Annotated in this window: 99 protein-coding genes and 2 pseudogenes (1 of these 101 only partly in view); 40 read left to right on the forward strand and 61 right to left on the reverse strand. The window is 60.2% G+C overall.

Translation table 11 applies throughout. The features are described from left to right. The 5 genes in view from G9Q84_RS17510 to G9Q84_RS17530 are tightly spaced (at most 26 nt apart) and all read left to right on the forward strand, a layout consistent with a single transcriptional unit that may run on beyond the window. A protein-coding gene (locus tag G9Q84_RS17510; protein ID WP_122682117.1) for a beta-ketoacyl-[acyl-carrier-protein] synthase family protein crosses the window boundary here: on the forward strand, positions 1 to 578 show its 3' portion. Its footprint begins 589 nt before the window's first position; 578 of the gene's 1,167 nt are visible here — the last part of the coding sequence; its start codon lies beyond the left edge, outside the window; its stop codon occupies positions 576 to 578. After that, positions 575 to 1,036: a hotdog family protein gene (locus tag G9Q84_RS17515; RefSeq protein WP_032890304.1), complete on the forward strand. Its 462-nt coding sequence runs from the start codon at positions 575 to 577 to the stop codon at positions 1,034 to 1,036. The genes G9Q84_RS17510 and G9Q84_RS17515 overlap by 4 nt, the downstream gene beginning before the upstream one ends. After that, the gene (fabG, locus tag G9Q84_RS17520) at positions 1,033 to 1,761 is read left to right on the forward strand and encodes a 3-oxoacyl-ACP reductase FabG (protein WP_032890302.1); all 729 of its coding nucleotides are present in this window, start codon (positions 1,033 to 1,035) and stop codon (positions 1,759 to 1,761) included. The genes G9Q84_RS17515 and fabG overlap by 4 nt, the downstream gene beginning before the upstream one ends. Then, a complete protein-coding gene (locus tag G9Q84_RS17525; RefSeq protein ID WP_095186120.1) occupies positions 1,761 to 2,987 on the forward strand; it encodes a beta-ketoacyl-ACP synthase in 1,227 nt (408 codons plus the stop codon). Before fabG ends, G9Q84_RS17525 begins: the two co-directional genes overlap by 1 nt. Positions 2,988 to 3,013: 26 nt before the next feature. After that, positions 3,014 to 3,460, forward strand: a complete 447-nt coding sequence (locus G9Q84_RS17530) for a hypothetical protein (protein WP_181643775.1) — start codon at positions 3,014 to 3,016, stop codon at positions 3,458 to 3,460. Positions 3,461 to 3,739: 279 nt separating this feature from the next. Here the strand turns inward: G9Q84_RS17530 and G9Q84_RS17535 are convergent, their stop codons facing one another. Continuing rightward, complete coding sequence (locus G9Q84_RS17535; protein ID WP_122764232.1) at positions 3,740 to 4,633, reverse strand: LysR family transcriptional regulator; 894 nt, start codon at positions 4,631 to 4,633, stop codon at positions 3,740 to 3,742. Between the two features lie 184 nt (positions 4,634 to 4,817). Between G9Q84_RS17535 and G9Q84_RS17540 the strand changes: the two genes are divergently transcribed. Continuing rightward, positions 4,818 to 6,026: an MFS transporter gene (locus G9Q84_RS17540; RefSeq protein ID WP_032890295.1), complete on the forward strand. Its 1,209-nt coding sequence runs from the start codon at positions 4,818 to 4,820 to the stop codon at positions 6,024 to 6,026. A 23-nt stretch (positions 6,027 to 6,049) separates the two neighbouring features. On the opposite strand, the gene gspM is transcribed toward G9Q84_RS17540, so the two are convergent. The 23 genes and pseudogenes from gspM to G9Q84_RS17655 all read right to left on the reverse strand — a co-directional run bounded on the left by gspM (position 6,050) and on the right by G9Q84_RS17655 (position 31,934). Further along, entirely contained in the window at positions 6,050 to 6,481 is a 432-nt protein-coding gene (gene gspM / locus G9Q84_RS17545) for a type II secretion system protein GspM (RefSeq protein ID WP_032890293.1), read from the reverse strand. Then, positions 6,478 to 7,578 (reverse strand): type II secretion system protein GspL, encoded by a 1,101-nt coding sequence (gene gspL, locus G9Q84_RS17550; RefSeq protein WP_181643776.1) that lies wholly within the window; start codon positions 7,576 to 7,578, stop codon positions 6,478 to 6,480. The genes gspM and gspL overlap by 4 nt, the downstream gene beginning before the upstream one ends. Next, positions 7,575 to 8,435: a type II secretion system protein GspK gene (locus G9Q84_RS17555; protein ID WP_181643777.1), complete on the reverse strand. Its 861-nt coding sequence runs from the start codon at positions 8,433 to 8,435 to the stop codon at positions 7,575 to 7,577. The genes gspL and G9Q84_RS17555 overlap by 4 nt, the downstream gene beginning before the upstream one ends. Beyond that, positions 8,432 to 8,980 carry a type II secretion system protein GspJ gene (locus G9Q84_RS17560; RefSeq protein ID WP_181643778.1) on the reverse strand — a complete coding sequence of 183 codons (549 nt, stop codon included), beginning with the start codon at positions 8,978 to 8,980 and terminating at the stop codon, positions 8,432 to 8,434. Before G9Q84_RS17560 ends, G9Q84_RS17555 begins: the two co-directional genes overlap by 4 nt. Next, the gene (gspI, locus tag G9Q84_RS17565; protein WP_260367440.1) at positions 8,973 to 9,368 is read right to left on the reverse strand and encodes a type II secretion system minor pseudopilin GspI; all 396 of its coding nucleotides are present in this window, start codon (positions 9,366 to 9,368) and stop codon (positions 8,973 to 8,975) included. The genes G9Q84_RS17560 and gspI overlap by 8 nt, the downstream gene beginning before the upstream one ends. Further along, on the reverse strand, positions 9,358 to 9,819 hold the full coding sequence (gene gspH / locus G9Q84_RS17570; protein WP_181643780.1) for a type II secretion system minor pseudopilin GspH: 462 nt from the start codon (positions 9,817 to 9,819) through the stop codon (positions 9,358 to 9,360). The genes gspI and gspH overlap by 11 nt, the downstream gene beginning before the upstream one ends. Positions 9,820 to 9,823: 4 nt before the next feature. Beyond that, a complete protein-coding gene (gene gspG / locus G9Q84_RS17575; protein WP_181643781.1) occupies positions 9,824 to 10,267 on the reverse strand; it encodes a type II secretion system major pseudopilin GspG in 444 nt (147 codons plus the stop codon). Continuing rightward, the gene (gene gspF, locus G9Q84_RS17580; RefSeq protein WP_181643782.1) at positions 10,268 to 11,473 is read right to left on the reverse strand and encodes a type II secretion system inner membrane protein GspF; all 1,206 of its coding nucleotides are present in this window, start codon (positions 11,471 to 11,473) and stop codon (positions 10,268 to 10,270) included. Between the two features lie 2 nt (positions 11,474 to 11,475). Then, positions 11,476 to 12,924: a type II secretion system ATPase GspE gene (gspE, locus tag G9Q84_RS17585; protein ID WP_181643783.1), complete on the reverse strand. Its 1,449-nt coding sequence runs from the start codon at positions 12,922 to 12,924 to the stop codon at positions 11,476 to 11,478. Beyond that, a complete protein-coding gene (gene gspD / locus G9Q84_RS17590) occupies positions 12,921 to 14,822 on the reverse strand; it encodes a type II secretion system secretin GspD (protein ID WP_181643784.1) in 1,902 nt (633 codons plus the stop codon). The genes gspE and gspD overlap by 4 nt, the downstream gene beginning before the upstream one ends. Next, on the reverse strand, positions 14,819 to 15,334 hold the full coding sequence (locus G9Q84_RS17595; protein ID WP_181643785.1) for a type II secretion system protein N: 516 nt from the start codon (positions 15,332 to 15,334) through the stop codon (positions 14,819 to 14,821). Before G9Q84_RS17595 ends, gspD begins: the two co-directional genes overlap by 4 nt. Positions 15,335 to 15,530: 196 nt before the next feature. Then, entirely contained in the window at positions 15,531 to 16,991 is a 1,461-nt protein-coding gene (gene gbpA / locus G9Q84_RS17600; RefSeq protein ID WP_050442869.1) for an N-acetylglucosamine-binding protein GbpA, read from the reverse strand. A 325-nt stretch (positions 16,992 to 17,316) separates the two neighbouring features. Beyond that, complete coding sequence (gene hemE, locus G9Q84_RS17605) at positions 17,317 to 18,384, reverse strand: uroporphyrinogen decarboxylase (protein ID WP_032890274.1); 1,068 nt, start codon at positions 18,382 to 18,384, stop codon at positions 17,317 to 17,319. Positions 18,385 to 18,624: 240 nt separating this feature from the next. Next, positions 18,625 to 20,043, reverse strand: a complete 1,419-nt coding sequence (locus tag G9Q84_RS17610) for an FAD-dependent oxidoreductase (RefSeq protein ID WP_099602017.1) — start codon at positions 20,041 to 20,043, stop codon at positions 18,625 to 18,627. A 32-nt stretch (positions 20,044 to 20,075) separates the two neighbouring features. Next, the gene (gene gltB / locus G9Q84_RS17615; protein ID WP_122753833.1) at positions 20,076 to 24,521 is read right to left on the reverse strand and encodes a glutamate synthase large subunit; all 4,446 of its coding nucleotides are present in this window, start codon (positions 24,519 to 24,521) and stop codon (positions 20,076 to 20,078) included. A 353-nt stretch (positions 24,522 to 24,874) separates the two neighbouring features. Beyond that, complete coding sequence (locus tag G9Q84_RS17620; protein WP_095186123.1) at positions 24,875 to 26,437, reverse strand: SPOR domain-containing protein; 1,563 nt, start codon at positions 26,435 to 26,437, stop codon at positions 24,875 to 24,877. Positions 26,438 to 26,447: 10 nt separating this feature from the next. Further along, the gene (gene aroB, locus G9Q84_RS17625) at positions 26,448 to 27,548 is read right to left on the reverse strand and encodes a 3-dehydroquinate synthase (RefSeq protein ID WP_122682122.1); all 1,101 of its coding nucleotides are present in this window, start codon (positions 27,546 to 27,548) and stop codon (positions 26,448 to 26,450) included. A 125-nt stretch (positions 27,549 to 27,673) separates the two neighbouring features. Then, positions 27,674 to 28,192 carry a shikimate kinase AroK gene (gene aroK / locus G9Q84_RS17630; protein ID WP_010213757.1) on the reverse strand — a complete coding sequence of 173 codons (519 nt, stop codon included), beginning with the start codon at positions 28,190 to 28,192 and terminating at the stop codon, positions 27,674 to 27,676. A gap of 4 nt (positions 28,193 to 28,196) precedes the next feature. Next, positions 28,197 to 29,453: pseudogene (locus tag G9Q84_RS17635) on the reverse strand (type IV pilus secretin PilQ); the annotation flags it as partial. A gap of 138 nt (positions 29,454 to 29,591) precedes the next feature. Continuing rightward, complete coding sequence (locus G9Q84_RS17640; RefSeq protein WP_181643786.1) at positions 29,592 to 30,563, reverse strand: pilus assembly protein PilP; 972 nt, start codon at positions 30,561 to 30,563, stop codon at positions 29,592 to 29,594. Beyond that, complete coding sequence (locus G9Q84_RS17645; RefSeq protein WP_095186126.1) at positions 30,560 to 31,111, reverse strand: PilN domain-containing protein; 552 nt, start codon at positions 31,109 to 31,111, stop codon at positions 30,560 to 30,562. The genes G9Q84_RS17640 and G9Q84_RS17645 overlap by 4 nt, the downstream gene beginning before the upstream one ends. Next, a complete protein-coding gene (gene pilM / locus G9Q84_RS17650; RefSeq protein ID WP_181643787.1) occupies positions 31,108 to 31,764 on the reverse strand; it encodes a type IV pilus biogenesis protein PilM in 657 nt (218 codons plus the stop codon). The genes G9Q84_RS17645 and pilM overlap by 4 nt, the downstream gene beginning before the upstream one ends. Before the next feature lie 23 nt (positions 31,765 to 31,787). Further along, a complete protein-coding gene (locus G9Q84_RS17655; RefSeq protein WP_158234805.1) occupies positions 31,788 to 31,934 on the reverse strand; it encodes a hypothetical protein in 147 nt (48 codons plus the stop codon). A 51-nt stretch (positions 31,935 to 31,985) separates the two neighbouring features. Between G9Q84_RS17655 and G9Q84_RS17660 the strand changes: the two genes are divergently transcribed. Continuing rightward, the gene (locus G9Q84_RS17660; protein WP_371854028.1) at positions 31,986 to 34,445 is read left to right on the forward strand and encodes a penicillin-binding protein 1A; all 2,460 of its coding nucleotides are present in this window, start codon (positions 31,986 to 31,988) and stop codon (positions 34,443 to 34,445) included. A gap of 212 nt (positions 34,446 to 34,657) precedes the next feature. On the opposite strand, the gene G9Q84_RS17665 is transcribed toward G9Q84_RS17660, so the two are convergent. From G9Q84_RS17665 to rpmE, 3 genes are all read right to left on the reverse strand, one after another. Further along, positions 34,658 to 35,926, reverse strand: coding sequence for a malic enzyme-like NAD(P)-binding protein (locus tag G9Q84_RS17665; protein ID WP_032890259.1), 1,269 nt, complete (start codon positions 35,924 to 35,926; stop codon positions 34,658 to 34,660). Positions 35,927 to 36,107: 181 nt separating this feature from the next. After that, positions 36,108 to 36,914, reverse strand: coding sequence for a thermonuclease family protein (locus tag G9Q84_RS17670; protein ID WP_181643788.1), 807 nt, complete (start codon positions 36,912 to 36,914; stop codon positions 36,108 to 36,110). 14 nt (positions 36,915 to 36,928) lie between these two features. Continuing rightward, positions 36,929 to 37,159, reverse strand: coding sequence for a 50S ribosomal protein L31 (rpmE, locus tag G9Q84_RS17675; protein ID WP_049710411.1), 231 nt, complete (start codon positions 37,157 to 37,159; stop codon positions 36,929 to 36,931). 222 nt (positions 37,160 to 37,381) lie between these two features. Between rpmE and G9Q84_RS17680 the strand changes: the two genes are divergently transcribed. The 10 genes from G9Q84_RS17680 (at position 37,382) to G9Q84_RS17725 (ending at position 50,180) form a co-directional block, all read left to right on the forward strand. After that, on the forward strand, positions 37,382 to 39,601 hold the full coding sequence (locus tag G9Q84_RS17680) for a primosomal protein N' (RefSeq protein WP_181643789.1): 2,220 nt from the start codon (positions 37,382 to 37,384) through the stop codon (positions 39,599 to 39,601). 110 nt (positions 39,602 to 39,711) lie between these two features. Then, on the forward strand, positions 39,712 to 41,448 hold the full coding sequence (gene argS, locus G9Q84_RS17685; protein ID WP_181643790.1) for an arginine--tRNA ligase: 1,737 nt from the start codon (positions 39,712 to 39,714) through the stop codon (positions 41,446 to 41,448). A gap of 1 nt (position 41,449) precedes the next feature. Beyond that, the gene (locus G9Q84_RS17690; protein WP_027605014.1) at positions 41,450 to 42,151 is read left to right on the forward strand and encodes an SPOR domain-containing protein; all 702 of its coding nucleotides are present in this window, start codon (positions 41,450 to 41,452) and stop codon (positions 42,149 to 42,151) included. A 258-nt stretch (positions 42,152 to 42,409) separates the two neighbouring features. Further along, positions 42,410 to 42,940 carry an ATP-dependent protease subunit HslV gene (gene hslV, locus G9Q84_RS17695; RefSeq protein ID WP_010563201.1) on the forward strand — a complete coding sequence of 177 codons (531 nt, stop codon included), beginning with the start codon at positions 42,410 to 42,412 and terminating at the stop codon, positions 42,938 to 42,940. A 37-nt stretch (positions 42,941 to 42,977) separates the two neighbouring features. Beyond that, positions 42,978 to 44,315 (forward strand): ATP-dependent protease ATPase subunit HslU, encoded by a 1,338-nt coding sequence (hslU, locus tag G9Q84_RS17700; protein WP_032890250.1) that lies wholly within the window; start codon positions 42,978 to 42,980, stop codon positions 44,313 to 44,315. A gap of 149 nt (positions 44,316 to 44,464) precedes the next feature. Next, positions 44,465 to 44,842 carry a gamma-butyrobetaine hydroxylase family protein gene (locus G9Q84_RS17705; RefSeq protein WP_032890248.1) on the forward strand — a complete coding sequence of 126 codons (378 nt, stop codon included), beginning with the start codon at positions 44,465 to 44,467 and terminating at the stop codon, positions 44,840 to 44,842. Between the two features lie 249 nt (positions 44,843 to 45,091). Continuing rightward, a complete protein-coding gene (phaC, locus tag G9Q84_RS17710) occupies positions 45,092 to 46,771 on the forward strand; it encodes a class II poly(R)-hydroxyalkanoic acid synthase (protein ID WP_095186132.1) in 1,680 nt (559 codons plus the stop codon). Positions 46,772 to 46,915: 144 nt separating this feature from the next. After that, the gene (phaZ, locus tag G9Q84_RS17715) at positions 46,916 to 47,761 is read left to right on the forward strand and encodes a poly(3-hydroxyalkanoate) depolymerase (RefSeq protein ID WP_032890243.1); all 846 of its coding nucleotides are present in this window, start codon (positions 46,916 to 46,918) and stop codon (positions 47,759 to 47,761) included. An 88-nt stretch (positions 47,762 to 47,849) separates the two neighbouring features. Then, entirely contained in the window at positions 47,850 to 49,532 is a 1,683-nt protein-coding gene (phaC, locus tag G9Q84_RS17720) for a class II poly(R)-hydroxyalkanoic acid synthase (protein WP_032890241.1), read from the forward strand. Positions 49,533 to 49,559: 27 nt separating this feature from the next. Then, the gene (locus G9Q84_RS17725; RefSeq protein ID WP_032890239.1) at positions 49,560 to 50,180 is read left to right on the forward strand and encodes a TetR/AcrR family transcriptional regulator; all 621 of its coding nucleotides are present in this window, start codon (positions 49,560 to 49,562) and stop codon (positions 50,178 to 50,180) included. Positions 50,181 to 50,187: 7 nt separating this feature from the next. On the opposite strand, the gene G9Q84_RS17730 is transcribed toward G9Q84_RS17725, so the two are convergent. Beyond that, positions 50,188 to 50,883 carry a response regulator transcription factor gene (locus G9Q84_RS17730; protein WP_032890237.1) on the reverse strand — a complete coding sequence of 232 codons (696 nt, stop codon included), beginning with the start codon at positions 50,881 to 50,883 and terminating at the stop codon, positions 50,188 to 50,190. Positions 50,884 to 51,219: 336 nt separating this feature from the next. Here G9Q84_RS17730 and G9Q84_RS17735 point away from each other — a divergent pair, with 336 nt between their 5' ends. The 6 genes from G9Q84_RS17735 (at position 51,220) to G9Q84_RS17760 (ending at position 57,692) form a co-directional block, all read left to right on the forward strand. Beyond that, positions 51,220 to 51,801 carry a fimbrial protein gene (locus G9Q84_RS17735; protein WP_032890638.1) on the forward strand — a complete coding sequence of 194 codons (582 nt, stop codon included), beginning with the start codon at positions 51,220 to 51,222 and terminating at the stop codon, positions 51,799 to 51,801. Positions 51,802 to 51,902: 101 nt separating this feature from the next. Continuing rightward, a complete protein-coding gene (locus G9Q84_RS17740; protein WP_401380827.1) occupies positions 51,903 to 52,670 on the forward strand; it encodes a fimbrial biogenesis chaperone in 768 nt (255 codons plus the stop codon). A gap of 8 nt (positions 52,671 to 52,678) precedes the next feature. Continuing rightward, entirely contained in the window at positions 52,679 to 53,443 is a 765-nt protein-coding gene (locus G9Q84_RS17745) for a fimbrial biogenesis chaperone (RefSeq protein WP_179179634.1), read from the forward strand. 158 nt (positions 53,444 to 53,601) lie between these two features. Then, on the forward strand, positions 53,602 to 56,202 hold the full coding sequence (locus G9Q84_RS17750; protein ID WP_181643792.1) for a fimbria/pilus outer membrane usher protein: 2,601 nt from the start codon (positions 53,602 to 53,604) through the stop codon (positions 56,200 to 56,202). Positions 56,203 to 56,204: 2 nt separating this feature from the next. After that, positions 56,205 to 57,152 carry a fimbrial protein gene (locus G9Q84_RS17755; RefSeq protein ID WP_181643793.1) on the forward strand — a complete coding sequence of 316 codons (948 nt, stop codon included), beginning with the start codon at positions 56,205 to 56,207 and terminating at the stop codon, positions 57,150 to 57,152. An 18-nt stretch (positions 57,153 to 57,170) separates the two neighbouring features. Then, positions 57,171 to 57,692 (forward strand): fimbrial protein, encoded by a 522-nt coding sequence (locus G9Q84_RS17760; protein WP_032890229.1) that lies wholly within the window; start codon positions 57,171 to 57,173, stop codon positions 57,690 to 57,692. Positions 57,693 to 57,762: 70 nt separating this feature from the next. Here G9Q84_RS17760 and G9Q84_RS17765 read toward each other — a convergent pair whose 3' ends face one another. From G9Q84_RS17765 to G9Q84_RS17775, 3 genes are all read right to left on the reverse strand, one after another. Continuing rightward, on the reverse strand, positions 57,763 to 58,710 hold the full coding sequence (locus G9Q84_RS17765) for a phasin family protein (protein WP_181643794.1): 948 nt from the start codon (positions 58,708 to 58,710) through the stop codon (positions 57,763 to 57,765). Between the two features lie 12 nt (positions 58,711 to 58,722). Then, on the reverse strand, positions 58,723 to 59,145 hold the full coding sequence (locus G9Q84_RS17770; RefSeq protein WP_032890224.1) for a phasin family protein: 423 nt from the start codon (positions 59,143 to 59,145) through the stop codon (positions 58,723 to 58,725). Between the two features lie 104 nt (positions 59,146 to 59,249). Beyond that, on the reverse strand, positions 59,250 to 59,525 hold the full coding sequence (locus tag G9Q84_RS17775; RefSeq protein ID WP_181643795.1) for a polyhydroxyalkanoic acid system family protein: 276 nt from the start codon (positions 59,523 to 59,525) through the stop codon (positions 59,250 to 59,252). Positions 59,526 to 59,669: 144 nt separating this feature from the next. On the opposite strand from G9Q84_RS17775, the gene ubiE reads away from it, so the two are divergent. The 12 genes and pseudogenes from ubiE (at position 59,670) to G9Q84_RS17830 (ending at position 69,805) form a co-directional block, all read left to right on the forward strand. Further along, positions 59,670 to 60,440: a bifunctional demethylmenaquinone methyltransferase/2-methoxy-6-polyprenyl-1,4-benzoquinol methylase UbiE gene (gene ubiE / locus G9Q84_RS17780; protein ID WP_003171186.1), complete on the forward strand. Its 771-nt coding sequence runs from the start codon at positions 59,670 to 59,672 to the stop codon at positions 60,438 to 60,440. Further along, entirely contained in the window at positions 60,440 to 61,063 is a 624-nt protein-coding gene (locus G9Q84_RS17785; protein WP_095186134.1) for a ubiquinone biosynthesis accessory factor UbiJ, read from the forward strand. The genes ubiE and G9Q84_RS17785 overlap by 1 nt, the downstream gene beginning before the upstream one ends. Next, positions 61,060 to 62,664 carry a ubiquinone biosynthesis regulatory protein kinase UbiB gene (ubiB, locus tag G9Q84_RS17790; protein ID WP_181643796.1) on the forward strand — a complete coding sequence of 535 codons (1,605 nt, stop codon included), beginning with the start codon at positions 61,060 to 61,062 and terminating at the stop codon, positions 62,662 to 62,664. The genes G9Q84_RS17785 and ubiB overlap by 4 nt, the downstream gene beginning before the upstream one ends. Positions 62,665 to 62,705: 41 nt before the next feature. Continuing rightward, positions 62,706 to 63,098, forward strand: a complete 393-nt coding sequence (hisI, locus tag G9Q84_RS17795) for a phosphoribosyl-AMP cyclohydrolase (RefSeq protein ID WP_032890216.1) — start codon at positions 62,706 to 62,708, stop codon at positions 63,096 to 63,098. Between the two features lie 2 nt (positions 63,099 to 63,100). Next, positions 63,101 to 63,433: a phosphoribosyl-ATP diphosphatase gene (locus G9Q84_RS17800; protein ID WP_003209299.1), complete on the forward strand. Its 333-nt coding sequence runs from the start codon at positions 63,101 to 63,103 to the stop codon at positions 63,431 to 63,433. Between the two features lie 26 nt (positions 63,434 to 63,459). Further along, positions 63,460 to 63,738: a twin-arginine translocase TatA/TatE family subunit gene (locus G9Q84_RS17805; protein WP_032890214.1), complete on the forward strand. Its 279-nt coding sequence runs from the start codon at positions 63,460 to 63,462 to the stop codon at positions 63,736 to 63,738. A gap of 10 nt (positions 63,739 to 63,748) precedes the next feature. Beyond that, a complete protein-coding gene (tatB, locus tag G9Q84_RS17810) occupies positions 63,749 to 64,159 on the forward strand; it encodes a Sec-independent protein translocase protein TatB (RefSeq protein ID WP_095186135.1) in 411 nt (136 codons plus the stop codon). Continuing rightward, positions 64,156 to 64,947, forward strand: coding sequence for a twin-arginine translocase subunit TatC (tatC, locus tag G9Q84_RS17815; protein WP_032890209.1), 792 nt, complete (start codon positions 64,156 to 64,158; stop codon positions 64,945 to 64,947). Before tatB ends, tatC begins: the two co-directional genes overlap by 4 nt. Continuing rightward, complete coding sequence (locus G9Q84_RS17820; RefSeq protein WP_099602006.1) at positions 64,944 to 65,651, forward strand: 16S rRNA (uracil(1498)-N(3))-methyltransferase; 708 nt, start codon at positions 64,944 to 64,946, stop codon at positions 65,649 to 65,651. The genes tatC and G9Q84_RS17820 overlap by 4 nt, the downstream gene beginning before the upstream one ends. A 275-nt stretch (positions 65,652 to 65,926) precedes the next feature. Beyond that, positions 65,927 to 66,895, forward strand: a pseudogene (locus tag G9Q84_RS29860) (methyl-accepting chemotaxis protein); the annotation flags it as partial. Between the two features lie 144 nt (positions 66,896 to 67,039). Continuing rightward, complete coding sequence (locus G9Q84_RS29865) at positions 67,040 to 67,753, forward strand: methyl-accepting chemotaxis protein (protein WP_371854030.1); 714 nt, start codon at positions 67,040 to 67,042, stop codon at positions 67,751 to 67,753. Between the two features lie 144 nt (positions 67,754 to 67,897). Continuing rightward, positions 67,898 to 69,805: a methyl-accepting chemotaxis protein gene (locus G9Q84_RS17830; protein WP_181643797.1), complete on the forward strand. Its 1,908-nt coding sequence runs from the start codon at positions 67,898 to 67,900 to the stop codon at positions 69,803 to 69,805. A gap of 26 nt (positions 69,806 to 69,831) precedes the next feature. On the opposite strand, the gene G9Q84_RS17835 is transcribed toward G9Q84_RS17830, so the two are convergent. From G9Q84_RS17835 to choX, 10 genes are all read right to left on the reverse strand, one after another. Next, entirely contained in the window at positions 69,832 to 70,566 is a 735-nt protein-coding gene (locus G9Q84_RS17835) for an amino acid ABC transporter ATP-binding protein (RefSeq protein WP_032890203.1), read from the reverse strand. Next, positions 70,559 to 71,518 (reverse strand): amino acid ABC transporter permease, encoded by a 960-nt coding sequence (locus tag G9Q84_RS17840; protein ID WP_032890201.1) that lies wholly within the window; start codon positions 71,516 to 71,518, stop codon positions 70,559 to 70,561. Before G9Q84_RS17840 ends, G9Q84_RS17835 begins: the two co-directional genes overlap by 8 nt. Before the next feature lie 181 nt (positions 71,519 to 71,699). Next, complete coding sequence (locus G9Q84_RS17845; protein ID WP_032890199.1) at positions 71,700 to 72,497, reverse strand: transporter substrate-binding domain-containing protein; 798 nt, start codon at positions 72,495 to 72,497, stop codon at positions 71,700 to 71,702. Positions 72,498 to 72,717: 220 nt separating this feature from the next. Further along, positions 72,718 to 73,518, reverse strand: a complete 801-nt coding sequence (locus G9Q84_RS17850) for a transporter substrate-binding domain-containing protein (protein WP_032890197.1) — start codon at positions 73,516 to 73,518, stop codon at positions 72,718 to 72,720. A gap of 184 nt (positions 73,519 to 73,702) precedes the next feature. Next, positions 73,703 to 76,273: a glucans biosynthesis glucosyltransferase MdoH gene (mdoH, locus tag G9Q84_RS17855; RefSeq protein WP_032890196.1), complete on the reverse strand. Its 2,571-nt coding sequence runs from the start codon at positions 76,271 to 76,273 to the stop codon at positions 73,703 to 73,705. Further along, entirely contained in the window at positions 76,266 to 78,002 is a 1,737-nt protein-coding gene (locus G9Q84_RS17860) for a glucan biosynthesis protein G (RefSeq protein WP_032890634.1), read from the reverse strand. Before G9Q84_RS17860 ends, mdoH begins: the two co-directional genes overlap by 8 nt. Positions 78,003 to 78,269: 267 nt before the next feature. Next, the gene (gene dtd, locus G9Q84_RS17865) at positions 78,270 to 78,707 is read right to left on the reverse strand and encodes a D-aminoacyl-tRNA deacylase (protein ID WP_099602003.1); all 438 of its coding nucleotides are present in this window, start codon (positions 78,705 to 78,707) and stop codon (positions 78,270 to 78,272) included. Continuing rightward, a complete protein-coding gene (gene pip / locus G9Q84_RS17870) occupies positions 78,704 to 79,675 on the reverse strand; it encodes a prolyl aminopeptidase (protein WP_032890191.1) in 972 nt (323 codons plus the stop codon). The genes dtd and pip overlap by 4 nt, the downstream gene beginning before the upstream one ends. A 103-nt stretch (positions 79,676 to 79,778) precedes the next feature. Beyond that, a complete protein-coding gene (locus tag G9Q84_RS17875; RefSeq protein WP_181643798.1) occupies positions 79,779 to 80,708 on the reverse strand; it encodes an alpha/beta hydrolase in 930 nt (309 codons plus the stop codon). A gap of 52 nt (positions 80,709 to 80,760) precedes the next feature. Further along, positions 80,761 to 81,708 (reverse strand): choline ABC transporter substrate-binding protein, encoded by a 948-nt coding sequence (gene choX / locus G9Q84_RS17880; protein ID WP_181643799.1) that lies wholly within the window; start codon positions 81,706 to 81,708, stop codon positions 80,761 to 80,763. 359 nt (positions 81,709 to 82,067) lie between these two features. Here choX and G9Q84_RS17885 point away from each other — a divergent pair, with 359 nt between their 5' ends. Next, the gene (locus G9Q84_RS17885) at positions 82,068 to 82,574 is read left to right on the forward strand and encodes a hypothetical protein (RefSeq protein WP_181643800.1); all 507 of its coding nucleotides are present in this window, start codon (positions 82,068 to 82,070) and stop codon (positions 82,572 to 82,574) included. Between the two features lie 57 nt (positions 82,575 to 82,631). Here the strand turns inward: G9Q84_RS17885 and hutG are convergent, their stop codons facing one another. From hutG to hutC, 12 genes are all read right to left on the reverse strand, one after another. After that, positions 82,632 to 83,429, reverse strand: a complete 798-nt coding sequence (gene hutG / locus G9Q84_RS17890) for an N-formylglutamate deformylase (RefSeq protein ID WP_181640254.1) — start codon at positions 83,427 to 83,429, stop codon at positions 82,632 to 82,634. A gap of 11 nt (positions 83,430 to 83,440) precedes the next feature. Beyond that, positions 83,441 to 84,646, reverse strand: coding sequence for an imidazolonepropionase (gene hutI, locus G9Q84_RS17895; protein WP_181643801.1), 1,206 nt, complete (start codon positions 84,644 to 84,646; stop codon positions 83,441 to 83,443). Between the two features lie 15 nt (positions 84,647 to 84,661). After that, positions 84,662 to 86,071 (reverse strand): amino acid permease, encoded by a 1,410-nt coding sequence (locus G9Q84_RS17900; protein ID WP_181643802.1) that lies wholly within the window; start codon positions 86,069 to 86,071, stop codon positions 84,662 to 84,664. 215 nt (positions 86,072 to 86,286) lie between these two features. After that, a complete protein-coding gene (gene hutH, locus G9Q84_RS17905) occupies positions 86,287 to 87,825 on the reverse strand; it encodes a histidine ammonia-lyase (RefSeq protein WP_181643803.1) in 1,539 nt (512 codons plus the stop codon). Positions 87,826 to 87,870: 45 nt separating this feature from the next. Continuing rightward, a complete protein-coding gene (gene hutH / locus G9Q84_RS17910) occupies positions 87,871 to 89,379 on the reverse strand; it encodes a histidine ammonia-lyase (protein WP_181643804.1) in 1,509 nt (502 codons plus the stop codon). A 141-nt stretch (positions 89,380 to 89,520) separates the two neighbouring features. Further along, entirely contained in the window at positions 89,521 to 90,345 is an 825-nt protein-coding gene (locus G9Q84_RS17915; protein WP_181643805.1) for a quaternary amine ABC transporter ATP-binding protein, read from the reverse strand. Next, the gene (locus G9Q84_RS17920) at positions 90,342 to 91,193 is read right to left on the reverse strand and encodes an ABC transporter permease (RefSeq protein ID WP_032890174.1); all 852 of its coding nucleotides are present in this window, start codon (positions 91,191 to 91,193) and stop codon (positions 90,342 to 90,344) included. Before G9Q84_RS17920 ends, G9Q84_RS17915 begins: the two co-directional genes overlap by 4 nt. A gap of 71 nt (positions 91,194 to 91,264) precedes the next feature. Beyond that, positions 91,265 to 92,230, reverse strand: a complete 966-nt coding sequence (locus G9Q84_RS17925) for an ABC transporter substrate-binding protein (RefSeq protein WP_032890172.1) — start codon at positions 92,228 to 92,230, stop codon at positions 91,265 to 91,267. Between the two features lie 68 nt (positions 92,231 to 92,298). Beyond that, complete coding sequence (locus G9Q84_RS17930) at positions 92,299 to 93,771, reverse strand: purine-cytosine permease family protein (protein WP_032890170.1); 1,473 nt, start codon at positions 93,769 to 93,771, stop codon at positions 92,299 to 92,301. A 142-nt stretch (positions 93,772 to 93,913) separates the two neighbouring features. Continuing rightward, positions 93,914 to 95,584, reverse strand: coding sequence for a urocanate hydratase (gene hutU, locus G9Q84_RS17935; protein WP_032890167.1), 1,671 nt, complete (start codon positions 95,582 to 95,584; stop codon positions 93,914 to 93,916). A 404-nt stretch (positions 95,585 to 95,988) separates the two neighbouring features. Next, the gene (locus tag G9Q84_RS17940) at positions 95,989 to 96,546 is read right to left on the reverse strand and encodes a HutD/Ves family protein (RefSeq protein WP_181643806.1); all 558 of its coding nucleotides are present in this window, start codon (positions 96,544 to 96,546) and stop codon (positions 95,989 to 95,991) included. Then, positions 96,543 to 97,253, reverse strand: a complete 711-nt coding sequence (gene hutC, locus G9Q84_RS17945) for a histidine utilization repressor (protein ID WP_241089512.1) — start codon at positions 97,251 to 97,253, stop codon at positions 96,543 to 96,545. The genes G9Q84_RS17940 and hutC overlap by 4 nt, the downstream gene beginning before the upstream one ends. Before the next feature lie 147 nt (positions 97,254 to 97,400). Here hutC and G9Q84_RS17950 point away from each other — a divergent pair, with 147 nt between their 5' ends. After that, positions 97,401 to 98,765, forward strand: a complete 1,365-nt coding sequence (locus G9Q84_RS17950) for a formimidoylglutamate deiminase (RefSeq protein ID WP_181643807.1) — start codon at positions 97,401 to 97,403, stop codon at positions 98,763 to 98,765. Positions 98,766 to 98,878: 113 nt separating this feature from the next. Here G9Q84_RS17950 and G9Q84_RS17955 read toward each other — a convergent pair whose 3' ends face one another. From G9Q84_RS17955 to G9Q84_RS17980, 6 genes are all read right to left on the reverse strand, one after another. Then, positions 98,879 to 99,448, reverse strand: a complete 570-nt coding sequence (locus G9Q84_RS17955; RefSeq protein ID WP_032890161.1) for a lipocalin family protein — start codon at positions 99,446 to 99,448, stop codon at positions 98,879 to 98,881. A gap of 30 nt (positions 99,449 to 99,478) precedes the next feature. Then, positions 99,479 to 99,733 carry a lipoprotein gene (locus G9Q84_RS17960; RefSeq protein ID WP_032890159.1) on the reverse strand — a complete coding sequence of 85 codons (255 nt, stop codon included), beginning with the start codon at positions 99,731 to 99,733 and terminating at the stop codon, positions 99,479 to 99,481. 176 nt (positions 99,734 to 99,909) lie between these two features. Then, on the reverse strand, positions 99,910 to 100,920 hold the full coding sequence (locus G9Q84_RS17965) for a class 1 fructose-bisphosphatase (protein WP_003237460.1): 1,011 nt from the start codon (positions 100,918 to 100,920) through the stop codon (positions 99,910 to 99,912). Between the two features lie 109 nt (positions 100,921 to 101,029). Further along, positions 101,030 to 102,382 (reverse strand): DUF3999 domain-containing protein, encoded by a 1,353-nt coding sequence (locus G9Q84_RS17970; protein ID WP_181643820.1) that lies wholly within the window; start codon positions 102,380 to 102,382, stop codon positions 101,030 to 101,032. Next, a complete protein-coding gene (locus tag G9Q84_RS17975; RefSeq protein ID WP_181643808.1) occupies positions 102,382 to 105,897 on the reverse strand; it encodes a DUF2339 domain-containing protein in 3,516 nt (1,171 codons plus the stop codon). The genes G9Q84_RS17970 and G9Q84_RS17975 overlap by 1 nt, the downstream gene beginning before the upstream one ends. A gap of 157 nt (positions 105,898 to 106,054) precedes the next feature. Next, positions 106,055 to 108,505 (reverse strand): glycogen/starch/alpha-glucan phosphorylase, encoded by a 2,451-nt coding sequence (locus G9Q84_RS17980; RefSeq protein WP_181643809.1) that lies wholly within the window; start codon positions 108,503 to 108,505, stop codon positions 106,055 to 106,057. Between the two features lie 239 nt (positions 108,506 to 108,744). On the opposite strand from G9Q84_RS17980, the gene G9Q84_RS17985 reads away from it, so the two are divergent. Next, positions 108,745 to 109,179, forward strand: coding sequence for a YkgJ family cysteine cluster protein (locus G9Q84_RS17985; RefSeq protein WP_003187815.1), 435 nt, complete (start codon positions 108,745 to 108,747; stop codon positions 109,177 to 109,179). A 203-nt stretch (positions 109,180 to 109,382) separates the two neighbouring features. Here the strand turns inward: G9Q84_RS17985 and typA are convergent, their stop codons facing one another. Together typA and thiI are read right to left on the reverse strand one after the other, a co-directional pair. Continuing rightward, positions 109,383 to 111,203, reverse strand: a complete 1,821-nt coding sequence (typA, locus tag G9Q84_RS17990; protein ID WP_032890153.1) for a translational GTPase TypA — start codon at positions 111,201 to 111,203, stop codon at positions 109,383 to 109,385. 139 nt (positions 111,204 to 111,342) lie between these two features. Further along, complete coding sequence (gene thiI / locus G9Q84_RS17995; protein WP_032890151.1) at positions 111,343 to 112,797, reverse strand: tRNA uracil 4-sulfurtransferase ThiI; 1,455 nt, start codon at positions 112,795 to 112,797, stop codon at positions 111,343 to 111,345. A gap of 334 nt (positions 112,798 to 113,131) precedes the next feature. On the opposite strand from thiI, the gene glnA reads away from it, so the two are divergent. Then, the gene (glnA, locus tag G9Q84_RS18000; protein WP_032890148.1) at positions 113,132 to 114,538 is read left to right on the forward strand and encodes a type I glutamate--ammonia ligase; all 1,407 of its coding nucleotides are present in this window, start codon (positions 113,132 to 113,134) and stop codon (positions 114,536 to 114,538) included. A 206-nt stretch (positions 114,539 to 114,744) separates the two neighbouring features. After that, entirely contained in the window at positions 114,745 to 115,281 is a 537-nt protein-coding gene (locus G9Q84_RS18005) for a chorismate mutase (RefSeq protein ID WP_181643810.1), read from the forward strand. Positions 115,282 to 115,343: the final 62 nt, after the last annotated feature.

Here is a 115,343-nt window from a genome sequence, read left to right on the forward strand (position 1 = left end):
CGCTGGAGGCCGTCTCGAATGAGCGTTGCAACCCTTTCTCGGCGAACCGCAACGGCATCAATATCGGCGAAGCGGCCGTGCTGTTTTTGATGAGTAAAGCGCCGGCACCGATTGCCTTGCTGGGCAGCGGCGCCAGCTGCGACGCACACCATATCTCCGCGCCCGAACCTACCGGCAAAGGCGCGTTGCAGGCGATGCGCAAGGCCTTGGCCAGTGCAAAACTGGCGCCGGAGCAGATCGGCTACCTGAACCTGCATGGCACCGCCACCCAGCACAACGACGCCATGGAAAGCCTGGCCGTCGCCAGCCTGTTCCCCGAAGGCGTAGCCTGCTCATCCACCAAACCCATGAGCGGCCACACCCTCGGCGCCGCCGGTGCGCTGGAAGCGGCCTTCTGCTGGCTGAGCCTGACTCACGGCCGCGTCCCACCCCACGTATGGGACGGCCAGGCCGACCCCGCGTTGCCCGCCTTGCAATGGGCACGCAGCGACGAAACCTTGGGAAAAACCTGCCTGATGAGCAACTCGTTTGCCTTCGGCGGTAATAACGTCAGCCTGATTATCGGAGAGGCCCCATGACCAACTGGCCACTCGCCGAGCTGCTGCCTCACGCGGGCGACATGATCCTGATCGAACACGTGCTGTCGTTCGACGAAGAGCAGATCCACACCCGTCTCACCGTCAAGCCTGGCGGCCTGTTCAACCGCCCTGACGGCAGCCTGCCGGCCTGGGTCGGCATCGAGTTGATGGCGCAGAGTGTCGCCGCCTACGCCGGTTGCCGCGCACGCCAAAGGGGCGAGGCGGTGGAACTGGGCTTCCTGCTCGGCACACGTAAGTTCGAATGCAACGTGGAACACTTCCCGGTGGGCGCCGAGCTGAACATCCACGGCCTGCGCTCCCTAGAAGACGACAACGGCATGGGTGTGTTCGAATGCCACCTGACCGGCGACGGTATCCAGGCTAGCGCCCGCTTGAACGTATTTCGACCGCCCCAGGCGGCCAATTATTTAGAAGAATCGAAGGACGAAACGCCATGACTGAATCCGTACTGGTCACCGGCTCCAGCCGTGGCATCGGCCGCGCCATTGCCCTGCGCCTGGCCCAGGCCGGCCATGACATCGTGCTGCATTGCCGCAGCGGCCGTGCCGAAGCCGATGCAGTGCAAGTCGAAATCGAAGCCCTTGGCCGCAAGGCACGGGTGCTGCAATTCGATGTGGCGGATCGTGCGACCTGCAAGGAAATCCTTGAGGCCGACGTCGAGCAACATGGCGCCTACTACGGCGTGGTGCTCAATGCCGGGCTGACCCGCGACGGAGCGTTCCCGGCCTTGTCGGAAGACGATTGGGACGTGGTGATGCGCACCAACCTGGATGGTTTCTACAACGTGCTGCACCCGGTGATGATGCCAATGATTCGCCGTCGCGCAGCTGGGCGTATCGTGTGCATTACCTCGGTGTCGGGGCTGATCGGCAATCGCGGCCAGGTCAATTACAGCGCCTCGAAAGCCGGCCTGATCGGCGCGGCAAAAGCCCTGGCCATCGAGCTGGGCAAGCGCAAGATCACTGTCAACTGTGTAGCCCCCGGCTTGATCGACACCGCGATGCTGGATGAAAACGTACCGGTGGAAGAGCTGATGAAAATGATCCCGGCACAGCGCATGGGCACTCCCGAAGAAGTCGCCGGTGCGGTGAATTTCCTGATGTCGGCCGAAGCCGCCTATATCACCCGCCAGGTGTTGGCCGTCAATGGAGGCTTGTGCTGATGAAACGTGTAGTCGTCACCGGCATGGCCGGCATGACCTCCCTGGGCGGAGATTGGGCGACCATCTCCGCCAACTTTCGCGCCAACCGCAGCGGCATTCGGCGCATGGACGAGTGGGACCGTTTTACCGAACTGAACACGCGCCTGGCCGGCCCTATCGACGATTTCGTCGTGCCGGCCCATTGGACCCGCAAGCAGCTGCGCAGCATGGGCCGTGTCTCGCGCCTGGCGGTATGGGCGGCGGAGCAGGCATTGCAGGACGCCGGGTTGCTCGGTGATGAGTCGATCAAGGATGGGCGCATGGGTGTGGCGTGTGGTTCGTCCACCGGCAGCACCGATGAGATCAAGGCGTTCGGCAATATGCTGCTCAATTCGGTGGCCGAGGGGCTGAACGCCAACTCCTATGTACGGATGATGCCGCACACCACGGCGGCGAATATCAGCATCTTTTTTGGCCTGACCGGGCGGCTGATCCCAACGTCCAGCGCCTGCACCAGCGGCAGCCAGGGCATCGGTTATGCCTATGAGGCGATCAAGTTCGGCCGCCTGCCCTTGATGCTCGCCGGCGGCGCCGAGGAGCTGTGCCCCACCGAAGCCATGGTGTTCGACGCGCTCTACGCCACCAGCCTGAAAAACGACGCCCCGCAAACCAGCCCACGCCCCTACGACAGCGGCCGCGACGGCCTGGTGATCGGCGAAGGCGGCGGCATGCTGGTACTTGAGGAGCTGGAACACGCCCTGGCGCGGGGTGCACATATTCACGCGGAACTGGTCGGCTTCGGCAGCAACGCTGACGGCCAGCACACCACCCGCCCGGAACAGAAAACCATGCGCCGCGCCATGGAGCTTGCCCTTGAGGACGCTGGGCTCACACCAGACGCGATTGGCTACGTGAACGGACACGGCACCGCCACCGATCAAGGCGACATCGCCGAGACCCTGGCCACCAGCAGCCTGTTCGGCAAGCGCATGCCCATCAGCTCGCAGAAAAGCTTCCTCGGCCACACCCTCGGGGCGTGCGGGGCGCTGGAGTCGTGGTTCAGCATCGAGATGATGAACCGCAACCAATACGTGCACACCTTCAATCTGGACTCCGTCGACCCGCAGTGCGGGGAGCTGGACTACCTGCAAGGTGAATTCCGCGAGATGCACCACGACTACGTGATGAACAACAATTTTGCCTTTGGCGGCGTGAATACGTCGCTGATCTTCCGCCGCTGGTCCTGACTTTTTAAACGATTGGAGAATACGGAATGTCTTCCTTGCTACGCGTCACCCTGATCACCCTGGCGCTGTTGACCACTGCCGGCTGCACCAGCAAACCGGTCCTCAACACCCAGCACGACCTGCCGGCGAACACCCAGGTCAGCGAAGAAAAAATGAAGACGGTTATCGTCAACGCCCTGCAAAAACGCGAGTGGACCGTGCAACGCCTGAGCCCGCAACTGGTGCAGGCCGAGATCACCGTGCGTAACCAGTACTACGCCGCCATCGACATCCGTTACACCCGCAACAGTTACGCCATCACCTACCGCGACAGCCGCGAGCTGGGCTACAAGGACGGCAAGATTCATCGCAACTACAACCGCTGGGTGAACAACTTGGACAGCGACATCATGGCGGGCTTGCGCAGCAATGGTGTGAGTAGTGAGGCAGGGTCGGCGGCGCAGTTGTTTGAGCAAACCGGGACCACCAAGTAAAACCGAGACTCCGTGGGGAGCGGGCGGTGCGAGGCCGCCCAATAAAGACGCGGGTATTTTTCTGTTAGAACTCAACGTCTGGTTTTGGGGCTGCTGTGCGGCCCAGCGCGGGTCAAGCCCGCTCACCACGAGTCTCTCGTTTTCTCAGGTTATGTTTTAGATACCTATCGGGAGCAGGCCTCCTCCCGCACTTGAACCGAGCACGCCCGGCAACGCTTGGCCGTCAAAGGAACAAGCTCCCTCACCACATTTTCGATGAAGCATTGCAACCTATGCACATCAGTGGGTGGCCTTAAGCGTCAACAACTCCACAAACGCCTTCGCCATCGGCGTCTGCGCGCCCTTGCGCTGTACCAGCCATACCGAGGTCACCGCCTCCGGGTCCAGTAAGGTGCGATACACCACTCCATCAATGCGGATGCGCTGGTAAGACGCTGGCAGCACCGACACGCCCAACCCCGCCGCCACCAGGCCGATGATGGTCATCGCCTCGCCCGCTTCCTGGGCGAAGTGCGGGCTGAAGCCAGCGTCGCGGCACAGGCTGAGCAGTTGGGCATACAGGCCGCTCCCATAGCTGCGTGGGAAAAACACAAACGGCTCGTCAGCTAACTGGGCCAGGTGCAAGCCACGCTCACTGCCTTCCACCAACGGGTGACCGGCACTCAGGACAGCAACCAGGGGTTCGCGCATCAGCTCGATCACATTCAACGAATCCGGCAATGGCAAGGGCCGCATCAACCCCACCTGAATCGACTCATCCACCAGCGACTCGGCCACTTCGGTGCTGCTCATTTCCTGCAGGTTCAAGTGCACCGCCGGGAAGGCCTGGCGAAACGCGAAGATCGCCTGGGGAATGCTCGCGTTGAAGGGCGCTGACGAAGTGAAGCCTATCTTCAACTCCCCCAGCTCACCCAACTGCGCCCGCCGCGCGACGTCCGCCGCCTTGTCCACCTGGGCCAGCACCAACCGCGCTTCGTGCAGGAACAAGCGCCCCGCCTCGCTCAGCTCAACCCGACGATTGGTACGCTCAAATAACCGCGCGCCCACCTCCTGCTCCAGCGCCTGGATCTGCTGGCTCAGGGGCGGTTGCGAGATGCCCAGCACCTGCGCGGCCCGGCCAAAGTGCAGCTCTTCGGCAACAGCGATGAAGTACCGCAGATGACGCAATTCCATGCAAACCCCATTAGGTCGTTAAAGCTATCAAACAGGTCGAACAATATATTGGAAAGAATCATTAGCCAGCTATATTCTTTTTTGCATTGCCAGCCCTGACAGGCTTTTGCTCCCCGAGGTCCCCGTGAAATCTGCTGTCGCTCCACTCGCTCAAGACGTCCCGCCCACCGCCCTCGATGAGGTAGTGGCTCAGCTCAATGACGCGTTCATCGAGAAAGGCACGCCGATGTTCATGCGCACGGTGCTGGCGCTGTTCTCAGGCGGTTTTGCTACGTTTGCCCTGCTGTATTGCGTGCAACCGATGATGCCGGCACTGTCCCACGAGTTTTCCATCAATGCCGCGCAAAGCAGCCTGATTCTCTCGGTGTCCACGGCGATGCTTGCGCTGGGTTTGCTGATCACCGGACCGATTTCCGACACCCTGGGGCGTAAGCCGGTGATGGTCGCCGCGCTGTTCTGCGCGGCGCTGGCCACGATTGCCAGCGGCCTGATGCCGTCCTGGGAAGGGATCCTGCTGATGCGTGCGCTGGTGGGCCTGTCACTCAGCGGCGTGGCCGCCGTCGCAATGACCTACCTGAGCGAAGAGATCCACCCCCAGCACATCGGCCTGGCCATGGGCCTGTACATCGGTGGCAATGCCATTGGCGGCATGAGCGGACGCCTGATCATCGGCGTGTTGATCGACTTCGTCAGCTGGCACACCGCAATGCTGATCATCGGCGCCCTGGCGCTGATCGCGGCCACGGTGTTCTGGAAAATCCTCCCGGAATCGCGCAACTTCCGCGCCAGCAGCCTCAAGCCACGTAGCCTGATGGACGGCTTTGTCATGCACTTCAAGGACGCGGGCCTGCCGTGGCTGTTTCTTGAAGCCTTCCTGCTGATGGGCGCGTTCGTGACGATGTTCAACTACATCGGCTATCGCCTGCTGGCCGACCCGTACGACCTGAGCCAGGCCGTGGTCGGCCTGCTGTCGTTGGTCTACCTCTCGGGCATCTACAGCTCGGCGAAAATCGGCTCCCTCGCCGACCGCCTCGGCCGCCGCCGTGTGCTGTGGGCCACCATCGTACTGATGCTCGCCGGCATGCTGCTGACCCTGTTCTCCCCGTTGTGGCTGGTGGTGCCGGGCATGCTGATCTTCACCTTCGGCTTCTTCGGCGCCCACTCGGTGGCCAGCAGCTGGATCGGTCGCCGAGCAGTCAAGGCCAAGGGGCAGGCGTCGTCGTTGTACCTGTTCTGCTACTACGCTGGCTCAAGCGTCGCCGGCACCACGGGTGGATTCTTCTGGCACCTCGCCGGATGGAACGGCATTGGTGCATTCATCGTGGCGCTGTTGATCGGCGCGTTGCTGGTCGCGTTGAAGTTGGCGAAGTTGCCGCCGCTGGCCTCGGCCTGAAAAGCCGAGGGTGTAACGATGCCCTACAGCTCAAGCCGTGCTTGCAGTCGATCATCGCGCTTCTCCAGCGTGAGCATCGAGAAGCCTCCCGTCTCCCGCTCAAGTGCCGCCAACCAGTTGAGCACGGCCGTGGCCTCGCCACTGAGGGTCAAACGCAGTCGTTCGTTTTCTACGTCGACCTGCTCAACCTTGAGCCCCGCGGCTTCGGCGCTGTCGTTGATGACGGATACCGAGGGCTGAACCGCCGCCCGCCCGGAACGCTGCGGCTGCGCCCGTTGCACCTGCTGCGCCAGCCACTGTTGTTGCTGGTAATACCGCTCGGCGCTGGCCAAGCGCTGGCGGCTGGGTTGCCATAGCGCCTGGAACAGCAGCACACCGATTAAAAAAACCGCCAACCCTTTCAGTAAAAAGCGATCACGAGGCGACAGCGCCTTCCAGGCGTGCAGAGGCCTCATGACGCATCCTCCAGCATCAACACGGCGTGGACGCGATTGCCTTCCTTGCTGGCGTTACCCATGCGCACAGGCATGCCGCTCTGCCGCCCCTGGGCTTGCAGCTGCTCAAGCGCGCTAAAGCCGTGGGCCACCAACTGGATCTTCCAGCCTTCGCCGCGCCGAAATTCCATGTGATGTACGTCCACGTCGCCCCCGCCGATCACCTGCTCGGTGAGGCTGACCAGGCGCACCAACGGCGTCTGCGGTGTGTGCGGGGCCTGTCCCTGTACGGCCTTGAGCTGCGCAGCGAGGTCAACGATCCGCGTCTGCTGCGGGTAGAGCGCCTGGAATCGCTCCACACTCTGCCCATGGAGACTGCGGGCGTGACCCTCGAAATACTGAATACGCGCCTGCATGAATCCCCAATCGATGACGAACACCACGGCAGCCGCCAGGGCAGCAGTTGACCAAGGCCAGGCTTGGCGGACGCGGCCGAATTCACCTTGCAGCAAATTGATCGGCTGGCCCTGGCCACCCCACAACGCGCGCTCGATATACGCCTGGCTCTGCCCTTCGTCCAGCCACTGCAACGGTTCATCCAACAACGGTTCCAACGCCTTGAGCGCCTCAACGGACATCGCCAGCCGCACCGGCCCGCCCACGACTCGGCGGCCATACCAGTCCACTGCAACACGGCCATCACCCGGGAGCAGATCGGCGTCGACGTGCACCCTGTCGACCTGGACACCGAGCGTCGTCAGCTCATGCAGCAGTGCCTTGAAACGCGCCTTGTGGGTCACCAGCACCGGGAAGCGATCGGCTGCGTCACGCTGCCCCACACTGACATGCACGGCATCCAGCTCGTCGCCCAACTGGTCTTCGATCGCAAAGGCAATCGCCTGGGCCTTGGGCCGACGCGTGGACGGCCAAGCCTCGCTTCGCAACGCACTGCACATTTCCATGGGCAACAACAACTGAATCGCCAGCCCCTGCACCTCACGCGCGGCCTCGGCCAGGCACATGGGGCGACAGTCGTCCGCGGCCCGCCAGACACAGCACGGCCATTCGCCGATGGGCACCGCAAGGCCTTCGGCGCTTAAATGAAGCCAGGTTTTCATGATGAGTTCTCGCTCGGTATCGGCGTAGGGAAGCGGCGTTGCACGACGCGCCAACGTCCGGTTTTGCGCTCACGCTCAACCTCGCTGGCCAGACGTAAGCGACTGGTTCCCAGGCGGACGTCAACGTTGATAAGAAACCAGCGGCTGCTGATGCCAAGCCCGTGGCCGGTCACGCCCAACCCAGCGATCAATGGGTCGTGGGTGAATGCTTGGACACTCTCGTAGCCCGTGGCCGGCCGCTGCTTGGCCAAGACTTCAGCGGTCGACGGCGAGACACCTTCAAGGGTCGCCAGCACCTGAGGCCGGGCAGTGTTGATGTTCAAGCTGGCGTCCTTGGGCAACAGGGCAACCCAGGGTTCCAGTTTTGCCAGGGTCGCGCCGTCGATACCTGGCAGCAACCGCAACTGGCTAAGTTCACGTTGCGTCACCACCGGGCCAGCGGCGCGCACGTCCAGTGACGGAAGACCCAGCGCGGTGAGCAAACGTAGCCAGCGCTGCTCAATGACCGAATCCACTTGCCCCTCGCCGAGCAGTGCGTTGACGTTAAGGCGTGCCGAAAGGTCTTCGATCTCAAGCATGACGTGCGCGCCTTGCGTCTCAAAGGGCCAGCTCACACGTGCCCACGCCTGGCCCAGGTGCACCCGTGAGAGCTCGTCGTCGCTGGTCGCCGCCAGTGTCACCATGGCCCACGCCTCTGCCGACAGCGCCAATTGGCGCAGCTGCACCTGATGAATCTGGCGCGCACTGCTCTGCACCAGTAACTGATGGCTGCGCAGCATCCCCGCCGTCAGTAACAACGCCAGGCTCATCACCAACAACACGCTGAGGAGCGCGACGCCCCGCTGGCGTTGTCTCATGGGGCGCCTTGGGGCAGAGGCAGCACGCGGCGCACCTGCTCAAAGCGCCCGACCGACAGCACCATCTCCAGTGCTTGCGGGGGCGTCTGGGCCGCGCCTTTGCCCACCGGCCACACACGGTGCCATCCGGTATCACGATCAAACAATCGCCAGCTCAACACGCGCACGTCATCGAGCAGTTTCTGGCGTTCGACCGTCGACGACTCCACGCTGCGGCTTTCACGCCACAACACCTGATTGTCCAGGCGGTAGAGCACGTGTTGACGCTCACTGCGAGGTAGATCCTGTGGGTTACGCCAGTTACTGCGCAGCAGTTGCAGGGTCGTGGGGCCGAGGACAATCACCGAGGAAGCCAACTGCAGGGCATCCCGCTCAATCACACCAACGGCCCGTTGCAAACGGCGAAGTTCTTGTTCGTGGCTGGCGGTGCCCTGTTGCGCGCGCACCACGGTGTCAAACAGGCGCCCGCTGGCAAGCCCAAGCAAGCCGAAGACGGCCAGCGCAATCACAAGTTCCAGCAGCGTGAAGCCTGCCTGCTTATTCATGCACGGCGGGTATCCAACCCTGCGTGCGGTAAACCGCCTGATCACTGCCAGCAGGACTCACGCTGATATCGACCTTGAGCAGGCGCGGATCAGTGGCCGGTGTGATCGTCTGGTCGATCACCCAGTCACGCCCGTCAAAACGTCGTAGCAGTTGCTGTCGCCCAGAGGCCGGCGCCTGCAGGCGCAGCTCGCTCAATTGGTTATCGGCCACCCAGGCGCACTGCACCTGCTCTTGCAGTCGCGCATTCTGGCGCAATGAGTAGTGGCTGGCGGTGATCACCGCGCCTGCGAGCGTGGCGAAAATCACCAACGCGATCATGACTTCCAGCAAGGTGAAACCACGGGTACTGGCCTGGCGGTTTCGGCGTCGCCGGTGCTTAGCTTTCAATAGACGGCTCTCCGATTCCATCACTGACAATGCTGGCCCACACCTGCTCTTCGGAGGCGAAAGACCAGACAAAAGCGCTCACCTCATCACTGCTGAGCATCAGTAATTGCGGCGTGACGCTTTCAAGGCTCAAGCGCCGGCCCTCCTGCTCAAGGTGAAATTGCACACCTTCGGCCAACCGCCGCACTTCACCCCTTGGCTGCCAGCCCTGAGGTTCAAGTCGATAGACCTGGTACTCATCGCGTCGCACGCGCACACCGTATTCGCGTCCTTCGATCACCGCTTGCTCGCGCAAGTGCTGGATCAGCTGCACCACTTGGCCGGCCTCCTGCCGCGCCTGGCGGCCAGGGGTGTTGCCGGCAGTCAGACCGACCGCGCCCAGCACGATGCCCATCAGCGCAATCACAACCATCAGTTCCAGCAAGGTAAAGCCACGGCAGCGCCTGGGCACGGGCTCAGTCTCCCCAGTTGCCAATGTCTGCGGCAGGGCCTTCGCCCCCCGCTACGCCATCGGCGCCGAGGGAGTAAAGGTCATAGCCACCGTTGGCAGCGCGCACCCCAGGGTTCAGATATTGATAAGGCGTGCCCCATGGATCGACTGGCACACTTTTCAGGTAACCCTGAGGGTTCCAGTTCCTCGGCGTTGGGGTGCCGGCCGGCCGTTTGCTCAAGGCCTCAAGGCCTTGCAGAGTTGACGGGTAGTGGCCGTTATCGAGGAGGTACATTTCCAGGCTCGTCGCAACCGCTTGAACATCGGTCTTGGCCGCGGTCACTTTAGCCTGGTCCGGTCGCCCCATGAACTGCGGGACCACAATGGCTCCCAACACCCCAATGATCACGACCACCACCATGATTTCAATCAGGGTAAAACCACGTTGGCCCTTGGGCATTTTCACCATTCAGTTCACCAGTTGGTTGAGGCTGAGAATCGGCAAGAGAATGGCCATGACGATCAGCAGCACCACACCGCCCATCACCACCAGCATTGCCGGTTCGAACAAACTCACCACCAGCGTGATGCGGGCGGCGAGGCTTTTTTCCTGTTGCTCGGCGGCACGCGCCAACATCCTGTCGAGTTCACCGGCGCGTTCGCCGCTGGCGATCATGTGCAACATCAACGGGGGTATATCTCCACTGGCTTCAAGGCCACGACTCAGCGTGCCGCCCTCGCGAACCGAACGCGCGACGTCATGCATACGGGCGCGGATGGTCACATTGCCGATCACCGCCGCGGCAATTTCCAGGGCGTCCACCAGAGGTACGGCACTTTTGCCGAGGATCGCCAAGGTGCTGGCGAAGCGCGCCGCCTCCATCTCACGAAACACGCCCCCCAATAGCGGCATATGCAACACCAGGCTGTGCCACTGCCAGCGCCCGTGCGGTTGACGCAAGCGCCAGCGCAGCAACACGCCAATGCCCACTGCCATCAGCGCCAGCACCAAACCCTGAGCACGCAAGACATGGCTGACGGTAATCATGGCGTGGGTCAGCCAGGGCAGTGGCTGGCCGCTGTCGACGAAGATCTTCACCACGTCCGGCACCACATAACCGAGCAGAAAACCGACGATGGCCACGCAGGCGAACATCAGCAGGGCCGGGTACACCAACGCCAATTGGATCTTTTGTCGGGACGCCTGGCGGGCTTCGGTATAGGTGGCCAACTGTTCAAGCACTTGCCCCAAATGCCCGGAGCGCTCACCCGCTGCGATGGTGGCGCGAAACACGTCAGGAAATGCCTGGGGATAAGCACCAAGCGCCAAGGCCAGGGATTGCCCTTCCATCACCCTGTCGCGTACTTGGGAGAGCAGGTTGCTGACACGACGCTTCTGGCTTTGCTGAACCACCGCCTGCAGTGCCTGCTCAAGCGGCAGTCCGGCTTGAACCAGGGTCGACAGTTGCAAGGTCAGCAACGCCAAGTCACTGGCCGCCAACCCCGTCGCTCCCGACCATGGCACTCCAAATCGCGTGCTCGCCAGGTGCACCTGGCTCGGCAGCAACCCGCGGTCACGCAGCAACTGCCTGGCCTGGCGCGGGCTGTCGGCCTCCTGGCGACCTTTGCACGGTCGACCGTGGCGGTCCTGTGCCCGATAGTCATAAATCGGCACCACTAGTCCTCCTGGATAACCCGCAACAGCTCATCGACGCTGGTCACTCCTTCAAGCACCCGGCGGCGGCCATCCTCGAACAAGCTGCACGTGCCCCGGCGTGCCTCAGCCAGCAACGCCTGCTCACTGGCCCCCTGATGAATCAGTGCGGACAACGCCGGGGTTACCATGACCAGTTCATAGAGGCCAATACGCCCGCAATAGCCCTGGCGGCATTGTTCGCAGCCGACGGACTTAAACACGCGAGGCGCCTTGGACGGGTCCAGCCCCAACCGTCGACAGACCTCGGCGTCCGCCACCACACCGGTCTTGCAGGCTGGGCAAAGCACGCGTACCAAGCGCTGCGCCAGCACGCCCACCAACGACGACGCCAACAGGTACGCATCCACCCCCATGTCCACCAGCCGAGTGACGGCGCCGATGGCACTGTTGGTGTGCAGCGTCGACAACACCAGATGCCCGGTGAGTGAGGCCTGAACCGCAATCTCGGCGGTTTCACTGTCACGAATCTCACCCACCATCACCACATCCGGGTCCTGGCGCAGAATCGCCCGCAGGCCTCGCGCAAACGTCATCTCGACCTTGGGGTTGACCGGTGTCTGGCCGATGCCGGGCAGGTGATATTCAATCGGGTCCTCAACCGTGAGGATGTTGCGCGTCTGGTCATTGAGATGGGCCAGTGCGGCATACAGGCTGGTGGTCTTGCCTGAACCGGTGGGCCCGGTCACCAGGAAAATCCCATGGGGTTTGGCGAGCACTTGCTGTAAGTGGCCGAGGGTGGTCGGCGCCATCCCCAGACGGGCCAATTGCAGGCGCCCGGCCTGTTTGTCGAGCAGGCGCAGCACCACCCGTTCGCCGTGCGCCGAAGGCAAAGTGGAGACGCGTACATCCACTTCGTGACCTGCGAGGCGCAGCGCTATACGGCCATCCTGGGGAACGCGTTTTTCGGCAATGTCCAGGCGAGCCATGACCTTGATTCGCGATACCAATAATGTCGCCAGCTCACGCCGTGGCCGCAGCATTTCGCGCAGTTGCCCATCGACGCGCATGCGCACAACCAGCGTGTGCTCGAAGGTTTCAAGGTGAACATCCGAGGCCTTTTCCCGTACCGCCTCACTGAGCAATGCATTGATCAGCCGAATGATCGGCGCGTCGCCTTGCTGCTCCAGCAGGTCGGCGGTCTGCGGAACCTGGTCCACCAGGCTGAGCAGGTCCAGTTCATCATCCAATCCTTGGGCAACGTGTTCGGCAGCCGTTTGCCCCTCGCTGTAAATCTTGGCCAATGCCAGGGCGAAGGCTTCGTCGGCCAGCACACGCAGGGGCAATTCGTGATCGCTCAGGCGGCGGGCTTCGGCAATTGCACTCAATGGCGTATCAAACCGAACGGTCAGATGCCCTTCGTCGACCACGACGCCAAAACGCCGGGCAAACCCGAAGGGCAAGGGCTTCATTGAGCCACCTGCGAAGGTCGGCGCAGGTCGAACAACCGCGCCGCTTCATCGGGCAATTGCAACGCGCTGTCACGCTGAGAGCCCGGCTGGCGCTCATCGCGCAGGTCTTGATAACGCGCCTGGCTGATCCTGGACAGATCCTGACCGCTGCGCACGATGGTCGGGCGCAGGAACACCATCAGGTTGCTCTTGACCTGGGTATCACGGCTCCAGCGGAACAACGCGCCCAGATACGGAATATCACGCAGCAGCGGCACGCCGCTGGTCTGGGTGCGCACGCTGTCCTTGATCAGGCCACCGATCACAATGATCTCGCCGTCGTCTGCCAGGATCGTGCTTTTCAGGGCCCGCTTATTGGTGATCAGGTCCGAGGAATCAACCCCGGCAACCGCCGGGGCGATATCAGAGACTTCTTGCGCCACTTCCAGGCGCAGGGTCGAACCTTCGTTGATATACGGCTTAATCTTGAGGCTGATCCCGACGTCTTTGCGCTCCACCGTGGTGAAGGGATTATCCGCACCACTGCTGTTGGTGGCGTAGGAGCCGGTCTTGAACGGTACGTTCTGGCCGACGATGATTTCAGCTTCCTGGTTATCCAGGGTCAGCAGGCTTGGCGTCGATAACAGGTTGCTGCGCGTGTTGCTGGCCAGAGCGGACACCAGCGCACCAAAACGGTCGCCGCCCAGTTTGAGCAGAGCGCCTTCCGGCACAACGGTTTTATCATCGAACTTGAGGGCGCCAAGAATCGGAATGCCGGTACCGGGAAAATTGATAATCCCTTGCCCGCTACCGCTATTGAGCGCCCATTGCACGCCGAGCGCCTCGCTGATGTCGCCGCTGACTTCCACGATGGCGGCGTGGATCAACACTTGGGCACGCGGCTGATCCAGTTCACGCACAATGCCTTCTAGGGTCGCCAGTTGCGTCGCCTCGGCAACTACGACCAAGGCATTCTGGCTTTCATCGGCCCTGACCATAAATGGCGCGGCCGCCGTCGCGTCTTTAAGGGCCACGATGCCCGGTTGGGATTTCATGCCCTGGCCCATTGAGTCCAATACTTCGGCCAATTGCTTGGCATCGCTGTAGCGCAGGCGGATGACCCGGGCATTGTCCAGGCGGGCGGGCGTGACGGTATCCAGGCTATGTGCAAGTTGCACCAGACGCTGGCGCGCCGCCGCCGTGCCGACGATCACCAAGCGGTTGCTACGTGGATCGGCCAGTACCTGGATGGCACTGTCGGCATTCTGCTTGCCGATGGACGCCTCCATCAGCCGTGCGATGTCCGCCGCCACACCGTGGCGCAACTCCACCAGCTCATGGGCATTCTTCGCCCCGGAATCCAGTTGCCGAACGACGTCGCCAATGCGCCGCACGTTACGTGCGGTATCAGTAATCACCAGGGCATTGGCGGACACCGAGGGGCCGACGTAGCCGTTGGCTGAAACCAATGGCCGCACCAGCCCCGCCAGATCCGCCGCACTGCTGGCCCCCAATGCGATGACTTGAGTGACGAACTGTTGCTCAGCCGAGGTGCGCTCATCTGCATTGCTGGCTTGGGTCTTGGCCTGGGTCGCAGGGACAATCAGAAGCTGATCGCCCTGGTCGATAACGCTGAAGTCATGGGCGTCGAGGACGCTGTAGAAAAGCCGCCGCACACCCTCGCGATCCAACGCCTGACGGGAGACCACGGTAATGCGCCCTTGGATCTTCGGATCGAGGATCACGGTCGTGTCGAGGATCGTCGACATTTCCTCGACCACATCACGCAGCTCGGCGTTGTTCATCGCCAACTGCCAACGCGGTTCTGCGCCCGTTGAGTGCCCGGTATACAGCATCACACCCAGCATGAGCGCCCCAAAAACACGTACACCGGTACGCCGGGCAATGGAACAGTTCATGGACCTGAATTACTCCTGGGTTGCTCGACCGTAGGCCGCAAATGCACGGCTGGGGACGCCTGACCGTGCGCCTGAGCAGTCGGTAGAAAGCGCCCGCTGGCGGCATGCAGGCTTAACAATTCCTCACGGCCCTGGCGCCACAACACCACGTGGGCCGCCTCGACACGACGTAGCAGACTGCCTCCGGGCAATCGCTCCCCCGTGCGATAGAACCGCGCCCCGTCGGGACTGGCCAGCAAGGCGCGTGAGTCGCTACCGTTGGCGACCACAGTGGCCAACAGCGTCAGCGGTTCTGCGCTGTTCATAACGCGGCCTTGGGCGCTCAGTCCAAACACCGTCGCCACTGCCAAGGTGTTGAGCACGGCGTCTGGTGCTGCAGCGGTTTCTGGCGCAGGCAACGTTTGCACAGACTGGGTCTGCGCCTGGCGAAACTGCCACTCTTGCCAGGCCAGCGTCACGCCATAGCCAAAGGGCACCATCAGAAACAGCGCCCGCAATACAGCCGGCCTCATAACGCCCTCATTGGTAGCGCCTTAGTGAAAATCGAATCCTGAAAACAAATGACGCCAGGCAACAGCGCCAGCAATAGATTGGCCAGACGAATAACGCCCAGACGCAACTAAAGCGATACATTCAAATAAAAGTACTCATAAGAAAAATACCCAGGCGAGTTTGAATAAACTCGCCTGGGCTTATAACGCTACAGGGTCAGAGTTGATCCCAGGCTGTCTGCCAGTGGTGACCTACACCTGGTTCAAAGCCGTTAGCCGTTGGAAGGTATTGTTTGCAGTAACCCGAGGCAGGGAACGGTTTGCACTCATAAACTTCGCCGGTTTGCGTATGCAATACACGGGTGCCCGCCTCGTAACTTGCCAGGCCTTGAGGGAACACAAAGTGATAGTCCTTCGCCCCGCCTTCACCCGTCAGGTTGACCGGTTGGGTGTCCTGGCGCGTTGTACGGCCATCCACAGTGGTTCCCAACAGAGTCAGGTGATGGGTGCCAGGCTCACTACGCACATCCATTTCCAGCCAGGTACTGTCGCCCTGGGCGAGGGTCTTGATGGTGCCCACCGGCTTGTTGCTGGCGTTGAACAGGGTGGCTTCGACATTCATGTCGCGGTTGGCAATCATGGCCAAACGCACCTTGGCGCGCCCCTTGTCCAGCACGTACTCGGGAGCGATCGCCGACAAAGCCATTCGCGCTTGGGTATCCTCCCTGACGTCCAGCGTCAGTTCATAACGAATCACACCGCTGTCTTTCTGAGCAAACAGGTTGTTATTGCCTTTGACCGGCGCAATAACGCCCTGCTCGTCGCGAATACCCGCTTGAATCAGGGTCTGGGACTGGTTGATGCTTTCCGCCAGCTTGAACGCCCAGTTCTGCGGTTGGCCTTCCTCAGCATTGTCGATAGTGACTTCTACCGAATAGGCCGCGCTTTCACCGGTGGCGGTGAATGCGCGTGCCTTGACCTTGTCACCCACCAGCAAGGTCGCCGATGGCGTGATACTGCCCACGGCACTCCAACCGCCCGGCAACTCGGGTTCGGCAAGGATATTGACATCGACCACGTTGTAGAACGCCGCGTCGGTGTCACCGACGGTCCAGATGCCCAGGATCACATGCGGACCGTTCTTATCCTGAGGGATCACACAGGCATGCTTGTCGCCGCTGACCGGCAGGACGTTCCCACCGTCCACGACACAGAATGGCGTGCCTTCGAACGAGGCGCGCTTAAGCGGCTCGTTCGGGTTCCAGCCATTGCGGGTAATGAAATACTCATGTTTGGTGGCTGGGTGTGCCGCAGTGTATGTCCAGTCGAAATTGATGTTTCTGTCCTTGATTTCGGTCTGGTGCCAACGGTTCGCGGATTGGGCGTCCATGGCCGAGAACAGGCCAATACCGCCGCTGGCGATCTTACCGTCGACCGGCCCCTGCAACGGCGCGCCCCCGACACCGGCCGGAAACCCCTTGAAGGTTTCACCGACACTTTGCGGCTCGTATTGTGCACCGCCGCAGTCCTTGTTCAGGCCTTTCTGGCACTGGAAGGCGCGTGAAGGTGGATCATTCAGATAACCATGAGCCTGTGCACTCTGAGCAGGTATCAACAATGCACTTAACAACGCTAGCGAAGAAACACCGCCCCAGCGCGACAGGTCCTTTTTAATCATTAAATTCGAGCCCTACTTAACCAGACAATAAAACCCACATCCGAAAATATGGAATACGTTTTTCAAGGTTTTTGTACTACGAGCGGGGCCGAATTCTACGGATATAGAAATTAATTAATGTAGGAATAGTTGAATAGTACTAATTGAAATTTCCCAAAAAGGAAAAGCACCACATTTAAGTAGGAACACTCCTACATAACAAAAGATTTAAACGCACTATGGCCAAGCGATAAAAAATCCGCCTAGCCATTCACAGTTCATTCAGGTTGTTAGCGACAACATCACCCTCTTAATTGGAAGAAGGTGATGAAGTAAAACAGGGAAACTACACGTGATATTGCGCGGACAACTCATGCACCGCTTGCAGGAAAGCGCCAGCGTGTTCCGGGTTCACTTCCGGCGTAATGCCATGACCCAGGTTAAACACGTGCCCGGTACCCTTGCCATAGCTGGCCAGGATGCGGCCGACTTCGGCGCGGATCGCTTCCGGCTTGGCGTACAGCACGGTCGGGTCCATGTTGCCTTGCAGCGCGACGCGGTTGCCCACGCGCTGGCGGGCTTCACCGAGGTCGCACGTCCAGTCCAGGCCTAATGCATCAGCGCCGGCGTCGGCGATGCTTTCCAGCCACAGGCCACCGCCCTTGGTGAACATGATGACCGGCACTTTGCGGCCCTCGTGCTCACGTATCAGGCCGCTGACGATCTTGCGCATGTAGGCCAGGGAGAACTCCTGGTACGCCGCCGCCGACAGGTTGCCGCCCCAGGTATCGAAAATCTGTACCGCTTGCGCACCGGCCATAATCTGGCCGTTGAGGTAAGACGTGACCGACTGGGCCAGCTTGTCCAGCAGCAGGTGCATGGCTTGAGGGTTGTCGTAGAGCATCGCCTTGGTCTTGCGGAAGTCTTTCGACGAGCCGCCTTCGACCATGTAGGTGGCCAGGGTCCAAGGGCTGCCCGAGAAGCCGATCAGTGGCACACGGCCGTTCAGCTCGCGGCGGATAGTGCTGACGGCGTCCATCACGTAGCCGAGGTCTTTGTGCGGATCAGGGATCGGCAAGGCTTCGATATCGGCCAGGGTGCTGACGACTTTCTTGAAACGCGGGCCTTCGCCGGTCTCGAAGTACAGGCCTTGGCCCATTGCATCAGGGATGGTGAGGATGTCGGAAAAGAGGATGGCCGCGTCCAGTTGAGGGTAGCGGTCCAGCGGCTGCAGGGTGACTTCGCAGGCGAACTCCGGGTTCATGCACAGGCTCATGAAATCGCCGGCGTGGGCGCGACTGGCGCGGTATTCCGGCAGGTAGCGACCGGCTTGACGCATCATCCACACAGGGGTGACGTCCACGGGTTGCTTGAGCAGGGCACGAAGGAAACGGTCGTTCTTGAGGGCAGTCATGTCGGCATCCGCAAAAAAAGTGCGGGCATTTTCTCAGAGCGCGACGCAAAAGGCACGGCAAGAGCGGTGCCTTTTGTCTATCGGGTCAATTTGTCGCGGACATGGAAGCGCTGCAAAACCAATGTGGGAGGGGGCTTGCACCCGATAGCGGTGTGTCAGTCTCAGTATCTGTCACTGAACCACCGCTATCGGGGGCAAGCCCCCTCCCACATTTTTGACCGCACTTCAGCCTGAAATGGGTTAGACGTTCAGGTAGTCCAGGATCCCTTCGGCGGCATTGCGGCCTTCGAAGATCGCGGTCACCACCAGGTCAGACCCGCGTACCATGTCGCCACCGGCAAAGATTTTCGGGTTGCTGGTCTGGTGCTTGTACTGGCCTTGTTCCGGGGCTACCACACGGCCCTGGCTGTCGGTTTGGATCTCGAACTGCTCGAACCACGGCGCCGGGCTTGGGCGGAAACCGAAGGCGATGACCACGGCGTCGGCCGGGATGATCTCTTCGGAACCCGGGATCGGCTCGGGGCTGCGACGGCCACGGGCGTCCGGTTCGCCGAGACGGGTCTCGACCACCTTCACACCTTCGACACGGTCTTCACCGACGATCGCAATCGGCTGACGGTTATAGAGGAATTTCACGCCTTCTTCCTTAGCGTTCTTCACCTCTTTGCGCGAACCCGGCATGTTGGCTTCGTCACGGCGATACGCGCAGGTCACCGACTTGGCGCCCTGACGAATCGAGGTACGGTTGCAGTCCATCGCGGTGTCGCCACCGCCGAGTACCACGACCTTCTTGCCTTTCATGTCGACGAAATCTTCCGGCGACTTTTCAAAGCCCAGGTTGCGGTTGACGTTTGCGATCAGGAAGTCGAGCGCGTCATACACGCCAGGCAGATCCTCACCGGCAAAGCCGCCCTTCATGTAGGTGTAAGTACCCATGCCCATGAACACGGCATCGTATTCGGCGAGCAGTTGCTCCATGGTGATGTCTTTGCCGATTTCGGTATTGAGGCGGAACTCGATACCCATGCCGGTGAACACTTCACGACGGTGGCTCAGTACGGTTTTTTCCAGCTTGAACTCGGGGATACCGAAGGTCAGCAGGCCACCGATTTCCGGGTTCTTGTCGAACACCACCGGGGTCACGCCGCCACGCACCAGCACGTCGGCACAGCCAAGGCCCGCCGGGCCCGCACCGATGATCGCCACGCGCTTGCCGGTCGGCTTGACCTTGGACATGTCCGGGCGCCAGCCCATGGCGAACGCGGTGTCAGTGATGTACTTCTCCACCGAACCGATGGTCACCGCACCGAAGCCGTCGTTCAGGGTGCAGGCACCCTCACACAGACGGTCCTGCGGGCACACCCGGCCGCAGACTTCCGGCAGGGTGTTGGTCTGGTGCGACAGCTCGGCGGCGGCGAGGATGTTGCCCTCGGCCACCAATTTCAGCCAGTTGGGAATGAAGTTGTGCACCGGGCACTTCCATTCGCAATACGGGTTACCGCACCCCAGGCAGCGATGGGCCTGGTCGGCCGAGTGCTGGGGTTTGAAGGGTTCGTAGATTTCCACGAACTCTTTCTTGCGTTGACGCAACAGTTTCTTCTTCGGATCTTTGCGCCCGACATCGATGAACTGGAAGTCGTTATTCAGACGTTCAGCCATGTTAAAACCTCATCAAACTCTTCAGGCGCATATCACTGCGGGTTGGCACGGATGCTGGAAAGCAACGATTTCAGGTTGGCAGCCTTGGGCTTGACCAGCCAGAAACGACGCAGGTAATCATCGAGGTTCTCGGCGAGGTTACGGCCCCATTCGCTGCCGGTCTCCTCGACGTACTCGTCCAGCACGTGCTGCAAGTGGTTCCGGTAGGATTCCATGGCTTCGCCGCTGATCCGCTGGATCTCGACCAACTCGTGGTTGACCTTGTCGACGAAGGTGTTGTCCTGGTCGAGCACGTAGGCGAAACCGCCAGTCATGCCCGAACCGAAGTTGTAACCGGTCTTGCCCAGTACCGCGACAAAGCCCCCGGTCATGTACTCGCAGCAGTGATCGCCAGTGCCTTCCACCACGGTGTGGGCACCGGAGTTACGCACGGCGAAACGCTCACCGGCGGTACCCGCGGCGAACAGCTTGCCACCGGTAGCGCCGTACAGGCAGGTGTTACCGATGATGGCACTCTCCTGGCTCTTGTAGACGCTGCCTTTAGGCGGAACGATCACCAGCTTGCCGCCGGTCATGCCCTTGCCCACGTAGTCGTTGGCGTCGCCTTCCAGGTACATGTGCAGGCCGCCGGCGTTCCACACGCCAAAGCTCTGGCCAGCGGTACCCTTGAAGCGGAAGGTGATTGGCGCTTTCGCCATCCCTTGGTTGCCATGCTTGCGTGCGATTTCGCCGGAGATGCGTGCGCCGATGGAACGGTCGCAGTTGCAGATATCCAGGGCGAATTCGCCACCACTGGCGTCATTGATCGAGGAACCGGCCATTTCGACCATCTTCTCGGCCAACAGGCCTTTGTCGAACGGCGGGTTGCGATCCACCTGGCAAAATTGTGGCTTGTCTGCCGGGATGTGATCGCTCCCCAACAACGGCGTCAGGTCCAGGTGCTGTTGCTTGGCGGTCTGGCCTTCGAGGATGTCCAGCAGATCGGTGCGACCGATCAGCTCTTCCAGCGAACGCACGCCCAGCTTGGCCAGCCACTCACGGGTTTCTTCGGCGACGTAGGTGAAGAAGTTCACCACCATGTCGACGGTGCCGATGTAGTGATCCTTGCGCAGCTTCTCGTTCTGAGTGGCGACGCCGGTGGCGCAGTTGTTCAGGTGGCAGATGCGCAGGTATTTGCAGCCCAGGGCGATCATCGGCGCGGTGCCGAAACCGAAACTCTCGGCGCCGAGGATCGCGGCCTTGATCACGTCGAGGCCGGTTTTCAGGCCGCCGTCAGTCTGCACACGGACCTTGCCGCGCAGGTCGTTGCCGCGCAGGGTCTGGTGAGTTTCGGCCAGGCCGAGTTCCCAAGGTGCGCCGGCGTACTTGATGGAGGTCAGCGGGGATGCACCGGTACCGCCGTCGTAGCCGGAGATGGTGATCAGGTCGGCATAGGCCTTGGCCACACCGGCGGCAATGGTGCCCACGCCCGCTTCCGCTACCAGTTTCACCGAGACCAGCGCCTGCGGATTGACTTGTTTCAGGTCGAAAATCAGCTGCGACAAGTCTTCAATCGAGTAGATGTCGTGGTGCGGCGGTGGCGAAATCAGGGTCACGCCAGGCACTGCATAACGCAGCTTGGCGATCAGGCCGTTGACCTTGCCGCCTGGCAGCTGGCCGCCTTCACCGGGCTTGGCGCCCTGGGCAACCTTGATCTGCAGCACTTCGGCATTGACCAGGTATTCCGGGGTCACGCCGAAACGGCCAGTGGCAACCTGCTTGATTTTCGAGCTCTTGATGGTGCCGTAGCGCGCCGGGTCTTCACCGCCTTCACCGGAGTTGGAACGCGCACCCAGGCGGTTCATGGCTTCGGCCAGGGCTTCGTGGGCCTCTGGCGACAGAGCGCCGAGGGAAATACCGGCGGAGTCGAAGCGCTTGAGGATCGATTCCAGCGGCTCAACTTCGCTGATGTTCATCGGCGTGTCCAAGGTCTTCACCTTGAACAGGTCGCGGATCATGGACACCGGGCGGTTATCCACCAGCGAGGTGTATTCCTTGAACTTGGCGTAGTCGCCCTGCTGCACGGCGGCTTGCAGAGTGCTCACCACGTCCGGGTTGTACGCGTGGTATTCGCCACCGTGCACGAACTTGAGCAGGCCGCCTTGCTGGATCGGCTTGCGCGCGCTCCAGGCTTCGGCGGCCAGGGCTTTCTGTTCGGCTTCGATGTCGACGAAACGCGCGCCTTTGATACGGCTCGGCACACCACGGAAGCTCAGGTCGCAGACTTCTTCGGACAGGCCGATGGCTTCGAACAATTGAGCACCGCGATAAGACGTGACGGTGGAGATGCCCATCTTGGACAGGATCTTCAACAGGCCTTTGGTGATGCCTTTACGGTAGTTCTTGAACACCTCATAGAGGTCGCCCAGCACTTCACCGGTACGGATCAGGTCGCCCAGCACTTCGTACGCGAGGAACGGGTACACCGCCGAGGCGCCGAAGCCGATCAACACCGCGAAATGATGCGGGTCGCGGGCGGTGGCGGTTTCGACAAGGATGTTGGAGTCGCAGCGCAGGCCTTTTTCGGTCAGGCGGTGGTGCACCGCGCCGGTGGCGAGCGAAGCGTGGATCGGCAGCTTGCCTGGGGCAATATGGCGGTCGGTCAGCACGATCTGGGTACGACCGGCGCGCACAGCTTCTTCGGCCTGGTCGGCGACGTTGCGCACAGCGGCTTCAAGGCCGAGGCTCTCGTCGTAGTTCAGGTCAATGATCTGGCGGTCGAAACCTGGACGCTCCAGGGTCATCAACGAACGCCACTTGGCCGGGGAAATAACCGGCGAGCTGAGGATCACGCGGGAAGCGTGCTCAGGCGATTCCTGGAAGATGTTGCGCTCGGCACCGAGGCACACTTCCAGGGACATCACGATGGCTTCGCGCAGCGGGTCGATCGGTGGGTTGGTCACCTGGGCGAACTGCTGGCGGAAATAGTCGTACGGCGTGCGCACGCGCTGGGACAGCACAGCCATCGGCGTGTCGTCGCCCATGGAGCCGACGGCCTCGTAACCTTGCTCGCCGAGCGGACGCAGCACTTGGTCGCGCTCCTCGAACGTGACCTGGTACATCTTCATGTACTGCTTGAGCTGGTCAACGTCATAGAAAGCCGAACCGTGGTCGTTGTCTTCCATGGTCGCCTGGATGCGCAGGGCGTTCTTGCGCAGCCATTGCTTGTACGGGTGACGGGACTTCAAGCGGTTGTCGATGGCGTCGGTGTCGAGGATCTGCCCGGTTTCGGTGTCCACGGCCAGGATCTGGCCAGGGCCAACGCGACCTTTGGCGATGACGTCTTCAGGCTTGTAGTTCCACACGCCGATTTCCGACGCGAGGGTGATGAAACCGTTGGTGGTGGTGACCCAGCGCGCCGGGCGCAGACCGTTACGGTCGAGCAGGCACACCGCATAGCGGCCGTCGGTCATGACCACGCCAGCCGGGCCGTCCCACGGTTCCATGTGCATCGAGTTGTACTCGTAGAATGCACGCAGGTCCGGGTCCATGGTCTCGACGTTCTGCCACGCAGGCGGAATGATCATGCGCACGCCGCGGAACAGGTCGATGCCGCCGGTGACCATCAGTTCGAGCATGTTGTCCATGCTGGAGGAGTCGGAACCGACGCGGTTAACCAGCGGGCCGAGCTCTTCCAGGTCCATCAGATCGTTGGCGAACTTGGTGCGACGGGCCACGGCCCAGTTGCGGTTGCCGGTGATGGTGTTGATCTCGCCGTTATGGGCGAGGAAGCGGAATGGCTGGGCCAGCGGCCATTTCGGCAGGGTGTTGGTGGAGAAGCGCTGGTGGAACACGCAGATCGCGGTTTGCAGGCGCTCATCGCTCAGGTCTGGATAGAAGGCGGTCAAGTCCGCCGGCATCATCAGGCCTTTATAGATGATGGTCTTGTGGGAAAAGCTGCAGATGTAGTGGTCGGCATCGGCGGCGTTGGCCACGGACGAGCGACGACGGGACGTGAACAGCTTGATTGCCATGTCCTGGTCGCTCAGGCCGTCACCGGCGATGAACACTTGTTCGATCTGCGGCAGGCGCTCCAGGGCCAGGCGGCCGAGCACGCTGGTGTCGATTGGCACTTTGCGCCAGCCGACCAGTTGCAGGCCGGCAGCGACGATCTCGCGGTTCATGTTCTCGCGAGCGGCTTCGGCTTTGACCGGGTCCTGGTTGAAAAACACCATGCCCACGGCGTACTGCTTGGGCAGGTCGACAGCGAAATGCTCTTTGGCGACCGCGCGCAGGAATTGGTCGGGCTTTTGAATCAGCAAGCCACAACCGTCACCGGTCTTGCCGTCGGCGTTGATCCCACCGCGGTGGGTCATGCAGGTCAGGGCCTCGATGGCCGTTTGCAAAAGGGTATGACTGGGCTCGCCCTGCATATGGGCTATCAGGCCGAAACCGCAGTTATCCTTGAATTCATCGGGTTGGTACAGACCTGCTTTCATAGACACTTTCTCACCAGGCTGCCTCTTATACCGAGGCAAATTTCTTTTCAATTCAACCGGTTACCTTCCACGCCGAACGTACGCCGGCTTAGCGGGGGCAAAAGGGAGGTCATTGTACACACCGACACAGACGCTCACAAATTTAGCGACGAAATGTCGCAAATCTATGTCGCATTTATGAAAGGTTTAAAGCGATATGCTGTGCTAGTCAAAACTTTTTTAATTCTGACCGCTACGACTCAAAAGCTACTGTGACGCAGACACCACAAAGCGCGCGGCTTCTGGGAAGCTGCACGCACTTGAGGATTTTTTTGAGGTGCCGGGAGGGCGGCTTGGGTAAAGCCGCCGGATCTTCAGCGAGTTGCTGCCAGTTCTTGTTGAACGCTGGCAACAGTGCGAGGCCAAGGTTTACCAGCCTGAACCTTCGCTGGCAAGGATTTGATCGCAGAATCAGCTGCTGCACGGCTGGAGAAGTTGCCGTAGGTGATCACGTAAAGAGGCTTGCCGTTGAGCACTTTCTTGAAATAACGGTACTCGCCGCCCTGCTCTTTCACGAAGGCCTGAGCGTTGGCTTCGGAGCTGGTGCCGAGGATCTGCACCACGAAGTTACCGGTCGGCTGGCTGGCGTACCAGCTGCTGCCGGCGGCGCCTGCTTTGGCGACAGTGGCAGGTTTTTCCGCAGGCTTGGTCACCGGCGCGGGTTTGGCTGCTGGAGCAGGCGCTACGGGCTTGGTGACAGGTGCAGGCTTGGCAGTCGCGATAGTTGGCGCTGGCGTCGGCACTGCGGCTGGCTTGGCGGCCGGCTGACCCGCTGGCACACCCGCAGGTGGCGCGGTGGTAGTCACGGTCGGCGGTGTAGCGCTGGAGCCCTCTACGGGCACGCCGTCGTCGCCTTCGGAGATGCCACCGGCTTCTTCGGCGAGTGGGCCGCGCATCACAGGCTGACCAACCATTGGCAGGTTGGTCGGTTGGCCGGAATTGGCGAACTCGACATTCGGCGTGGGTTTACCCAGTGGCAACTGCGCCTGTTCGGTTGGCGCGCTGGCGGTGGTCGGCGCCTTGTTGCGACCCGGGATCAACCAGGCGGCGGCAACAGCGACCACGACAACGGCAGAAATCGCCAGTACGTGCTTCTTAGGCATAGTGAACCCCATCTTTGGACGCTTGACCGCAGAGCGGCTGGCAATCATGGCTTCGATCATTGCATCGCGGGCAACCTGGTTGATGGTGCCAGGCCAGCCGTCGGAGCTTTCGTGAATATCAGAGATCTGATTTGCCGTGAAAAGTTCGATACCGGCCCCGGCGCCTTCGAGGCGTTGAGCCAGGTATTCACGGGTTTCTTCCTCTTCGTACGGCTGCAGTTCGATGACGTGGAACAGCTCCTGATCACCACTGATCTGCTCCAGATCGGCGATCAGCGACGACTCACCGAACAGGAACACATGGGGACGACCTTCCGGCGTACCCGCCGCCAGCGCCAACAGCGCTTCCAGTGCGGATTCGTCGAGCTGCTCGGCGTCATCCACCAGCAGGTAGACTTCCTGGCCGGTCAGGCCAAGTTGCACGATTTGTTTGAGAATCGCGCTCGGCTCAGCAGTGGATACGTCCAGGGCCTGGGCAACCTGGCGCAGCACGCCGGCCGCATCACCGGCACCACGGGCAGACACCACCACGCTCTGTACCGATTGTTTGTTGGTGCTGGCAACCAGGGCCTGGCGCAGCAAGGTCTTGCCGCTGCCCAACGGACCGGTCACGACCAGCAGTAGCTGGCTGTAGCGCGCCAAGTGGTGCAGCTGCCCGAGCACCGGCTTGCGCTGGGCCGGGAAAAATTTGAAACCAGGCACCCGTGGAGCAAAAGGGTCGTGGCTTAACTGGTAATGGCCGAGGAACGCCTCGTCGGCATGCAAACTAGTCATCGGGATCTTATTAACCTTTAAGCTGGGCCAGGGCGCGGTAATCCGCTCCCAGCGTGGCCTGTAAAATCTCTTTCGGATAATCGTCGGTCACTAACGCTTCGCCCATGCGGCGCAGCAGCACCAGTCGTAGTCGACCGTCGATCACTTTCTTATCTATCGCCATGTGTTCGAGAAAGTCGGCCTCGGTCATCTCCTCAGGCGGAATGACCGGCAAACCGGCGCGCTGGAACAGGCGGATACCGCGATCACGCTCCTGGGCGCTGATCCAACCCAGGCGTTGCGACATCTCAAGTGCCATCACCGTGCCAGCCGCTACAGCCTCCCCGTGCAACCACACACCATAGCCCATGTGCGTTTCGATCGCATGGCCGAAGGTGTGGCCGAGGTTCAAAGTGGCCCGTACACCGGATTCCCGTTCGTCGGCATTCACCACCAGCGCCTTCGCGGCACAGGAGCGGGAAATCGCTTCGGTGAGCGCCACCTGGTCGAGGCCGCGCAAGGCGTCCACGTGTTCTTCCAGCCAGGTCAGGAACGGCTCGTCGCAAATCAGCCCGTACTTGATGACTTCCGCCAGGCCCGCCGACAGCTCGCGTGGTGGCAGGGTGTTGAGGGTCGCGGTATCGATCAGCACGGCTTGGGGCTGATAAAACGCGCCTACCATGTTTTTGCCAAGCGGATGGTTGATACCTGTCTTGCCGCCCACCGACGAATCGACCTGGGACAGCAGGGTGGTCGGCACCTGAATAAAGTCCACGCCACGCTGGTAGCAGGCCGCCGCAAAGCCGGCCATGTCGCCGATCACACCGCCGCCCAAGGCAATCACGGTGGTGCGACGGTCATGGCGCGCGGTCAGCAGGCCATCAAAGATCAGTTGCAGGGTTTCCCAGTTCTTGTGGGCTTCGCCGTCGGGCAAAATCACGGAAATCACTGAGTACGCCGCCAGGCTGCGGCTCAGACGCTCAAGATACAGCGGCGCGACCGTTTCGTTGGAGATGATCGCCACTTGCCGCCCGGCAATATGCGGTGCGAGCAACTCGGGCTGGTCCAACAGACCTTCGCCAATATGGATCGGGTAGCTGCGCTCGCCTAGATCGACCTTAAGTGTCTGCATGTGTCCCCGCGTTGAAGATGTGTTGACGACCGGCAACGTCGAGACCCGACGTCGCCTGATGGCTCTACGCCACACCCTGCAGGGTGATAGCGCGCCGCCGAGAATAGCGCATTTCGGGCCTGGCTTTAACGGGGTGGCAGCCGTTGCAGGCGCTCAAGAATGTCGAGGACCACCATGCGAGGCGGCCGCTCATCGGTTTCCACCACCAGATCGGCGATTTCCCGATACAGCGGATCGCGCAGCGTGAGTAGGTCCCGCAAGGTTTTTTCCGGGTTGGCCGTGCGCAGCAACGGGCGATTACGATCACGGGCGGTGCGGCCTACCTGCTGCTCGACCGACGCATGCAAATAGACCACCCGACCACCGGCATGCAGCGCCCGACGATTTTCATCGCGCATCACCGCGCCACCGCCGGTGGCCAATACCACGCCGTCGCAGCCGCACAGCTCGGCGATCATCGCCTGCTCGCGGTCACGAAAGCCCAGCTCGCCTTCTTTATCGAAGATCCATGGGATATTGGCACCCGTGCGCAATTCAATTTCCTTGTCGGAATCTTTGAATGGCAGGCGCAGCTCTTTGGCCAGCAAACGGCCGATGGTGCTTTTTCCAGCCCCCATCGGTCCTACAAGAATCAAATTTCGCACAGAATCAACGACTCACAGCAATCGCCTGGTTATTCATAATACGCGGAGTCAGGAATACCAGCAGCTCGGATTTTTTATCCGCCACCACATCGCGCCGGAAAAGGCGGCCAAGATACGGCACATCGCCCAAAAATGGCACTTTATCTACCACTTTGCTTTGGGTATTGGAGAAAACACCGCCAATGACGATCGTCTCTCCATCCTTGACCAACACCTTGGCGTTGACCTCGTTTTTCTTGATCGGCGGTACGTCGTTGAGTTTATTGAGGTAGTCGGGCTCATCCTTGGTGACTTTGACCACCATGATCACATGGTCATCGGGGGTGATTTGCGGGGTAACCTCCAATGAAAGGGAGGCCTCCTTGAACGACACCGACGTCGCACCTTGGGAGGTGGATTCCTGGTAGGGAATTTCCGTGCCCTTCAGAATGCGCGCGGTTTCCTTGTCGGAGGTGACCACCTTGGGCTGTGAGACGATTTCTCCATTGCCGGTTTTCTCCATGGCGGTCAGTTCCAGGTCGAGCAGCAGGTTGTCGGTGATATACGCAATGCCCAGGCCGGAGCTACCAGTAAGCGAACCCAGATCTACGAACGGCGAGCTGGGTGCATTTTCAGGAGTTTGGGCACCGTCCGACTGAGGCTTCTGAATACCTCCGGCGGCCCAATTCCCTCGATTGAGGCGACCTCCCCAGCGCGCGCCCAGGCTTTTGTCGTAGTCGACGTTGGCCTCGACAATCCGCGCCTCGATCATCACCTGGCGCACCGGGATATCCAACTGCGCCACGATCCGGCGCAGCTCTTCCAAACGCTCGCCGGTCTGGTAGGCAATGATGTTGTTGGTGCGGTCATCTACGGCCACCGAACCGCGCTCATCCGTCGTGCCTTCAAAGCCGTTCACCGACTGGAACAGCTTGGCCAGGTCCGCCGCCTTAGCGTAGTTGACCTGCAATAGTTCACGCCGCAGGGGCGCCAGGTCGGCCATCTGCTTGCGCGATTCCAGCGTGAGCAATTCACGAGCGGCCAACTCCTCGGCGGGCGCCACCAGTAGCACTCCGGCCTTTATCCGTTTATCCAAACCTTTAGTTTGCAGCACAAGATCCAGCGCTTGATCCCAGGGCACATGCTTGAGGCGTAGGGTGATGGAGCCCTGCACATCGTCGCTGACCACCAAGTTGAGGCCGGCCACATCGGCGATTTGCTGCAATACGGCGCGCAGACCAATATCCTGGAAGTTGAGGCTCAGCTTTTCACCTGTATAGGCGCCCGACACCGCATTCCCGGGAGGCGGTAGCTGGATAAGATCCACACGATTGGGCACAGCAACAGCCATCGGTGCCGTGAACGCTATCCATAGCGCCACACCGAAGGACGAGAAAGTCCTTTTCATTGTTTGATTCCGTTATGAGTGGAGGTTTAATACGAGGGTTCGCGGGCGCTCCAGCCATGCGCCCTGTTCATCGGGAAACAACTCGACCAGCTCGATATGGCCGTCATGAATCGCTGTGATTCGACCATGATCCGGCCCGAGGTAATCGCCGACCGCCAGGCGATGCAACGTAGAGGCCTGGCGCAGCAGGACGAAAGTCTGCGCCCCGCGGGACAACGTGCCGACCATGTCGAACTGATCCACAGAGAGACCTTCCAAGGCTCCACGCGAACGAGCCAGGTCTGGGGCAACAGCCGCCCGTCCACGCGAGTGATCGACGTGCAAGGCAAGGAGCTGGAACGGATCACGTAGACCGGAGGCGTCGTAGACAAAGGGTTGTTCTTGCAGGGCTGGCGCGCCCCGTTTAACGCTTTTCTGGCTACGCCAATAGCTCTTGGCCAGCAGATCAAGCCGCAGTAGCTTGCCATCACTTCGGAGAGCAACGTCATGCACCGTAGCGATGCGCGAGAGGCCACCTAGGGCACTCAGAAACGTCGCCAGGTCGTGATAGGCTCCGGTGACGCCGACCTGGACAGGCTGTTCGTTATAGAGCGGCCGAGACAGCTCATCCAACGGCGTGACGCTCTCTATCACCAACCCATTAGCCAGTGCTAACCGAGCGATGTCCTCCAGCAAGCCGGGCACCTCGGACTCACCAGGCAATTGCTGAAGAAGCCCGCTGACCTTTTCCTGCATCAGTTGGAACTGGCGAGCCTGGTCTTCAAGATCCGCGGCCACGTCAGTTTTTTCCGCGCGTTGCTGCTGCAGGGCAACACCTTGAACCTCGACCTGTCGCAATCGCTCCCGTGATGAGCTCAGGTATAGAAGGTCACCCACCACCAGCACTATGCCGGCCAGCGCACAGCCCAGCAGGACTTTGCCAGGTAAGGGCCATTTTGCAGCGTTGTGAGTCAGCGCGGAAAATTCGAGCCTGGGCAGGCTCATGGCTGGGCCTCGGAGGATTCTCCCTGGCGTACCATCAACTGGAATTCGTTGGTGCCGCGAGCGCCGTCGGCTCGCACATGTTGCAGGCGCGTAGAGTGTGCACCTTCGGAGGCTTCCAGGCGGCGCATCAACTGGGCAATGTCCTGGCTGGATTCAGCGCTGCCACTGATACTCACCGTATCGCCTTTGGCGACGACCTCATGCAAATGCACGCCATCAGGGACCGCACGGGCCAACTGATCGAGCAGTTGTGCGCCGGCGGAGCGATTATCGTGCAAGTCTTGTACGACCTTCATGCGTTCCGCCAGTTGCTGGCTTTGCACCTGAAGGTCATCAATGGTCTTGATACGCGAGTCCAGCACGGCGACGTCCTTGCTCGCATGATTATTGCGCGTCACCTGCCGGTCGATCGCCTGGTCGATCACCTGATCCGCCAGCCACACCGCCGCAAGCGCCACGCAGGCAAACGCCGCCAGCAGCATCAGGAAATATTTACGCCGCCGTTCCGCCAGCGCCTGGCGCCAAGGCAAAAAATTGATTCGTGTCATCCAGCGAAACTCCTCAGGGCCAACCCGCAAGCGACTCCCATCCCAGGGGCATCGACGACCCACTGTGTACCATCAACTCGATGGCCAAGTGTGAAGCTGGCGAAATCCTGACTGCAAGCGTGCGCCAATGCAAACTCTTCGATGTCCACGACACTGGTCGCCAACCCAGCCAGCGCCAAAACGGCTTCACGGGCCTCGACGTGCTCCTTGAGACAGGCTGCCAGCAATACCTCGACCCGCGCTGCCCCCTGCGCCGAAATGCCCTGAACCTGAAAATCCAGTGCCACTTCATCCAGCGGATAAGGAATGTATTGATCTGCTTCCATCTGAATCCTCCAGGCCATTTCGTCATCACTCAGCCCTGCAGGCATTTCAATTACCCGAGTAATCACCGAAGGCCCCGCAACGGCAACAGCCGCCCGCTTGGCCGACGTGCCAAGCCGAGACAGTGCGATGTAAAGCGCCTGCCCAATACCTTCCAGGTCCAGCAGGGTGCCATCGACTACCGAATGGGCAGACAGCGCCTGTGTGGCGTAGCTTTGCACGGTGTAACCGCTGGCTGAACGACTGATTTCAACCAGCTTGATCCCCGCTTCATTGATGTCGACGCCCAGGACGGTGTCGTCTTTTCGCCTGAAAAATCCCTTTTCCATAAAACTCCCCAAAACTTTCCCTGTCATAACGCCTGATTGCGGCTGGGCGCCGCGCATTCGGTCGGCATGTTGAAGTGGCGCGAATGACGCCCCAACCCGAAAAATGCTTTAATGCCCAGCGTTTTTTCCCGCTTTTTCTCTGCTGCCCGGGTCGATCCATCGTTTGCCATGCATGCCCCGACGCCTAACTCATTCTTTTCTCTGGAAATCCAAAAGCCTTGATTCGTCTGCTGAAGTTTTTCGGGTACTCCATTGTCGCGATCGTCTGCGGGCTACTGCTCGTACTCAGCGGGGCCTACCTCTACCTTAGTCCGGGTTTACCCTCCGTAGAGGCACTCAGAAGTATCCAGTTGCAGATTCCTTTGCGGGTCTACAGCAGCGATGAAAAACTGATCGCGGAGTTCGGCGAAATGCGCCGCACACCGATCCGTTTTGCCGACATTCCGCCCAATTTCATCAGCGCCCTGCTGTCAGCCGAAGATGATAATTTTGCCAACCACTATGGCGTCGACCCCAGCAGCCTGGTTCGCGCCGCCACACAATTGGTAAAAAGCGGACACATTCAATCCGGCGGCAGCACCATCACCATGCAGGTGGCGAAGAACTTCTTCCTCACAAGCGAACGCAGCTTTTCGCGTAAAGCCACCGAGATCCTGCTGGCATTGCAGATCGAGCGTCAGCTGACCAAGGACGAGATCCTTGAGCTTTACGTTAACAAGATCTACTTGGGCAACCGCGCCTACGGCATCGAAGCCGCGTCCCAGGTGTACTACGGCAAGTCCATTCGCGACGCCAGCCTGGCGCAGATGGCGATGATTGCCGGCCTTCCAAAGGCGCCTTCGCGCTTCAACCCACTGGCCAACCCGGCGCGCAGTAAAGAGCGCCGCGACTGGATCCTTGGGCGCATGTACAAACTGGGCAAGATCGACCAAGCCGCTTATGAAAGCGCGATAGCCGAACCACTGAACGCCAGCTATCACGTACCGACACCGGAAGTGAACGCACCCTATATCGCTGAAATGGCACGTGCGGAGATGGTCGGCCGTTATGGCAGCGAGGCCTACACTGAAGGCTTCCGCGTGACGACGACGGTTCCGAGCAACTTGCAGGACATCGCCAATGACGCAGTGCATTCCGGCCTGATCACTTACGACCAGCGCCACGGCTACCGAGGCCCTGAATCGCGCTTGCCGGGCAAAACCCTGAGCGCCTGGACGACCGAGCTGGGTAAACAGCGCGCGATCAGCGGGCTGGAGCCGGCCATCGTCACCCAGGTGAAGAAAGATGGCCTGCAGGTACTGACACGCACCGGCGAAGCCCACGTAGCCTGGGACAGCATGAAGTGGGCACGCCCGTTCCTGAACACCAATAGCATGGGCCCGATGCCCAAGCAGCCGTCAGACGTCGCGCAAGTGGGCGACCTGATCCGCGTGCTACGTCAGAAAGACGACAGTCTTAAATTCAGCCAAGTACCGCTGGCCCAAGGTGCGCTGGTCTCGTTGGACCCGCAGAACGGTGCAATCCGCGCCCTGGTGGGTGGCTTCGCCTTTGAGCAGAGCAACTACAACCGTGCCACCCAGGCCAAGCGCCAGCCGGGATCAAGCTTCAAGCCGTTTATCTATAGTGCCGCACTGGATAACGGCTACACCGCCGCCAGTCTGGTCAACGATGCACCGATCGTGTTTGTCGACGAGTACCTGGACAAGGTCTGGCGCCCGAAAAACGACACCAACACGTTCCTTGGCCCTATCCGTATCCGCGAGGCGTTGTACAAGTCGCGCAACCTGGTGTCGATCCGCTTGCTGCAGGCGATGGGCGTCGGCAAGACCATCGATTACATGACGCGTTTTGGCTTCAGCAAGTCAGACCTGCCTCCTAACCTGTCCCTGGCGCTCGGCACGGCAACCCTCACGCCGATGGAAATTGCCACCGGCTGGAGCACGTTTGCCAACGGCGGCTACAAAATCGCGCCGTACCTGATCGACAAGATCGAAAGCCGCAATGGCGACACCCTGTTCACCGCCAACCCACCGCGCGTGCCGGGTGATGTGGTCAACGGCGTGGCGGCCACTGACGGGTTGGCAGCGCCGAGCAACGGCGGTATTACCATCGAGCCGACACCAGGCGCCTCGCCAGCCGTAAACACCGCTGCAACCGAACCACAGGCACCTGCCGTGGCCGAGCGCATCGTGGATGGCCGCACGACGTATATCCTCAACAGCATCCTCGAAGACGTGATCAAGAAAGGCACCGGACGCCGCGCACTGGCCTTGGGCCGTGCGGACATCGCGGGCAAGACCGGTACCACCAACGAATCCAAGGACGCCTGGTTCTCCGGCTATAACGCCGACTACGTGACTACCGTGTGGACCGGCTATGACCAGCCCGAAAGCCTCGGTCGTCGAGAGTTCGGTGGCACCGTCGCACTGCCGATCTGGATGAGCTACATGGGCGCAGCCTTGAAAGACAAACCGCTGCATACCCAGCCGGAGCCGGAAGGCATCCTTAGCCTGCGGATCGACCCGGTGAGTGGCCGTGCGGCATCGCCAAGCACGCCGAATGCGTACTTCGAACTGTTCAAGAGCGAAGACACGCCGCCGTCGGTCAATGAACTGGGTAACGGCGTTGCACCGGGCAGCCCGCTGCCGGCAGATGAGGCGGCGCCGATCGACCTGTTCTAACGGAGTCTGTGTTTGAACACAGATCCAATGTGGGAGGGGGCTTGCCCCCGATACCAGTGGAGCAGCCAACTCATCAAGTGGCTGACACTCCGCCATCGGGAGCAAGCCCCCTCCCACCTTTGGTTCTGCGCAGGCCGTGTTTTTTTATAGCCACACAGCAAAAAGCCCCGACTCGCGAGAGCCGGGGCTTTTTGTTGGTGCGCTACAACGGCTTAGCCGTTGAACACATCATCCACGCTTTGCAGCGGGTAGTTCTTCGGATACGGCAGGGTGGCCACACCGGTCTCGATGGCGGCTTTGGCCACGGCATCGGAGATCAGGGTGATCAGGCGCTTATCCATTGGTTTCGGAATGATGTACTCACGACCGAATTCCAGCTTGGCACCACCGTAGGCATCGCACACGTCCTGAGGCACCGGCAGCTTGGCCAGTTCACGCAGGGCATTGGCGGCAGCTACTTTCATCTCTTCGTTGATGCGCTTGGCGCGAACGTCCAGGGCACCACGGAAGATGAACGGGAAGCCCAGAACGTTGTTGACCTGGTTCGGGTAGTCCGAACGACCGGTGGCCATGATCACGTCGTTACGAGTGGCGTGAGCCAGTTCCGGCGAGATCTCTGGGTCCGGGTTGGAGCAGGCGAATACGATCGGGTTGGCCGCCATGGACTTCAGACCTTCGGCGCTCAGCAGGTTCGGGCCGGACAGGCCGACGAACACGTCTGCACCGTCAAGGGCGTCAGCCAGGGTGCGCTTGGAGGACGGGTGGGCAAACATCGCCTTGTACTGGTTCAGATCGGTACGCTCGGACTGGATCACGCCCTTGCTGTCGACCATGTAGATGTTTTCCAGCTTGGCGCCCATGCTCACGATCAGCTTCATGCAGGAGATGGCCGCAGCACCGGCGCCCAGGCAGACGATTTTGGCATCGGACAGGGTTTTACCAGCGATTTCCAGGGCGTTGATCATGCCGGCCGCGGTAACGATCGCGGTGCCGTGCTGGTCATCGTGGAATACCGGAATGTCGCACTGTTCGATCAGGGCCTTTTCGATCTCGAAGCACTCAGGTGCCTTGATGTCTTCCAGGTTGATGCCACCGAAGGTGATGGAGATACGCTTGACGGTGTCGATGAAGGCCTGCGGGCTCTCGGAATCGACTTCGATGTCGAAAACGTCGATGCCGGCGAAGCGCTTGAACAGCACGCCTTTACCTTCCATGACTGGCTTGGAAGCCAATGGGCCGAGGTTGCCCAGGCCAAGAATCGCGGTGCCATCGGAAATCACTGCAACCAGGTTGCCCTTGCCTGTGTACTTGTACGCCAGCTCGGGATCACGAGCGATTTCACGTACGGGCTCAGCCACGCCGGGGCTGTAGGCCAACGACAGATCGCGGGCAGTGGCAGTGGCTTTGGTGAGCTCTACACTCAGCTTTCCTGGACGAGGATGGGCATGATATTCGAGAGCGGCAGTTTTCAAATCAGACATATCGGCATTCCGCTTTTACTGTTGGTCGACGGACCGCCGAGGATACTCGTGTCGTAAAGCCCCTACAAGACTGGGCAGTCACAGGTGTCAAGGCCCCGAAACGACGTACTTTAGTCTAAAGCCACGGTATACAAGGGCTAGACTGTTCACAATCGACATAAAAAATGTCTACAATTTTTTATTAAAACGTCAATTTAATCATGCTGGCGTCGGTCAGCGGCAACAGCCAACGCGCATGATCGTGTTTCAGGCCGCCGCGCTTGGAGCGATCCTGCACCCAACCCCGAGCCTCGACTACCTTGCCTTGCAGACCATTAAGCAGACCGACATCGAATGTGTGGGCCAGATCGGGTGCAATGCGTAATACCAGTGAACGCTCCAATTCTATCCAGATGCCACCTCGATTGCGTTCGATCTTGCTTACGCGGCCGCTGACCAAGGCAAAGCCGGATTGCTTGAGCTGCGCCACGGGCTGTATTGGCGATTGCCGCCAGAGGCCCAGACTTGCCTGACGGGCGCGGTTTTCAGCAGCTTGCTGGCAGGCGACGAGATCCACATTGGGCGCGACGCCCACCTGGAATCCAAGGCCCTCAGCCAGCAATTGCGCCTCCAGGTTCTCGCCATTGCCACCGTAAAGGTGGGCCAGGGTACGACCGTAATGATCTTTAGGCTCGCGCCCCGGCACCAGGCCGACGCGACCGCCGCTGGCCGCCACCAACGCCTGCAAACGCTGGCGAGCAGCGACAGAATAGGGCTCATCGGTTCGGCCCTTTTTGCCGGTCTCCGGCGCATTAAGGCCGATCATCCGCACGCTGCGGCCATCCTTGAGACGTACGGTATCGCCATCAACCACACGCTGCACCTCGACCTGGGACACGGACGTCGGTGCAGGGCAAAACACCTCGGCCTGAACAGCCGACAGCCAAATCCCAGGCACAAAAAAGGCGCCCGCAAGGGACGCCTTTTTCAACAGCTGGCAAAAGCCCATAAGGCCTTTGAGCCTTACTCTGCTGGAGTAGCAGGCTTCTTGCCGAAAGCACCAAAGCGATCTGCGAAGCGCTGTACGCGGCCGCCGGTGTCCAGAGTCTTCTGCTTACCGGTGTAGAACGGGTGGCACTCGTTGCATACGTCAGTACCCAGTGGCTTGCACAGGTTCGAGCGAGTTTCGAACTTGTTGCCGCAGCTGCAGGTTACTTCGATGGTTTCGTACGCTGGATGGATATCGGCTTTCATGGCACTTCCTCGGGCTAGCGTGCCGCCACTCGACACTATTGTCGAATACCGCACGTAATTAGGCCGCGGATTCTACCAGACCTTTTTAAACGCGCAAGCGGCCCTTGCGGCCGATTCCCAACATAAAAGCTCCTTTCATCAGAAAACCATGGCATACCCAAGCCTTGCCCTGTCTGCTAGGCTCCCGCCCTTCCTCATCACCCTCCTTATATGGAACCCCGCGTGCCCGACGCCATTTTGCGCCTAGCCCTGCCCTCGCCGCTGCGCCGCCTGTTCGACTACCGGGCCCCGGCCGGCGTGCTGCGAGCGCAATTGCAGCCAGGCATGCGCGTGCGTGTACCCTTTGGCCGACGGGAAATGATCGGCATTCTGATAGAAGTCGCCGATCACAGCGAAGTCCCGGCCGAAAAGCTCAAACCAGCCCTGGCCATCCTGGACGCCACCGCACCATTGCCGCCCGCGCTGTTCAAGCTGTGCCTATGGACCGCCCAGTATTACCAGCACAGCCTGGGCGACACCTTGAGCTGGGCGCTGCCGGTGCTGTTGCGTCAGGGAGAGTTGGCCGAAGCACGCCAGGAGCGTTTCTGGTCGACGGTGCCCGGTGCCCGTCTCGATGACCCGCGCATCGCCCGTGCCCCGCGCCAGCGTGAAGCCCTGGCAACCCTGGCCCAGCATCCACACGGCGTAGCGCATCAGCTATTGAGCAAGCTGATGCTGAGCAAGGACAGCCTCGACCTGCTGCTAGCCAAAGGCCTGGTGCAGGTGGAAATCCGCAAGCACGCCCCCGACCCGCGCCACGAACATTGGCTGGCCCAGCCGGAATTACCGCTGAACCCCGAGCAACGCGCGGCGTATGAAGCGATTCGCGCAGGTTTCGACAGTTTCCATGCGTTCCTGCTGGCCGGCGTCACCGGCAGCGGCAAGACCGAAGTCTATTTGCAGTTGATCCGTGAAACCCTGCAGGCCGGCAAGCAGGCACTGGTGTTGATCCCTGAGATCAACCTCGGCCCGCAAACCCTGGCGCGTTTCGAACAGCGCTTCAACGCTCGCATCGCGCTGGTGCACTCGGCGGTCAACGACCGTGAACGTCTCGAGTCGTGGCTGGCCGCGCGAGATGGCGAAGCTGACATTATTATCGGCACCCGTTCGGCGCTGTTTACGCCGATGAAAAACCCCGGCCTGATCATCATCGACGAGGAGCACGACGGCTCCTATAAACAGCAGGAAGGTCTGCGTTACCACGCCCGCGACCTCGCACTGGTGCGCGCGCGCCAGGAAGACATTCCGATTGTGCTCGGTTCGGCCACCCCATCCCTGGAAAGCCTGCACAACGCCTACACCGGCCGTTATGGGCTCCTACGCTTGAATGAGCGCGCCGGCGGCGCCAAGCAGCCTCGCTTCATGCGCCTGGACGTCAAAAGCCGTCCGTTGGACAGCGGCATTTCCGGGCCGATGCAGCAAGCCATCGGCCAGACCCTTGCCGCTGGTCAGCAAGTATTGGTGTTTCTCAACCGCCGCGGCTTTGCGCCGACACTGCTGTGCCATGACTGCGGCTGGATGTCTGAGTGCGAGCGCTGCGATGCGCGCATGACCGTGCACCAACGCCACGGCGAGCTGCGCTGCCACCACTGCGGCCATGTGGAACGTGTGCCTCGGCATTGCCCACAGTGCGGCAAGGTGGACCTGCGTCCGGTGGGCGCGGGCACCGAACGTGCCGAAGAGCGCTTGGGCATTCTGTTTCCGGATTACCCGGTACTGCGAGTCGACCGCGATAGCACGTCGCGCAAAGACGCGATGAATCAGCTGTTCGCCACTATTCAGAAAGGCCAGCCGTGCATCTTGGTGGGCACGCAGATGCTCGCCAAAGGGCACCACTTTCCACGGGTGACACTGGTGTCGATCCTGGATGCCGACGGTGGTTTGTTCTCCGGGGACTTCCGCGCCAGCGAGCGCATGGCGCAGTTGATCGTGCAGGTCGCGGGTCGTGCCGGGCGCGCGGAGGAGCCGGGCAAGGTGATTATTCAGACGCACCTCGCTGACCATCCTTTGCTGATCCAACTGACCGAACAAGGCTATTTTGCCTTCGCCGAACAAGCACTGAGCGAACGCCGTTCCGCCGGCCTGCCGCCGTTTGCGCACCTGGCATTGCTGCGAGCAGAAGCGCACAAGCCCGGCCAGGCCGAAGGTTTTCTTGATGAAGCATGCAGCGTCGCCGAAGGTTTACTGGGCGAACTGCGCCTGACCGGCATCGAACTGCTCGGCCCGGTGCCCGCGCCCATGGAGCGCCGCGCCGGACGCTATCGCGCTCAGCTACTCTTGCAGGCAACCTCACGCGCACCGCTGCATCGACTATTAAGTAGCTGGCTGCTTGCCCTGGAGCAAATGCCCAGCGGCCGACAAGTGCGATGGTCGTTGGATGTAGACCCGGTAGATTTGTATTAACCCAGGCCACAGGTCCCACGAAGGTTGGCAAGCCCGCCCTCGCCACGGATAATGCCCAGTTTTTCCACCTGCGCATCGCGCGCCGCCGCTTGCGGTCGAAAGAGAACACCATGAAAGACACCATTCGCCAGCTGATCCAACAAGCCCTCACCCAACTCGTCAACGAAGGTGTGTTGCCTGAAGGCCTGACGCCGGCGATCCAGGTGGAAAACACCCGAGACAAGACCCACGGCGACTTCGCCAGCAACATCGCGATGATGCTGTCCAAGCCGGCTGGCATGAAGCCGCGCGACCTGGCGGAAAAAATCATCGCCGCGCTGCCGGCTGATGAGAGTGTGACCAAGGCCGAAATCGCCGGCCCTGGCTTTATCAACTTCTTCCAAAACACCCAGGCCCTGGCTTCGCGGCTGGATACAGCCCTCGCCGATGCCAAGATCGGCGTACGTAAGGCCGGCCCGGCTCAGCGCGTGGCCATTGACCTGTCGGCACCTAACCTCGCCAAAGAGATGCACGTCGGCCACCTGCGCTCGACCATCATTGGCGATGGCGTGGCGCGGGTGCTGGAGTTCCTGGGCGACACCGTGATCCGCCAGAACCACGTGGGCGACTGGGGCACCCAGTTCGGCATGCTGATGGCTTATCTGCAGGAAAACCCGATCACCAGCAACGAGCTGTCGGACCTGGAGAACTTCTACCGCGCCGCCAAAAAGCGTTTCGATGAATCCGAAGAGTTCGCCGACCGGGCCCGTGGCCTGGTGGTGAAACTGCAGGCCGGCGACAAGGAATGCCTGGATCTGTGGGGCCGCTTCCGTGATATCTCGCTGTCCCACTGCCAGGAAATCTACGAGCTGCTCAACGTCAAGTTGACCATGGCCGACGTGATGGGTGAAAGCGCCTACAACGACGACCTGATCAATGTGGTCAACGACCTCAAGGCCAAGGGCCTGCTGGTCGAGAGCAAAGGCGCGCAGTGCGTGTTCCTCGAAGAATTCAAGACCGCCGACGGCGAGCCGCTGCCGGTGATCATCGTCAAGGCCGATGGTGGCTACCTCTACGCCACCACCGACTTGGCCGCCGTGCGCTACCGCAGCGGCGTGCTCAAGGCGGATCGCGCGCTGTATTTCGTCGACCAGCGCCAAGCCCTGCACTTCCAGCAGGTGTTCGAAGTGGCGCGCCGTGCGGGCTTCATCACCCACCCGATGCACATGGAACACATGGGCTTCGGCACCATGAACGGCGCCGATGGCCGTCCGTTCAAGACCCGCGACGGCGGCACCGTGAAGCTGATCGACCTGCTGAACGAAGCCCAGGAGCGCGCCTACAACCTGGTGAAGGAAAAGAACCCGGAGCTGGCCGAATCCGACCTGCGCAACATCGCCCGCGTAGTGGGGATTGGCGCGGTGAAATACGCCGACCTGTCCAAGCACCGCACCAGCGATTACAGCTTCAACTTCGAACTGATGCTCAACTTCGAAGGCAACACCGCGCCTTACCTGCTGTACGCCTACACCCGCGTGGCCGGTGTGTTCCGCAAGCTGGGCAAGGACTTCAGCGAAGTCGAAGGCCAGATCGTGCTGGACGCGCCTCATGAACAGGAACTGGCCGCCAAACTGGCGCAATTCGGCGAGGTGCTGAACAGTGTCGGCGAGAAAGGCACGCCGCATATCCTCTGCACCTACCTGTATGAAGTCGCCGGATTGTTCTCCAGCTTCTACGAGAACTGCCCGATCCTCACCGCCGACGACGAAGCCCAGAAGCAAAGCCGCCTGCGCCTCGCCGCACTGGCTGGACGGACCCTCAAGCAAGGCCTGGAACTGTTGGGCCTGGAAACTCTGGAGCGTATGTAAGTTGGCTGCCAAGAAAAAACCTGCACCCAAGCGCGGCGCCAGCCGCTACCAGGCCCCGGCGAAGAAGCCGATTCCGGGCTGGTTGTGGATGGCCATCGGCCTCACGGTTGGCGCGTTTATCGTGTTCCTGATGAAGCTGGACCCAGGCCAGGGCGATGACGTCAAACGGGTCAAACAGGAACAGCAGAAAGCCACGAAAATGGCTGAAGCTAACAAGACTGCACCGAGCCCAACGGCACCGGTAAAGCCGAAGTACGACTTCTATACGCTGCTGCCGGAATCGGAAGTGATCGTGCCGCCTGACGCCGTGCCGGAGAAAACCCTGCCGACGCCACAAGTGCCGACCACCCCGGTGACCCCAGCGGAAGCCGCGAAAATCGACACTGCGCGAGCCCAGGCAGCGCTGGCCGGGATTACTCCGCCGCCCGCACCACCGGTTGCGGAGACCAAAGCCGCACCTGTGACCAAGTTCTTCCTGCAAGCGGGCTCGTTCCCGAAACAGGCGGATGCGGATCGTGTGCGTGCGCAGATTATTCTGCTGGGCCAGACGGTGACGGTGGAGTCCGGCACTGTAAAGGACGCGACCTGGTATCGCGTCCTGGTGGGGCCGTTCAGCAACCGCGAACAGCTGACCGTGGCACAGAAACAATTGGCCGGCGCAGGGTTTAGCAACCTGTTGTTACAACAACGCCAGAGCCGCTGATTTCGAAGACACAACAGCATTAATGTGGGAGGGGGCTTGCCCCCGATGGCGGTGTATCAGTCACCAGATTCATTGACTGACACTCCGCCATCGGGGGCAAGCTCCCTCCCACATTTGGTTTTGCAGCGCTCTGAAATGTGTGTCAGACCGATAAACACCACTCGTCCGCCATAACCCCCTACGGTTGAAATCCCCCCCGCCACCCCCATATGAGTTTCCATCAGGGCATTTTCGCCCCGCTGCGTGGAGACTCTCCCCTTGACCACCATCGTTTCAGTACGTCGCCACGGCAAAGTCGTCATGGGCGGCGACGGCCAGGTTTCCCTGGGTAATACCGTGATGAAAGGCAACGCGAAGAAAGTCCGTCGCCTGTACCACGGCCAGGTGCTCGCCGGCTTTGCTGGCGCTACCGCCGACGCTTTTACCCTCTTCGAGCGTTTCGAAGGCCAGCTTGAGAAACATCAGGGCCACCTTGTGCGCGCCGCTGTGGAGCTCGCTAAAGAATGGCGCACCGACCGCTCCCTCAGCCGCCTGGAAGCCATGCTGGCTGTAGCAAACAAAGACGCTTCGCTGATCATCACCGGCAACGGCGATGTGGTTGAACCCGAGCACGGCTTGATCGCCATGGGCTCCGGTGGCGGTTACGCCCAGGCCGCGGCGAGCGCACTGTTGAAGAAAACCGACCTGTCGGCCCGCGAAATCGTCGAAACCGCCCTGGGTATCGCCGGCGACATTTGCGTGTTCACCAACCACAACTTCACCATTGAGGAGCAGGACCTCGCCGAGTAAGCCGTAGGCTTATTCCCGCTTGAGGCCGCCAAAAACTATGTCCATGACTCCCCGCGAAATCGTCCATGAACTCAACCGCCATATCATCGGCCAGGACGATGCCAAGCGCGCCGTTGCCATCGCGCTGCGTAACCGCTGGCGCCGGATGCAACTGCCCGAAGAATTACGCGTTGAAGTAACACCGAAGAACATCCTGATGATCGGCCCGACCGGTGTCGGTAAAACCGAAATCGCCCGGCGCCTGGCCAAGTTGGCCAATGCACCGTTCATCAAGGTCGAAGCGACCAAGTTCACCGAAGTCGGCTATGTGGGCCGTGACGTCGAGTCGATCATCCGTGATCTGGCCGACGCCGCCCTGAAGATGCTGCGCGAACAGGAAGTGACCAAGGTCAGCCACCGCGCCGAAGACGCCGCCGAAGAACGCATCCTCGATGCCCTGTTGCCACCGGCACGCATGGGTTTCAACGAAGACGCAGCGCCGTCGTCCGATTCCAACACACGCCAACTGTTCCGCAAACGCCTGCGTGAAGGCCAGTTGGATGACAAGGAAATCGAGATTGAAGTCGCCGAGGTCTCCGGCGTCGATATTTCCGCACCGCCTGGCATGGAGGAAATGACCAGCCAGTTGCAGAACCTGTTCGCCAACATGGGCAAGGGCAAGAAGAAAAGCCGCAAGCTCAAGGTGAAAGAGGCGCTCAAGCTGGTACGCGACGAAGAAGCCGGGCGCCTGGTGAATGAGGAAGAGCTCAAGGCCAAAGCCCTGGAAGCTGTCGAGCAGCATGGCATCGTGTTTATCGACGAGATCGACAAGGTGGCCAAGCGCGGCAATTCCGGCGGCGTCGATGTGTCCCGCGAAGGCGTACAGCGCGACCTGCTGCCGCTGATCGAAGGCTGCACCGTGAACACCAAGCTGGGCATGGTCAAGACCGACCACATCCTGTTTATCGCTTCCGGTGCGTTCCACCTGAGCAAGCCAAGCGACCTGGTGCCGGAGTTGCAAGGTCGTCTGCCGATTCGCGTAGAGCTGAAGGCACTGACCCCTGGCGACTTCGAACGCATCCTCAGCGAACCGCATGCGTCGCTCACTGAGCAGTATCGCGAGCTGTTGAAAACCGAAGGCCTGGGCATTGAGTTCCTGCCGGACGGTATCAAGCGCTTGGCTGAGATCGCGTGGCAGGTCAACGAGAAGACCGAAAACATCGGCGCGCGTCGCCTGCACACGTTGCTTGAGCGCTTGCTTGAGGAAGTGTCTTTCAGCGCCGGCGACATGGCCGGTGCGCAGAATGGCGAGGCGATCAAGATCGACGCCGAATACGTCAACAGCCACTTGGGCGAATTGGCACAGAACGAAGACTTGTCGCGGTATATTCTGTAAGCCTCACACAGAACTGCTTTGCTTCAAATGTGGGAGGGGGCTTGCCCCCGATAGCGGTGGATCAGTCAGCTTATCTATAGCTGACCCACTGCAATCGGGGGCAAGCCCCCTCCCACATTTTTAAGCCGGTTTATTCAAGAGCACCTCATATGGCCAAGTTTCCTACTGCTGTAAACCTGCACAAAACCTCAAACACCCTCGGCCTCACCTACGGGCCCGACGAGGTATACCAACTTCCAGCCGAACTGCTGCGCACGCACTCGCCTTCCGCCGAGGTCCAGGGCCACGGCAAACCCATCCTGCAATTCGGCAAGCTCAACGTTAAGTTGATCAAAGTAGAACCGGCCGGTCAGTACGCACTGAAATTGACCTTCGACGATGGGCATGACAGCGGACTGTTCACTTGGGACTACCTCTATCAATTGGCCGTGCGTCAGGACGCGTTGTGGACCGATTATCTCGCCGAGCTCAAAGCCGCCGGCAAAACCCGCGACCCGAGTCAGTCGGTCGTGCGGCTGATGCTCTAGTCCAGGCTTCTCGCTCATTAGAGGGCATTTTCTAATTTCATCTGTTTGAATGCCCTGTCGCGTGGTCAACGATTGGCCCGCTTGCGAAAAAAATTAAACTCGGGTAACCAATGGAACTGGCAAGTTCCCTGCATTTGACGATGCGGTATCAACGGTCACCCGAGTCGCAGTACCAGGCTTGTGTTGTGTATCGAAACTTGGTGCACGGCGGTACCCGGTACTCGTCTTTCGGACAATGGAGCGTCGTAGATGAGTAACAAGAACAACGATGACTTGAAACGCCAGGCCTCGGAAAACACCCTGGGGCTCAACCCGATCATCGCGTTACGCAAAAAGGATTTACTGGCCTCGGCCAAGATGGTGCTGACTCAAGCCATCAAGCAACCGTTGCACAGCGTCAAGCACGTCGCCCACTTTGGCGTTGAATTGAAGAATGTGATGTTCGGCAAATCGGAGCTGGTGCCAGAGAGCGACGACCGTCGCTTCCACGACCCGGCCTGGAGCCAGAACCCGCTCTACAAGCGCTACCTGCAAACCTACCTGGCGTGGCGCAAGGAACTGCATGACTGGATTGGCGACAGCAACCTGTCGGACCAGGACATCAGCCGCGGCCACTTCGTAATCAACCTGATGACCGAAGCCATGGCCCCCACCAACAGCGCAGCCAACCCGGCGGCAGTCAAACGCTTCTTTGAAACCGGCGGTAAAAGCCTGCTCGACGGCCTGTCACATTTGGCCAAGGACATGGTGCACAACGGCGGCATGCCGAGCCAGGTCAACATGGGCGCCTTTGAAGTGGGCAAGTCCCTTGGCACCACTGAAGGCGCGGTGGTGTTTCGCAACGACGTGCTGGAGCTGATCCAGTACAAGCCAATCACCGAGCAGGTGCATGAGCGCCCGCTGCTGGTCGTACCGCCGCAGATCAACAAATTCTACGTATTCGACCTGAGCCCGGAAAAGAGCCTGGCGCGCTTCTGCCTGCGCAACGGCCAGCAAACCTTTATCGTCAGTTGGCGAAACCCGACCAAGGCCCAGCGTGAATGGGGCCTGTCGACCTATATCGAGGCGCTCAAGGAAGCGGTCGATGTGGTCACGGCGATCACCGGCAGCAAAGACATCAACATGCTCGGCGCCTGCTCCGGAGGCATTACCTGCACCGCTCTGCTCGGCCACTACGCGGCGCTGGGTGAGAAGAAGGTCAACGCCCTGACCTTGCTGGTGAGTGTGCTGGACACCACCCTGGACACCCAGGTGGCGCTGTTTGTGGATGAGCAGACCCTGGAAGCGGCCAAGCGCCATTCCTACCAGGCCGGCGTGCTGGAAGGCCGCGACATGGCCAAGGTATTCGCCTGGATGCGCCCCAACGACCTGATCTGGAACTACTGGGTCAATAACTACCTGCTGGGCAACGAGCCGCCGGTGTTCGACATCCTGTTCTGGAACAACGACACCACACGTTTGCCGGCCGCCTTCCATGGCGACCTGATCGAACTGTTCAAAAACAACCCGCTGGTACGCGCCAACGCACTGGAAGTGTGCGGCACGCCCATCGACCTCAAGCAGGTCACGGCGGATATTTATTCACTGGCCGGTACCAACGATCACATCACACCCTGGCAGTCTTGCTACAAGTCGGCGCAGTTGTTTGGCGGCAAAGTGGAATTTGTGCTGTCCAGCAGCGGGCATATCCAGAGCATTCTCAACCCACCGGGCAACCCCAAGGCGCGCTACCAGACCAGCGACAGCCTCGCGGGCAAGCCTCTGGAATGGCAGGAGAACGCAACCAAGCACACCGATTCCTGGTGGCTGCACTGGCAGGTATGGCAGGCAGAGCGCGCCGGGAAGCTGAAGAAGGCGCCGACGACATTAGGCAACAAAACCTACGCCGCAGCCGAAGCGGCACCTGGAACCTACGTACATGAGCGTTAGATTGAAATGGGATCAAATGTGGGAGGGGGCTTGCTCCCGATGCAGGCGACACGGAGCGCCTGCTACACCGCGTTGATGCTATCGGGAGCAAGCCCCCTCCCACGTTGACCCAATACCTACCGGACTACCTCACAGGGCTTGAGCATGCCGCAACCGTTCATCTTCCGCACCATCGACCTGGATGGCCAGACCATCCGCACGGCGGTGCGCCCGGGCAAGCCTCACTTGACGCCGCTGCTGATCTTCAACGGCATCGGCGCCAACCTTGAGTTGGTGTTTCCGTTCGTCCAGGCCCTGGACCCGGACCTGGAGGTGATTGCATTCGATGTGCCAGGCGTCGGCGGCTCATCTACCCCCAAGCGGCCCTATCGTTTTCCCGGCCTGGCCAAGCTCACCGCGCGCATGCTCGACTATCTCGACTACGGCCAGGTCAACGCCGTAGGCGTGTCCTGGGGTGGTGCGCTGGCGCAACAGTTTGCCTACGACTACCCGGAGCGCTGCAAGAAACTGATCCTGGCAGCCACGGCGGCTGGCGCAGTGATGGTGCCGGGTAAGCCCAAGGTTTTGTGGCTGATGGCAAGCCCACGCCGCTACATCCAACCGTCCCATGTGGTGCGTATCGCGCCGATGATTTATGGCGGTTCTTTCCGCCGCGACTCGAACCTCGCCGCCGAACATGCGAGCAAGGTGCGATCTGCCGGCAAACTCGGTTACTACTGGCAGTTGTTCGCCGGGCTGGGCTGGACCAGCATCCATTGGCTGCACAAGATCCGCCAGCCCACCCTGGTGCTGGCGGGGGACGACGACCCGCTGATCCCCTTGATCAATATGCGCATGCTGGCTTGGCGCATCCCAAATGCGCAATTGCACATCATCGATGACGGCCACCTGTTCTTGATCACCCGGGCCGAAGCCGTGGCGCCGATCATCATGAAGTTCTTGGAAGAGGAGCGAATGCGTGCAGTGATTCATCCACGCCCGGCGGTGTAAGGACGCAACGCCGCGCAACTTGCCAGGAACCGACTATGGTTCTGAATTGGCGTGCCTGTTTGATGGCTAGACGAAGGAGTGTTGGCTCATGCGAGAAAGACCCGTGACGAACCCGGCGCCTACCCCTGCTGCGTTCATCAATGCGCAAAATGCGATCACCGGCCTCAGGGGCAGGGACTTGCTCTCGACCTTGCGCAGCGTCGCCGCTCACAGCTTGCGCAACCCGGTGCACACCGCCCGGCATGCCTGGGCCTTGAGCGGCCAGTTGGGTCGGGTGCTGTTGGGCGAGACCGTGCACGAGCCCAACCCCCATGACAGCCGCTTCAGCGATCCCACCTGGAAGCTCAACCCGCTCTACCGTCGAAGTCTGCAAGCCTATTTGAGCTGGCAGAAGCAGACACGTCACTGGATCGACGACAGCGCCCTGAGCGCCGATGACCGGGCCCGCGCACACTTCGCCTTCTCCCTGCTCAACGATGCCGTCTCCCCCTCCAACACCCTGCTCAACCCGCTGGCCGTCAAAGAGTTGCTCAACTCCGGCGGCAACAGCGTGGTGCGCGGTGTGGCCAATTTGTTCGAAGACCTGCTGCACAACAACGGTTTGCCACGCCAAGTGAGCAAGCACGCGTTCGAAGTTGGCAAGACGGTTGCCACCACCCCTGGCTCGGTGGTGTTTCGCAATGAGCTGCTGGAGCTGATCCAGTACAAGCCCATGAGCGAAAAACAGTACGCCAAGCCACTGCTGATCGTGCCGCCGCAGATCAACAAGTACTACATTTTCGACTTGAGCCCGGCCAACAGCTTTGTGCAGTACGCGCTCAAAAACGGACTGCAGACCTTTATGGTCAGCTGGCGCAACCCGGATGTGCGCCACCGCGAGTGGGGCCTGTCCACCTACGTTGCGGCGCTGGAGGAAGCGCTTAACGTATGCCGGGCAATCACCGGCGCCCGAGAAGTCAACCTGATGGGTGCCTGCGCCGGCGGCCTGACCATCGCCGCCTTGCAAGGCCACTTGCAGGCCAAGCGTCAGCTACGCCGCATCTCCAGCGCCAGCTACCTGGTGAGCCTGCTGGACAGCCAGATCGACAGCCCCGCCACCCTGTTCGCCGACGAGCAAACCCTGGAAGCCGCCAAACGCCGCTCCTATCAAGAGGGAGTGCTGGATGGGCGCGACATGGCCAAGGTCTTCGCCTGGATGCGCCCCAATGACCTGATCTGGAATTACTGGATCAACAACTACCTGTTGGGCAAGGAACCGCCGGCCTTCGACATCCTGTACTGGAACAACGACAACACGCGCCTGCCCGCCGCGCTGCATGGCGACCTGCTGGACTTCTTCAAGCACAACCCGCTGAGCCATCCCGGCGGCCTGGAGGTGTGCGGCACGCCCATTGACTTGCAAAAGGTCACCGTGGACAGCTTCAGCGTGGCCGGCATCAACGACCACATTACGCCATGGGACGCGGTGTATCGCTCCACACAACTGCTGGGCGGCGAGCGGCGCTTCGTGCTGTCCAACAGCGGGCATATCCAGAGCATCCTCAACCCTCCGGGCAACCCCAAGGCCAACTACGTCGAGAACCAGAAACTGAGCAGCGACCCACGCGCCTGGTACTACGACGCCAACCATGTCGAGGGCAGTTGGTGGCCGCAATGGCTGGAGTGGATCCAGCAGCGCTCGGGCGTGCAACGCGAAACCCTCACGGCTCTGGGCAACCAGAATTACCCACCGATGGAAGCGGCGCCGGGCACCTATGTGCGAGTGCGCTGAGCTCAACGATCACATTAAGAAGACTGGATGAAGACCCGCGACCGTATCCTTGAATGCGCCCTGCAGTTGTTCAACCAAAAGGGCGAGCCGAATGTATCAACCATGGAGGTGGCCAATGAAATGGGGATCAGTCCCGGCAACCTCTACTACCACTTCCATGGCAAGGAGCCGCTGATCATTGGGCTTTTTGAGCGTTTTCAAGGTGAGCTGGCGCCGTTGCTTGATCCGCCCGCAGACGCACAATTGAAGGCTGAGGATTACTGGCTGTTCCTGCACCTGATTGTCGAGCGAATGGCCCACTACCGGTTTCTGTTCCAGGACTTGTCCAACTTGGCCGGACGCCTACCGAAGCTTGCCAAAGGCATTCGCAACCTGCTTACAGCGCTCAAACGTACCCTGGCATCATTGCTGGCGCGATTGAAGGCAGCGGGGCAAGTGGTCAGTGACACGCAGGCACTGGGGCAATTGGTGGAACAGATCACCATGACCTTGCTGTTTTCCCTGGATTACCAGCGGATACTTGATCGCGAAGGCGAGATACGGGTCGTGGTGTACCAGATCATGATGCTGGTAGCGCCGCACCTGCTATTGCCGACACGGCTGACGACGGAGCGGTTGGCGCTGCGTTATTTGGATGAGCCCGTTTGACGGGCCGTCATCCCGGCTCGCCGAACTGGTAACTGAACTTGAAGAGTTCGCTGTCACTGCTAATGCCCAACTTGCGATACGCCGATTGCTTCTGCGTGCTGATGGTACTTGCACTACGCGAAAACTTCGCAGCAATTGAATTTACCGTCATACCATCGAGAAAACACCGCAACACTTCCTGCTCTTTAGGTGTTAGGCAAGCGTTCATTTGCAACGAAGTTGAAGGCTCCACTCTCGATTTCATATTGAGAACATCAAGTATTGATTGCATACCCTGCAGTGCGGGCACCATACACGGCTTCAAGTAAATCCGGCCTTGAGCAACCGTTCGAATTGCCGTCACCAGTTCGGTCAAGTTCTGGGTCTTGCCCAGTACCCCCCAACATCCTGCCTTCAAAGACAATGAAACCGTGGCAGGCGTGTAATGCGAACACACGATCAGTGGCCTGCACTGGCTGAAGCGCCTGCTCAGGGCCTGGATCAGGCTGAGGCCGTCGCTGTCCGATGGCGCCAGGACAAAGTCCATGACCACAACGTTCGGAGGTCGCCGAGTAAGCGCTTCCAGCAGTTCCCCAGCCGTGCCGAAAGAGCCGATCACATCAAGGTCAGGCGCAGCGCTCAAGCCCAGCTCAATTCCCTGCCGAACCATCTCATGGTCATCTAAAAGCATGACGGTGTACGTAGTGGGCATAGAAGTAGGCATACAAAAAACCCGCATAAGTAAATACAACACCGCACCTTTGAATACGCGTGCTGCAATTACGGTATACCCAGTTACAGGCAGGCATCAATACTACGGGGCAATAAGCGCAAGTCCTTCAGCACGCTCCTACAGAAAAACATTAGTCCTACAGAAAAGTCTTAAGCTAAAAAGTTTTCGAATAATTACGAAATAAAACTCAGCACTTTTCTATAGATGAAGTTCGCACTCCCAGACAAATTATGCCTTCCGCCATTCGAGTAGAACTCGAAACACACTTCAGGCGTCACGCCTTAACCTGCGGCGGGCTTCTTTTACAAATTCACGACTGGGATGACCATGAAAATCACCGCTCTTTCCCCTGTTGCGGCAGTACTCGCTTTGACTGCGGCACTGTCACAGCCGGCATTCGCCGCCAACGATGGCGTTATCAATTTCACCGGCCTGGTGACCGATGTGACCTGCACCGTCGAGGGCGCAGCACCTGGCACAGGCGCCGTCGTCAAAGACGTTAACCTGGGTGGCGTCTCTGCCTCTCGCTTGGCGACGGCGGGTAGTCGCGCCAACCTGACGGGTTTCACCATTCGCATTGGCGGGCCTGGCGAAGGCAGTTGCACCAATGGCCGTACCGCCATGGTGGCTTTCGACCCAACCAGCCCGGCCATTGACGTGGCCACCGGCCGCTTGAACATCGACGGCCACGATGATCCTTCCGACACCACCAATGCCAAGAACGTACAGGTAGAAGTAACCAATCGTGATGGCTCCCCGATCAATGTCTACACCGAGAAATCGGAGGGCGTGGTGATCGTCGACAACCAGGCGATTATTCCACTGGCAGCGCAGCTGTATGCCAGCGGTGCCGCCACCGAAGGCACGGTTAAAACCCGCGTCGGCTTCCTGATCGAATACGCCGAGTAAGAGGTGGACACGTCTGTACCCACAGACCTTGTACGCCCAGGACCTGCCATCGCCGCGCAGGTCCACTTCCAGCCTCGAAGAGACTTCAGATGATTAAACGAATGGCTCGCCGCGCCCTCGCCACCTGCGCTTTTGGGCTGATATCGCTGCACGCGCTCAGCACACAGGCGGGCGTGATTGTCCATGGCACGCGCGTGATCTACCCCGCAGAACAACAGGAAGTCGTTGTGCGGCTGGAAAACAAGGGCAGCCGCCCGGCGCTGGTGCAGGCCTGGCTGGATACCGGTGATCGACATTCAACGCCGGCGACTGCGCAGACCCCGTTCACCCTGACGCCGCCATTGTTTCGTATCGAGCCATATCAACAGCATGCCTTGCGCCTGCGCTATTCCGGTGAGCCGCTACCCGAGGATCGCGAAAGTCTGTTCTGGTTGAACGTACTGGAAGTACCACCGCTTTCCGCCGATGCCGCGCAAAACAACCAGATCGAATTGTCGTTCCGTACTCGCCTGCGGGTGTTCCTGCGCCCACAAGGGCTGGCATATCCCATCGCCAGCGCCGCGTCAAAACTGCAATGGAAACTGGTACCCCATGACAATGGCTTCGCCCTGCAAGCCACCAATCCCACGCCGTACCATATTTCAATCGCCTCGGTTGACTTGCTGAGCGAGGGCAAGCGCTTCAGTAAAGCCGCAAACAAAGCGGCCAACGACGGACTGTTACTGCCCGCCGGTGACGTAAAACTGTTTGCGCTGCCGCTGCTGCGTAATCGCCCCCACGACAAGCCCGAAGTCGAATTCACCACCGTCAGCGATTTCGGCGCCCGGGTGCGTCACTCCGCTGGCGTCGCACTGTCGTCCGCAGGATAACCCGTCGTATGAAAGCAACTTCGATTTCGCGCTGCTTAACCAGGTTCGCAGCGGCGCTCGCACTGCTCAGTCCGCCCATGGCGCAGGCGAGTGTCGTGATCAATAGCACACGGATTGTTTATCCGCAGCAGGACAAGGAAGTCACGGTAAGGCTCGAGAGCAAGAATCAGGCGCCCGTCCTGATGCAAGTGTGGCTGGACAAAGGCGACGAGTACTCGACGCCGGATGTGGACGACATACCGTTCGTTGTCACACCGCCGATCTTTCGCATTGAGCCGGGCAAGCAACACGTGGTGCGCCTGGCATACACCGGCGAAACGCTGCCATCGGTACAGGAAAGCCTGTACTGGTTCAACGTGCTGGAAGTGCCTTCTCAGGCCCCGAGCGCTGGGCAGAACAACCAGTTGCAACTCGCCTTCCGCACCCGGATCAAGGTTTTTTTCCGGCCACCCGACCTGCCCTCCGCGGTTGAGGCTGCGCCCGCAAAGCTGCAGTGGCGCAGCGTGACAACCGAGCGCGGCGTGATGCTGGAAGTGTATAACCCGACGCCCTATTACGTGAGCTTCGACAAGATCGAGGTCATCGCGAAGGGGCAGCGCCATGCCCGAGAACCCGCGGCATCGAGCGCCGACAACATGGTTTCGCCCCACGGCCGCAACCACTTCCAACTGACAGGGTTCAAGGCATTACCTGCGAGCGAGACGACCGTCGAATTCCAGACCCTCGACGACTTCGGTCTCACGATTTCGCACAGCGCCAAGGTGTCGTCATGACCGCCACGCCATAGCGACGCCAGGGCCTGCTCAGCGTCTCTTCAGTCCGCCCCTTCGGCCTTCTTGAGAATCAAACATGTCCGTTCAGTGCCCGTCCGTCGGGGCAGGGACGCGCTTTGCCGCAATTCGGACAACACCTATTCCTGTGGACGGTATCCATGCGTTCGAAAAAACCCGCCAGGACCAAAAACTGGCCCCTGTGTCCTCATCGATTGACGTTGATAACCCGTAGCCTCTTGTTGCTTGGAGGTGCCCACGCCGCAGGTGCACAGGGTGCCGAGCAGGTGATATTCAACCCGGCCTTTTTCCCCGACGGGGCGAACGGCTTGCAGATCGATCTTGCAAAGTTCAGTCAAGGCAACGTCGTCCTGCCCGGCACCTACCGCTCGGACGTTTACCTCAATGGCCAGTGGAGCGGACGCGAGTCCCTGACATTCAGCGCCATGGAAGGGCAAGACACGGCTCAACTGTGCCTGGAGCGGGAGGCGCTCATGAGGGTCGGTGTCGACATGGACGCCATCGAACAGGACGCCGCCGAGTCGGCATTGTCCAGCTGTGCCGATATCTCCAGCTACCTGCCCGGCGCCAGCAGCCGGTTCGACGCGGGTGAAAACCGCCTGGACCTGCAGATTCCACAGATCTACCTGGCGCGCAAGGCCCGTGGTTATGTCGACCCCAACCATTGGGACGGCGGTATCGACGCCGCCTTCGTGCGCTACAACGCCAACACCTTCCTGACCCAGGCCAACGGCAGGTCGGTCAGCTCCAATTACCTGGGTCTGAACACCGGGCTCAACCTGGGTGCATGGCACTGGCGTCACAACGGCAGTTACAGCCAGTCGACGGTGGGCTCCGGCTACCAGAGCAGCAGCACCTACGTGCAGCGTGAAGTGAGCGCACTGCAGTCTCAATTGATGGTGGGCGAAATCTACACGCCGGGTGAGCTGTTCGACAGCGTACGTCTGCGCGGCGCCAGCCTGTTCAGCGATGATCGGATGCTACCGGACTCCCAGACCGGTTTTGCACCGGTGGTGCGCGGCGTTGCCGAGACCAATGCACGGGTCACCGTGCGCCAGCGCGGCGTGCTGCTGGACGAGGTGACGGTCGCGCCCGGTCCTTTTGTGCTCAACGATTTATTCCCCACCGGATACGGCGGCGACCTGACCGTTACCATCACCGAGGCGGACGGCCGCAAGCGGGAGTTCATTGTGCCCTTCGCCGCCAACGCCAACCTGTTGCGCCCCGGTTATAGCCGCTACGCGCTGAGCATCGGCCAGCTTGATGAAATCGGCCTTCGGCACCCGCCCAACGTCATGCAAGCGACCTACCAGCACGGTCTCAGCAATGTGCTGACCGGCTACACCGGGACGATAGTGGGCCAGGATTACAACTCCCAGCTACTGGGCGCTGCGTTCAACACTCCAGTGGGCGCGCTGTCCGTTGACGTGACCCACTCGAATGCCGACCTGGCCGGGCATAGCTCGCGGGAAGGGCAAAGCCTGCAGTTGCGCTACAGCAAGAACTTCGCCTCCACCGGCACTCACTTCGCACTCGGTGCCTACCGTTACTCCACCGAAGGCTTCCTCAGCCTGGGCGACGCGGCACGGGTTCGCGACCTTGCCATCGACGGACTCAACCTGGAAAACGTATCGCGCCTGCGCGACAGGATGGACATCAGCCTTAACCAGAACCTGGGCAACGGTTCGGTCTACCTCACCGGCTCCTCGCAAAACTATTGGAATCGCACAAGCGGCAACCTGACCTTAACCGCCGGGTACAGCGGGGCCTGGAAGGGCCTTCATTACACAGTCAGCGCACAACGCACCCGGGACTTGCTCAGTGACCGTGTCGACAAGCAAGTGGACCTGACCTTGAGCCTGCCACTGGGCAGCGGCGCACGGTCCCCGACCCTGACCACCACGGCCTATCGCGGCGACCACAGCAGTGGGGAACGTGTGACCGTCGGCGGCAACCTGGGCGAACGCAACGAACTCAGCTACGGGCTGGCTGCCAGTCGGACTCACGGCAGCGGTAACAGCACGAGCGCCGACGTGAAATACCAGGCCAGTCACGGCGTGCTGTCGGCCGGTTATGGCCAGAGCAGCGACTACCGCGCCACTTCATTCGGCATGACCGGTGGCATCGTCGCCCACGCGGGCGGCGTGACCTTTGCCCCGGAACTGGGCGACACCATTGGCATCGTCCAGGCACCTGACGCACAGGGTGCACGGATCAACGGTAACCACAGCGCGCAGGTCGGCAAGAGCGGTTATGCCGTGGTGCCAAACCTCACTCCTTACCGCCAGAACGTGGTGGAGCTGGACCCCAAAGACCTTTCCGTAGACGTGGAACTCAAGACCGCCGCCCAGAACGTCGCTCCCCGTGCCGGTTCGGTGGTGAAGCTGGAGTTCGAGACGGTCAGCGGCCAGGCCTTGCTGATCACGGCAGTGCGCGAAGATGGCAGCCCATTACCGTTCGGTGCCGATGTCTTCGATGAAGACGGCGCCAGCGTAGGGGTGGTCGGGCAAGGCGGTAAGGCATTTGTTCGCGTGTCTCGTACCCACGGGGAGTTGACGGTCAAGTGGGGAAAAGCAGCATCGGCGGCGTGCCACCTTCGCTACGAACTGCCAGCAGATATGTCCAGCAGGGAGACTTCACGCTTGACGCAATTGGGCGCCGGCACGTGTGAAACGATCGCGGACCTCGTCGTGCAGCCACCCGCCAATGTACTCGCCCACTCCCTCTCATCGCGGAGTTGAAGATGAAGCACTCAGTTAAATTGATGTCCACACTACTGTTGTTCAGCCTGCCAATCGTGGCTCATGCGGCATGTGACAGGTACATGAACAGCACACTCACCCTTAACCTCCCTGCCACTATCACCGTTCCGGACAGCCTCCCTCTGGGCGGGGAAATCATCAGTCGTGCATTCAGTGGCACAGCACCCGCTTTTTTCGCCAACTGTTACTCCCTGTTTACAGCGGTCACGGGACGATACCAGACACTAGATCCGACGTACTCACCCATCTATCGCACCGAAGTAGCGGGGGTAGGGGTGCGCCTGCGCATCACGGATGCCAGGAGAATCACCAATTTCTATGCACTGCATAATCAGCAAGGAACAGCCCACCCATCCATCGTGAGCCCCAGCTTCACAGCTGCAGAGCTGAAGTTCTACAAAATCGGGCCTGTAACAGACGGGCTGGTGCCAGCCGGAAACATTTGGGTAGAAAGAAGAGATAGACGTCCAGAAATGTTTACCCTGCGGCTCGGCAATGCGGTGCGTTTTATAAGACCCGCCGCCACCTGCGACCTCGCGACCGGCGACGTCAACCGCACGATCGCGCTCGACCCCATCAAAGTGAGCACACTTCAAAACGCGACCTACACCGGCGAACGTAATTTCGAGCTCACCGCCACCTGCACCAACGCATCCAATGTGACCTTTCGGTTTTCCGGCACACCCGCGCCCGGCAACGACCGACTGTTCGCCAATACAGGCACTGCGCGTGGCGTGGCGGTGTGGCTGTATTCACGCCTCAACGGAGGTGTCCAGAACATCATCCCCAATGGGGCCGACGGTGCTCGCACGGTGACGGTTTCCGGCAACCGAGCAGTCCTGCCGCTCGGCGCTGCGTACCACAAAAACGGCACGATCAGCCAAGGCACGCTCGACAGCACGGCCATCGTCAACATCACTTATAACTAAAACCCTGAGGACTATGAAATGAGCATTCGAGCCCTACCCTTGCTGCTGGCGATCTCCGCCAGCCTGGCCGCGAACGCGGTTCAGGCTGCGACCACCGGCACGTTGCGCTTCACCGGCCAGGTCAACGCCGGCACCTGCAACCTGGCCGCTGGCGATGTGACACGCACCATCACCCTGCCAGCCATCAAAGTGTCTGACTTTGATTTATCTGAAGAAACGGGCACAGCGGAGTTCGAGATCACCGCCGAGTGTGAGTCGGACATTAAAAATGTGTTCTTTCTGTTCGCGGGCACTCCGTCCACCGGCAACGGCGTACTTTTCGCCAACACGGGAACCTCAGGCGGAACGGCACTCTCGCTGTCCCACCGAAACGTCGCGTACATCCCCGCCAACGGCACTGTCGCCCAGCGCACGCGACAGATCGCCACAAGTGGCGGAAAAGCGCTGCTACCGATGAATGCGTCGTACCGCAAAACAGGAGCCGCCATTTCAGCAGGCACCCTGGAAAGTGCTGTCACCGTTTCCATCACTTACAACTGATGAAGGCGTAAACACACGCAAAAAAAACCCGACCTTCTCAGGCCGGGCATTTTTATGAGTCCCGGAAAAATCAGGACTGACTGGATGGCGTCGGGGTAACCGGCGTTGCAGTCGGGCTCACGGCAGCTGGCGTCGGTGCTGCAACCGAGTTGGCTGATGAAGCGGTTGGCGTCGTCGCGGTAGCAGGTTTGGCCGCAACGGCTGGCTTGGTCGCTGCTGGTTTTTTGGCAGCGGCGGGCTTCTTCGCCGCAGCAGGTTTGGCCGCTGGTTTTGCCGCAACAGGCTTGGCTGCGGGTTTGGCCGCAGCGGTTTTAGCCGCTGGCTTGGTCGCAGGTTTGGCAGCGGCCTTGGCGGCCGGTTTGGCGGCTGCTTTCGCTGCTGGCTTGGCAGCGGCTTTGGCGGCCACTGATTTAGCGGCTGGTTTAGCGGCGGCGGTTTTGGCGGCAGGTTTGGCAGCCGTTTTTGCGGTAGCTTTTGCCGGCGCCTTGGCAGCAGGTTTGGCGGCGGCTTTCACCAGCGGCTTGGCAGCGCTTTTCGCGGCCGGTTTGGCCGCAGCGGTTTTAGCCGCTGGCTTGGCAGCCGGTTTCGCGGCTGCGGTTTTCACCGGAGCTACTTTGGCGCCGGTGAGTTTCTCGATCTGCCGGGTCAGGGTATCGACCTTGGTGTGCAGTGCCTTGACTTCAGTACGGCTCGGCACGCCCAGTCGCGAAATCGCCTTGTTAAGACGTGTATCCAGCGCCCCTTCAAGTTCACTCCAGGTACCCAGCACCTGCTTCTTCGCATCACTGATGCGCGAACCGGCAGTCGCCTTAGCGGCATTAACTTGTTTGCCAACGGTGCTCTTGGTCAACTTCTCGGCCTTCTCGCCGTCTTTAACCAGGGTCTCGAAGAGTTTGCTGCCGTCACTGTCGATCTTCGAGTACACACCTAAACCAGCGAGCCAGATTTTGCGGGAATATTCTTCAACTTTCCCGACCCACGAGCTGCCTTCTTTCTGAGTAGTCTTTTTAACAGCCATCCCGATGTCTCCTTAGTGTTTACGCGCGACACGTTCGAGCAATGCCGTCAGCTCTTCGAGCTTAGCAGAGAGTGTCTCCACGTCATGTTTAGACGCAATGCCGATTCGATTCAAGGCACTTGCAACACGAGTGTCAAAAGCTTTTTCAACTTTATCCAGCTGAACTTCTACCAGACCTTTGACAGCGGAGACATTGCTCTTTACTTGGTCAATCTGACTGTTGGCGGCATCAAGTTGTTCAACTGCAACTTTTTTACCTTTACTTTCAACATGTTGACCGCTCTTTACGAGCTCTTTGAAGTACTCGCTGCCCTCGCTACCGACCTTGGCATAAGCACCGAGTCCTGCAAGCCAGATCTTGCGGGCGTAGGTTTTAACGTCAGTCAGGGCGCCGGTCTGTACGTCGATTTTTTTCTTCAAGATAACTTTGGCCATGGTGCACCTCACGCAGAATAGGGTGGAGGAACGGCCCGCAGGAGTTGAGGGCTTGGGCACAAAGTAGGAGGAAAAATTAGAATCGGCACCCTAAGAACAATCGATCAGACCAATGCTTTATCCAAGGCTTTCTCGATTTCAGACTTGATCGTGCCACTCATGGCCGACATCAACAGCCCCAACTCCACATCAATACGCAGCGAATCATCCGCCACTAATACTGTTCCTTTAACCCCGGAGCGCTTGAGGTTCAAGGTATCGCCGGACCACGACGGCTCAAGCCCATATTGCTCCTTGAGTTTGTGCGCCAACTTCTCGGCCTTTGCCCGTGCGCCTTCTTTACCCAGGGAATGTGCACGCTCAACGGTTATACGGGCCATTGCAATGACTCCTCTTTATAGGGATTTGAATACCTTCGCTGCGGCAAAAGGCCTCGGTGACCACCTATCTTACCTGCAGCCTTGCCAAGACAAAGCAAGCCTTGGGGATTATCATGTCCCGCATTCTCTTTTGGTGACAGCGATATGACTGATCAGCGCAAAGGCAGCGATGCCGAACCCACCACTCACTTCGGCTTCAAGAACGTTCCGGAAAGCCAAAAAGCGGAAAAAGTCGCTGAGGTGTTCCACTCCGTCGCCGCCAAGTACGACCTGATGAACGACGTGCTCTCCGGCGGTATGCACCGCCTGTGGAAGCGCTTCACTATCGAGTTGTCGGGTGTGCGCACCGGCAACCGTGTGCTGGACATCGCCGGTGGCACCGGCGACCTGGCCGCCAAGTTCTCCAAGCTCGTCGGGCCGACCGGTCAGGTCGTGCTGGCAGACATCAACGGTTCGATGCTCAAGGTTGGCCGTGACCGCCTGCTCGACAAGGGTGTGGCCGGCAATATCGAATTCGTCCAGGCCGACGCTGAAAAGCTGCCGTTCCCCGACAACCATTTTGACTGCGTGACCATCGCCTTCGGCCTGCGCAACGTGACCCACAAGGAAGACGCGATCCGCTCGATGCTGCGCGTCCTCAAACCGGGCGGCCGCCTGTTGGTGCTGGAGTTCTCCAAGCCGACCAATGCGCTGATGTCCAAGGTCTACGACACCTACTCCTTCGCCTTCATGCCATTGATGGGCAAGCTGATCACCAATGACGCCGAAAGCTACCGCTACCTGGCCGAATCGATCCGCATGCACCCTGACCAGGAAACCCTGAAGTCGATGATGGTAGAAGCCGGTTTCGACCGTGTGACCTACCACAACATGACCTCGGGTATCGTCGCCCTGCACCGCGGCATCAAGCCCTGATGCTGCTCGCAGGCCTGCTCGCCAGCGTCGAACACGGCCTCAACCGTGTGCTGCGCCTGGACAGTACCGCCTTGGCGCGGCTCGCGCATTTAGAGGGCAAGGTCATTGCCGTCGACTGCACCAGCCCCGCCTTGCAGCTTTTTATCTTGCCCAGCGACGAAGGCCTGCTGCTGGCCAGCCAATGGGCCGCCGAAGCCGACTGCACTCTGCGCGCGCCGGCGTCGAGCCTGTTGCACCTGGCCCTGAGCCGCAACAAGACCGCCATCCTGCACAGCCCTGAAGTGGCGCTGGAAGGCGACAGCGCGGTGCTGATGGACTTGGCCGCCGTGCTGCAAGACCTGGAGCTGGACTGGGAATACGAGCTGTCCCGCTGGATCGGCCCCGTGGCCACCCAGTTGATAAGCGGGCACCTGCGCAGCCGCACGCGCTGGTACCAGCAAGGGTTTGCCAGCCTCAACCAGAACCTCGCCGAATACCTGAGCGAAGAATCGCGCACCCTGGTCGGGCAGCAGGAAGCGCAAGCGCGCTTTCGCGAACTCGACAAGGCCAAAATCGACCTGGAACGCCTTGAGGCGCGCTTCGAGCGCCTGAGCCGTTCCCTTGATCCAAGCGATAACGCATGAAGCTGCTCGCCGTCCGCCGTTTGTTTCGTATCCAGCGCGTCGTAATCCGCTACCGCCTCGATGACTTGCTGTTCGCCCTACCCTTGCCGTGGTTTCTGCTGGCGGTGCGCTATGTGCTGCCGTGGCGCTGGTTTCCGCGCAAGCAACTGGAGCTGAACCGCGGTGCGCGTCTGCGTCTGGCGCTTCAGGATTTGGGGCCGATCTTCATCAAGTTCGGGCAGATCCTCTCGACGCGCCGCGATCTGCTGCCCGAAGACATCGCCGACGAATTGATGCTGTTGCAGGACCGCGTACCGCCGTTCGATTCACAGCAGTCGATGAAACTGATCGAAGAACAGTTGGGCAAGAAGATCAGCGAGGTCTTCACCCGCTTCGACGTCGAGCCGCTGGCCTCGGCCTCCGTGGCACAAGTCCACGCGGCGCAGCTCAAGACTGGCGAAGAAGTGGTCGTGAAGGTCATTCGCCCAGGCCTGAAGCCGATCATCGGTCAGGACCTCGCGTGGTTGTTCATCCTCGCCCGCGCTGCCGAACGTTTCTCTGCCGACGCGCGCCTGCTGCACCCGGTGGACGTGGTCGCCGACTACGAAAAAACCATCTACGACGAACTCGACCTGCTGCGCGAAGCCGCCAACGCCAGCCAACTCAAGCGCAACTTCGAGGGCTCGCAGCTGCTGTACGTGCCGCAAGTGTATTGGAACTGGTGCCGCCCGAAAGTGCTGGTGATGGAGCGCATCTACGGCGTGCAGGTCACCGACCTCGCCACCCTGGCCGACCAGCGCACCGATATGAAGATGCTCGCCGAACGCGGTGTGGAGATCTTCTTCACCCAAGTGTTCCGCGATAGCTTCTTCCACGCCGACATGCACCCGGGCAACATCTTCGTCAGCACCGTCAACCCGTGGAGCCCGCAGTACATCGCGATCGACTGCGGCATCGTCGGCAGCCTTACCCCGGAAGACCAGGACTACCTGGCGCGCAACCTGTTCGCCTTCTTCAAGCGTGACTACCGCCGCGTGGCGCAGTTGCACATCGACTCAGGCTGGGTGCCGGCGGAAACCAAACTCAACGAATTCGAAGCAGCGATCCGCACCGTGTGCGAACCGATCTTTGAGAAACCGTTAAAAGACATCTCCTTTGGTCAGGTGCTGATGCGCCTGTTCCAGACCGCGCGGCGCTTCAATATGGAAGTGCAGCCGCAGTTGGTACTGCTGCAAAAAACCTTGCTCAACATCGAAGGCCTGGGCCGTCAGTTGTACCCGGACCTCGACCTGTGGAACACCGCCCAGCCGTTCCTCGAACGCTGGATGCGCGAGCGCATGAGCCCGAAAACCGTGTTGGGTAACCTGCACAGCCAAATGGAACAACTGCCGCACCTGGCCAACATGACTCGCGACTTGCTTGAGCGCATGTCCCAGCCCCATGCCAAGGACCCGGAACCGCCGTGGCGCAAGCGCAAGGATGACTGGTTCCTGCGCCTGCTCGGCGCCGCGCACCTGGTGGGCGGTGTGATGCTGGCCATTGGTGGGCCGTTGAATCAACTGGGCCACTGGCCTGCGGGGATCATGGTCGCCGTGGGTGTTTATCTGATCGTGCGTCGATAGCCAATCCGGTTATACACTGTCGCAAATTGCCGGAGCCGAACATGAAAGACTGGCTGGACGAGATCAAGTGGGACAGTGACGGCCTGGTGCCGGCCATTGCCCAGGACTACAAGACCGGGCGCGTGCTGATGATGGCGTGGATGAACCGCGAGGCCCTGAGCCTCACCGCCACTGAGCAGCGTGCCATTTACTGGTCACGTTCCCGTGGCAAACTGTGGCGCAAGGGCGAAGAGTCCGGGCACGTGCAGACCCTGCACGAGATGCGCATCGACTGCGACGCCGACGTGGTGATCCTCAAGGTCGAGCAGATCGGCGATATCGCCTGCCACACCGGCCGTCACAGTTGCTTCTATCGCGTGTTCGAGAACGGCGAGTGGAAAACCGTCGAACCGGTGCTCAAAGACCCGCACGCCATTTATTCCGCAGGACACTGACCATGAGCGATACCCTGAACCGCGTGGCCCAGGTGCTGGAAGACCGCAAAGGTGCGGACGCCGACAGCTCCTACGTCGCCAGCCTGTACCACAAGGGGCTGAACAAAATTCTGGAAAAGCTCGGCGAAGAATCCGTCGAGACCATCATCGCCGCCAAGGATGCGCAAATCAGCGGCGACTGCAGCGATGTCATCTATGAGACCGCCGACTTGTGGTTCCATAGCCTGGTCATGCTCGCCCAACTGGGGCAGCATCCACAGGCAGTGCTGGACGAACTGGACCGTCGCTTCGGCTTGTCCGGGCATGCCGAAAAGGCCTCGCGCCCGTCCGCTTGAATAACTAAGACTAGAGGATTTGCAGCATGGGCATTTTTGACTGGAAACACTGGATCGTCATTCTGGTGGTCGTGGTACTGGTGTTCGGCACCAAGAAACTCAAGAACCTGGGCACCGACGTGGGCGAGTCGATCAAGGGCTTTCGTAAAGCCATGAACGACGACGAAAAGCCTGCCGACCCCGCCGCCAATCCCGTACCGCCGGTCCAGCCTGTGCACCCGCAGGCCGCCCAGCCGATCACCGAGCGTCGCACCTTCGACGTGCAGGCTGAGAAAGTCGAAGAGCCGACCCGCAAAGACTCGTGAGCACTGAATAATGTTTGGTATCAGCTTCTCTGAACTGCTGCTCGTCGGCCTCGTGGCCCTGTTGGTACTGGGGCCGGAACGCCTGCCCGGTGCCGCGCGCACGGCCGGCCTGTGGATCGGGCGCCTGAAACGCAGTTTCAACGCGATCAAACAGGAAGTTGAACGGGAAATCGGCGCCGACGAGATCCGCCGCCAACTGCACAACGAGCACATTCTGTCGTTGGAGCAGGAAGCACGGAAGATTTTGTCCCCTGTCCAGGAGCCCGCCAAGCCGGTGGAGCCTGTGGCCGAGCACAGCATTGCGCCAGCGGTTGAGCCTACGCCCGCCGCCCCGACGCCTACCGCGCCAACCGAGCCTGCGCCGACGCCCGTTGCGTCGCCCGCGCCCCATGACCCTACATTGCCGCCGCGAGCCCCATGAGCGCTGATAAACCGGAAAACGACCAGCACATGCCGCTGGTCTCGCACCTCACCGAGCTGCGTACGCGCCTGCTGCGTTGCGTAGCGGCCATCTTCATCATCTTTGCCGGGCTGTTCGCCTTTACCCAGCAGATCTATACCTTCGTCTCCACGCCGCTGCGCCAGTACCTGCCGGCCGGCGCGACGATGATCGCCACGGATGTTTCATCGCCGTTCCTCACGCCGTTGAAACTGACGATGATGGTTTCGCTGTTCCTGGCGATCCCGGTGATCCTGCATCAGATCTGGGGCTTTATCGCGCCGGGCCTGTACAAGCACGAGAAGCGCATCGCGGTGCCGTTGCTGGTATCGAGCATCCTGCTGTTCTACACCGGCATGGCGTTCGCGTACTTCCTGGTATTTCCGTTGATCTTCAAGTTCTTCGCCGCTGCTACTCCGGCCGGCGTGGAGATGATGACCGACATCACCAGCTACCTCGACTTCGTGATGACGCTGTTCTTCGCCTTTGGCGTGGCCTTCGAAATCCCGGTGGCCGTGGTGCTGCTGGTGTGGATCGGCGTGGTCAACGTGGCCTACCTGAAGAAGATCCGCCCGTACGTGATCATCGGTTGCTTCGTGGTCGGCATGATCCTGACGCCGCCGGACATCTTCTCCCAGACCCTGCTGGCCGTGCCGATGTGGATGCTGTTCGAGATCGGCATCCTGTTCAGCGGTTTGATCAGCAAGCGTGGCGATCACCCGGATGACCAACCCGTCGACGACGAACAGCCGCCAGCGACCCAGCCGTGAACCTGCTGCTGCTTGAAGAGGCCGACTTTATTGCGGCCGACCGGGTGATCCTGCGCGATCGACGCCTGGTGCATATGCAGGAGGTCCACCGCGCCGCCGTAGGCGACAGCCTACGCGTGGGGCGCATCGGCGGGTTGATGGGCGTCGCGCAATTGTTGCGTCTGGAAGCCAGCGAAGCCGAGCTGCAAGTGAGCTTCGACCAACCGCCTCCAGCCAAGCTGCCCCTGACCTTGCTACTGGCCCTTCCCCGCCCGAAAATGCTGCGCCGGGTGCTGCAAACCGTTGCTGCCATGGGCGTGCCGAAGGTGGTGCTGGTCAATAGTTACCGAGTGGAAAAGAGCTTCTGGCAGACCCCGTTCCTGGAGCCCGAGGCGATACGCGAGCAACTGATCCTTGGCCTGGAACAGGCGCGGGACACGGTGCTGCCCGAGATCATCATCGAAAAGCGCTTCAAGCCATTCGTCGAAGACCGCCTGCCGGCCATGACCGAAGGCACCCTTGGCCTGATCGGCCATCCAGGCGATTACCCAGCTTGCCCCCGTGGGCTGGATGAGCCGGTTACCCTGGCCATCGGCCCGGAAGGCGGCTGGATCCCCTACGAAGTGGACCTATTGGCCAAGGCTGGCTTGCAGCCGGTACAACTCGGCGCACGGATCCTACGGGTTGAAACCGCCGTCACCGCCCTGCTCGCCCGCCTCTTCTAACAACGGCGCTGTCCCCTTGTGAGAGGGGCTCGCCCCCGATGACGGTTTGTCAGCTGATAAATATATCGACCGATCCCCCTATCGGGCGCAAGCCCCCGCCATTAGAGCTGCGTCGCTACAGAATCCCGGGCGCAGGCCGATAACTCCTGAATAAGTCCAAGCCTTGTTCCAGGGGAGTTCGCAGCATGTATCGTTGGTTAGCCGAAAAGCTGGGGAATGTCAGCGTCAAAACCAAGTTGGGCGTAGGTTTCGGCCTGGTGTTACTACTCACACTGATGATCACCTTCACCGGCTGGACCGGCCTGGGCGATGTGATCAGTCGCGGTGACAAGCTGGGCTTTATCTCCAGCCTCAATGGATTGACCAAGGACCTGCGCCTGGCTCGCCGGGACTATGAATTGCGCCATGGCGAACAAGGCCCAGGCGCGGTCAGCGAATTGCTGGACAAGCTCAATAGCGGCCTGAATAAAGCCCGCAACCTAATTGAACAACCCGCCGACGCGGCCCTGGTCGATGAACAGTTGGCCGCCGTGGACCAGTACAAGCGCGCATTCGGCGACATGGTGCAAGCCAGCGCCAACCGTGAAAACGCCCGCAGCAAGCTGGGAGATACCGCTGACAACGCGGTGCTCAAGATCAATGAGATCGAGAAGGCCCTGCTGCAAGGCGACAGCGTCACCCAGTTCAACACTGTGGTGGAAGCGAGCAAACTGATACAGCAGGCGCGCTTCCAAGTGCGCGGCTATACCTACAGCGGCAAGGTCGAAGCCGAGCAACCCGCACTGGATGCCATCGACAATGCCCTGAAGAAAATCACCAGCCTCAACGGCCAACTGCCTGAGCAATATTCGACCAACCTGCAACAGGCCAGCGTCTCGCTGCAAGCCTACCGCGCCGCTGTCAGCCAGTACCGCGACTCGCAGGTGGCCAGCGCTGCAGCCCTTAAAACCATGAGCGATCAAGGCGATCTGTTGCTCGGCCACAGCGACAAACTGACCCTCTCCCAAACCGTGGTGCGCGACACCGATGCCGCGCAAGCCAAGTCCCTGTTGCTGCTGGCAACTGTGCTGGCGTTGATCTTTGGTCTGGTGGCGGCCTGGGCGATCACCCGCCAAATCATTATCCCGCTGGACCAAACACTCAAGGTCGCCGAGCGCGTCGCCTCGGGTGACCTGAGCCACAACCTGACGTCTTTACGTCAGGACGAGCTGGGGCAGTTGCAGAGGGCTATGCAGAGCATGACCGTGGGCTTGCGCGAGTTGATCGGCGGCATCAGCGAGGGCGTGACCCAGATCGCCAGCGCTGCCGAGCAACTGTCGGCTGTCACCGAACAGACCAGCGCCGGGGTCAACAGCCAGAAGGTCGAGACCGACCAAGTAGCCACCGCCATGAACGAGATGGCCGCGACCGTGCAGGAAGTCGCGCGCAACGCCGAAGAAGCCTCTGAGGCCGCCGCAGCGGCTGACCAGCAGGCCCGCGAAGGCGACAAGGTGGTCGGTGAAGCCATCGCCCAGATCGAGCGCCTGGCCACTGAGGTCGGCAATTCCACAGTCGCCATGGGCGACCTTAAACGGGAAAGCGACAAGATCGGCAGCGTGCTCGACGTGATCAAATCCGTGGCCCAGCAAACCAACCTGCTGGCCCTCAACGCCGCAATCGAAGCCGCCCGCGCCGGTGAAGCCGGACGTGGCTTCGCGGTGGTGGCCGATGAAGTGCGTAGCCTGGCCCAGCGCACGCAGAAGTCCACCGAAGAGATCGAAGAGCTGATTGCCGGCCTGCAGAGCGGCACCCAACAGGTGGCGACCATCATGGACAACAGTCGCAGCCTCACCGACAGCAGCGTCGAGCTGACCCGCCGTGCCGGCAGCGCATTGGAGAACATCACCCGCACGGTCTCGACTATCCAGACGATGAACTCCCAGATCGCCACCGCCGCCGAACAGCAAAGCGCTGTGGCGGAAGAGATCAACCGCAGCGTGCTGAACGTGCGCGATGTCTCGGAGCAGACGGCTGCGGCCAGTGAAGAAACCGCCGCGTCGAGCACCGAACTGGCGCGCCTGGGCACGCATCTGCAAGCACTGGTGGGTCGCTTCCGAGTCTGACCTCCCTCCCCGCGCGGCGACCTGTCCTGGGTCGCCGCCTGCAATCTATGAAACTTCCTACACGTTTATCAGCCCCTCCCGATCTTCAAAGACACTAGCGTTCAGGTCAGTTCAGTGTGCTCACGCACTTGTCGGAGGTTAATCATGCTTCGTCGAATGACTCACCTGCTGGGTAACGCCAGTGTCACCCTCAAATTGGCCCTGGGCTTTGCCCTGGTACTGGCCCTGAGCCTTGTCATTGCCGTGACCGGCTGGCAAGCATTAGCGGCGTCCCTTTACCGATCACAAACGCTGAGCGTGCTGGCACAACTGGCGGTGGCTGGCGAAGAACTGCGCACCGACAGAATCCTCTATCGCACCCTGGACGACGCCGAAAGCCTCAGTCGATTGAGCGCGAGTATGGAGAAAGTCGACAAGGCCCTGGCGGAGCTGTCCAACCGACTTAAGGTGCCGAAAGCCATTCAATATCTGCAGGAGATGACGCGGATGTCTGCCACGTTCAAATCCACACTCAAGGGCGTGCCCGCGCTGGTGGAAAAACGCGAAAGTGCCCGGGAACAGCTGACACAGAGCACCACGCGGGCCGGCGATGTTCTGGCACAACTGGCTAGCGACTTGCCTGATCAGGAAGATGAAAAAGCCCTGGATGCCGTCGAAAACCTACGCCAGGCCATGGAACAGGCCGAGGACCGTGCCAAGAGCCCGGCTTGGGCTTCAAGTTCGCTGGATGCGTATGGACAAGCCGTGGTTGACGCAGAACGCAGCCTCGAACTCGCCCAGGCTGAAGTGGCCAAACTGGCGGTCGACAGTGACGCGATGAAAAACGCCGTGATCAGTATCCGCACCCAGCTGACCCGCCTTAAAGACACCCAACTCACGACCGAAAGTAGCCATAACCAGTTGGAGCAGCAGTTGGATCAGTTGCTCGCGCAGAGTGACCTCTTGAGCCAGGATCAGACCCAACGACGCGACAGAGAAGCCGACCAAGCCCGCATCCAGACCTTGGGTATTGCGGCTGCCGCGGTGCTCTTCGGCGCCTTGGCCGCCTGGGTGATTGCCGGACAAATCGTGCACCCGCTGCGCAAGGCGCTCATGGTGGCCAACCGCATTGCCGAGGGTGATCTGAGCAACGAAGTGCAGTCACAGCGCCGCGATGAGCTGGGCCAGTTGCAACGCAGCATGAGCCAAATGACGCTGAACCTGCGGGGGTTGGTTGGCAACATCAGCGACAACGCACGGCAAATCGCCAGCGCCGCCGAAGAGCTCTCTGCCGTCACTGAGCAAACCCGCGCCGGGGTGAATAATCAGCGCGATGAAACCGAGCAGGTGGCGACGGCCATGAACCAGATGCTGGCCACCGCCCAGGAAGTGGCGCGCCACGCCGAGCAAGCATCGATTGCCGCCGGCCAGGCCAATCAGCAGGCTGAACTGGGCGATCAGGTGGTCACGGATGCCGTGGCACAAATTGAACACCTGGCCCATGAGATGGCTCGCTCAAGCGAAGCCATGTTGGGGCTGCAACGGGAAAGCCAGAAAATCGGCAGCGTGCTGGACGTAATCAAGTCCGTGTCGCAGCAGACCAACCTGCTGGCGCTCAATGCCGCGATTGAAGCCGCACGGGCCGGTGAGGCAGGCCAGGGCTTCGCCGTGGTCGCCGATGAAGTGCGCAGCCTCGCCCGGCGGACCCAGCAGTCCGCCGAAGAAATCGAAGAGTTGATTGGTGGCCTGCACAGGGGCACCCAACAGGCGGCCGACATCATGGACTACAGCCGCACGCTGACCGACAACAGCGTCGGCCTGACTCGCAACGCCGGGGACGCCCTGACGGAGATCGCCCGCACCGTGGCCATCATCCAGGAAATGAACCCGCAGATTGCCGCAGCGGCCGAGGAGCAAAGCGCGGTGGCCGAAGAGATCAATCGCAGCGTCTTGAAGGTCCGCGATGCCTCGGAGCAAACCGCTGCCGCCAGCGAACAGACGGCGGCGGCGAGTATCGAGTTGGCGCGACTGGGAACGGATCTGCAGCAGTGCGTAGGGAGGTTCAAGATATGAACCTCCCGGTTTCAGTGGCCTTGGGCTTACAGAACCTGACGCAGGAACGCTTGGGCACGCGGGTCTTTTGGCGAATCAAAAAACTCGGCCGGTGCCGCATCTTCCAACAACTTGCCGTGATCGAAGAACAACACACGGTCCGCCACTTCGCGGGCGAAGCCCATTTCGTGGGTAACGCAGACCATCGTCATGCCTTCCAGAGCCAAGGTCTTCATCACGTCCAGCACTTCGCCGACCATTTCCGGGTCGAGGGCCGAGGTGGGCTCGTCGAACAGCATCACCTTGGGCTCCATCGCCAGCGCCCGGGCGATCGCCACCCGTTGTTGCTGGCCGCCGGACAGGCGTGATGGGAACTCGTTGGCCTTCTGTGCAATGCCGACCTTTTCCAGCAGGGCCAAGGCCTTGGCTTCGCGCTCTTGCTTGCCGCGCTTGCGCACGACTTTTTGCGCCAGGCACAGGTTCTCCAACACGGTCATGTGGGGGAACAGGTTGAAGTGCTGGAACACCATGCCGACTTCACGACGATAGGCGTTCACGTCGGTTTTCGGATCGGCCAGTTGCAGGCCGTCGATGCTCACCGAGCCCGAGTCGAACTCTTCCAGACCATTGAGGCAACGCAGGAAAGTCGACTTGCCGGAGCCGGACGGGCCGATCACCACCAGCACTTCTCCCTTGGCCACCTGGGTGGTCACATGGTCTACCGCACGCACTACATGACCACGGGTGTCGAAGACTTTTACCAGATCGCGGACTTCAATCACTTTGGGCGAGCCTCCGCTCAAGCCGGCTGGCCATTTTCGACAGCGGCAGGTTGATCAGCAGGTACAGGCCTGCGACGCAGAACAGGATTTCAAACGGCGAGAACGAGGTCGTGATGACTTCGCGACCGCTCTTGAGCAGTTCGGTAATGGCGATCACCGAGACCAGGGACGTGTCTTTCACCAAGCTGATGAATTGCCCTGCCAAGGGCGGCAGTACGCGCTTGAAGGCTTGCGGCAGCACCACATGGCGCATCGACTGGCTGGCACTCAGGCCCAAGGAGCGCGCGGCTTCGTTCTGCCCGCGGGTGATGGACTGCACGCCGGCGCGAACGATTTCGGCCACATAGGCGCCGGTGAACAGCGACAGCGCGGCGATCCCGGCAAATTCCCGTGACAGGTTGAGCACCGTGCCAATGAAGAAATAGAAAATGAAGATTTGCACCAACAGCGGGGTGCCACGTACCAGTTCGACGTAGATCGTCGACAGATCACGCAAGGTCGGGTTGTTGGAAAGTCGGCACAAACCGGTGGCAAGGCCAATCGCCAGGCCCAAAATCCCGGAAACCACCGACAGCCACAGCGTGGTCCACAACCCCCACATCAGCGGGCCCAACGCCCAATGACGATTCACACCAATGACATCGCCTTCGGCCACGTCATCACCGCGCGCCACTTGCAGACTGTTGTCGGCAACCGTCACCTTTTGCTCGTTGCCAGCGTCGTTGCGCAGGGTCACTTCGGCGACGTCGCCGTTACGAACCAGCTCAATGACGGTGGAGATGTCCGCTGCACGCTGTGCTTCTTCGGCCTGGTAGGCGAAGTATTGCGGCACGCGGTTCCAGCGCCATTCGTAGGACATCAGCGAGGTAGCGTAGTACAAGGCGCCGGCCAGGCCGACCAGCACGACCACGGTTAGCAGGTGCCAGGGCCATTGGGCTTTTTTCTGTTTCATTACTCGACATCCAAAAAATTCGAAGGCATGCGCCTTTGTGTAGTGAGCGGATTTGACCAGCGCTGGGAGGCAAGCCGCCCCAAAATCATGCGCCTCGGTCTTTCTGAAACACCGCTGCGTCTGGATTTAGGGCGGCTTCGCCCCCCAACGCGGGGCAAGCCCGCTCACTACAGGACAGCCTTTATTCCATGTCCTTGAGCCACTCTGAGCTCTTGAACCACTTGTCATGAATGCGATCGTAGGTGCCGTCGTTCTTGATCTGGTGCAGGAAGTTGTTGATGAAGTTGATGCTGTCGTAATCACCTTTCTTCAGGCCAAACGCCAATGGCTCGAAGGTGAAGGGTTCGTCCAGGAACACCAGCTTGCCGTTGCCGACTTTCTTCTCGGCAACCACGTTGTACGGTGCGTCATACACAAAGGCATCGGCCTTGCCGTTGACTACGTCCAGTACGCCTTCCTGCTCGTTGTCATAGCCGTGGTACTTGGCTTTGGAGATCAGCTTCTTGGCGACCATTTCACCGGTGGTGCCAAGCTTGGAGGTCAGGCGGTATTTCTCGTCGTTCAGGTCTTTGTAGGACTTGATGGTGCCTTCCAGGTCCTTGCGAATCAGCAGAGTCTGGCCGACCACGATGAAGGGTTCGCTGAAGTTCAGGCGCAGGTTGCGTTCCTGGGTCAGGGTCATGCCGCTGCCGATCATGTCGAATTTGCCGGTCAGGAACGCTGGGATGATGCCGTCATAACCCGTGGAAACCAGCTCCAGCTTGACGCCCATGGACTTGGCCATGGCCTTGAGGATGTCAACTTCGAAGCCGATGATCTCACCGCGCTTGTCTGTCATCTCGAACGGCATGTAGGTCGGATCCATGCCGACTTTCAGCGTGCCGCGCTTGACCGCATCGTCGATGGCGCCAGCCTGGGCCGCATTGGCCGCGACCAGCGCGGTGACGCCAAGCAGCAGCATCGAAAGATACTTTTTCATCATCAAGTCCCCTGAACGATTCTTATAAGGTCGGCGCGCAAAAAGGGCTGCACCATTTCGGGGTGCGATCCTAACCCACTCGTTGCCCGTCACAAAGGTTTCACGGGCAATTGTTATCAGGGTATGTAGGAAAAGACCCACGACGCTGCGGTCAACCGCAGGGGTAGACACTTGCGCAACCTGACACGGCAATGGGTTGATATGTAAGCAGTTATGACTTTCAGTCGAGTTCTGCCAGCCAGGTGGTGTCTTTGAACCACTTGTCATGCAGCCGATCATAGGTCCCATCCTGGGCCACCTGGTTCAAGAAATGGTTGATCCAGTTAATGCTGTCGAAATCGCCCTTTTTTACGCCAAACGCCAAGGGTTCGAATGTAAACGGTTGCTCCAGCGCCAGCAGCGTGCCGTTCTCCGCCCGGTTCACCGCGATCAGGTTGTAGGGTGCGTCATGGATAAAGGCATCGGCCTCCCCCGCCACGACCTGGCGAACCCCTTCCTCCGGCGTGGCAAAACTACTCAGTCGGGCCGCCCCCAAAAACCGTTGAGCCGCTGCTTTGCCGGTGGTGCCCTCAGTGACAGCGATTCTGTAGCCGGCATCGTCCAGGTCTTCAATACTGCTGACCTTGCCCGCCAGACGGGGGTGCAGCAGTACGCTCTGGCCCACCACGATGAAAGCGTCACTGAAGTTCAGCCTTAAGTTGCGCTCCTGAGTGACAGTCATACCACTGCCGATCAAGTCGAATTTTTTCGCCAGCAAGCCCGGCAACAGTTCGGTGTAGGGCATCACGACCAGTTCAAGTTCCACCCCCAGCGCCTGGCTCATCACGTTGAGCAGGTCAATTTCAAAGCCGACAATGCGCCCCTGTTTATCGGTCATTTCGAAAGGGATATAGGTGGGGGTGGTGCCAACCTTGAGCACACCACGCCGGACGGCGTCGTCAATCGCACCCGCGTGCACCTGGCTGATTTGAATCAATGCAGCAGCGCTGATAAGCAATGCCGAACAATACCTTTTGAGCATGAATCCCTCGCAGCCAAGAAAATTGGGGGGCGATCCTAACCTAGTCGCGGGCACGCAAATACGCCTCGGACGAGGGTCTTTTGTTTCGAAATAACAGGGCGTCAGGAAGACAAAGAAGAGGCGGGAAACGCTGTAGGACCAGCGCTTCGAACACCCCCGAGGTGAGCCCTCGGGGGTGTCTGAATCAGGCCGGTTGGGCCTGGGAGGACAGCGGTTGCAGCGGTAGCAACGGCGCGTGCGGGTCGGCCTTGATCGAATCACGCCAAGCGGCGAGCCACTCGGCATGTCCTTCGCTCCAGACCTGCTCGTGCAGGCGGGCAAGGGCCACCGGATCACTGAGCAACGCCAGACGCTCACCGTTGTTGAGGCCGGCCGGGCCGACTTTCAACGCGTGACGAACACGTTCGATACGCAGGTACTCGATAGGCTCAGCCTCACGGTGACGCGAAGTCGCCAGGGCGCAGGCCAGGGCGTTCTGCTGCGGATCAACCACCGAACGCACGAACCCGTCATTGAGGGCGTGCCAACGGTTTTCATGGGTGTACTTCTCCGTCGACAGCAGCGCTTGCGGCGGGTTGTACTCCTCAGGGATCAGGAACAGGCTCTCGTCACGGGACTTGAGACCCAGCTTGACCCGGCTGGAGATCACCGACACCGGGATCGACAGCATCAGCGAACCCACGATCGGCACCAGCCACCACAGGAAGCTTGGGTTCAGCCACACCACCAGCAGCGCCCACAGGAAGCCCAGCACGGTTTGCGGACCGTGCCGCTTGACCGCTTCACTCCACGGCGTGGAGTCGTCGTCACGCTGTGGCGAGTTCCAAGTCGCGGCCCAGCCGAGGAAAGCGGCAAGGACGAAACGGGTGTGGAAGATCATGCGCACAGGCGCCAGCAGCATTGAAAACAGCATCTCCAGCAGCATCGACAAGGTCACCTTGAACTTGCCACCGAACTCTTTCGCGCCCTTGGCCCAGATCAGGATGATGCTCAGCAACTTAGGCAGGAACAGCAACACGATGGTGGTGGAGAACAGCGCCACCGCCTTGTCCGGATGCCATTGCGGCCACAGTGGGTACAGCTGACGGGGAGCCATGAAGTACTGCGGCTCCATCAGCGTGTTCACCGCCAGCAAGGCTGTGGACAACACCAGAAACAGAAACCACAACGGTGCCGACAGGTAGGACATCACGCCGGTCAGGAACACCGCGCGGTGCACCGGGTGCATGCCTTTAACCAGGAACAGGCGGAAGTTCATCAGGTTACCGTGGCACCAGCGACGGTCACGCTTGAGTTCGTCCAGCAGGTTCGGCGGCAGTTCTTCGTAGCTGCCAGGCAGGTCGTAGGCAATCCACACGCCCCAGCCGGCACGGCGCATCAGCGCAGCTTCAACGAAGTCGTGGGACAGGATGGAGCCGGCGAACGCGCCTTTACCCGGCAACGGCGCCAGGGCGCAGTGCTCGATGAACGGCTTCATGCGGATGATCGCGTTGTGGCCCCAGTAGTGGGATTCGCCCAACTGCCAGAAGTGCAGGCCGGCGGTAAACAGCGGGCCGTACACACGAGTGGCGAATTGCTGCATGCGCGCATACAGGGTGTCCATGCCCGACGCACGGGGCGCGGTCTGGATAATCCCGGCATCCGGCGTGGCTTCCATCAAGCGCACCAGGCTGGTCAGGCATTCGCCGCTCATCACGGAGTCGGCGTCGAGCACGACCATGTACTTATAGTCACCGCCCCAGCGACGGCAGAAGTCGTCGAGGTTGCCGCTCTTGCGCTTTACGCGACGGCGACGGCGGCGATAGAAGATCTTGCCGAAACCACCGGCCTCGCGGCACACGTCGAGCCAGGCTTGCTGTTCGGCGATGCAGATGTCGGCGTCATTACTGTCGCTGAGCACGAAAAAGTCGAAGCGGTCCAGGTCACCGGTAGCGGCCACAGACTCAAACGTTGCACGCAAACCGGCGAATACACGCGGTACGTCTTCGTTGCAAATCGGCATCACCAGCGCGGTACGGGCGTCTTTCGGAATCGGCTCGTCGCCGGCACTTTTACCGGAGATACGGTATTTATCGTGTCCGGTAAGCAGTTCCAGAAAGCCCATCAAGGCGGTCCAGAAACCGGCCGACACCCAGCAGAACAAGATCCCGAACATGATCAGGATGCTGGTTTGCAGCGCGTAAGGCAGCACCTGAGTAGCGGTTTGCAGCAGGGTCTGGTTGCGGATCTCGTCGAAGTCAACCAGCGACCAGCCCTGGTACGGCATGATGCCTTTCATGTACCAGCCGGCAACGATGGTCTGACCAAGCATCAGCACCAGCAGGATGTAGCGACGGATCGAACCCACGGTACGCCAGCGCGCGGCCGGCAATACGCGCTCATCTTTCGGCGGTGCCGGCGGATTGCTGCGGCCGGTGAGGCGGCGCCAGCCGCGCACCAGGATATTGGTACGCCAAGGCTCCGGCACCACACGGGTGCGCCGAATCGGTGGCGTGGCCTTGAGGCACACGCGACCGCTGGCGTCGAGCGCCAGCATTTCGGCGTCTTGCAGCTCCTCGGCGGTGCTAAGGGTCAAGCGGCGGCCAACCGACGCCTGGGCGGCGTCGACGGGCGCGTCAAAGGTTGCGGACGACAAACGCTCGTGCAACTCGGTGAAGGATGTGCAGCCCGCCAGTTCGGCGCGCTGCTCAGCGGTCATCGGGAGATGCGCCAGATACTCGGACAGAGTTTCTGGCTGGACTTGAGAATTACTCATCGGCAGGCAACTGATAGCTCCAGGTTTCGGTCAGGACTTGCTCGGTCTTGATCGGCTCCGGTGTGGCTGGGGCAGCTTCTGGCTGCTTGGCTTCCTTGTCTTTCGCGTCTTTCTTGGCCTGTTTCTCGTGTTGCTTGGCCAGGACCTTGTCAGCCTTGAGCACCTGGGTCGAAACCTTCTCCGGCTCTGGCTGCGGGATATCCTGAACCAGGGCAGCACGCATTTCGGTCGGTTTGCCTGCGTCTTTGATCTTCATGCGCAGGGTCAAACGCCAGCCTTTGGTGTGTTCGTTGTAACGCACGCTGTTTTCTACCACTTCAGCGTTGTCACCCACGCTCACCTGGCTGCGCACCGGGGCGTCCGGCAGGAGTTTCTTCAGGGACGGGCCTTCAAAGTCCACCAGGTAGGCGACGCTGCCATCAGGCTGACGGATCAGGTTGGACTGTTTCACATCACCCGTGGAACGCAGGGTCTGCTTGACCCAAGCGCTGTCCGGCGAGTGGAACGCGGCGTCGTCCAGAGTCCAGTGCAGGCGGTAGGCGACTTCCAGCGGCTCGCCGACTTTCGGCAGTACAGCCGGGCTCCAGAAGGCAACGATGTTGTCGTTGGTTTCGTCGGCGGTCGGGATCTCGACCAGATCGACGGAACCCTTGCCCCAATCACCTTCAGGCTCGATCCAGGCGCTTGGGCGCTTGTCGTAGTTGTCGTCCAGGTCTTCGTAGTGGCTGAAGTTACGGCCGCGTTGCAGCAGGCCGAAACCACGCGGGTTCTCTACGGTGAAGTTGCTGACCGACAGGTGTTTAGGATTGTTCAGTGGGCGCCAGATCCACTCACCGTTACCGGCATGGATCGACAGACCGCTGGAGTCGTGCAGTTCGCGACGGTAGTTGAGCACCTTGGACGGCTGGTTTGCGCCGAACAGGAACATGCTCGTCAGCGGTGCGACGCCCAACTTACTGACGTTGTCGCGCAGGAACATCTGGGATTTCACATCGACAACGGTGTCGGTGCCCGGACGCAGGATCAGGCGATAGGCGCCGGTCGCACGAGGGGAATCGAGCAGGGCAAAGATCACCAGGTGCTTGTCACCCGGTTTTGGACGTTCGATCCAAAACTCGGTAAAACGCGGGAACTCTTCACCAGACGGCAGCGCAGTATCGATCGCCATGCCACGGGCGGACAGGCCATACACCTGGTCCTTGCCGACGACACGGAAATAGCTCGCGCCGAGCATGGTCATGATTTCGTCTTGCTTGTCGCTCTTATTGATCGGGAACAAGACACGGAAACCGGCATAACCCAGTTGTTCGGTTGCTTTCGGATCAAACTTCACATCGCCGAAATCGAAACGCGACGGGTCGTATTTGATTTCCTGCACGCTGTCAGCGGTGACTTCGTTGATTTTCACCGGTGTATCGAAATGCATACCCTGGTGATAGAAGGACAGCTTGAACGGGGTGTTCTGATCGGCCCATTCGGCTTTTTCGTTGCGGAAACGAATCTTCTGGTAGTCCGCGAACTTCATTTCGCGAAATTCGTTCGGCAGATTGCTGCGCGGAGCTTCGTATTTCTGCCCAGCCAGCTCTTTTGCCTTGGCCGACACATCATCCAGACTGAATGCCCACAGCTGACCCGCGCCGAACAGGCAAAACAGGGCTGAGCCCGTTACCAGTGCGTTTCGTAACCGTTTGGCAGACAATTTTGGTGCATTACAGGGACTAACAATCACGAGCAACCCTCGCCGAAAACAGATCAAAAAACCAACGGCCAGCTATCTATATGCCAGGTTGGCGAGCATTGTTCCGACTCCCCTGGGTCAAAATGATTCCCCAATGGATGTCGGACAAGTCTCTACCTAAATCAAAAATGGACCAAACAACGCTGATCCCCGTAGCGCGCGATTATCTAGTAGCCCGCGAGACAACGCATCAGGGGCAGCGAAGTATTTGTAGCGAAATCCTGCGTTTTTAGGCATTAAAAGTCGTTTTTAATACATTCAGGTCTGTAACAGAAAGGTCACAGGGCCATCATTGACCAAATGCACCTGCATATCGGCACCAAAACGCCCCGACGCCACCTTGCCATGCAATTGTTGCGCTTGTACCAGCAGGTGATCAAAAAGCGCCGCTCCCAGGGCCGGCGGGGCCGCTGTGGAGAAGCTTGGCCGCAGCCCGCTCTTGGTATCCGCCGCCAACGTAAACTGCGACACCAGCAGCAAACCACCGCCGATGTCCTTGAGCGACAGGTTCATCTTGCCCTCGTCGTCGCTGAACACACGGTAGTTGAGCAATTTGTGCAGCAACTTATCGGCGCTCTCCGGCGTATCTGAAGGCTCAACGGCCACCAGTACCAGCAATCCCTGGTCGATGGCACCGACGACTTCACCCTCGACCTCGACACGGGCGCCACACACCCGTTGCAACAGGCCCTTCATGCTTCTTCTGGCGGTAGATCAAGCAGGCGCCGTGCCATCTCACCGGTCGCGCGCACCAATGCATCGGTAATGCCGGGCTCGGACGCCGCATGGCCCGCCTCGCGGATCACCTGCAGTTCGCTGTTCGGCCAAGCCTGATGCAGCTCCCACGCGTTATCCAGCGGACAGATCATATCGTAGCGGCCGTGGATAATTACGCCAGGCAGATGGGCGATCTTGTGCATATCGCGAATCAGCTGGTTGGGTTCCAGAAAGGAATTATTGGTGAAGTAGTGGCATTCAATCCGCGCGATGGACAGGGCGCGCTGCGGCTCGGAAAAACGCTCCACATGCTGTGGGCTTGGGCACAGGCCCAGCATGCGACCTTCCCAGCCGGACCAGGCTTTGGCCGCGTGCATCTGGGCGATCTGGTCGTTACCGGTCAGGCGCTTGTGGTAGGCGGCAATCATATCGTGACGCTCGTCCGCAGGAATCGGCGCGAGGTAGTCCTGCCAGTAATCCGGGAACAAGCGGCTGGCGCCGGTTTGGTAGAACCATTCGATGTCCTGCGGTCGGGCCAGGAAAATGCCGCGCACGATCAGGCCATGCACACGCTCAGGGTGGGTTTGCGCGTAGGCCAGAGCCAGGGTCGAGCCCCAAGAGCCGCCGAACAACACCCATTTGTCGATGCCCAGGTGCTCGCGGATACGCTCAAGGTCGGCCACCAAGTCCCAGGTGGTGTTGTTTTCCAGACTGGCGCGGGGCGTGGAGCGCCCGCAACCACGCTGGTCGAAGGTGACAATGCGGTACAGATTAGGATCGAAATAGCAGCGACTCTGGGCGTCGCAACCGGAACCAGGGCCCCCGTGGATAAAGACGACAGGCAAGCCTTCGGGGGAGCCACTTTCATCGACATACAGGGTGTGGGTGTCATCGACTGCCAGATCGTGCCGGGCGTAGGGTTTGATCTGCGGGTACCAAGTCTGCATTGCGCGCTCCGTAGGGGGTCGGGTTCATCCCTGAGGGGACGTCTTTTATTTTGCCGTCTGGCACTATAAACCCGAATTGTGCAATGAGCATGTCCTTGAGCGCTTAGACCTGTGTCAGCCCTTCGCCCTGCAGGTAATTCAGCAGATAGTCGAACAATTGGTCCACCTCCGCCACTTGGCCTCGTGCGCGCAAACAGCCATGGACCAGGCCCTTTCCCGGATAAAGCACCGTGGTCACGCCCGCCGCTTGCAGTCGCTCGGCATACAACATGCCGTCGTCGCGCAACGGGTCGAATTGGGCGACGGCGATCAATGCCTTGGGCAATCCACAGTAATCCTGGGCCAGCAGCGGCATGGCATAGGGTGAATCCTTGCCCGATCCGCGCAGGTAAAGCGCCAGGTAGTGCTCCGCATCAGAGGTGCTGAGCAAGGGTGCGGCCATGCAATCTCGGCGCGAGGGTAAGTCAGCCGTGCCACCAAGGCCGGGGTAAATCAACATTTGGGCGCGGGGCAACGGTTCACGGGCGTCGCGCAGCCCCAGGCACAGCGCAGCGGCCAGATTGCCACCGGCACTGTCACCCATCACGACAATACGTTTCAGGTTAATGGCGTGCGGCCCCTCCCCCGACTGGATCGCCCGCCACACGGCGCGGCAATCTTGATAGGCCGCGGGGAACGGGTGTTCCGGGGCAAGGCGGTAGTCGATGGCGATCACCAAAACGTTCAACGCACTGGCCAATTCGAAGCAAATAAAGTCGTGGGAATCCAGGCCGCCGACTACCCATCCGCCGCCGTGCATATAAAGGAGGCAGGGCCAACCATCGGCCGGTGGGGCTGACGGGGGGAGGTAGCTGCGCACGCCAACGCCTGCGAGGGGAAAGTCAGACACCTGCAAGCCGTCCGGCATGGGTGGGGTGAACGCTTGGCACATGCGCTCGTAGCTCTGGCGTATGCCGGCCAGCGATGGATCGTCGCCGGTGAAGGAAGCGGTCTTTTCGACGAAGGCGGCAAGCCGTGGGGAAATTGGGTACATGCACAATGATCTCTAGCACAGCAGGTTCAAGGAGGAAGGGACTGCATTTGGCTTAGGGTTTGAGGCTTGCCAGCACTGCCGCCACGCCATCGCGGCCATCAAACGCTTTAACACCTGCCAGCCAGCGCTGCAAATCCTGCGGATGGTCGCGCAACCACTGTTTAGCCACGTCCTGGGGCGACTGGCGCGCCATGATCGGCACCATCAACTGGCTCTCTTGGGCAGCGGTGAAGGTGAGGTTTTCCAAGAGTCGATGGACATTTGGGCAGCGTTCGGCAAAGTCCGGCGCCGTCACGGTGGAGACGGTAGCGCGGCCTTCGTCGAGACCGAATACGTCTTCGCTGCCGGTGAGGTAGGTCATTTTCATATTGAGGTTCATCGGGTGCGGGGTCCAACCGACAAACACCACGAACTCCTTGCGATTTACAGCGCGCTGCACCGCCGCCAACATCCCCGCCTCACCGGAGGCCACCAGTTTGAAGCCGCCGAGGCCGAAGCGGTTGGTGTCGACCATTTTCTGAATATCAGTATTGGCACCGCTGCCGGGCTCGATACCGTAGAGTTTGCCACCCAGTTGGTTCTTGAATCGGGCAATGTCGGAGAAGGTCCTCAACCCGGCATCGGCCACGTATTGCGGCACGGCCAGGGTAGCTTGGGCGTCGGCGAGGCTCGGCGTGTCGAGCACCTTGACCTGTTTGGCCGCCAGGAAGGGGGCGATGTTGTTGTCCATCGCCGGTTTCCAGTAGCCAAGAAAGATATCCAGGCGCTTATCGCGGATGCCGGCAAAGATAATCTGCTGCACCGCACTGGTCTGTTTGCTGTCGTAGCCCAAACCGTTGAGCAGCACGTCAGCCATGCCGGAGGTGGCGACCACATCGGTCCAACTGACCACGCCCATTCGGATGGACTTGCAGGAGGCCGGCTCGGCCGCCATGGCTTGCGCACTGAGCAGTACGGCGCCGGTGAGGGTCAACAGATAGCGGTTGAATAGTCGTTTCATGAAAGCGGTCTCACTCGGCAGTTTTTATTGTGGGGAGTGGCATCTGATGCGCCGTATCCACAACCTTACCCAGCAAGACCTCGATAAACACGACCGGGTGCGACCGGCAGTTGCACTGTGTCGACTGTCAGCGTCATCGGCTCGGACCGTTGCGTGATAAATGAGCGGTTCGAACACTGCCCTCTACGGTGCTCTGGAACCACGCCAATGAATAGTTAATCGCTCTTAATTCAAAAGCTGATAACCACCCACGCTGAAATGACTACTTCACCTAAAAAACTGTCATATATAACAGTAGAGCAACTCTCAGGGGCGTCTTTACTGTTTACGGAAAGACACTGACTTTCCGGAGAGCAATAATGACCACGCCAACGTACCCGAGCAATAAACCCATAACTGAGATCTTTGAAGCAACAGTGCAATACGCAAACGAGAAAGACATTTTTCTCGCCAATAAAATCAACATCGCGCTGATCAAAGATAATTCAGGTAGCAGCTGCTGGATGATAGCGGCATTTCAGGACATCTCCGAAATAAACAAGAAACCTCATGAAATACGCGCGATACACATTTACCTGCCCAGATATCAGCTACACGGTAGGGTCGAGATGTTCCCAGCTCTTCCCCCTGAGGGGCCGATTATAAACAGTGCAAGCTATTTTAGAATTGTGAACATTGACTATGAGAAGAAAAAGTCAGACGAACTCATCTACCTGGGTAAAACAGGGGTGATCAAATACGAATGGAGTAATGACTTTAAAACCATTGAGGGCAACATTGACCTCAACACACTCGATGAGAACAAAGCCCCCATTAATATCAATGGCCACTTTTACCTTTCAAACAGCGGACAACACTCCATCTGATAGCTGAAAAATACAGGTGCGCGTTCTGAGCAGGAAATCGCATCTGTATTTTTTCATTTAATAGTGCCCACGTCCCCAGACCAAAAAACCTTCCAGCAACTGCTTCAACACCACCCGCGTCGGCTCAGCCAAATCCGCGCGATAACGGAACGGCTCGAACTCCTCCATATAAGTGCTCTGGCACAACTCCAACTGCACCGCATGAATATCCTGCGCCGGGTCGCCGTAATGCCGGGTGATATGGCCGCCCTTGAAGCGCCCGTTCAGCACATGGGTGTACTGCGGATGGGCGGCGCAGATGGCTTCCAGCTGGCTGGCCAGTTCGGGATCGCAGGCGGCCCCGTTAAAGGTGCCGAGGTTGAAGTCCGGCAGTTTGCCGTCGAACAGGTGCGGGATCACCGAGCGGATCGAGTGGGCGTCGAACAGCAGCGCGTAGCCGAACTCGGCCTTGAGCCGCGCCAGTTCCTCTTGCAGCGCGCGGTGATACGGGCCCCAGATCTTTTGCAGGTAAGTGGCGCGTTCTGCCTCGCTGGGCTCCAGGCCTTCACGAAACAACGGCACACCCTCAAATAGCGTGGCCGGGTACAAGCCGGTGGTGGCGCCGGCGTACAGCGGCTTGTCGTCGGACGGCCGGTTGAGGTCGATGACAAAGCGCGAGTACTCCGCCGAGAGAGTGCTGGCGCCGAGCTCTTCGGCAAAGTCATACAGCGTGGGGATATGCCAATCGGTGTCCGGCAGGCTTTGCGCCTCGGGGATCAACCCGGCTTCGACCGCAGGTGTCAAACGCACGCCGGCGTGGGGCATGCTGATCAGCAGCGGGGTGCGGCCTTGTTTGAAATTCAGAACCTTATCCACAACAGCACTCCTTAAACAGTGACATCGGCGCCATGGCGCACGACGCGTTTATCCAGCTCGCCGCCCAGCCAGTAGGCGAGGTCGGCGGGACGATCAATCTGCCACGCTACAAAATCCGCCACTTTGCCCACTTCCAGTGAGCCATGGGTAGCGCCCATGCCCAATGCGGTGGCCGCATGTTGCGTGACGCCGGCCAGGGCCTCTTCCGGGGTCATGCGGAACAGGGTGCAGGCCATGTTGAGCATCAGGCGCACCGACAGTGCCGGCGAGGTGCCGGGGTTGAGGTCACTGGCGATGGCGATTTTCACGCCGTGTTTGCGCAGCGCCTCCATCGGTGGCAACTGGGTTTCGCGCAGGAAGTAGAACGCCCCTGGCAGCAGCACGGCGACGGTGCCGGATGCAGCCATGGCAATGGCGTCTTCTTCGGTCATGAATTCCAGGTGGTCCGCCGACAACGCGCGATAACGCGCCGCCAGGCTGGAGCCGTGCAACGACGAGAGTTGCTCGGCGTGCAGTTTTACCGGCAGGCCCAACTGCTGGGCGACCTTGAACACGCGCTCCACTTGCTCAGTGGAAAACGCCAGGTATTCGCAGAAGGCATCCACGGCGTCCACCAGCCCTTCCGCCGCCAGGGCCGGTAGCATCTCGCTGCAGATATGCTCGATGTAGTCGTCGGCGCGGTCCTTGTACTCCGGCGGTAACGCATGGGCCGCCAGGCAGGTGGCGCGCACGCTGACCGGCAGCTCATCGCCGAGACGCCGGGCCACGCGCAACATCTTGCGTTCGTTGGCCAGGTCCAGGCCGTAGCCGGATTTGATCTCCACCGTTGTCACGCCGTCGCGCAGCAGACTGCGCAAGCGCTTGCGGGCGCTGTCGAACAGTTCATCCTCGCTGGCGGCGCGGGTGGCGCGCACGGTGCTGGCGATACCGCCGCCCTTGGCCGCGATCTCGGCATAGCTAACGCCCTCAAGGCGCTGCTCGAATTCGCCACTGCGATTGCCACCAAACACCGTGTGGGTGTGGCAGTCGATCAGCCCGGGAGTGACCCACGCGCCTTGCAGGTCATGCACCTGGGCGTAGTCCGCCGTCGGCACTTGGCTGCGCGGGCCGATCCAGTCGATGAGTGAGCCGGCAGTGACCATGGCAGCATCCTCGATGATCGAGTAGTTACCTTGAGCCATGGTTGCAACGTGGCAGTGTTGCCAAAGGGTTTTCATCAACGCCTCCCTAAGTTATCGATGAGACACAGCCGGGTCGTATTGGACGTTGGCCGTTTGCCCGGCGGCGGGTTTGACCCACAGCAGGTAGGCAACGACCAGCAGCACGATCCACACGGCGCCGACCAGCAAGGCCGCCTGGGTGTCCGGGAAGTAACCCAGCACACCAAACACAAACAGCATGAATACGATGGCCGCCGCCGGCGCATAGGGCCAGAGCGGCACCGGGAATTTCAGCTCAGCGACCTGTTCTTTAGTCATAGAGCGACGCATGGCGACCTGGGTGAACAGAATCATCAGCCATACCCACACGGTGGCGAAAGTGGCAATCGAGGCAATCACCAGGAACACGTTTTCCGGGATCAGGTAGTTGAGCAGCACGCCGCCGAGCAGCGCTGCGCCCATCACCACCACGGTCATCCATGGCACGCCCTGTTTGGACAACTGGGCAAAACCCTTGGGCGCCTGCCCTTGTTGAGCGAGGCCGTACATCATGCGCCCCGCACCGAAGATGTCGCTGTTGATCGCCGAGACTGCCGCCGAGATCACCACAATATTGAGAATGGTCGCCGCCGAGCCTATGCCGAGGTTACTGAATATCTGCACGAACGGGCTGCCCTGGCTGCCGATCTGGGGCCATGGGTAGATAGCCATCAGCACAAACAGGGTCAGCACGTAGAACAATAGGATGCGCAGCGGCACGGCGTTGATCGCCTTGGGAATTACGCGCTGCGGGTCTTTGGCTTCGCCAGCGGTGATACCGATGATTTCGATACCGCCGAAGGCGAACATCACCACCGCGAACGAGGCGATCAGGCCGCCAACGCCGTTAGGCATAAAGCCGCCGTGGGCCCACAGGTTGCTCAGGCCGCTGGCCTGGGTCTCGCCCGCCGAATGGATACCGAACAGCATGATGCCGAAGCCGCCGAGGATCATCGCGACAATCGCGCCGACCTTGAGCAGCGACAGCCAGAACTCCATCTCGCCAAAGACTTTGACGTTGCACAGGTTCAGGCCGCCGATCAGAAACACAATGCCGAGCACCCAGACCCAGCGCGCGACGTCGGGAAACCAGAAGCCCATATAGATACCGAACGCGGTGACGTCGGCGAGGCAGACGATGATCATTTCAAACGCGTAGGTCCAGCCGAGAATAAACCCGGCCATGGGGCCCAGATAGGTGCTGGCGTACTGGCCGAAGGAACCGGACACCGGGTTGTGCACGGCCATTTCACCGAGGGCGCGCATCACCATGAAAACCGCGGCGCCGCCGATCAGGTAGGCCAGCAGCACGGCAGGGCCGGCCATCTGGATAGCCGAGGCGGATCCGTAGAACAGCCCGGTGCCGATGGCCGACCCCAGTGCCATGAAGCGAATATGTCGGGCACTGAGGCCACGTTTCAAACCCTTTTCTTGCTGGTGCATTTCTCGTCCTTAATTATTTTTATCCTGAGAAAATTAAAAGCCGCGCTCATGACAACTGCTTTTTTTGTGGTGAGCGGGCTTGCCCCGCGCTGGGGTGCGAAGCAACCCCAAATCCGGCTACCGCATTTCACTTGGAGAAATGCGGTGACTGTAGGAGGGGCTGCTACGCAGCCCAGCGCGGGGCAAGCTCGCTCACTACAGAGAGCGAGTGTCGCTTACAGGCTCGGCAGCAACTTCGCCGGCACCAGGTCATTCAGGCAGCGGCTGGCGAGCAGTTCGCTCGCGGCGATGATGTCCGGGGCGAAGAAGCGATCCTTGTCGTAGAACCCCACTTTGGCGCGCAGGACGCTACGGGCTTTTTCCAGTTTCGGCGAGGTTTTCAGGCCTTCCCGCAAGTCCAGACCCTGGCACGCGGCCAGCCATTCCACGGCGAGGATGCCACGGGTGTTCTCGGCCATTTCCCACAGGCGCTTGCCGGCAGCAGGTGCCATCGACACATGGTCTTCCTGGTTGGCTGAAGTCGGAATGCTGTCGACACTGTGGGGATGGGCCAGCGCCTTGTTCTCGCTGGCGAGCGCGGCGGCGGTCACCTGAGCGATCATGAAACCGGAGTTCACCCCACCATTGCCCACCAGGAACGGCGGCAATTGCGACATGTGTTTGTCCATCATCAACGAGATACGACGCTCACTGAGGGAACCGATTTCGGCGATGGCCAGCGCCATGTTGTCAGCGGCCATGGCCACTGGTTCGGCGTGGAAGTTACCGCCGGAAATCACATCGCCTTCGGCGGCGAACACCAGCGGGTTATCCGATACGGCGTTGGCTTCGACCACCAGCACTTCAGCGGCCTGGCGGAACTGGGTCAGGCACGCGCCCATGACCTGAGGCTGGCAGCGCAGGGAGTACGGGTCTTGCACTTTGTCGCAGTTCTGGTGCGACTGGGAGACCTCGCTGCTTTCGCCGAGCAGGTCGCGGTAAGCGGCAGCCGAATCGATTTGCCCACGCTGGCCGCGTGCGGCATGAATACGCGCGTCGAACGGCGAGCGCGAGCCCAGCACTGCTTCAACTGTAAGGCCGCCACAGGCCAGGGCGCCAGCGAACAGGTCTTCGCCTTCGAACAGGCCGCGCAGGGCATAAGCAGTGGACACCTGGGTACCGTTGAGCAACGCCAGGCCTTCTTTAGCCGCGAGGGTCAGCGGCGTGAGGCCGGCGACTTTCAGCGCGTCAGTCGCTTCCAGCCATTCACCTTTGTAGCGCGCCTTGCCTTCGCCCAGCAGCACCAGGGACATATGGGCCAGCGGCGCCAAGTCACCGGACGCACCGACCGAGCCTTTCAACGGAATATGCGGGTAAACCTCGGCGTTGATCAGCGCGATCAGCGCGTCGATCACTTGCCGACGAATCCCGGAGAACCCACGGCTCAGGCTATTGACCTTGAGCACCATGACCAGCCGCACCAGCGCATCGCTGATCGGCTCACCGACGCCGGCGGCATGGGACAGCACTAGGGAACGCTGGAGGTTTTCCAGGTCTTCGCTGGCGATACGGGTCGAGGCCAGCAGGCCGAAACCGGTGTTGATGCCGTAGGCAGTGCGGTTCTCAGCGAGAATCTGCTCCACGCAGGCAACGCTGGCTTCGATCTGGGCTGAAGCGCTGTCATCCAGACTGAGGGTCACCGGCTGCTGGTAGATGGCCCGCAGTTGGGCAAGGCTCAGTTGGCCTGGAATCAGATTTAACGCAGTCACATTCATACTCCTTGTGAATTGTTCTTTCGAATATTTCTGTTGAATAAGGGTTCAGTGCACATTGGGTAATGCGGTGTCTTTGAGCAGCTTGGCGGCAGCTGCAATGTCCGGCGCCAGCCAGCGGTCCTGCTCGTATGCGGGGACCACTTCACGTAACAATCGCCAAGCGCGGTCGGTACCCGCGCCGAAACGCTGGGCCTTCAAAAATTCAAAGGCCTGGGCCGCCAGCAAGTACTCGATGGCAAGAATCTGGGTGACGTTGGCCAGCAGTTGATGCAGCTTCAGCGCGGCATTGGTGCCCATGCTCAAGTGGTCTTCCTGCAGCCCCGAGGTGACGAAATTATCGAGCACCGCTGGTTGCGCGAGCTGGCGGTTTTGCCCGCACAGTGATGCAGCGACGTATTGCACGATCATCATTCCGGAGTTAACCCCTGGGTTGCTCACCAGGAATGCCGGCAAGCCACTGACGTGCGGGTTGATCAAACGGTCCAGGCGGCGTTCGGCAACCGAGCCGATTTCGGCCATGGCGATGGCGAGCATATCGGCGGCCAGGGCGACGGACTGGCCGTGCGGATTGGCCTGGGACACTACGCGGTACTCGTCCGGCGTGCCAAGCACCAACGGGTTGTCAGTGGCGCTGTTGAGTTCAGTCTCGATCTGGCGGGTGGCGTGCTCCACCTGGTCGCGCGCCGCGCCGTGGATCTGCGGGATCGAGCGGATGCTCAGGGCGTCCTGTGTGCGGAGGCCTTTGCTGCTGGCGATCACTTCACTGCCGTCGAGCAAGGCACGCAGGTTGACGCCAACGTGCTGCATGCCGGGGTGCGGCTTGAGGGCGATGATTTCTTCATCAAAGGCATCGATCTGGCCGCGCTGGGCTTCGAAACTCATGGCGCCGATCACGTCGGCCCACTGCAGCAAGTGATGGGCGTCGGCCAAGGCCAGGCAGCTCAAACCGGTCATGCACGGCGTGCCGTTGACCAGGCACAGGCCGTCTTTGGCGCCGAGTACCACGGGCTGCAAACCTTCTGCCTGCAAGGCTTCCTGCGCCGTCACGATTCGGCCGCGATAACTCACCGTACCGACACCCAACAAAGCGACACCGACGTGGGCCATGTGAGTCAGGTAACCCACCGAACCTTGGGACGGCACCTGTGGCGTGATGCCGTGGTTAAGCAGCGCCAGCAACGAACGTACGACCTGCGGATGCAGGCCGGATTTTCCGTGACTGTAATTGATGACCGCGGCGCAGATAATCGCCCGGGTCTGCTCATCGCTCAGTACCGGGCCGACGCCACAGGCGTGACTCAACAGGGTATTGCGCGACAGCTGGCTGAGTTGCTCGCCCGCAAGCGACACGTTGCACAGCGCGCCCAGGCCGGTGTTCACGCCATACGCGCGTTCGCCGCTGGTGACGATGCGCTGCACGATGGCTTGGGCATTGTCGATGCGGGCCCAGGCTTGGCCCGAGAGTTCCAGCACCGCGCCGTGGCGGGCCACGGCGACCACGTCCTGCCAGCGCAGGGGGGTGTCGGCGATGATGATTTTTGCTGCCTGGGACATGGTTGACCTCTTCATATTCTCTACCGCTTTGCCGGCCTCATCGGGGGCAAGCCCCCTCCCACATTTTGAACGGTGAACATCTTCAAAGGTGGGAGGGGACTTGCTCCCGATAGGGCCAGCAGCCTCACCACAGAATCTGGATCAGACCACCGCAGCGCGCCGCTGAACAAACCGGTCCACGTACTCATCCGCCGGTGAATGGAGGATCTCCCGAGGTGAGCCGACCTGGATCAACTTGCCGTCCTTGAGGATCGCAATGCGGTTACCAATGCGCACGGCCTCGTCGAGGTCGTGGGTGATGAAGACGATGGTCTTGTGCAGGGTCTTTTGCAGCTCCAGCAATTGGTCCTGCATCTCGGCGCGAATCAACGGGTCAAGGGCGCTGAAGGCTTCGTCCATCAGGATGATGTCCGTGTCGGCAGCCAACGCACGGGCCAGGCCGACGCGCTGGCGCATGCCGCCGGAGAGCTGGTGCGGGTATTTGTTTTCGTAGCCTTTGAGGCCCACGGTTTCGATCCAGTGCAGCGCGCGTTCGGCGCACACCTGCTTGGTTTCGCCACGCACCTTGAGGCCGTAAGCGACGTTGTCGAGCACGCTCTTGTGGGGCAACAGGCCGAAGCTCTGGAACACCATGCTGATCTTGTGCCGACGGAATTGGCGCAGGGCGTCCATGTCCAGTTGCAGGATGTCTTCGCCGTCCACGAGGATCGCGCCGCTGGTGGGGTCGATCAGGCGATTGAAGTGACGTACCAGTGTGGATTTACCGGAACCCGACAGGCCCATGATCACGAAGATCTCACCAGTACCGATGCTCAGGGACAGGTCGTTGACGCCGACCACGCAACCGGTCTCGGCCAACACTTGGTCCTTGGTCTTGCCCTGCCCGATCATCGCCAGCGCTTCCTTGGAACGCGCGCCAAAGATCTTGAAGACGTTTCTGACTTCGATTTTGCTGACAGTCGTCATTTGCTCGCCTCATGCCGTGGGCGGCCATAGGCCTGGGTAATGCGGTCGATGACCACTGCAAGAATCACGATCGCCAGCCCGGCTTCAAGGCCACGGCCAACGTTGAGGGTCTGGATGCCGACGAGCACGTCTTCACCCAAGCCACGGGCGCCGATCATCGAGGCGATCACCACCATCGACAACGCCATCATGGTGGTCTGGTTGATGCCAGCCATGATGCTCGGCAGCGCCAACGGCAGTTGCACGCCAAACAGTTGCTGCCAGCGGTTGGCACCGAAGGCGTTGATGGCCTCCATAACTTCGCCATCCACTTGGCGGATGCCCAAATCGGTGAGGCGAATCAACGGCGGCGCGGCGTAGATCACCGTGGCAAAAATCGCCGGCACCTTACCCAGGCCGAACAGCATCAGCACCGGGATCAGGTACACGAAGCTGGGCATGGTTTGCATGATGTCGAGCAGCGGCATCAACACCGAACGCAGGCGATTACTGCGCGCCGAGAGGATGCCCAACGGAATGCCGATCAACACCGAAATCACCGTGGCAACCATCATCAAGGCCAGGGTCTGCATCAGCTTGTCCCACAGGCCAACCGCGCCTACCAGGAACAGCAAACCGACGATGACCGCCGTAGTGACTACTTTGCGGGTAGCGTGCCAGGCCACGCCGCCGACGATGGCCAGCATCAGCCACCAAGGGGCGGCGCGCAGCAGGCCTTCCAGGTTGACGATGGCCCACAGCAGCGTGTCGGAGATCTGCCGGAACACATCGCCGTAGTTGGTGACCAGTGAATCCACCCAACCGTTAACCCAGTCGGCAATGGAAAACGTAAAACTCTCAGGAAACATAGCGTGCTCTCGATCCAATGGGTTGTGGCCGGGCGCCCGGCCACCCCTCAGGGTAGCCGTGCACACTTGACCTACAAGGCCGCGTCGATTTTCTTGGCTGCGTCTTCGCTCACCCAGGCGTGCCAGACTTCAGGATGTTCCTTGAGGAAGATCTTCGCCAGTTTCGGCGACTCAATGCGCTCCTTGGCCATGCGTCCCAGGTTCTGGTTCAGCAGGTCGATGGGCAGGTTGACCTTTTCCAGCACGGCCACCAGTTCAGGGGCTTGTTCGTGGAAGGTCTTGGACAGGCCGACCTTGATGGTCACGGTTTTATCCACACCGGGTTTTTCTTCAAGCTTGACCAGGTCGACCTGACCCATCAGCGGCGTCGGCGACCAGTAGTAGAACAGGATCGGCTCGCCACGCTTGTAGCTCGACAGCACCGCCGCATCCAGCGCCGGGCCGGTGCCTGGACGGAAGTTGGTGTAGGTGCTTTCCAGGCCGTAGCTTTTCAGCATTTCGCTGTTGTCCAGCTCGCAGGTCCAGCCGGCCGGGCAGTTGTAGAAGCGGCCCTTGGATGGTTCTTCCTGGTCCTTGAACACCGAGGCGTACTTGGCCAGGTCGGCGATGGTTTTCAGGTCCGGCGCCTTGGCTTCCAGCTTGCGCTTGGCGTCGCCTTCGATCACGTAGCGCGGCACGTACCAGCCTTCGATTGCGCCCACCACAGGCGCACCAACGCCGACGACTTTGCCGGCCTTCTCAGCCTTGTTCCAGACTTCGCTGCGGCCGACCCATTCTTCGGCGAACACTTGAATGTCGTTACTGCTCAGGGCGTTTTCCATGGTGATGGAGTTGCCCGGCAGGCTGTCGGTTTTGCAGTCGTAGCCTTTTTCCAGCACGGTTTGCAGGATGTCGGTAAGCAACATGCCGCTTTCCCAGTTCAGCCCGGCGAATTTCACCGGTTTACCGGACTCGCACCAACCGGCCGCCTGGGCGCCAGCGCTGGCCAGCAAGCCTGCAGAGAACAACGTGGTCAGCAGGGTCTTATGCATTTTCATTGTGTGACGCTCCCAATCATGAAATGGATTACGGCAGTCAAAAGGCGTCCTGCCTTGTCCACGTCCTGTCAGGCCCGCGCCGCAGCGCGACTGGCCCCGCTTTTTTTAGTGGGTACAACACTGTCCTGCTCGACCGGCAGAATCAGTTGATCGGGCACGCTGCCGTGCCATTTTTTCGCACACAGGTAATACAGGGCGGCGGGCAGCACCAGGCCGATGATCCAGGAGATATCCACACCCCCAAGCGCGCTCACCAGCGGACCGGTGTAGAACTTGGTAGCGATGAACGGCATCTGCACCAACACCCCGAAGACATAGACGCTGATACCCAGAGGGTTCCAACGACCGTACCGCCCGTTTGGATCGGCCAGCGCCGGCACGTCATAGCGCTCGCGGGTGATGAAGTAGTAGTCCACTAGGTTGATCGCGCTCCAGGGCGTGAAGAACGCCAGCAGGAACAGAATGAAAGACTTGAACGCACCGAGGAACGAATGCTGGCCGAGCAATGCGATCAGGGTCGCCGTACCGACGATAAGCAGCACGAACACCAGACGCTGCAGACGCGTGACCTCCAGGCGACCACGAAAGCCGCTGATGATGGTCGCGATGCACATGAAGCTGCCGTAGGAGTTAAGTGTGGAGATGGTGACCTTGCCGAACGCGATGCTGAAATACAGCAGCGCAGCGGTGGCGCCCGTACCACTCAAACCAACGATGTAGGCCACTTCATGACCGGCGAATTGCCCGTTGGCCATGGCGGCGGCGAACACGCCGAGAATCATCGCCACTTGTGCGCCAATCACTGAACCGGCGCCCGCAGCGAGAAAGGTTTTCACCGACGACGTGCTGCTCGGCAAGTAGCGCGAGTAGTCCGCCACATACGGCCCAAACGCGATCTGCCAGGAGGCGGCGAGGGACACCGCGAGCAAGAAACTGCTCCAGCTGAAATGGCGGATTTGCAGCAATGCGCCAATGTCAGCCTGGCCCATCAGGCGACTGAACAGGTAAACGAAGGCAATCACACCAATGACGCTGGCAACGCGCCCTATGAAGTGGATCACCCGATAACCAAGCACCGTGACCAGCACAATGACGCTGGCGAAGATCAGGATACCGACGCTGCTGCTGACACCAAACAACTGGCCCAGCGCCTGGCCGGAAAGCACCGTACCGGTTGCGGTGAAACCCAGGTACATCAGGCACACCAAGACGATCGGAATGGCCGCGCCATATACGCCGAACTGCACGCGGCTGGAGATCATCTGCGGCAAGCCGAGCTTGGGCCCTTGCGCCGCATGCAACGCCATGACGCCGCCGCCGATCAGTTGACCGATCAACAGACCGATCAACGACCAGAACACATCACCGCCCAGCACCACGGCCAAGGCCCCGGTGACAATGGCCGTAATTTGCAGGTTGGCACCCAGCCACAGGGTGAATTGGCTCAATAGACGACCGTGTCTTTCCGCTTCCGGGATGTAGTCGATCGAACGTTTCTCGATCAACGGGGTGGTGCTTGCACGCGCGTCATTTGCAGCCATGGGTGTTCAACCTCTGATGGATTGTTTTGGGGGTCGCAGCCGCTCAACTGTGGGAGGGGGCTTGCTCCCGATAGCAGTGGGTCAGTCACCAGACCTATTGGCTGATACACCGCCATCGGGAGCAAGCCCCCTCCCACATGGGTTACTTGATCATTGGAAGATTGAGACCCTGCTCTTTGGCGCAATCGATCGCGATCTGGTAACCCGCATCGGCGTGACGCATCACCCCTGTCGCTGGGTCGTTGTGCAGCACACGGGCAATCCGCTCGGCCGCTTCGTCGGTGCCGTCGCAGACGATCACCATGCCGGAGTGCTGGGAGAAGCCCATGCCGACGCCGCCACCGTGGTGCAGCGAGACCCACGTCGCACCGCTGGCGGTGTTGAGCAAGGCATTGAGCAGCGGCCAGTCAGATACGGCGTCGGAACCGTCCTGCATGGATTCTGTTTCGCGGTTCGGGCTTGCTACCGAGCCGGAGTCGAGGTGGTCACGACCAATCACCACCGGCGCCGACAGCTCGCCGCTGCGCACCATTTCGTTGAATGCCAGGCCGAGCTTGGCGCGCTGGCCCAGACCGACCCAGCAGATACGCGCTGGCAGGCCCTGGAAGCTGATGCGTTCGCGAGCCATGTCCAACCAGTTGTGCAGGTGGGCGTCGTCGGGGATCAGCTCTTTGACTTTGGCGTCGGTCTTGTAGATATCTTGCGGGTCGCCCGAGAGCGCAGCCCAACGGAACGGGCCGATGCCACGGCAGAACAGTGGACGGATGTACGCCGGAACGAAACCTGGGAAGTCGAAAGCGTTTTCCACGCCTTCTTCCTGTGCCATTTGGCGGATGTTGTTGCCGTAGTCGAAGGTCGGGATGCCTTGCTTCTGGAATTCCAGCATGGCTTTGACGTGGACTGCCATGGACTGCTTGGCGGCCTTGATCACGGCAGCCGGCTCGGTCTTGGCGCGGGCGCGGTATTCGTCCCAGGTCCAGCCGGCGGGCAGGTAGCCATTGAGCGGGTCATGGGCACTGGTCTGGTCGGTGACCATGTCCGGGCGCACACCGCGCTTGACCAGTTCCGGCAGGATCTCGGCCGCGTTACCCAGCAGCGCGATGGAAATGGCTTTGCCTTCTTTCGTGTATTTGGCGATACGGGCCAACGCGTCGTCGAGGTCGGTGGCTTGCTCATCGACATAACGGCTGGCCAGGCGGAAATCGATGCTGACCTGCTGGCACTCGATGTTCAGCGAGCACGCGCCGGCCAATGTCGCGGCCAGAGGCTGTGCGCCGCCCATGCCGCCGAGACCGGCGGTGAGGACCCAACGGCCTTTCAAATTGCTGTCGTAATGCTGGCGACCGGCTTCAACGAAGGTTTCGTAAGTACCTTGGACGATGCCCTGGCTGCCGATGTAGATCCAGCTGCCGGCAGTCATCTGGCCGTACATAGCCAGGCCCTTGGCATCCAGTTCGTTGAAGTGTTCCCAACTGGCCCAGTGCGGAACCAGGTTGGAGTTGGCGATCAACACGCGCGGGGCGTTGCTATGGGTCTTGAACACGCCGACCGGTTTGCCGGATTGCACCAGCAGGGTTTCGTCGTCGTTCAGATTGGTGAGGCTCTCGACGATCTGGTCGTAGCACTCCCAATTACGTGCGGCGCGGCCAATGCCGCCGTACACCACCAACTCTTTCGGATTCTCCGCCACTTGCGGGTCGAGGTTGTTCATCAGCATGCGCAGCGGTGCTTCAGTCAGCCAGCTTTTGGCGGTGAGCTTGTTACCGCGGGCGGCGCGGATTTCGACGTCACGGTATTTTGTAGGCTTGGTCACTGCTAGGACTCCTCGGCGATCGATGCGCGAACATGGATGGTGCGAAGGAGAGTCTTACGCACACATCTTTACTTGTATGTACAAGCATATGCAATCAAGCGGCCAACTTTCTAAGTGAGGTGTTTGGATTTTTTTGGAAAGCGTGTGTGAGCCTTGGAAATTAAGGCTTAGAGAGATGATGAAATTTCTTACAAAGGGGTTTTCTAGCGAGGGAGGTTTGTCACGACAGCATGGTTTTGCGCCAAGCTGGGGCGTTCGGTAACAAAATGGTGCGAGGGTTGGAAACAGATCGCAACAACAGTGGGAAACAATGTGGGAGGGGGCTTGCCCCCGATAGCGGTGGATCAGTCAGCCCATCTGTTACTGACACACCGCAATCGGGGGCAAGCCCCCTCCCACATTTTTTAACCGCGCTGAGTCAGTTCGATGATGCAGCTACGGCCAGTGATAGAGATGTCCAGCAAGCCAGCGTTACCGTCCACTTGCAGGCAATCGTGATGGCCCAGTACCTGGTCCAGCACCTTCACTTCATCCGCCACGCTGAACACCAGCACCGTCTGCGCCGTACTGAAAAACCGCTGCACACGATCCATCCACTGCAACCGCGCGTGGTAGCGCTCGGGCGAATAAATCAGGTTGAAATCGCGAATCGGCCCAGTGATCAATCGGCACGACACCTGGCTGTCACCCTTGAACGCGAACGGTTGCAGCGGTAACAGTCCGCGCTGCTCCTCGCCATCCACGGTCAGCACCATGCCTGCGCCCTTGATTACCGTGATCACACGCTGGTAACCGGCGAAGGTGGAAAAGCCGCCCGACTCGGCGATATCGGCAATCGACAAGCGCCAGCCAAAGCCATCCAGGCCATCGCCGGCATCACGGGAGATTTCTTCGGTACTGCCACCGCCGTTTTTCCACGGCATGCGGACGTAATCGGCGGCGCGCCAGACTTTCAAACTCATTTACTGAAGCGTCCTTCGAGGCTGTGACGGGAACCAGGGTGGATCAACCGCGCGGCGGTCACTGGCTGGCGTCCGGACCAGGTGCGTCGGCGAATCAACAGGCACGGTTCGGTGGGCTCTATTTGCAGCAGCTTGCACTCGTCGGCGTCGGCGAGGATCGCTTCCACGACGTGCTCGCCTTCCGTCAGCGGCGCAACCTGGTTGAGATAGGCATAGGGCGTTTGCTGGGTGAAATCCTGCTGCAGGTATTCCGGCGCGACCAAGGCGTTGACGAAACGGTCTTCGATTTGCACGGGAATATCGTTTTCGTAATGCACGATCAGGGAGTGGAACACCCGCCCGCCTTCGCGCATTTCCAGGGCGACGGCACGTTCGGAACCGGCGGCCTCTTCGCCCAGGGTGATGACCTGGCAGGTATGCCGATGACCGCGGGAAGCGATCTCATCAGCAATGTTGTGCACTTCAAACAGCGCCGACTGGCTTTTGGGCTCGGCGACAAAAGTACCGACGCCTTGCATGCGAACCAGCAACCCTTCGGCGGTGAGTTCGCGCAGGGCGCGATTGATGGTCATTCGGCTGAAGCCCAGTTGGCTGACCAGTTCACTCTCCGACGGCACGCGGTAATGGGGTGGCCAGTTGCCGTTGAGGATCTGCTGGCTGATCATCTGTTTGACGCGGGCATACAAGGGCGCCGGACTTTCGTCCATGTGGGCAGCCAGTGAAGACTTGGCGGGCGGAGTCGGCACAGGGAATCCTTGCAGGGGGAAAAGATGCATAGATTGCCGGAGTTTACCGAGCAGGCAAACGTCTGTATATGTATATACAAATAAACACACGACCGGAGTGCTCTGAACATGTCCGCTTTTTTTGCCGAACGCGCACTGCTGCCTAATGGATGGGCCAACGATGTACGTCTTGAAGTCAGCGCCGATGGCCTGCTGACACAGATTGCGGCCAATGCCAGTGCAGACGGCGCCGAGCGGCTCAAAGGCCCGGTTTTGGCGGGCATGCCCAACCTGCACTCCCACGCATTCCAACGCGCCATGGCGGGTTTGGCCGAAGTCGCCGGCAACCCGAATGACAGCTTCTGGACCTGGCGTGAGCTGATGTACCGCATGGTCGGCAAGATCAGTCCGGAGCAACTGCAGGTGATCGCGCGCCAGCTTTACATCGAGATGCTCAAGGCCGGTTACACCTCGGTGGCCGAATTTCACTACGTGCATCATGATGTCAGCGGCCAGCCTTTTGCCGACCGTACGGAACTGTCGCGGCAGATCAGCCACGCGGCCGCCAGCAGCGGTATTGGCCTGACCTTGGTGCCCGTGCTCTACACCCACTCGGGTTTTGGCGGGCAGGCGCCGAACGAAGGCCAGCGACGGTTTATCAACAGCACCGAAAACTACCTGGACCTGCAGGCGCGCCTCAAACCGATCCTCGCGGCGCAACCGGCGCAGCAACTGGGCTTGTGCTTCCACTCCCTGCGCGCTGTTACACCACAACAAATCAATGAAGTCCTGGCCGCCAGCGACAAGACGTGCCCGATCCATATCCATATTGCCGAACAACAAAAAGAAGTCGACGACTGCCTGGCCTGGAGCGGCAAGCGTCCGTTGCAATGGCTGTATGACAATGTCGAGGTGGATGAACGCTGGTGCCTGGTGCACGCGACTCACGCCAACCCGGAAGAAGTGACGCGCATGGCAGCGAGCCGGGCGATTGCCGGATTGTGCCTGACCACCGAAGCCAACCTGGGCGACGGGATTTTCCCGGCAGTGGATTTTCTCGCCCAGGGCGGGCGCATGGGCATCGGTTCCGACAGCCATGTGTCATTGAGCGTAGTGGAGGAATTGCGCTGGCTGGAATACGGCCAGCGCCTGCGCGATCAACGGCGCAACCGCTTGTATCGCAGTGACCAACCGATGGTTGGCCGTACGTTGTTCGATGCTGCGCTGGACGGTGGCGCACAGGCACTGGGGCAGCCAATTGGTCGACTGGAAGTGGGCAAGCGTGCGGATTGGATCGTGCTGGACGGTAATGACCCTTACCTGGCGACAGCAACAGAGGATGGCATTCTCAATCGCTGGCTGTTTGCCGGCGGTGATCGCCAGGTGCGTGATGTGCTGGTCAACGGGAAATGGGTGGTGCGCGAAGGGCGTCATGCAGGCGAAGAAGAAAGCAGCCGGGCATTTACGCAGGTGCTAAGGGACTTACTCGGTTAAAACATGTGGGAGGGGCTTGCCCCCGATTGCAGAGTGTCAGCCAGCAAATCAGATACTGACACACCGCTATCGCGGGCAAGCCCCCTCCCACATTGGATTGAGGGGCTCTCAGGTTATTGCGAAGTCTTGGCCATCTGCTTATCCGATGTCCGGAAGATCAACCGCGTGGTGTCATACCCCTGCTGTCGCGCCCTGCTCAGCAGGTCTTCGCGAGTATCGGCACTGACCGTTGGCGTGCGCGACAGGATCCACATATAGCGCCGGCTCGGGCTGCCGACGATGGCGGTCTTGTAGTCATCGCTGACGTACAGCACCCAGTAATCGCCCTTGGCGACGCCCGGCAGCAGTGACGTGAACCAGTTGTTGAATTCCACCCAGAGCTTGTCAGTCTTGCCAGGCACTTGCGGGGTGGCGGTGCCCTTGGCTTCTTCCCACTTCCATTCGGTGGTCAGGCAGCGGTTAAACACCGACATGTCGCCATCGGGCAACAAGGTGTAGCGTGCTTCGGACTGCGCGCAGTTGCGCTGAAAGTACATCGGCAATCGGGCCAACTCATACCAGGTGCCCTGGTAACGCTTGAGGTTGACGCTGCCGGCAGTCTTGGGTTGCAGATCATCGCCAGAATGGCTGGCACAGCCCGCCAAAAACAGGCTGGCACAAAGGAACAAAACAAAACGCATCATTCTTCTTCTCCCGCAGGCTCTCGCCCCGGTTTACTTCAGGCCTTGCCCGGAAAACATGAGAACTTTGTCACCGGCATATTGAACGCTGATAAAGCTGGTTTTATCGCCCCACGTGCAGCTGGACATGCCCAGTGCGCCGGAACAATCGGTCGGCTTACCCAACAACGACTCCACCTCGGCCTTGGGCATGCCGGCCGACAACTTCGCGTAATTTTCCTGGTTGATCTTGCTGCAAGCGGCCAACAGCACGCAAAAAGCCAGCAAAGCGAGACGGCGTAACGACATGGAATAACTCCTGGAGGGACAAGGCAGCGTGGGTATCTGCCAGAAGCTTAGAAGGGAAAATAGGTGTCTGGTTCCCGACGAGTAAAAACAAAAAAGCCCCGAAAACGCTGAAACGTTTCGGGGCTTCTTTAAGGGTGAACCGGCTCACAACAACGCCGATCACTTATCGCCGCAGCTTACTTCTTGTGATAGGCCGTCACGCGCTCAACTTCTTCCTTCGAACCCAGGAACACCGCTACACGCTGGTGCAGGCCTTCCGGCTGGATGTCGAGGATGCGCTGGTGGCCGTCAGTGGACGCGCCGCCCGCTTGTTCAACCAGGAACGACATCGGGTTGGCTTCATACATCAGGCGCAGTTTGCCCGGCTTGGATGGCTCGCGGCTGTCACGTGGGTACATGAACAAGCCACCACGGGTCAGGATGCGGTGCACGTCGGCTACCATCGCCGCGACCCAACGCATGTTGAAGTTTTTCTTCAGCGGCCCTTCTTCACCGGCCATCAACTCGCCCACGTAGCGGGTAACCGGTTCTTCCCAGTGACGCTGGTTGGACATATTGATCGCGAATTCCTGGGTGGACGCAGGAATGGTGATGTCTTCGTGGGTCAGTACGAAGCTGCCCATTTCGCGGTCCAGGGTGAAACCTTTAACGCCGTCACCCAGGGTCAGCACCAGCATGGTCTGTGGGCCGTAGATCGCGTAACCGGCAGCGACCTGCTCGGTGCCTGGCTGCAGGAAAGCCTTTTCGTTCAGGGCTTCGTTCTGGCTCAGGTATTCGTTCGGGCAGCGCAGCACGGAGAAGATAGTGCCGACCGGTGCGTTGATGTCGATGTTGGACGAACCGTCCAGTGGGTCGAACACCAGCAGGTAGGCACCTTTCGGGTATTTACCCGGGATCTGGTAGGCATTGTCCATTTCTTCGGACGCCATGCCGGCCAGGTGACCGCCCCATTCGTTGGCTTCAAGCAGGATCTCGTTGGAGATTACGTCGAGCTTCTTCTGTACTTCTCCCTGCACGTTTTCAGTGCCCATGCTGCCCAGGACACCACCCAGTGCGCCTTTGGACACGGCATGGCTGATTTCCTTGCAAGCACGCGCGACCACTTCGATAAGGAAGCGCAGATCGGCAGGCGTGTTGTTGCTGCGGGTCTGCTCAATCAAATAGCGACTCAAGGTAACGCGGGACATGTAAGGCTCCGGAGAATGGGGGGCTTGAAAACCCGCGCAGTTTAACGCGAGTCGGGGCGTATTTCCTCCTATCAGAGGATTTAAACCCAATAGAGTTCATGGACTTTATTTAACGCGCCGCCGGTGGCTTGCGCAGCAAACTGTAGGCCATGGCGCCCAGTGCCGCCACGCCGAGCAGCAAGACGGCCCAGAGTCCGAGTTTTTTCCAGTTCGGCCCGTCCTCCACAGCGGCTACGACCACCGGCGACGCGACCGCAACGTCCCCCACAACCTTGGCCTGTCCCAGCGTATTGAGGCGCTCGGCACTGTAATCGGGGATCAGGGTCGACAGTGGCAGGCTTGCGGCTTTCACCGATGCATTGCCCAACGCCAGGCTGAACGGCGGCTCACCCCGCGCCAGGAACACCAACTGGGTAGCGCGCACCGCAAAGCGCAGCGCCGGCGCATCGGCGCCCAAACCGCCACCGCGCTCGTCCACCTGCAACTTGAGTTCGGTCACGACCTGACCCGGCAACTGCAACTCATCCTGCACTACGTCCTGGCCGTTTTGCGTCAGGCGGTACAGCAAGCCATTGTTCAATGGCTGCCACAGTTGTTTGGCATCGCTGCGTCCCGCCAATGTCACCGGTGCCAGCGTGTTGGGCTGCTTCAACTCAATGCGCAAACGCTCGACACTCAGCCCAGTCGGCAACTGCCAGCTGTACTCCCCAGCCTTGAGTCGCGTTCCCGCCAATGGCTGCGACCACACCAACGGCATTGGCAGACTGCTGCGCGTAGCACTCACCAGCTTGGCCGAGGTCAGCAGCGGCGCCGCCTGCCCCTTCCATACCAGACGCAGGTAGCGCGCAGAGCGTCCTGGCAGGCTGACGTCATGCTGTTCGACCCGTTCGTCGGCGAACGACAAGCGTGCCACCTGCCCCTCGCCCCAAGGCTCCCAACGCTGCAAGTCATCACTGGCTTCAATGCTGAAACGCTGGAAGCCCTCTTGCTCACGGCTCCAGTCCAGGCTCAGTTGCTGCAACGGTGCCTTGATCGCGCTGGCGTCCAGCACCCAGCCGCGCAACACCTGCATACCGGGCTTGGCGGCAGAAGACGGTTTGATTTCCACCAGGGTGCCTTCGGTGGTGGTTTTCATCACCACACCGGGCAGGCTTTCCTGAGTGTCGGCGGCGTATAGCGGGAACCACTTCACATCAGCGACGTTGCGACTTTCGGTGCGCTGGGAAGATTGTCGCGACAGCGCATAGGCCTGGGGCTCACCGGCGGCGTTAAACACGCGAACGTCACCGAGGTCCGCCTGGCGCGCGTTGAGTTGCACAGCCAACGGCAATTCAAGGCGATACCAGGGGCCATTGCCGCTCACACTCAGCGGCACATGGTGGGTGAAATCAGCCGGGGCTTCCTGGGCCGACGCCGCCAGCGCCGCACACATGCCCACCATGGCCACGCTCAACTTACCGATCAAGAGGATGCTCCTTCAGTTTCCATCACAGGTTCGGCCCGCTTAGGTGGCAGCGGTGCGAAATAACCCACCACCAGCAACAGCCCGCCCACGCCGATAAACGACACGATCCGCGCCAGGCCGCCACGGTTACTCAGTTCGACAAAGAACAGTTTGGCCACCACCACCGCAATCAACGCAGCGCCGATCAACCACACTTCGCGACGATGGCGCAGGTGGCCGCCGATCATCAGGCCGAGGGCGATCAGAGTCCACACAATCGACAGGCCGGCTTGCACCAGCATCGACTCCAGCAACGCATCCAGATGGAACGGCACGCCGCCCCAGTGGTGCGCGGTGCGCATGACCAGTGCCGTGAAGAACGCAAACAGCGAGAGACCCGCGATCCCTTGTGCGGCCAATTCGGCACGCGGCCCGCGTTGTGGCGCCACGCTTCGGGACCACAGGTAAACACCCAGCAGCGCGAAGAGCAGGCCCAGTTCCAGAGGGTTGAGCAGAGGCACGTAAGGCAACGGATTGGCGGTGCCATCGCTGAAGGTATTCGCCAGCCAGAACCAGCCGAGCATCAGCACAGCCAATGGCAGCGCGGCCAGGACTCGGTACTCCCTTGGGTACGCCGACACTGGCCACGGCCAGGTGCGCGGTGCGGCGGCCAGCACCAGGTACAGGCTTGGCAGGATGGCCCAGCCCAACCAGCGCCAGGCGTTGTATTCAGCCGACAGGCGCAACAGTCCATAGCGCAATTCCAGTGCCAGCACGCCGATCAGCATCCAGCAACCGAGGACATGGGCAATACTCAGCATCCTGGCCGGAACCACCGGCGCCAAGCGGCGCAGCGAGATGAAATGCACCACAAACACCGCCAACCAGGCCAGCCAGCCGTACTGCGCCGCCGGGTGATAGTAGCTGTGGGCAGATACCAGCAACGCCACGCCCGCCGCCGGCATCAGCAAGGTGCACAGCACACCCAGCGATGCCCAGCGCAGTCGCGCCGCAAGCAGCGCCCAGATCGCCACGCTCACTGCGGCAAGCCCCAGCAGGAAAGAACCAAGCAACGCTTGCGGAACAAAGCGCAACACTTCGCCACCCAGCGCCAATGTCCACCACGCCGCACCCCACACCAGCAAAAGGTCAGACAAGCGTTGCAGCTTCAGCACCGCAAACACCGGCGCATGGGGCTCACGTTGCAAGCGCCAGGCGCCGATCAAGGCGGCCAGGCCCAACACCATCGGCGTCCAGAAACCACTGTGCGCCAGCGGACGCAGGCCTTCGCCGGTCAACGGCCCGAGCAATTGCGGCACCGCCAGCAGGAACGAGCCACCGCCGACCAGTTGCAGCAGCAACCCAAATACAAAACTGACGCGTTGTTGCAGGTACAAGCTCAGCCAGATGATCAACAACCCACTGGCAGCCCATACGCCGCTGGCGCTTTCCCATGGCAGCACAAACAGCACCGCCAGATTGATCAACACCAGACCGGCGAGCAGCACCACCGACAACCCACGTAACAGCCGCACATCGCTGCGCACCATGTCGTCGCGTGCCGCCAGCAGCATGCCGCCAATCAAGGCCAGGCCGATCAGTGAGGCCGTGAGCAAACCACTCCATCCCGCATTGAATACCGCCGCGCCCTCCCCGCCCTGCAAGCGCACCAGGAATAACGCGCCACCCAGCAATTGCACCGCGAACGCAGTGAACAGGAAAGTGCGCGAGCCAATGCGCAGGCCGATAAACAGGGTCGCCAGACCGGCGATGGCCCAACTGATGGCGGTACCTTGGGTCAGCAACAGCAAGGGCGCCAGCAGGTACAAAAAGCTCAAGCCCAGAGACGCCAGGACCGGCAGCCCTTTGCGCTCCCACTCTGCCGCGTGCTCCGCCGATGCCTTGCGCAACTGATCGAAGCTGAACAGCAACGCGGCGCCGAGCAACAACGCACCCAGCGGCGCACCGTCGAGCAGGCTGTGTTCGCCAATGCGCAGTTCGCTGAGGAAGGCCAGCGCTGAGCCCAATTGCAGCAACAAGCCGAACGCACGCGCCAACGGTCGCTCCTGGCGCAAACCGAGCCAGAAGATCCCGGCGCCTTCCACCGCCCACGCCGCAGCCGTCCAACGTGCATCAAGGCCCAGAGGAATCGCCAGGCTGGCAAAGATCGCGCCCAGGGCCAGGCACGTTTCCGCCAGCAGCAACGCGCGTCCGCCACTGAGTAACCGCGCCAGGCCCATGTAGATAATGCCCAGGCCCAACGCACTGAACGCCGCGGCGAATTCCAGATGCTGTACCAATGCGAACTGCAAGCCAAAGCCCACCAGCGGCGGGCCGAACAGCATGCCGCCGTCAACGTAATCACCCTTGGCAGCCGACCAGCGCAACAACGCATCACGGCCTTCGGGCGCGTCGCCCAGCTCCAGCAATTTGCGTCGGGCGAACAACAGGCCGATGGCCAGATACATTAGGAAGAACAGGATCAGGAATGGCTCGGTGCTCCACAGCAATTCCGGCGTGTAGGAACGCATTCCCCAGGCGAAGCCGATGCCGAAGGTACCGACGAACCCGATCAGGTTGAGCAAGCGCCAGGCCTTGAACCAGGCGATGGCGAGAATACCGGCGTTGAGCAGGGCAAAATAACTGAACAGCGCAACATGGTTACCGGCACCGGTGGACGTAAGGATCGGTGCCGCAAAACCGCCGAGTGCTGCCGCGCAGGCCAGGCCCAATGCGTCCTGGGTGACCGCCAGGATCGCCGAGAACACCGTGACCGCAACCAGCAGGCCCAGCGCCGCGCTCGGGTCGATCAACGGATGCAGGCGCATCGCGGCAAACACCGTCAGGTACAGCACCGCAATCCCGGTGCCTTGCAGCATCAAGCCGTAGTTGCTGTTGCGCAGTCTCAGCCACCAGCCCAGGCCCAGCAGGCCGACGGCGGCAGCAGCCACACCGGCGTAACGCAACTCGATCGGCACCACCATGCCTTCGGTGGCATAACGCAGCAGGAACGCCAGGCCGAGAAACAACAGCACCACGCCGACGCGCAGGACGGTGTTGCCACCAAACAGCCAATTGCGTGCACCAGCGAGGGCACGTTCGAACAGGTTGGGGCCACGGGGGATAGCAGGTTCTTCAGGAGGGCGCGGAGCCGGAGCAGGCTTCCAGGCGTCTTCGGGCAATGCAGGGCTTGGTTCGGCGATCATGGCGACGGGCGCCAATTCGGCCCGCAGCTCCCAAACCAGTTCGGGGGCCTTGGTGATGGGTGTCGGTTCAGGGATGGAGGGTTCGACCACCGCGGGGCTGGCCGGCGCGGGCACTTCCAATTGCCGCAGTCGCTCACCGAGGGCGATCACCGACTTCTGCGAGGTTTCCAACTGACGCGCCTGCTGTCGCACCTGGGCCGCAAGCTTCGACAGGCCAATCGCTTGGCCAATGCCCAACCCCAGCAGTGCGCCGATGCCTGCGTCATAGAACGACTCATCGAGCGTCCAGCCGACAACCAGGCCAATCAGCATGAAAATCCATTGCATGGTCGATATTCCCTAAGCAAACCGGCGCTCAGTATATCGACGCGCAACCAATGTGGGAGGGGGCTTGCCCCCGATAGCGGCGTGTCAGTCGACATATTCGTCAACTGACCATCCACTATCGGGAGCAAGCCCCCTCCCATATTTGGATCCAAGGTGCTTAGTCGAGCGCTTTCCAGATCTCCGTGGCGTACTCGCGGATCGTCCGGTCCGACGAGAACCAGCCCATGCGCGCGGTATTGAGCACCGCCGAACGCCACCATGCCTTGGAGTCATGCCAATGCGCTTCGACCCGCGCCTGGGCATCCCAGTAGGAGTCGAAATCGGCACACACCAGGAAGCGGTCGTAGTCGATCAACCCGTCGATCAAGCCCACATAGCGGCCCGGATCATCCGGCGAGAACACCCCGCCACGGATCGCTTGCAGCACATCGTTGAGGCGATGGGACGCAGCAATATCAGGCCCGGCGTTGAACTCGCCAGCGTGTTTTCGGGCTTCCACCTGCTGTGCACTGAGGCCGAAGATAAACATGTGATCGGCGCCCACGCGCTCGTGCATCTCCACGTTGGCGCCGTCCATGGTTCCGATGGTCAGCGCGCCGTTGAGGCCGAACTTCATGTTGCTGGTGCCCGACGCTTCAAAGCCGGCCGTGGATATCTGCTCCGACAAGTCCGCCGCCGGGATGATGCTTTCTGCCAGGCTGACGTTGTAGTTGGGCAGGAAGACCACTTTGAGCAACCCGCGCACAGTCGGATCGTTGTTGACGGTGCGGGCGATGTCGTTGGTCAACTTGATGATCAACTTGGCCTGGTGATAACTGGCCGCCGCCTTGCCGGAGAAGATCTTCACCCTCGGCACCCAGTCGGTGCCCGGCTCGGCACGGATCGCCTGGTAAAGCGCCACGGTGTGCAGCAGGTTGAGCAGTTGGCGCTTGTACTCGTGGATACGTTTGACCTGCACGTCGAACATCGCCGCCGGGTTCACCGAAATGCCCAGGCGCTCGTGGATGATCTCGGCCAGTGCACGCTTACTGTGCAGGCGCTGGTCGGCGAAGGCTTTGCGGAAGGTCTGTTTCTCGGCGAAGGTTTCCAATTCGCCCAAGCGGGTTTCCATGGTGTCGAGAATGTCCGGACCCAGGGCTTCCACCAGCATCTCGGTGAGCTTGGGGTTGGCCTGGTACAGCCAGCGGCGGAAGGTAATGCCGTTGGTTTTGTTGTTGATGCGGTCTGGGTAGAGCTTGTGCAGTTCGGAGAACACCGTGCTGCGCATCAGTTGGGTGTGCAAGCCCGACACGCCATTGACGCTGTGGGAGCCGAGGAACGCCAGGTTACCCATGCGCACGCGGCGACCATTGTCTTCTTCGATCAGCGACACAGCGCGCAGCACGTCAAAATCGTGGATACCTTTGGCGCGCAGCGAGTCGATGTGCTGGGCATTGATCAAGTAGATGATCTGCATGTGCCGAGGCAACATGCGTTCCATCAGGCCTACCGGCCAGGTTTCCAACGCCTCGGGCAGCAAGGTGTGGTTGGTGTAGGACAAGGTTTCGACCGTGACCTGCCAAGCGGCGTCCCAAGCGATGTCGTGCAAATCCACCAGTTGGCGCATCAACTCGGCCACGGCGATGGACGGGTGGGTGTCGTTGAGCTGGATCGCCGCGTGTTCGCCCAGGCTCAATACCGAGCCATGCATGTTTTTGTGGCGGCGCAGCAGGTCTTGCAGAGAGGCGGAGACGAAGAAGTATTCCTGACGCAGGCGCAGCTCCTGCCCTGCTTCGGTGCTATCCGCCGGGTAAAGCACCCGGGAGATGCTTTCAGCGCGGGCCACTTCGGCAACGGCGCCCAAGTGGTCACCGGCGTTGAAGCGCTCCAGGTGCAAGTCCTCCACCGCCCGTGCACGCCACAGGCGCAGGGTGTTGACGCTTGCACCGCGCCAACCGACCACCGGCGTGTCATAGGCCACGGCGCGCACGGTCTCGCCGGGCGTCCACACTTGGATCAGCTTGCCGGCGGCGTCCGGCAGGGTTTCCACGCTGCCGCCAAAGCCGATCGGGTAGATCACTTCAGCGCGCTCGAACTCCCACGGGTTGCCGAAATCCAGCCAGCGTTCGGTCTGCTCCTGTTGCCAGCCATCGACAATCGCCTGGCGGAACAGGCCATGTTCATAACGGATGCCATAACCGTGACCGGCAATGCCCAAGGTTGACATGCTTTCCATGAAGCATGCGGCCAGGCGGCCCAGGCCACCGTTGCCGAGCGCCGCGTCAGGCTCCAGCAGGCGGATACGCTCAAGGTCGACGCCAAGTTCGCTGAGCGCTTCGCGGGCAATCTCCAACACACCAAGGTTACTCAGACTGTCGTAGAGCAAACGGCCGATGAGGAATTCGAGGGACAGGTAATACACACGTTTCTGGCCCTTGCGGTAAATACGCCGCGTGTGGTCCATCCAGTGATCGACCATCTGGTCGCGTGCGGCCAGAGCAATGGCTTCGAACCAGTCGTGGTCGAAGGCGTGATCCGGGTCCTTGCCCACCGCGTAGGTGAGTTTGGTCAAGACGGCATCGCGAAATGCGGCTACCTCTGCTTCTCGTGCAAGTGGTTCCTGAGACATCAATTGCGACCTCGGGCGAGATAGAAGGAGTTGCTAGAGCCTAGACGGTCTGACAGACGGTAGACGCTCTCGTTCGGCAGTTTTTTAACGCATTTACCTTTAGCAGGTTTTGATGCATTGGCCGTGCCTGCTTTCGCCCATCGCACCGTTCGGGATGAAATACGCAAAATATTGTTCAAAAAACCACCAATCCCGGTATGATCCCGCGCCCGGATACAGCCTCACCTTTTGGAACCTTGATGAAGCCTCAACTGATCGCCGCCGCGGAACTCGACCGTCTTGAGACCTGGCAGAAATATTCCGCCCACATGTGCGGTGGCTGCGTGTCCAGCTGCTGCACGCTGCCGGTCGAAGTGAAGATCAAGGACCTGATCCGCATTGGCATCGTCGATGAGTTCGAACGCGGCGATCCGCCGAAGAACATCGCCAAGCGGTTGCAGAAGGAAGGCATCGTCGAGCGCTACAACAACAAATCCGAGATTTTTACGCTGCAGCGCATGAGCAACAACGATTGCCTGTACCTGGATCGTAAGACGCGCTTCTGCACTATTTATGACAAGCGCCCGGATACCTGCCGCAATCACCCGAAGATCGGACCGCGGCCGGGGTATTGCGCGTACAAGCCGAAGGAAGTGGTGCGCGAGACCAATTTCAAGACCCTCGACAAGTTCTGATCCGGGTTTTGCAGGGGGCTCAAGGGCTCTATTGGGGGCAAGCCCCCTCCCACACTGACCGCATTCCAGATGGCTGTACTCGGTCAAATGTGGGAGGGGGCTTGCCCCCGATGAGGCCGGTACAGCCACCACAAAACCAGCAGGCATAAAAAAACGCCCCCGGCCTTTCGACCGGGGGCGTTTTTCATTCAGCCTGAGTTAACTCAGTTCTTGGCTTTCTTGGCAGCGCGGGTACGCTCGCCTTCGTCCAGGATCTTCTTACGCAGGCGGATCGACTTAGGCGTAACTTCGCACAGCTCGTCGTCCTGGATGAATTCCAGGGCCTGTTCCAGGGTGAAGCGAACAGGTGGGACCAGAGCGATGGTTTCGTCTTTGCCCGAAGCACGCATGTTGTCGAGCTTCTTGCCTTTGGTTGGGTTGACGCCCATGTCGTTGTCACGGCTGTTCAGACCAACGATCTGACCGTTGTAGATCTCTTGACCGTGTTCAACGAACAGCTTGCCACGCGCCTGGAGGGTTTCCAGGGAGTAGGTCAGTGCCTTGCCAGTCTCAACCGATACCAGAACACCGTTCTGACGGCCGGACATGTCGCCGGACTTCATGGTGTCGTAGCGATCGAAGATCGAGGTCAGGATGCCAGCGCCGTTGGTCAGGGTCAGGAACTGGTTACGGAAACCGATCAGACCACGAGCAGGGATGTTGTATTCCAGACGCACACGGCCTTTGCCATCCGGCACCATGTTGGTCAGGTCGCCTTTACGCAGGCCCATCTCTTCCATGACCTTGCCCTGGGATTCTTCAGGGGTGTCGATGGTTACGTTTTCGAACGGTTCCTGCTTCACGCCGTCAACTTGACGGATGATCACTTCTGGACGACCAACGCCCATTTCGAAGCCTTCGCGACGCATGGTTTCGATCAGTACCGAGAGGTGCAGCTCACCACGGCCGGAAACCTTGAACTTGTCAGCCGAGTCGCCTTCTTCAACGCGCAGTGCAACGTTGTACAGCAGCTCTTTGTCCAGACGTTCCTTGATGTTACGGGAAGTCACGAACTTGCCTTCTTTACCGCAGAAAGGCGAGTCGTTTACCTGGAAGGTCATGGAAACGGTTGGTTCGTCAACGGTCAGAGGCTTCATCGCCTCGACGTTGTCCGGCTGGCACAGGGTGTCGGAGATGAACAGGGAGTCCATACCGCTCACGCATACGATGTCGCCAGCGAAAGCTTCTTCAACGTCGATACGGTGCAGACCGTGGTGACCCATCAGCTTCAGGATACGACCGTTACGCTTCTTGCCGTCGGCGCCGATAGCAACAACCGGGGTGTTCGGCTTGACGCTACCACGAGCGATACGGCCAACACCGATAACACCCAGGAAGCTGTTGTAGTCCAGTGCCGAGATTTGCATCTGGAACGGGCCGTCACGGTCAACTTTTGGAGCCGGTACGTTGTCGACGATCGACTGGTACAGCGGGGTCATGTCTTCAGCCATGTCGGTGTGTTCCAGACCGGCAATGCCGTTCAGGGCCGAGGCGTACACGACTTTGAAGTCCAGCTGTTCTTCGGTAGCACCCAGGTTGTCGAACAGGTCGAAGATCTGGTCCAGAACCCAGTCCGGACGCGCGCCCGGACGGTCAACCTTGTTGATGCACACGATCGGACGCAGGCCGGCTTCGAAAGCCTTCTTGGTCACGAAACGGGTTTGCGGCATAGGGCCGTCTTGGGCATCAACCAGCAGCAGAACGGAGTCAACCATCGACATTACGCGTTCTACTTCGCCGCCGAAGTCGGCGTGGCCCGGGGTGTCCACGATGTTGATGTGGTAGCCGTTCCAGTTGATAGCGGTGTTTTTTGCCAGGATGGTAATACCGCGCTCTTTTTCCTGGTCGTTGGAGTCCATCACGCGCTCGTCGTTGAGCTCGTTGCGCTCCAGGGTGCCGGATTGACGCAGGAGTTTGTCTACCAGGGTGGTTTTACCATGGTCAACGTGAGCAATGATGGCGATGTTACGTAGATTTTCGATCACTTGTGTATCTCGATCAGAGGATTCGGTGTGCTGACAGGTCGTGGCAGCGATTTACAGTAGAGTCAGGCCTTGCCGTTACAGCTTGACGGCAGAGTCGGGGGGCCGGTGACGCAGGCCACAGGCAAACAGCCCCGGGCTCTTAGCTCGGTCGATAAACGCGCACATTGGCATGCCCCTCACTGAGCAAATGGTGGGCATGCAGGCGACTCATCACGCCTTTGTCGCAATACAGCAGGTACTGACGGCTGTCATCCAGTTCCTTGAAACGCGCGTTCAATGCGTAGAACGGCAGCGTTTGTACGTCGACGCCAGGAATTTCCAGCGGCTCATCTTCAGCGGCATCCGGGTGACGGATGTCGACAACAATCTGGCCGGCCAGGGCTTCACTGACTTCTTCGATCTGCACATCCTGGCCCAATTCGTCGATAACACGATCGATCGGGACCAGCTTGGCGTTCTGAAGCGCACGCTCCAGAATCGCCATATCAAACTGTTGTTCTTCGTACTCCACGCGGTTGCGCTTGGCGTGGGTCTTGGGATTCACCGAGATGACCCCGCAGTATTCAGGCATATGCTTGGCGAAGTCGGCGGTGCCGATTTCTTCTGCCAAATCGATGATGTCCTGCTTGTGGCTGGCGATCAGTGGGCGCAACACCAGCTTCTCGGTCACGCAGTCGATCAGCGACAGGTTCGGCAGCGTCTGGCTGGAAACCTGGGAAATCGCTTCGCCGGTCACCAGGGCGTCGATCTGCAACTGATCGGCAATCCGAGACGCAGCGCGCAACATCATACGCTTCAATACTACGCCCATATGACTGTTATCGACTTTACCGAGAATTTCGCCCAGCACTTCCTCAAACGGTACGCTCACAAATAGCACGCGTTGGGAGCTGCCGTACTTCTTCCAGATAAAGTGCGCGACTTCCATCACGCCCAATTCGTGTGCACGCCCACCCAGATTAAAGAAGCAGAAGTGGCTCATCAGGCCGCGGCGCATGATCTGGTAGGCCGCGACCGTGGAATCGAAACCGCCGGACATCAATACCAGGGTCTGTTCCAGGGCGCCCAACGGGTAGCCGCCGATGCTGTCGTGCTGGCTGTGAATCACAAACAACCGTTGGTCGCGAATTTCCATGCGCACTTCAATTTGTGGCGCTTTTAAGGAAATTCCGGCGGCGCCGCACTCGCGACGCAGCTTGCTGCCGACGTATTTCTCGACGTCCATGGAGCTGAATGGGTGCTTGCCGGCACGCTTGCAGCGTACCGAAAAAATCTTGCCTTCAAGGCTGTCACCGAAGTGCCGTTTGCATTTTTCGGTGATGTCATCGAAGTCGCCCAGCGGGTACTCATCCACCTGGAGGAAATGCGCGATACCCGGCATGCAGCTCAGGCGCTCGGTCATGTCCTTCAAGGCTTTGGCGTCGGTGAGGCGGGTTTCCAGTTCGAGGTTGTCCCACACACCGTTCACCACCACAGCCGGGTCCAGATCGCGGAGCACGGCACGGATGTTCTTGGCCAACTGACGGATGAAACGCATCCGTACCGGTCGGCTCTTGATGGTGATCTCGGGGAAGACTTTAACGATTAATTTCATGGAAACAGCGCGCGCAGGGCCTGCCGAAAAAGGGGGGCGCGGATTATAGCGGAAATCGCTCAAGGTTTAACCAGTTAATATGCACATCACTCGACTCGCACTAAAGCAGTGCATTTGCATGCATCGACGCCACATTGCAGTGCGCGAATTTCGCGCTTTTGTCGCAATGCACCTTTATAGGGGCGTTTTTGGAGCAAAAAACCCATGTTGGCGCACTGGCATGCAATTTGCTCTCTTGTGAGGCAGGTTGCCATGGCGGACTATCCGCGCCGGCATCACCCACATTCTAAGGGCTAACTCCACTACCCCAGCCCGAAGCCACCCGGAGGACACTATGTCGAAGTCGGTTCAACTCATCAAAGATCATGACGTTAAATGGATTGATCTGCGCTTCACGGACACCAAAGGCACTCAGCACCACGTGACCATGCCGGCTCGCGATGCGCTGGATGATGCGTTCTTCGAAGAAGGCAAAATGTTCGACGGTTCCTCCATCGCTGGCTGGAAAGGCATCGAAGCCTCCGACATGATCCTGATGCCGGACGACAGCACTGCCGTGCTGGACCCGTTCACCGAAGAAGCCACCCTGATCCTGGTGTGCGACGTGATCGAGCCTTCGACCATGCAAGGCTACGACCGCGACCCACGTGCGATCGCCAAGCGTGCCGAGGAATACCTGAAGTCGACCGGTATCGGTGACACCGTATTCGTAGGCCCAGAGCCAGAATTCTTCATCTTTGACCAAGTGAAGTTCAAGTCCGACATCTCCGGCTCCATGTTCAAGATCTACTCTGAACAAGGTTCGTGGATGTCCGATCAGGACGTGGAAGGCGGCAACCATGGCCACCGTCCAGGCATCAAAGGTGGTTACTTCCCAGTTCCGCCGTTCGACCACGACCACGAAATCCGTACCTCCATGTGCAACGCCATGGAAGACATGGGCCTGGTCATCGAAGTTCACCACCACGAAGTGGCGACTGCCGGCCAGAACGAAATCGGTGTGAAGTTCAACACCCTGGTTGCCAAGGCTGACGAAGTTCAGACCCTGAAGTACTGCGTACACAACACTGCCGTTGCCTACGGCCGTACCGCAACCTTCATGCCTAAGCCTCTGTACGGCGATAACGGTTCGGGTATGCACGTTCACCTGTCCATCGCCAAAGATGGCAAGAACACTTTCGCTGGCGAAGGTTATGCCGGCCTGTCCGATACCGCCCTGTACTTCATCGGCGGCATCATCAAGCACGGTAAGGCCCTGAACGGCTTCACCAACCCTTCGACCAACTCCTACAAGCGTCTGGTCCCAGGTTTCGAAGCTCCGGTAATGCTGGCCTACTCGGCGCGCAACCGTTCCGCTTCGATCCGTATTCCTTACGTCTCCAGCCCACGCGCTCGCCGTATCGAAGCTCGCTTCCCGGATCCAGCAGCCAACCCTTACCTGGCCTTCGCTGCTCTGGTTATGGCCGGCCTGGACGGTATCCAGAACAAGATCCACCCTGGCGACGCTGCCGACAAAAACTTGTACGACCTGCCGCCTGAAGAGGCCAAAGAGATCCCACAAGTGTGCGGCAGCCTGAAAGAAGCCCTGGAAGAGCTGGACAAGGGCCGTGCGTTCCTGACCAAAGGCGGCGTATTCAGCGACGACTTCATCGACGCTTACATCGGCCTGAAAAGCGAAGAAGAAATCAAGGTTCGTACCTTCGTACACCCACTGGAATACGAGCTGTACTACAGCTGCTGATCCGGTAGCGCTGCTTAAAGTGGCGTGACAAAAAAGACCTCCTTCGGGAGGTCTTTTTTTGCCCGTGAATTACACAGTTCCACACCTGCAAACCTAATCAAAAAGGTGGGAGGGAGCTTGCTCCCGATAGCGGTGGGTCAGCTGATACAGGTGCTGACTGACACTCTGCTATCGGGGGCAAGCCCCCTCCCACAAGGAGATCAGCATTGAAACGTCGACTTGTGTTCGCTCTATTATTCGTCAGCGCCAGTGCATTCGCTGCACCGCCGACACTGGAGCCATTGCTCAACAGCATCGCCGAACGCCTGACCATTGCCGACCAGGTGGCCCTGAGCAAATGGGACAGCAAAAAACCGGTAGAAGACAAAAAGCGCGAGCAAGATGTGCTCGCCAGCGTCATTGCCCAGGCACCGAGCTACAAACTGGAGCCCGCCGCCGCCGAGCAATTTTTCTCGGCGCAGATCGAGGCAAACAAGCTGGTGCAGTACACCCACCTGTCCGACTGGCAGTTCCAGGGCAAGGCACCCGACGACCCGCGCCCGGACCTGGTAAAGCAGATTCGCCCGCAACTGGATCAATTGCAAAAACGCCTGCTGCAACAACTGGCGGACTTCACTCCACAACGTACCGACCCGCAGTGCCCTCAATGGCTGGCCGAAGCGGTACATGAGCCGCTGAACGACCCACTGCGGCAATTGGCGATGATCCGCGCTACGGGCGAGCTGTGTATCTACAAAGACTAAAACTGTAACCCCGATCCAAAAATGTGGAAGAGGGGCAACCCCTCCCACATTTGATTTATATG

The sequence above is a fragment of the Pseudomonas sivasensis genome (assembly GCF_013778505.1).
In the GTDB taxonomy this organism is placed as follows: Bacteria; Pseudomonadota; Gammaproteobacteria; order Pseudomonadales; family Pseudomonadaceae; genus Aquipseudomonas; species Aquipseudomonas sivasensis.

Coding starts and splice junctions, on each gene's coding strand:
- G9Q84_RS17620 (WP_095186123.1), bottom strand. CDS start 26,437: ATGACTAGTTTGCATGCCGACGAGGCGTTCCTCGGCCATTACCAGTTA.
- tatB (WP_095186135.1), top strand. CDS start 63,749: ATGTTTGGTATCAGCTTCTCTGAACTGCTGCTCGTCGGCCTCGTGGCC.
- pip (WP_032890191.1), bottom strand. CDS start 79,675: ATGCAGACTTGGTACCCGCAGATCAAACCCTACGCCCGGCACGATCTG.
- G9Q84_RS17515 (WP_032890304.1), top strand. CDS start 575: ATGACCAACTGGCCACTCGCCGAGCTGCTGCCTCACGCGGGCGACATG.
- G9Q84_RS17925 (WP_032890172.1), bottom strand. CDS start 92,230: ATGAAAATGCATAAGACCCTGCTGACCACGTTGTTCTCTGCAGGCTTG.
- G9Q84_RS17755 (WP_181643793.1), top strand. CDS start 56,205: ATGAAGCACTCAGTTAAATTGATGTCCACACTACTGTTGTTCAGCCTG.
- choX (WP_181643799.1), bottom strand. CDS start 81,708: ATGAAACGACTATTCAACCGCTATCTGTTGACCCTCACCGGCGCCGTA.
- argS (WP_181643790.1), top strand. CDS start 39,712: ATGAAAGACACCATTCGCCAGCTGATCCAACAAGCCCTCACCCAACTC.
- rpmE (WP_049710411.1), bottom strand. CDS start 37,159: ATGAAAGCCGATATCCATCCAGCGTACGAAACCATCGAAGTAACCTGC.
- hslU (WP_032890250.1), top strand. CDS start 42,978: ATGTCCATGACTCCCCGCGAAATCGTCCATGAACTCAACCGCCATATC.
- G9Q84_RS17805 (WP_032890214.1), top strand. CDS start 63,460: ATGGGCATTTTTGACTGGAAACACTGGATCGTCATTCTGGTGGTCGTG.
- G9Q84_RS17750 (WP_181643792.1), top strand. CDS start 53,602: ATGCGTTCGAAAAAACCCGCCAGGACCAAAAACTGGCCCCTGTGTCCT.
- G9Q84_RS17875 (WP_181643798.1), bottom strand. CDS start 80,708: ATGTACCCAATTTCCCCACGGCTTGCCGCCTTCGTCGAAAAGACCGCT.
- G9Q84_RS17595 (WP_181643785.1), bottom strand. CDS start 15,334: ATGAGGCCGGCTGTATTGCGGGCGCTGTTTCTGATGGTGCCCTTTGGC.
- G9Q84_RS29865 (WP_371854030.1), top strand. CDS start 67,040: ATGAACGAGATGGCCGCGACCGTGCAGGAAGTCGCGCGCAACGCCGAA.
- G9Q84_RS17770 (WP_032890224.1), bottom strand. CDS start 59,145: ATGGCCAAAGTTATCTTGAAGAAAAAAATCGACGTACAGACCGGCGCC.
- G9Q84_RS17920 (WP_032890174.1), bottom strand. CDS start 91,193: ATGTTTCCTGAGAGTTTTACGTTTTCCATTGCCGACTGGGTTAACGGT.
- G9Q84_RS17745 (WP_179179634.1), top strand. CDS start 52,679: ATGAAAGCAACTTCGATTTCGCGCTGCTTAACCAGGTTCGCAGCGGCG.
- G9Q84_RS17655 (WP_158234805.1), bottom strand. CDS start 31,934: ATGGCAAACGATGGATCGACCCGGGCAGCAGAGAAAAAGCGGGAAAAA.
- gbpA (WP_050442869.1), bottom strand. CDS start 16,991: ATGATTAAAAAGGACCTGTCGCGCTGGGGCGGTGTTTCTTCGCTAGCG.
- G9Q84_RS17980 (WP_181643809.1), bottom strand. CDS start 108,505: ATGTCTCAGGAACCACTTGCACGAGAAGCAGAGGTAGCCGCATTTCGC.
- G9Q84_RS17530 (WP_181643775.1), top strand. CDS start 3,014: ATGTCTTCCTTGCTACGCGTCACCCTGATCACCCTGGCGCTGTTGACC.
- G9Q84_RS17645 (WP_095186126.1), bottom strand. CDS start 31,111: ATGACACGAATCAATTTTTTGCCTTGGCGCCAGGCGCTGGCGGAACGG.
- gspG (WP_181643781.1), bottom strand. CDS start 10,267: ATGGTGAAAATGCCCAAGGGCCAACGTGGTTTTACCCTGATTGAAATC.
- phaC (WP_095186132.1), top strand. CDS start 45,092: ATGAGTAACAAGAACAACGATGACTTGAAACGCCAGGCCTCGGAAAAC.
- G9Q84_RS17665 (WP_032890259.1), bottom strand. CDS start 35,926: ATGTCTGATTTGAAAACTGCCGCTCTCGAATATCATGCCCATCCTCGT.
- G9Q84_RS17940 (WP_181643806.1), bottom strand. CDS start 96,546: ATGAGTTTGAAAGTCTGGCGCGCCGCCGATTACGTCCGCATGCCGTGG.
- G9Q84_RS17610 (WP_099602017.1), bottom strand. CDS start 20,043: ATGGCTGAACGTCTGAATAACGACTTCCAGTTCATCGATGTCGGGCGC.
- G9Q84_RS17885 (WP_181643800.1), top strand. CDS start 82,068: ATGACCACGCCAACGTACCCGAGCAATAAACCCATAACTGAGATCTTT.
- dtd (WP_099602003.1), bottom strand. CDS start 78,707: ATGAAGGGCCTGTTGCAACGGGTGTGTGGCGCCCGTGTCGAGGTCGAG.
- G9Q84_RS17735 (WP_032890638.1), top strand. CDS start 51,220: ATGAAAATCACCGCTCTTTCCCCTGTTGCGGCAGTACTCGCTTTGACT.
- G9Q84_RS17965 (WP_003237460.1), bottom strand. CDS start 100,920: ATGTCCCGCGTTACCTTGAGTCGCTATTTGATTGAGCAGACCCGCAGC.
- fabG (WP_032890302.1), top strand. CDS start 1,033: ATGACTGAATCCGTACTGGTCACCGGCTCCAGCCGTGGCATCGGCCGC.
- mdoH (WP_032890196.1), bottom strand. CDS start 76,273: ATGAGTAATTCTCAAGTCCAGCCAGAAACTCTGTCCGAGTATCTGGCG.
- G9Q84_RS17930 (WP_032890170.1), bottom strand. CDS start 93,771: ATGGCTGCAAATGACGCGCGTGCAAGCACCACCCCGTTGATCGAGAAA.
- G9Q84_RS17850 (WP_032890197.1), bottom strand. CDS start 73,518: ATGCTCAAAAGGTATTGTTCGGCATTGCTTATCAGCGCTGCTGCATTG.
- G9Q84_RS17670 (WP_181643788.1), bottom strand. CDS start 36,914: ATGGGCTTTTGCCAGCTGTTGAAAAAGGCGTCCCTTGCGGGCGCCTTT.
- aroB (WP_122682122.1), bottom strand. CDS start 27,548: ATGCAGACACTTAAGGTCGATCTAGGCGAGCGCAGCTACCCGATCCAT.
- pilM (WP_181643787.1), bottom strand. CDS start 31,764: ATGGAAAAGGGATTTTTCAGGCGAAAAGACGACACCGTCCTGGGCGTC.
- G9Q84_RS17900 (WP_181643802.1), bottom strand. CDS start 86,071: ATGCACCAGCAAGAAAAGGGTTTGAAACGTGGCCTCAGTGCCCGACAT.
- G9Q84_RS17800 (WP_003209299.1), top strand. CDS start 63,101: ATGAGCGATACCCTGAACCGCGTGGCCCAGGTGCTGGAAGACCGCAAA.
- phaC (WP_032890241.1), top strand. CDS start 47,850: ATGCGAGAAAGACCCGTGACGAACCCGGCGCCTACCCCTGCTGCGTTC.
- gltB (WP_122753833.1), bottom strand. CDS start 24,521: ATGAAAGCAGGTCTGTACCAACCCGATGAATTCAAGGATAACTGCGGT.
- G9Q84_RS17640 (WP_181643786.1), bottom strand. CDS start 30,563: ATGAGCCTGCCCAGGCTCGAATTTTCCGCGCTGACTCACAACGCTGCA.
- phaZ (WP_032890243.1), top strand. CDS start 46,916: ATGCCGCAACCGTTCATCTTCCGCACCATCGACCTGGATGGCCAGACC.
- hutI (WP_181643801.1), bottom strand. CDS start 84,646: ATGAAAACCCTTTGGCAACACTGCCACGTTGCAACCATGGCTCAAGGT.
- hemE (WP_032890274.1), bottom strand. CDS start 18,384: ATGACTGCCCTCAAGAACGACCGTTTCCTTCGTGCCCTGCTCAAGCAA.
- G9Q84_RS17555 (WP_181643777.1), bottom strand. CDS start 8,435: ATGAGACAACGCCAGCGGGGCGTCGCGCTCCTCAGCGTGTTGTTGGTG.
- hisI (WP_032890216.1), top strand. CDS start 62,706: ATGAAAGACTGGCTGGACGAGATCAAGTGGGACAGTGACGGCCTGGTG.
- G9Q84_RS17845 (WP_032890199.1), bottom strand. CDS start 72,497: ATGAAAAAGTATCTTTCGATGCTGCTGCTTGGCGTCACCGCGCTGGTC.
- G9Q84_RS17975 (WP_181643808.1), bottom strand. CDS start 105,897: ATGCAATGGATTTTCATGCTGATTGGCCTGGTTGTCGGCTGGACGCTC.
- G9Q84_RS17560 (WP_181643778.1), bottom strand. CDS start 8,980: ATGAATAAGCAGGCAGGCTTCACGCTGCTGGAACTTGTGATTGCGCTG.
- ubiB (WP_181643796.1), top strand. CDS start 61,060: ATGAAGCTGCTCGCCGTCCGCCGTTTGTTTCGTATCCAGCGCGTCGTA.
- gspM (WP_032890293.1), bottom strand. CDS start 6,481: ATGAGGCCTCTGCACGCCTGGAAGGCGCTGTCGCCTCGTGATCGCTTT.
- gspE (WP_181643783.1), bottom strand. CDS start 12,924: ATGAAGCCCTTGCCCTTCGGGTTTGCCCGGCGTTTTGGCGTCGTGGTC.
- hutH (WP_181643803.1), bottom strand. CDS start 87,825: ATGAATGTGACTGCGTTAAATCTGATTCCAGGCCAACTGAGCCTTGCC.
- G9Q84_RS17775 (WP_181643795.1), bottom strand. CDS start 59,525: ATGGCCCGTATAACCGTTGAGCGTGCACATTCCCTGGGTAAAGAAGGC.
- G9Q84_RS17725 (WP_032890239.1), top strand. CDS start 49,560: ATGAAGACCCGCGACCGTATCCTTGAATGCGCCCTGCAGTTGTTCAAC.
- ubiE (WP_003171186.1), top strand. CDS start 59,670: ATGACTGATCAGCGCAAAGGCAGCGATGCCGAACCCACCACTCACTTC.
- tatC (WP_032890209.1), top strand. CDS start 64,156: ATGAGCGCTGATAAACCGGAAAACGACCAGCACATGCCGCTGGTCTCG.
- G9Q84_RS17955 (WP_032890161.1), bottom strand. CDS start 99,448: ATGATGCGTTTTGTTTTGTTCCTTTGTGCCAGCCTGTTTTTGGCGGGC.
- G9Q84_RS17760 (WP_032890229.1), top strand. CDS start 57,171: ATGAGCATTCGAGCCCTACCCTTGCTGCTGGCGATCTCCGCCAGCCTG.
- G9Q84_RS17535 (WP_122764232.1), bottom strand. CDS start 4,633: ATGGAATTGCGTCATCTGCGGTACTTCATCGCTGTTGCCGAAGAGCTG.
- G9Q84_RS17950 (WP_181643807.1), top strand. CDS start 97,401: ATGTCCGCTTTTTTTGCCGAACGCGCACTGCTGCCTAATGGATGGGCC.
- gspD (WP_181643784.1), bottom strand. CDS start 14,822: ATGAACTGTTCCATTGCCCGGCGTACCGGTGTACGTGTTTTTGGGGCG.
- gspL (WP_181643776.1), bottom strand. CDS start 7,578: ATGAAAACCTGGCTTCATTTAAGCGCCGAAGGCCTTGCGGTGCCCATC.
- G9Q84_RS17705 (WP_032890248.1), top strand. CDS start 44,465: ATGGCCAAGTTTCCTACTGCTGTAAACCTGCACAAAACCTCAAACACC.
- G9Q84_RS17765 (WP_181643794.1), bottom strand. CDS start 58,710: ATGGCTGTTAAAAAGACTACTCAGAAAGAAGGCAGCTCGTGGGTCGGG.
- G9Q84_RS17960 (WP_032890159.1), bottom strand. CDS start 99,733: ATGTCGTTACGCCGTCTCGCTTTGCTGGCTTTTTGCGTGCTGTTGGCC.
- hutC (WP_241089512.1), bottom strand. CDS start 97,253: ATGGACGAAAGTCCGGCGCCCTTGTATGCCCGCGTCAAACAGATGATC.
- G9Q84_RS17840 (WP_032890201.1), bottom strand. CDS start 71,518: ATGAAACAGAAAAAAGCCCAATGGCCCTGGCACCTGCTAACCGTGGTC.
- G9Q84_RS17915 (WP_181643805.1), bottom strand. CDS start 90,345: ATGACGACTGTCAGCAAAATCGAAGTCAGAAACGTCTTCAAGATCTTT.
- G9Q84_RS17525 (WP_095186120.1), top strand. CDS start 1,761: ATGAAACGTGTAGTCGTCACCGGCATGGCCGGCATGACCTCCCTGGGC.
- G9Q84_RS17830 (WP_181643797.1), top strand. CDS start 67,898: ATGCTTCGTCGAATGACTCACCTGCTGGGTAACGCCAGTGTCACCCTC.
- hutH (WP_181643804.1), bottom strand. CDS start 89,379: ATGTCCCAGGCAGCAAAAATCATCATCGCCGACACCCCCCTGCGCTGG.
- thiI (WP_032890151.1), bottom strand. CDS start 112,797: ATGAAATTAATCGTTAAAGTCTTCCCCGAGATCACCATCAAGAGCCGA.
- G9Q84_RS17985 (WP_003187815.1), top strand. CDS start 108,745: ATGAAGCCTCAACTGATCGCCGCCGCGGAACTCGACCGTCTTGAGACC.
- G9Q84_RS17785 (WP_095186134.1), top strand. CDS start 60,440: ATGCTGCTCGCAGGCCTGCTCGCCAGCGTCGAACACGGCCTCAACCGT.
- glnA (WP_032890148.1), top strand. CDS start 113,132: ATGTCGAAGTCGGTTCAACTCATCAAAGATCATGACGTTAAATGGATT.
- G9Q84_RS17730 (WP_032890237.1), bottom strand. CDS start 50,883: ATGCCTACTTCTATGCCCACTACGTACACCGTCATGCTTTTAGATGAC.
- G9Q84_RS17740 (WP_401380827.1), top strand. CDS start 51,903: ATGGCTCGCCGCGCCCTCGCCACCTGCGCTTTTGGGCTGATATCGCTG.